The organism is Ruminococcus albus 7 = DSM 20455, assembly GCF_000179635.2.
GTDB lineage: Bacteria > Bacillota > Clostridia > Oscillospirales > Ruminococcaceae > Hominimerdicola > Hominimerdicola alba.
Window position 1 is genome coordinate 2,265,483 of record NC_014833.1, and the last position, 115,343, is coordinate 2,380,825.

Genomic DNA, 115,343 nt, shown 5'->3' on the forward strand with positions numbered 1-115,343 from the left:
CACCTTCAGCGACCTTGGCGATAAATTCAGGTATCCTTACACCAACGGGACATCCGGACATACATGGCTTGTTCTTGCAGTTTAGACATCTCATAGCTTCTCTTACTGCTTTTTCCAATGAGTATCCGAGAGTGACCTCATCAAAATTCTTAGCTCTAACTTCAGGTTCCTGCTCTGCAACAGGTGTTTTTTCCTTTCTCATATCAGCCATTGACAGCACCTCCCATAAGTCTGCAAACGTGCTGTTTCTCAGCCTCGTTATAAGTTGAATTTCTTCTTATCAGCTCATTGAAATCAACCTTATGACCGTCAAAATCCGGGCCATCAACACAAGCATATTTTATCTCGCCGCCAACTCTTACACGACATCCGCCGCACATTCCTGTGCCATCGATCATTATCGGGTTAAGAGAAACAATTGTTTTTATATTGTAAGGTTCTGTAACTTTACATATAAACTTCATCATCGGTACAGGACCGATAGCTATTACCTCATCAAAATCAGCACCTGATTCTATAAGCTCTTTGAGCTTGTCTGTAACAAATCCATGATAGCCGTACGAGCCGTCATCGGTACATATATGCAGATCAGTGGATTCTGCTTTCATCTCATCCTCTAGGATTATTATGTCCTTACTTCTGAATCCTGCAATAAGCTGAACGTCAACGCCCATTCTATGCAGTTTCTTAGCTTGAGGATAAGCGATCGCACATCCTACGCCGCCGCCTATGACAGCAACTTTCTTAATATCCGCATCATACTCGGTGGCAACTCCAAGAGGACCTACCACATCACGAATTTCTTCGCCCTGATCCAAAGCAGCAAGCGACATCGTAGAACCACCTATGGTCTGGAAAATGATCGTTACAACACCTTTTTCGCGATCAAAATCTGCAATTGTAAGGGGTATGCGTTCACTGTATTCGTCTGCCCTTACTATTACGAACTGGCCTGCATCTGCTTTTTTTGCAATAAATGGAGCTTCAATATCCATCAGCACAACAGTATCATTGAGCTGTTTTCTCCTTAGTATCTTAAACAATACTATCCCTCCGCAAATCATATTTCATATTATTATACATCATTTAATCGGAAATTACAAGGGGAGGAAAAACAATTATTATTTTCTGTAACAATAATATTAGAATTAATTAATATTTTACAAGAGCTTCGCTTATAGCTTTCCTTTCTTCGATCATCCGTTCATTATTTCTGTTTGAACCGAATAGACTGCTATATGTATAAAGTGAAATTCCTTGACACGACTTACAATCATTGATCTGATTGCCTATAATCCCTACATTACCGTTAAACTCATCGTCTGAATCGATCTTATATACACCGAGCCCTATGTTCAGTGATACATAACCACACTTACATAAATCCTGCCATTCTTGCAGTGTACTTATGAAAGGCTTGACAGCATCATTATATCCATAGTATATCTGTGGGATTATCCTGTCACATATCCCCTCTTGACAGCACCATTCTTCAACATCTGCATACAGCTTAGAAAAGTTATTTTCAATATTCCCCTGAGGAGAGATACTGACTTCAGCGCACACGTCCGCATCTTTTACTCGTTTATATATCAGACGGCACATATCTGTGATATTTTCTCTGCGCCATTCGTCAAGATCTTTTGCACAGTTCGTTTCTGAATAACATTCTGCATCAAAAAGCTTATCTGTAGTCGGATAAAAATAATCATCGTAATGCAGACCGTCAACATCATAATTATCAACTATCTCATATGCGCCATCTGCAATTAGTTTCCTAACCTCAGGGAAGGCAGGATCTAGCCAGAGATACCCGTTTTCATCCGAAAAGCTAACCTGACTATCAGCGTTAAGAAACCATTCAGCCGTTTGATATCCTGAGTGCCTGCTTAGTTCTTCAGCAGTCTGCAAACGCAGAGGATTGATCCAGGCATGAACGGAAAGTCCAAAGCTATGAGCAGTTTCGCAGATTATCTCCAGCGGATCGTAATCACCGCAAAAATACTCCGATTGCGGAAATATTACCGAATCATATATAGCATCACCAAAAGCTCGTACATGAACATAAATCGTATTACATCCAAGTTCTGATATATCATCACAGACAGCATTAAAACCTTTACGGAAATCCTCAGCATTCTCCAAAGACAAAATCGGTGCAAGATCTATATAAGAGATCCACATAGCCTTCTGACGTTCATAATTAATAGGTCTATAGCTATCATTATATTTTTCTTTATGATAATGCTGCGGCTCAGGTGACTGCCCGCGAATTTCTGTTATGACATCATAACTATTATTTCTGGCGCATCCTGTAAGAAATATCACCAGAAGCATTATTAATATCTTTTTCATTGATCATCAGCTCCTCTATAAAATATATGCAGAAGAGCTTTATTCATATAACAAAAATACCGCCGAACAATCGACGGTATTTAATATCAGACTTTTTTGCTTGCAAGCATCAGCAAGGTGATGCCTGCAAAAACCAGATGATATACGATTATTAGTGTTGGAGTGATCTGTGAAAACGACCCAAGTATCATTGATATCAAACATATAGCAGCACCGAGAGCTACAGAACCTGCCTGAATTGCAATACCAAGCTGTGCTGCAGACCTTATCTTTTTAACTCCGCTTATGAGCATCGCAAAAGCCGGGAAATTTCCACTGCACATCATAGATGAGGATTCGCGAACATTATATCCGACTTCATTTTCATACTCTTTATGGTACCTGAACGGCAGCATTTTCACTGAACCGTGATCCAGATCAAAAAGCTTTTCAAGATAATCTTCTGTGATAAATCCGTCAACATTCCTGATGACAGTGACAATACCTTCTCTTTCCAGCGCCTGCATCCACTTGGTAACAGAGATAGAAGGCGATACCTTTATCACGAACATAGTTGATATAACGCCGGAGATCGAAAGGTATAATATAACATTTCCCTTGCCGTATTCCTCTTCTTTTGAAACAGGCGGCAGTCCGTCGATCGAGTGATCTTCCATATGCTTTCTTGTACCGAGAAGGACTCTTTTATTATCTATCCATCCAGAGATACCTTTTTCATCCTCATAAATATAGCTTTCAACAGAATAAAGCATATCCAGCTTTCCTTTAAGTATCTTATAAAAAGAGTTTTTCAGAACGCTGTCCGAACGGAATACAAGGCTTGCTGCCATAAGTATGCATTTATCAAGCGGATAAGTGGAAAGCAGTTTCAGGTTGACCAGATCGACACTTTCTTTCGGGAAAAGATGCGCTGCATCAACAAGCACTGAGTTTGTATCAGAGTATTCATCTACTGCACTGTAACCGAGTATAACAGAAGAATACTGCAAATACTTGCCCGAAGCCTTGTTTATCGGAAGATTGACCGCAAGGATCAAAGAAAGCGATGAACACATCGTAACCGTACCAGAAAATGCAGCAAGAGCAACATAGATCTTCTCGATTCCCGAACCTGCGTGCTTATCACATATAAATGAGAGAAGACCCGTCAGCAGACCTGCAGCCAGTATCAGCGGTGCTGAATACTTTGCAAACTTATCTGAAATATCGGGAGAATAACTATTTTTTATAAAATCATCGACAAATCCGGTCTTACGCATGGCAGCCATGTTCGCATTTACAGGAACAGTTCCTCTGCCAAAATTCACAGCCGAGCTGCCATCAACGCTCTTCACAGCGTATCTGTCAAAATCACCTGCAATATATCTGAAATTCTTCTCTGTGCGCTGAACGGTCATCATCTTGCCGATCGTATTGAAAATAAGCCCCATGATAGCCGCCGATATATATACATGATAAAAGCATTCACGTATAGATTCCGGTTCAAAAAGAGTGGCTATACCTGCAATAACAGACACAAAGATCCCTGCAGCTGCAATAGAATCATTATCAGGCCTACGAAGGAACATATTCCTAATGCCAGCCGTCATAACTGAATAGGATACACCAAGAGCCAGCAGACCCATAATCGTGTTAGAGAACAGGAATGCAGATGGTGACACCGAACGGTCAAAGATCTTAATTACAGGCAATTCAAGGTCATTGGCAACAGTTATCAGCAGACTAGAGAGCCCTGTGAACAAAAGAACACAAAGTCTCAGGAAAAGATTACTTTTGACCTGCAGAATATCATTAAGAATTCTCGGAGCTTCATCATAATTTTCAAACTCCTTCTGACCAAAAGCCGTCTTCTTGTTCCTGTCAGATCCGGTTTCTGTATCTGAAATACTTTCCAGCACAAAGTTCTTGACCTTAGATCTTCTGTGCTGTTCAAGCACCTCTTCCTTACTGAGCTCATCATTTTCCGATACAGAAGTATCGTCAGGGAATATCTCAGGATCCTCGTTGTTTGGGATCAACTTATCTTCAAGATCAAGCCTGATATCTTTAACACTGGTGCGCTTTACAGGTTCATCATGCACCTGACCCTTACGTTTTCGTCTTCCGCTGATATTTGAAATTTTGCGGATCTTGCGGGCAGTATCAAGTGCAGCCTTATCATCAACCGCACCATCAGTAACGACATCTTCTTCAAGAAAATTATCACCTGTCTGAGAATTTAATACTTCTGAACTTAAATATGGATCATCATTTTTGATTTCCTCGTTCACGACAGTTGTATGTCCGGTTCCATCTGAAGTATTTCTTCCGTAAACTGTGTCTTCTCCGACCGAGCTATCAGGTATTACAGCAGAGATATTTTCTTTATCAGACTGAGAAAAGTTTATATCAAAATCATCGGTCTTTTCAGACTTTGATCCTTTATCGGGTCTGTATTTTATGCGGAATTCCGACATGAAATCATCGATAGAATATTTATCTGACAATCCTTATCACTCCCAATCTACTTGATATTACGCTGACGCACGATCTCATACATAAAGATACCTGCAGCAACAGAAGCATTCAAAGAGGTTATCTTACCTGCCATCGGCAGGCTGAGAAGCATATCGCACTTTTCTTTCATAAGTCTGCCCATACCGAACCCCTCAGAGCCAACAACCAGACCTATAGGACCTCTCAGATCGGCACCGGAATAATTTTGACCGGCACCATCAGTTCCGTATATCCATATTCCTTGCTTTTTAAGATCATCAACAGCAGCGGCAAGATTCGGAACTCTTGCAACCGGCAGCCAGCTTGCTGCACCTGCCGAAGTCTTGAATACTGTATGATTCAGTGAAGCACTGCGTCTTTTAGGAATGATGATTCCATGAGCTCCTGCAGCCTCAGCTGTACGTATTATTGCTCCGAGATTATGCGGATCCTCTATCTCATCACATATTATAATAAAAGGATCTTCACTTTTTTCTCTGGCTATGTTGAGTATATCCTCTACTTCAACGTATTCAGCACAAGCACCCACGGCAATAACGCCTTGATGTGCTGCCCCACCCGCCATACTGTCGAGCTTGATCTCCCTGACCTGTTTTACAGGGATATCCCTTTCTTTTGCCAGCTTCAGTATAAGAGAGATAGAACCTTTGGCTTCGGGATTAACGAAGATCATATCGATCAGCTTATCGGCTTTCAGCGCTTCTATAACGGGATTCCTGCCTAGGATAAGCTCTTCTTCGCGTTTATTATCAGTAGTTTTATTGTTATTGATTTTATTTTCTTTCATATCAAAATTCCTTTTTTAAACAACAGTTGTTATTTATTATAGCACAAAAATCCCCAAAAGCCAATAGCTAATGAGGATTTTTTTGCAGTTTAAACAAATATCACAAACGGTTTTAGGGAAATATGTTACCTATCCCAAAGCAAAAAGAAGAATTACAGCTGCCGATAATACGATAAGACCCATGAGTATCCTGATAAGGACTGCTGTATCCTTACAACTATGATGCTCTACATGATTTACGTCACCATGAAATTCTTCGCTGAGCTTTTCCATATACTCCTCTGCCATAACACGAGTATCATTTTCCGAAAACATATCGCAGCACGAATTTACAAACAAAAGTGCCCTATCAAAATATTCACTATTTGTACATTTAATCTCAATAATCTGCTTGTTTACACCTTTTATCACCTTTCAGACATCTCCCCGAATATAAATTACACATTAAAGTCCGTTCGAATGTACTTTTCAACAAAAATATGTTGAAAAGTTGAAAACGCGATTCAAAAATCAACATTCAGCGTTAAAAAGTGTTGAAAAACCTGTTGAAAAGGTTGAAAATTGCGTAAAATTCCAATGATTTCAACAGCTGTTAATTTTGTTGAAAATACAGTTCCGGGACAAAAATATGTACACGAGGTGAAAATCATTTTCACAAAAGAAGCTTTTCGATGCCGCTTAATGTTACTATTATATGAACGAACAGCATTTTCAAGTGTTGGTTTTCTTCTATGTCCGCTTTTATGGTAACTCACAGCGACTATTAATTTGTTAGGGTCAAAAATGACTTTTATATCCATATTTTAGTACACTTGAATATGCATGATATTTATAATGCCTATCTCTGAAAGTCTGTACAAAAATATGTATGTTTATACAGCTGATATATAAGAAAATGATTACATTTTGTAACGAAATTATCGTGTAGTCAGAAACTTGATAGCGCGTTCAATAGAATCCTTTGAATTGCCCCAGTCTGCATCACTCCCATTGTTGCGGTAATCATACATATCACAATAATGAGTAACATCTTTCTCCAGTTCTGTCAGATATTTTTCGGTAAGTTCAGCGCAGGCTTCCTTAAAACTGCCCTGTATCTTCTTATTCATTTTATCCTCGCAGGCAGACACAAGCATATCATAATGGGGCAGACAAAGCATCTCCTGTTCAGCAAACAGCTGACGAAACTCGTTTTGTTGTTCATATAACTCAAACAAAGTAACCATTATTCGGGACATTCCCCACTCAATCTTATTACACACAAAACAATCATTATTAACAGCGGAAACTCGTTTCTGCTTGGCTGACTTACCCTCGAAGATGCTCTGCCTTTTAAGGACATTCTTCTGGAGTGACTGCAAATGTGTTGACAGCATCAGCGCCAGTGAAAGACGGTTCTTGCAGGCACGCATCTGCTCGAAATGGGTCTTGCAGAAGCCCTGCTTGTTAGTTTCTATACGAACATCCGGCTCCATCATCGCGGCACCCATTATGTATTCGATTGTACGCTGTTCTAAGGTATCCCGAAGCCTGCATATGGGGCATCCGCATTTCGGCTCGAATATTTCTGTAACGGGTATGGTAAGAATACTTTCTCTCATTGAAAAACTTCCTTTCGCTGTTAGGCAAAAAATATCTTGAAAATTGTTTCATTATATAGTATAATGTATTTTGATGAAATTTGCAAGTGTCTTATAAAGGTGAATACTATGCTCATAAGTTACGATAAAGGTGATATCACTATCACCGATACCGACGAAATCATTACGCTCATACTTGATCTTGCCGAAAAGGGCATGAACGAGATATGGATAAGTGAAGACAACACGTCTTATCCCGCGCTTGCAGTGCTTGTCAACGGAAGATATGCCTGTCTGAACTATTTCGGGAATGACAACGGAGATATGTATATGTCCCGCGGGAAAGAGAATGTTGAAGTATCATTTAACCCCGGCGGAACAGAATGGGTTGCGCCGGCAGACGCAGTTTTACCTATAAATACTGCTATCGACTGTATAAGACAATTCTGCAAGAACTATAAACTGCCCGACTGTATAGAATGGCAGAACGGAGTGTGAACATAATGGACTACAAAAAAGACGGTAAAGATATACTGCTCTGTCAGGAGGACTTTGATCTTGACCAGACCCTTGACTGCGGTCAGGCGTTCAGGTGGGAAAAGACTGACGAAAATACCTACAGCGGAGCTTTTCTAAATAAGAAACTGGTTATAAGCTGTGAGAACGGAAAAGATGTTTTCAAGCTTCACGATACCACCGAGGTAGACTTTCTTTCATTGTGGGCAGATTATTTCGATCTTTCCACCGATTACAGTGAACTTAAAAGGCGTTTTTCCGAGGACGAAACTCTGTCAAAAGCCTGTAAATACGCAAGCGGTATACGGATACTCCGACAAGACAGCTGGGAAGCGCTCTCCTCTTTCATAATCAGCCAGAATAATAATATTCCACGAATCAAGGGCATAATAGGTCGGCTTTGCGAACACTGCGGCGGATATCCCGCATGGCAGGAACTCACCGAGGAGACCGAGGAAAGCCTTGCTTATCTCCGCGCAGGATTCAGGGCGAAATACCTTGTTGACGCTGTACAGAAGATACAAAGCGGTACCATAGATCTCGAAAAAATACGAAGCATGGATATCGAATGCGCTCGCAAGCTTTTGCAGACCATCAAAGGCGTAGGACCCAAGGTCGCAGAATGTGCGCTGCTCTTCGGCTTTTATCGTACAGAAGCTTTTCCTATAGATGTATGGGTAAAACGGGTTATGGCAAACTGGTATCCCAATGGTCTGCCTGAATGTATCAAAGGATACGAAGGCATAGCACAGCAATATCTTTTCCATTATATAAGAACTTCTGAGGAAGCAGCTGCTTCACTGAAATAAAGGAGGAAATTTGATTGACTTTTGTTCTTATTGGTATCGCATTGATACCTACCATCATTATTTTCTCAGCAGTGCTGAAAAAGACACCGACTGTAAAAAAAGAACCTTTTAAAAGAGTGGCTAAGGTATTCATTATAAGTGCACTATCAACTATAATTGCTGCAATATTGGAAGTTATTGGTAAGGATATAGTGGCTGTTGCATATAGTTCCGATGCAGATAAAATAGCAAGTATGTCCGGATATTTTGTGCTTTGCCTGTTAGTTATCGGTCCATCAGAGGAAGCCTGCAAATATTTCACATTCAAGCAAAATATCTTTAATGACAGGGAGTTTGATCATACCTATGACGGCGTTGTTTATGGCGCAGCTGCAGCTCTTGGTTTTGCTACCCTGGAGAATGTACTTTATGTATTGCAGTATGGTGCTCTGACAGGACTTCTCAGGGCTGTTCTTTCAGTACCGCTACATGCTTTCACTGGTATTTTCATGGGTTACAATTTCGGTATTTCCAAATATATAAAGTACAATAATATAATAAATGGAGAAAACAATAAGAATCCTCAGCGGCGCGCATTTCTTATTTCGGTCGTAGTACATGGTATGTTCGACTTTCTTCTTTTTGCATCTAAAGCAACTAATGCTCCGGAAAATTTCGTTTATATTTCTTTCGCAGGGGTTATAGGTATAATGATACTTGTATATGTGCTGATGATTAAGATCATCAATAAAGCCAGCAAACAGGATCTTATCATATACGGTGAATATTACTACCAGCACCTGAACGGTCAGTTACAGGATATGGTCGGTAAAACAAATGAGAACGGTGCTTTATTTGTAATCTCAGAAAACGTACCAAACTATACCACAAATACGAATGGATACCAACCGCATACGATGGCAGGTCAGCCTGTTACGTGGCAGTATAGTCATCCGGCAAACTATAATTATCAGCAGCCCGGAGGATATACTTACGCAAACTCACAGAACGGTCAGTACGGCTATCAACCGTACAACACCAATCAGCAATCCAATAACGTCAATCCTTACAGTAACGGACAGTACGGGTATCCTTCTCAAAATGCAAATCAGCCCCAGCATACCGGTACCTACGGACAGTCATATGATCCGGTCAGCTCTATGTACACACCGACACAGACTCAAACTCAACTGGCGGAAAGGATCAAATTCTGCAACGAATGCGGAAACAAACTAACAGCGGATTCTAAATTCTGTCCAGTCTGCGGAAACAAAATATAAGCTAAAAAAGGCATGAGAAAATGATCCCATGCCTTTTGCTGTATCAGTTCATTCTATCATCAAACGGCTTTACCATAATACCGGAAGACATACCGCCTACAGAATAGCTGACTATATCATCGGAAGACAGGATGCTTCCCTTGTCCACCAGACCTTGTTTTTCAAACTCTTTCAGCAAATTGATGACTTTCTCTTTTCTGCCTTCTGTATCGAGCATCTTGTATTCTTCATCATCAAGAAGTGATTCTATCTGAGAATCGACAGTATCCATAGAAGCTAATTCCTTATCAGAAAATCTCTCACAAACAAAAATATCTACCGTTTCTGATCGATGTTCTATATCACCATCCATATAACGTGCATAATAATGGTAAGTCATATCCTCTGATACCTCCGGATCAGATGGAAAAGTATCATCCACTTTGAACCGGATACTGTACCCCGCATCGCCCTTTATTTCATCACCTGATCCGCTGAAATCACCATTGTCCAGCATTTCACCTCCAGAACTTCCTGTGTCTGCGTTGATAAGTTCAACTTTATGAGAGCCAACTATATCTTTTGCCAAAAATACGACCTCACTGTCATCCTCGCCTATGAGTATCTCCCTTTTGTCAACATAAAGACTGATATCTACTACACTTTTGACCTGAAGATCTTCGGCGCTGTCTGAAATACTTTCCGGATCAGCATTTGAAGAAATCTCCGACAATGTTTTTTTCTCTGATGTATCCGATCTGACAGAATTATCAGAGCAGCCCGTAATAACAACTGACAGCACCAGCGATACGATAAACACGAAAACTTTGCTATTCATACAGTGACCTCCGAAATGATATGTATATAGGATATCACCTGATGCAATAATTGTCAAGTTTAGTATTGCATTTCTTTAATTATGATAAACAAACTGAAATCTTTATTCAAGTGAACATTTTTATCTCAACGAGGATCCTTCAGTTTATTTCCAACAAACCAGTAGTCGCATAAACAGCCGCCGCTTGCCAGTGTGTTTTCACGAAAAAGCTTTGCATGCATCAAATCTGCTGTAAAATGATCCATTTCACACATGACAGGCAATACATCAAGAAGTCCCTCACGCCTTGCAAAATTATTAAGCGGACACTGTGTAAAATGATAATAAAAACCGTCAATATGTTTTTGGTCATCAAAATTAAAGTCCCAAGAAACTTCTTTATATTCAGGGTGATCTTCAAGCCATTGTGCATTTTTAAGCATATTCTTACGTATAGCTTTTATCCCACTTGGCTTATTAGCATCTATAAAGAATACAATAAACCTCAAAGGTTTCCAGCTTATAACTTCACGTGAAATAACTCTGAGACTATCGATCGTGATCTTACCTTTTGCTGACCTGTATACTGAAAAGAATATAAAACTCATATATACATTGGAAGCCATCGGATTATCAAAACCAATATCATCTATCCTACCGAGCATCTCCCTGTATTCAACTTTCGCTGTTTTCATAGTTTCTGCTGCAAAGGAGTGACTATAATGTTTTTTCAAGGATCTGCGCACGATCGGAGCAAGAACTGACCAGTATTTACCGGTATATTTCAGCATTAATCTTCACCACCTGAAAGTTGCCCAGCGATCATTCACCTTAGGCAGTAACAATGCAAACAGTTTACCGCGTATACTGTATTTTTTCATTTCCTCATTAAAGCTATGCTCCTCAACAAGCTGTATACCTTCAGCAAGATCAGCGATCTCCTGTCCTGAATCAGTTCCTGAGAGAAAATGTGCGTTGGTATTTTTTACGGTATCATGATGCTTTTCACTTTTCTGCATAAATTTACAGTTCTGCTCAGCAATAAGAATTCCGCCATCCTGAAAATTGTTTTTCAGGATCTCCAGAAATGTCCGTATCTGATCTAATGTAAGGTACATGAACAAGCCCTCAGCAATAAAAACAGGCTTAGCTTTTCTGCCTATCAGAGCATTCTGCACAGCAGAACACCATTTACTGTCAAGGGCATTACCTGCTATCATGGTTACACGATCACGTTCAGGAAACGCCTTTCTTCTTGCATCTATAGAATCAGGAAGATCAAGATCAAACCATAGTATCCTTCCATTATCAACTCTTGAAAAACGATCATCAAATCCTGCACCGACGTTTACAACAACAGTATCGGGAGCCTTCTTAATGATATCTTTAAGCTGACGGTCAAGCATTATTGTTCGTGCTACAACACCCTCATGAGACATGAATTTATCATACGGTCTTGTATCCACATTCAGTGATTTAATTATCTCTACAGCTTTCTGATCCCTGATCCTTGCATTTTTGCGCATAGTTTCATTAGCTTTGACCGCAAGCGGTATCAAAGCCGTAGTCTGTACATCACCTAATTTCAGTTCCATAGTTCATTATTCTCCTTTTCTTCGGTTAGTTTCTTCTAACCCGTTAATTCCATTATAACATACAACAATAAGGATTTCAAGATGTTTCAAAAAGAATTAAAACCAATTTTAAAAAGTAATATAAATACGTATAATGTGCTAATTGTCCAAAACCATATTAATACAACTTTTTTATTATAAAAAAAAGAGGGACGCCCCTTATCGAAAAGGGGTTCCCTCATAGGATCTAAAAGTTACAATAGACTTTACAAATGAAACATATAGATTTAATTACTGAAGTGATTTTAATTTGCTGGATGTTATGGGAAAGGCAGTCTTTGAAAGTTTACGAGTAACTACCATCTGTAAAGCGAGTGCATCTGACTTATTAAGACCATTTCCTGCATCCACGCAATCAGCATTTTTCTTGCCTTGTTCGCTAAGAACACATTTTTTAGGATCCGAAAGATACTGCATCAAAAGGACAATATCAGACATATCGACCTTACCATCGATATTAACATCACCATAATTCGGAGTAACAGTATTATGCGGCTGTTCTGAATACGAACCCGAATAATAATCACTGATGGATATACCGTTTCCGGACTTACCAAGTTTGATCTTATGATCAAGGCTGATGAACTTTCCGTTTTCATCCTTCCAGAGTGAAGGCTTTACGAACTCATATTTTTCTTCGTCCCAGTGATCCCAGTTACAATCGCTGGCAATAAGTCCGCCTGTGTCACTGGAATTTTCATTGAAGCACCAGAAGGTGTGATGTATACGCTTATCAATCATATAATCACGAAGTACTTCCATCCAGTGTTTATTTGCGCCAGAAGGGTCATTCACACTGTCAATACGTCCGCCCCACTCACCCATGAGCAGAGGAGAAATCTTTTCTTCAACAAGGAATGCCCATGAATCGTACCAGTATTCTTTGAGCAGATATTCTCTGTCAAACTTGTAGCTTGTATAGTTGGGGCCTTTACCCTGCAGGTGGAACCAGGACTGTTCATAAACCAGAGGGCCGTAGTCATGAGGTGAATAAACAAGCTGACTCTGATACTTGCCGAGATTTACGGGATAATCTCTGGCACCGCGGAAGTTTCCTCCCCACCATGCACCGTGATAAGGCTGATAATCAGGATCACCATAATGAGCATAATCGGTTGAATTTGAAGACCAGTCGAAGCCCTTTTCAAATTTCGGATAAACTTCGATACCCTCTACCATTATAAGGAGATTGGGGTTCTTTTCGAGGCACGCCTTAGCACCTTTTTCAGCGGCATAACGCCAGTTGTTGGCATCGCTTGAGCCATCCCATTTTGCAAAGATACCATCATCCTTTTTACCGTGAGGCTCATTTTTAAGGTCGATCGCGATAACAGTATCATCATCCTTGTAGTAATCAGCGAACCATGCCAATGCATCGAGCCAGTCCTTCTCGCTGTATTTGTTATCATACCAGAGTGCGTAGTTATGACCGGCTGCATTTGTGGTAGCACAGTGTATATCCATCATGATCTTGATGCCGTTTTCCCTGCACCATTCCACAGCCTTATTCCAGATATCAAAGCTGTACATCGGTGTTCCGCCTTCGATGCCTTCAATGGTGAGTTCAGGATTCTTCCACTCGTTAAGCTTGATTATAGGGTCGGGTTTACCATTCTTCCACTGAAGAAGTATCTCTGTGGACATCGGTACACGAAGCAGATTAAAGCCGTGATCAGCTATCTCGTTGAGTGCCTGATGCATATTGATGCTCCATACACCGTCAAAAATCTGACTTCCGACGTTATAGCCAAACCAGTTGCAGCCAGTCATCCATACAGGATTTCCATACATATCCACAACCTCGGCATTTTCATTTACGTGAAGCCAGTCATCATGGTAAGAATCAGGAGCTGCCGTTACAGAGGCAGCGGAAGCGGCAGGCACATTATCAGCTATTATGCCTGAAGCCGGAGCAAAGATGATCGTACAAGCAGATACAGCTGCAGTCATCCCCGAGATCAGTTTTTTGAACATAGTATACATATCCTCTCTTCTGCTGCCTGTATAAGGAATTTACAGACAGTTTAATTTACTGATATTATACAATATAACAAGCTGATTGTCAATAAGTAAAATCATTTTTTTATGTAACAAATCTATATCAATATTTTTGTGCAATATTCTGATACATACAGAATACATATCCTAATAATTATACCGAAATTAAGGCTTTGCATGATATGACTTTCTTTTGCTGGATGGATAATATTCTTTTGTATCAAATGCTGTTAATATACGTTTTTAGCTAGTGATATTTTACAAAATAAAAGGATATTATTCACGAAAATAAGAATTTGCTTGATATTTAAAATAAATCATGATATAATTACGAATGTGATACGTAACCAAGTCTATTTGATGTATCATTTAATGGTCAGGCTGTGATGGTATAACAGCCGGTATATTTATAATTTCAAAGGGAGGATCTTAAAATGAAACATGATGTGACAAAGCGGACACTTGCAGGCATACTTTCTGTACTATGTATTGCAGGTGCTATCCCCACAGGCATCAATACCAATAGTTTATGCTTCACTACAGCAGTAACGGCTTACGCAGATGCCGAACAGGGATCTGTCTCTTCCGCCTCTGTACATGAGGTCTCAACTCTTGATGAATTCCTTACTGCTGCCAATTCAGCCCAGAATGGCGATACTATTAAGCTAACCGATTCATTCACAGTAGTCGGGAATTATACAATAAACAACGATAAAGCCTTTACGGTAGATTTCAACGGCAATATGATATACTTTGACGGTGAAGGCAATTACAAGGTGCAGAGCTATTTTTATATCAATAACAATGATGCTCACATCACTTTCCTGGACAGTGGTTACGGCGGAGGAATGTCTGTTATCAACCCTTGTGTTGTACGTCTTATAATGAATAACAGCGGTACAGTTGAACTTCTCAGCGGTACTTATATCGGTGGTCTTGATACTATAAGAACAAATACGAATAATGCCCATGTATACATAAAGGGCGGTTATTATGATCTCCTTAAAGAGGATGATGAGGGTCCTTTTTTCAGAAACGGTAACGGTCATTATTATCTGACAGGCGGATATTATACTGAAAGAAGCAATATGAGCGATACCAGATTTGATCTTGCAGAAGGTCATGAGTATTACGAAACAGGCAACGAAGAATATCCCCTTGGTATACGAAAAACGGATGCTACAGCTATCAAAGATGCAGAAATCGAAAATATCTCCGATCAGGAATACACCGGAAGCAAGATAATGCCAAATCTGAATATCACCTTTGGTACAAGGGGATTGAGAGAAAATGAGGACTATACTGTTTCGTACGAAAATAACATCAATGTTGGTACTGCTACGGCACATATTCACGGTATAGGGGATTTCTGTGGTTATATAACCAAAACCTTCAGCATAAAGAAAACGCCGGAGTACAGTATTCCTCAGAATGTCAAAGCACCTTTCAGCAGTACACTTGCTAACGCAAAACTGCCAACCGCCGATAACGGTACATGGAGCTGGGAAAACAGTAAAACGAGCGTCGGTAATGCAGGTAAAAAAACCTTCAAGGCTGTATTCACTCCAAAGGATACCGAGCATTATCTGACTATCAGCGGCATCGAAGTTCCTGTCACCGTATATCATACCTATCAGAAAGTCAGTGCTGTTGAACCTACCTGTACTGCTTCCGGTAATATAGAGTACTACATCTGTTCTGACGGAAAGTACTATACCGACAACAAAGGGCAAAATGAGGTCTCTCTGAAAGATACGGTACTTCCGGCTAAGGGGCACACTTATAGTGAACCGGATTGGATATGGTCTGATCAGACTGCATCTTCCTCCATAACAGCAAAAGCTGTATTCAAATGCCAAGATTGCAGATACGCTGAAACTGTCAATGCATATGTGACCACAAAAGTAATGGATCCGACCTATATTTCAAACGGCAAGTATGTATACAATGCCACCGTAAAATTCGGTGGGAAAACATATACTGCTACCAAGGAAATAACTATCAATAAACTGAAATATACTGCTCCCGCTATTTCATACGAAAAGGGCGATGAAGCTGTAAAACTTACATGGTCAAATGTTGACGGAGCTGAAAAATACGGTGTTGCAGGATATGTAAACGGCAAATGGGTAGTGCTTGCCGAAGGTGAAGGTAACAGTTACGTTATAAAAGGACTCACCGCCGGCAAACAGTATAAGGTCGCTGTTATAACAAAAATAAATGGTCAATGGATCAAAGATGTTTCCAATGCAATAACAATAACACCAAAAGAAGCACCCCATGAATATCCTACCATAATATCTGTAGACTATGACCAAAAGTTCCACCAGTTCCGTCTTAACTGGACAAAAATCAAAGGGGCACAAAATTATGGTATTGCTGTATATATGGCAGGCAGATGGAAGATCATAAATCAGAATATCCCTGCAGATACTACAAGCTTCACATCACCCAAGCTCAAAGCAGGACAGATTTATAAGGTTGTAGTATGTGCAAAGGTAAACGGAAAATGGGATACCGCAGAACTGAGCAAAAGAGCTTTCAATGTTGCGGTAAACTGATCGGCACATTATTAAATGTATAATAATATTAAGCCCTCCTGTAGTATGATAAGAACTACAGGAGGGCTTGCTTTAGAAATATGATCATAACAAATAACGATCTATGTATAATTATAATTCAACAACAACTGTTTAACAGGGATTGAAAATATCAAAACAATGATGTATAATAATATCTGAGTGATAAAATACTTTTTTAGCAGACTAAGATTTAACACACATGGAAGTGATTATAATATGAAATTAGTTGAATACGGTGATAATAGTTCACAAAACTATCTTATCCAGCTCATAGACAAACGTGAACTTGAAGAAATAGAAGATGAGATCAGGTTGATAGTAAAACACAGTAATAAAAACATCTGTCTTTTAGCATTTATAGTTGACAGCTGGAATCAGGATCTTTCACCATGGAGTGCTCCTGCTGTATTAGGAAATGAAGATTTCGGAGATGGGGCTAAAAACACACTCAATGAAATATTGCAGTACACTGACGATCCCGAAAAGGATTACTATCTCGGCGGATATTCTCTTGCGGGTCTGTTCGCTTTATGGTCAGCATATCAAACTGACATATTCAGCGGGATAGCAGCAGTTTCCCCCTCTATATGGTTCCCGGGATTTACAAAGTATATGTATGAGCACAAGCCTCTCACAACCAACGTATATCTTAGTCTTGGAGATAGAGAAGAAAAAACGAAAAATCCAGTTATGGCACAGGTTGGTAACGCTATACGTGCCGGATACGAGTCACTGAAAGATAATAAAATACACTGTACAATGGAGTGGAATCAGGGAAATCACTTCAAAGAGCCTGAACTGCGTATGGCAAAAGGTTTTGCATGGCTCCTGAAAAAAGGATAAATAATAATGAGATATAAAAATATAAAAAAAGGAAAGTTCATTTCACGACCCAACCGATTTATCGCACAAGTAGAGATAGACGAAAAAAATGAAACCGTTCATGTTAAAAATACAGGGCGCTGCAAGGAAATCCTAATAGATGGTTGTGACGTATGGCTCACTGCACCCGGGAGTCCCGGCAGAAAAACAAAATATGACCTTGTAACAGCCAGAAAAACTAACGGACTTATTATCAATATAGACTCACAAGCTCCAAACAAGGCGATGCTTGAATGGTTAAATAGGCAAGGCTGTGACCGCATAATCCCAGAATATACCTATGGCAATTCCAGAATAGATTTCTATATTGAAAACGGTAATGAAAAGATACTTATGGAAGTAAAAGGCTGTACGCTTGAAAATGATGGCATCGGCTATTTTCCCGATGCACCGACGGAACGTGGGATAAAACACATTCAAGAACTTATCAAGGCAAAAGACGACGGATATAAAGCCGTACTTGCTTTTGTGATACAAATGAACGGCATAAAAGAAGTCAGACCGAATAAAGAAACTCACCCCGAATTTGAAACCGCTTGGAAAGAAGCATTAAAAGCAGGAGTAGAGATAATATTCTGCACCTGCAAAGTATGGGAAAACGGGTTTGAAATAACAGGACAGGAGAAATCTAATGATAAAGATACTTTTCGTATGTCATGGTAACATCTGCCGCTCGGCTATGAGCGAATTCATTATGAAAGATATGATCACTAAAAAAGGGCTTGCAGACAAGATACAGGTAGCATCTTCAGCAACATCAAGAGAAGAAATAGGAAACGATATGTATCCGCCTGCGAAACGAAAACTTGATGCGGAACATATCTCTTATACAAGGCACCATGCAAGGCAGATCACAAAATCGGATTATGCCGAATATGACATGATACTCTGCATGGAGCAGTACAATATAAGAAATCTTAAAAAGATCATTACCGATGACCCTGACAATAAAATACATCTTCTCCTTGATTATTCCGATACTCCTAGAGATATCTCCGATCCGTGGTATACAGGCGATTTTGATAAAACATATAATGATATCAAAGAAGGCTGCGAAGGACTGCTTAAAAGATTGACAATCAAATAACAAAGTATAATAAATAGTATGTTTTAAATTGTGCAGTTTGTGTGACTTGCCACTTGCAATTATCGTAAAAATATTGTATAATAAAGTATAATATATTTTTTCGGAAAGGAAGGTAGAATCAATGAATCTCAAGGATATATGTAAAAAAGTCAATATTTCTCTGAATTCAAAAACAGAAAAAAACATCATGGCTGCTTCCATATCAACTGCTCTAGCCATACTTACTATATCAAACAAAAAGAAAAAAGGCAAGCCGAATTTTTTTCAGCGTATAGGGAAGTATTACAGTTCAATTGACAAGCTTCTTGTCATGACTGTAGCTAAAACAGTTGAAGCAGAAGAAACACGCCAAGCAGCTGAACGTGAATTCACTGAAAAAAAGCTGAGAGACCTTAAGATCATTGATGCTGAACCGCTGGATCTTTCCGACTTGGAAGAGGAAGTTCATGACTGAATATCTTACAAATTACAGAAAATACATTCTTGAATGTATTGAAAATGAAAACTGTGACTATTCAAAACTGCTTGATTATCACAGTGAAAAACTGCATCAGTTCCAGCATGAAAGATTCATTCACTTGATAGTTATGGCGCTTTTTGCTTTATGCACTGTTATGACAATACTTGCTATAGCGATATTCGATAAGCTTTTACTTATTCCGCTTGCAGCACTGCTGATGGGGCTGCTAGTGCCTTACATAAAACACTATTTTTTTCTGGAAAATACAGTACAGCTGCTTTACAAGGACTATGATACAATATATAAGAAAGTTCACGGCTTATCCCAGGAGGACTTGAAATGACATATCATAAAGAACACTGGAAAGGCAGTGTGATAACCTCTCCCCTGCCGCCGACACTTGTGACTTGTGCATACGAAGGTAAAGTAAATGTGCTTACCATCGCATGGACAGGCATACTTTGTACAAGACCTCCGGTAACTTATATATCTGTAAGACCTGAAAGGTATTCTTATGATATTATAAAAAACAGCGGCGAATTTGTTGTAAATCTTCCAACTAAGGAGCTTGTTCGGGCTGTTGACAGATGCGGAGTGAAAACAGGAGCAAAGACAGATAAATTTGCAGACTGTGGACTTCACACTGAGGATTGTGTAAATGTAGCTGTTCCTATGATCGCTGAATGTCCTGTCAGCATAGAATGTAAGGTAAAAGATATAGTCCCGCTTGGAAGCCATGATATGTTCATCGCAGATATTGTCGGAATAAATGCAGCCAAGGAACTGCTTGATGAAAAAGGCAAACTTTGTCTAGAAAAAGCAGGATTACTGGCTTATGCTCACGGAGGATATTTTGAACTTGGAAAACAGTTAGGCACTTTCGGATACTCAGTAAAAAAGAATAAGAAGCGCTTTGATAAAAAGCGCTGAACAGAATACAGACTTGTCACACATGATCGTGGCATTATATCAGAATTATGAAAGAGGAAAAAATAATGAATTTGAAGAAATATACTATTGCGGCTGCAGGTCTTATATGCAGAAAAGCCAAAGTAGATAATGTTTATGCATGGAGTTCTGAAGTACACAGATATATAGCCGAAAAGGCACTGGAACTTCTTGAAAAAGAAAAAAAACTTCGTCCTGTAGCTTTTTATAAAAACTGGCACGAAGAAATCAAGTTGGGTTCAGTTGCGCCTGATAAAACCGGAGATATTGATGAAGGCCCCGGCAAACATTACTATTCATGCATGAATGCCAAGGGCAGGGAGCTTGATGAGAGCAAAGGGTTTTATCGCAATCGCCTCGGTGATTTTTCTCCCAGTGCACGAACACTTTTCCGAGCTAATTACACATCGGCAGTATCACTCTATAAAAGCGGCATGACCAAAGAATCCATGGTTTATCTCGGAAGAGCAATACACTTTGTTTCAGACATGGGCTGTACGCCTCATGTAGCAAATATGACAAGCGGTATAAAAGCAAGCAACGTCCATAATGCATTTGAAAAGCAGATAAACAACAGCTACAGCAGTTTCGGTGCAGACAACTTTGATAAAAGGCTTACTAAGTATTATGAAAAAGCCGATCCGGGTGAAGCTTTCAATAAACTTATAAAATATGCAGGTAAATTTGTTGATACAATACTTCATCTTGACCCCCGCGCTTTCGATGATACAGCAAAGAATACCATACCTGTAACAGAACAGCACGTTATGGCTGTACTGCTGAAATTCTATACAGACTGTAACTCTGACAAGGGAAACTTTGTATGCAACGACAAGATGTACAGCTTTAAGAACGAGGCTACAGGTCTTATGTTGACAGTAACGCCCAAAGGTCTTATCGTTGATGAGGCTGATAAGGATAAAGAACAGAAAATACTCATAAAACTCTGTGAGAGCGGAACATTTGGTTTGAAGGCTGAAAACGGAGGTTACATTAACAAAAAATGTAACGGATTCGACTACCTGAAGATCAACGGCAAGGCTGCACAGTTCAGGTCAGAAGCCCTTGGCAACCGCAGATTTGTTATCAGCACCGAGGAAAGTGAATTTAAAAAGTATCTTACAGCCAAAGGCGGCAAACTGACCGCTGCCCCGTATGAACCAGAAAACCCTACTATGATATGGGTGCTATGCTGATATAAAACATATTTTTGAATATGGTTATCCCCTTAACACACCACAAGTAAGATCACTGCACCAAAGCAGCCAAAAGCCTTAAATACGCACTGTTTCCCAGCTTACGACGGTTGAATTTGTAGCAGTATTCGGCAGCATATAACGCTGTGTGGATCTTTTCGTTTCCGTGGTAAGTTCCCATGATCATTGCTTTGAAGTTTGATATAACTTTATGCATCCAGTTCAGCTGACCGCTTGTTGGATCATATGTCTCAAAAACATGGAAGTATTTCTGTGCCAGCGGTTTCTTGTAACTTCGAGCATTATCACTCTCGATCTTCGAGCCTGCGCGGATATTATCCCTGGCAAATCTACCCACAGTTATGCCCTTTAAATTTGGCACATCGCTCATTTTAACGTACTCGGGATTTCCTGCTGCGTTCTTCGATAAAGCTACGATCATCTTGACTTTTTCAGTACCTCTGCCGCGCTTTTTACCGTGAGTCGGAGCACCGAGATAGGTGTCGTCAAGCTCAACTATACCGTCCAGCAAATAGCGTTTTTCACGGCATTTCATAGCTTTTCTGATGCGGTGAAGGATGTACCATGCAGTCTTGTAGGTCACTCCCAAATTTCTCATAAGTGTAACAGCAGAAACGCTGCATTTGTTGCTCATAATGAGGAATGCGGTGATTATCCACAGCCTCAGCGGAATATGTGTTCTGTGCATAAAAGTTCCGTTTGTGGCGGATATATCAGCTTTACAGAACTTGCAGCGCAGCAGATGGCGTGACCTTATCCTGCGGTACTCAGAGCCACCGCAAAACGGGCAGGCAAAGCCCTTTTCAAAGCGGATATCAAGCAAAAATCCTTGCAAAAGCTTTCATCTGCGAACTTTGAGTATATCCCATCAAGTGTGATCTCAGGTTTCGGAAATCTTTTTGACATAGCGACAGCTCCCTTCGGTTTCTGTCACTATTATACTATATTTTCTGAGTTTTGAGGTCTGTTTATTTGGACAGCATTGTAAATTATCTGTGGTGTGTTAAAGGGATAACCATGTTTTTGAATCTTAAAAAGGCAGGGATCTCCCCTGCCTTTACATTTTTATTCATAAACAGCTGTTATCTCACAATCGCCATCAATAGTTACTGCAGTTGTTTCTGCTTTAGAATCAGAAAGAGTACAACCGCTTGATTCCCATTTAACGAATTTTCCTGCCGACGGATCGGCGGTGACGGTGATGGGATAAGCTTTATAATAATCGCCTTTAAAATCTTTATCCGAAAGATCAAGAGCCGTTGTGTTCAGTATAACTCCGCCTTTATTACTATCGGTAGATTTTATAGTAACTGTTGCTTTCTCACCAGGCTTAAATACATCGGTTATATGAGTGATGAAAACCGAATATCTGCCATCCAGGAATTTCTTGAAAGCATCAGCGTTCCAGCCGAAACCTTCTCTTGCATAATCAGGTCCGAAACGGATAAAGGTGTCCTTAACAAGAGGCGCATAAGCATTCAGCATTTCATCATACGCTGCATCGACCTTGCTTTTTTCAAAACTGATATTTCTCATATCACATAAGGAGAGAATAAACATCTGCTTAAATTCCTCATTATCTAGCAGACTTCTGAAAATGTCAGCAGGAGGCTGTTCAAGATCCTTGAATGTCTTGGTTCCGTCAATAGCTTTTTTTATAAAATTATCATCAAAGTTTTCTCCATTTACATAAATACCGCTGGAATAGTCGGTATCATAAGTCATCATGCGCCATTTACCATCGGATACTGCGGTAGCATTATCGGCATTACGAACTCTCCACATACGCCAGTTGTTACCTTGTATTATACTATCTTCGTTACCGATATAGATATTGAAAGCCATATAATCCGAGAATGATCGTATATCCAACATATCGCAGGCCTTTGTATAGTTTGCTTCATCTGACATATCATTTCCGGTGATAAAGTCATACATATCGCTGTATAACTTTATGTCATCCTCAGTACCTTCTTCGATCTCACCAACTTTAAGTATCACAACATTTTTGTTGTCGATATCATAATTATCTGATATATAATTATCACTATAATCCTCAGTAAGAGTATACATTCCCCAGTATTCACCATCAATGAAAGCAACAACCGGGGTTGACTGAATAGTTTCAAAGGACTTGTCCATGACCATGGATTGCAGCAGAGGATCCCTGAATTTAGCGAAATTACAGTCATTACCACCATTTCTGAGGACAAAGGATTTATACTTATCTACATTACCCTGTCTGTCTGAACGAGTATTATCAGGTATAAGCTCATAATTTATATTTTTATCACCATAATCCTTACGTGCTGTAAGGCGAAAACTTTTCTGATGTTCATTTCTGGATGCAGCACCCATTATTCTTATACCGAGATCCTGTGTAAAACCTATACTTCCGTCAGAAAGAATGTATTCAGCATAAACAGGACGCTCCCATTCTTTTCCGCGCTGAGTATAGTTAGCTTCCTGCTTCCAAACATCAACTGATGCATTTGAAGGATCTTCCTTCAACCAATCATCGTGGATCTTACCAAGTACATAAATACCCGAGTCATGATCAAACAGATCAGCGGGATCCATCATCAATGATATAACAGGAACATCTGAGTAATTTTTCTCTCTGTCGATGCCCACAAAGAAAGTGTGGGAAGTTACTGCACCATGAGTACCGTCATCTTTAAACGCAGCAGCACGTATAACATTTCCCTTAGTAACGGACATAGGTGCAGAATAGTCGTGACTTGCTGTGATCTCAGTCTGTTCAGCAAGCATAGAAAAATCATTCCTGCGATCAGTCAGAGAAATCGCATCGGTATACACTTCTGAGGAAGCATTTGGCACAGAACCATCGGTAGTATATCTAATTGTAACATCTTTATCCTTAACAGACAGTTCAAGCTGCTGTTCACTTTCATAAAATCCGCTTTCCAGACTAAAACTAACTTCAGAGATATTCTCGTCATATTCACTGTCAGCTGACACAGAATTGTTTTTAACGATCTTATTGTCTGTTTTTTTATTATCCGAACATCCACACAAACTCAAAAGGCATACAATAGCTGTAAACAGGGCAATTCTATTCTTAATGAACATATACGTCATATCCTTTCATATTAAAACAGCCTGTCAGCTTACGCAGACAGGCTATCCTATGAACATGGTAAGAGCTTACGGCTTACACGCCTCTGCTCCCTGGTCTGCCCCCAACCCAGAGGGCAGTATATGATTCTTTCGGAAGCTATCCGAATAAATCAATTCCCTGCTCATCCAAAAAGCCATAACATCAAGATGAGCCAGCCGATCAAAAGGCACCTAATGGCGTCTTTAAGATGTTTTTTCAGCCGAGCTAACGGCGGCATACGTAAAGCACACGCTTTACGTCAAGTACATTATAACAAAGAATAATCAAATTGTCAAGTCCTTTTGCACAATTTTTATAAATATTTTCTGTATTATAAAGTCGAAAAGACAAGATAACAAATATAAAACAAAAAAGAAATGAACACAGTAGTAATAGCGAAGCTTCTCCTACCTTAGTATATTACATAACGACGTCGGTTATGCGATCATTTTAAAATATTTATCTGTTTATGCGGAGATCACACCTAAGCGAAGTTATACCTTTCTTCTCCGATAATAATACTTCAGAATATCTTCCTCATCTGATACCACTTAACGCCGCCAATTACGGAGCCTGTGGAAACGCCCTCATTTTCAAAACCGAACTGCTCATAAAAACTTATCAACTCAGCTTTACAGGTTAGCACTACTCCCTTGCGTCCCTGCTCTTTTGCGAGGCGAAGAAATTCGTTCATCAATGTATGGGCATAGCCTTTGTGTCTGCATTCAGGACATGTGCAAAGCCCGAATATCATCTGCCAGGCTCCGTTTTCATTGTGCAGCTCTGGTCTTTTGTACATCTCATCTGTCAGGTCTGAATGATCATTAACAAAGCCGTTAATAAACGCTGCTACCCTTGCATTGTCATCGCAAAGCAGCAGAAAATGGTCGGGATAAGTCATCAACCGAGATCGGAACTGATCCTTTTCAGCTGCCTGATCCTTTGGAAAACAGCTTAACTCTATCTCTGATATCTCGTCAAGATACGAGAGGTCTGCAAATCGTAGTATCATTTTCTCTCTCCTTACCGATCAGACTTCCGCTGTTCATTTCATAGACTTTGTCTGCATACGCAAGCGCTGAGCTGTCATGGGTGACAGCGATAACCGCAGCACCTCTTTCAGCCTGATCTTTCAGAAGTTTTAAAATAAGTGTGGCATTTTCTTCGTCAAGATCATTTGTGGGCTCGTCTGCAAAAATCACAGAGGGAGAATTTATAAGCGCCCTTGCAACCGAAAGCCGCCTGAGTTCTCCTCCAGAAAGCTCATCTGGATATGCATTTTCTTGCTTTTTAAGCCCAAGGATATCAAGCAGCTGTTTGGCGTAAACCGTATCGTCATTACCTGAAAGTACCGATGGGAGAAGTACATTTTGCAATACAGTCAGGCTTGAAAGGGCACTGGCACCCTGAGGTATATATCCAATATTTTCGCACCTGAATGCTGAAAGCTGCTCGTCGCTTTGCATATAAACAGAAGTATCATCATAATAAACCTGTCCATCATTCGGGGCAAGAATCCCTGAAAGTACATTTATCAGGGTAGTTTTTCCGCTTCCTGAACGGCCGGTTATCAGGGTAAGCTTGCCGTTGTCAAAAGATATATCAACCTTATCCAGTACCTTTACAGTATTTCCCTTTTTATTATAGCTAACGCTGATACTATCCGCTATTATCTTCATTTCAGCAACCCTCCCGAAGTATTTTGCCAGTTTCAATATGAGTGAGCCTGTATGCCGATATTGCAGACGCAATCGATCCTGCAAACAAAACAATAGTCATTACAGCAGCACCGTAAAAAAGAGTTACACTTACAGACGGCATCAGCATCGGCAGCGCAGTCTTTTTCTCGATTACGCCTACAAATGAAAAACTGAGCAGAGCCGTCAAAGCAACACCTGCCAATGAACCAGCCCCTGCGGTGATAATTGACTCTGAAAGCACTATTCTGCTAAGTTGCTTTCTTGAGAAACCTATTGTTCTTAACAATGCAAATTCTCTTTTTCGCTCGTTTGCACTATTATAGAATGCAGCGATCATTATCACAGCAGCAAGCACCCACACGGCGGTTGTTATTACCATTATACTTTCGGAAAGTACATTCAGCTGCTTTGCTGTATCGGTCATCATTGATTTTGTTCGCACAGCCTGAACACCATCAACTTTCATGTTTATTTCGGCTGTGAGTTCGTCAATATCAGCATCCTTATCTGCTTTTATATAAACAGAGGATATCACATTCTCCGGGCTTTGCTTTGAAAGGACGGCTATACCCTTCTCGGCCGAGGCTTTTATAAGTCCCTTGACTGTATCATTTGTTGCATATACTGCCGTGTCAAGACCTGTGCCTGTTCTTTCGAGCTTGCCGACAGCCTTGCACTCAACACCGTAGAGTGCAAGAGTATTCCCAACACGAGTAGATAACCCGGCACCAACTATTATCTCGTTTTCTTTTAATGTGCCGTTATAAGCCTCCTTGAGCCAGGGCTTTACAGTAAAATCAGTATCATCATCAAAGCCTATTATCTGCACCTGAACAGTGCAGCACTCGGCATTGGCAGACACAAGAAAATACTGAGAAGAGAGCTTATCTATTCCGTTTATTTCTGAAAGACTGTCTGCTACTGACTTATCCATATAGAAATACCCGGGTGTACCCTGCAATAGCAAGTTTTGCAGATCGACCTTTTTTTCAGTTCCCTCGGGAAGAACAATGATGTCAGCGCCAAGCCGCTGTTCCAAGCTATCAAGACCTCTTTGCATACTTTTTATCAGCAACTGACCGCCAAAGGCAGCTGCCGACATTACCATGGCTATCACGATAAGCGCAGTTGTTCTGATAGGCTTGCGTCTAAGATTTATAATAGGAAGTTTTTTAAGATCCATTACTCTTTCCTGCCTTTATGATGCCGAGAATGCTGTCAACACCTGCCACAGCTGCAAGAACAGATGCTATAACTATCACCGCAGGCTTGAATATTGTGTGACAGCTCATTGTGTCCATCATGCAAAGCTTTATCACATGGTCGGGTATAAACATAACCGAAAGAGATGTTAAAAACACACCTATCGCAAGTCCTGCTTTTATGCCGCTGTTTTTTAGAATGATCCTAAGCAGCGCAAGCAGCGTGATTACTATACCTATTAGCGTTACCGCATTCTGCGCCCAATGACATGTCATAAATTTTCCTTCATGCTCGCTGCTGCAAGCCTTAAAAAATGTAAAAGAGCCGACAGTCAGTAACACTGAAGCTATAAACTCAACTATTCCCGGTATATTCTTCTTCATCACTACTTCACCAACTTATATGGTATATTCAGGTTGGGGCTGTGCCTGTGCTAGTTCAAAAAGCTCAAGTATCTCTCGTCTAAGAGCTAAAAATTCCACTCCGCCCCTATGCCTTGGTCTTGGCAGAGTAACGTCTATCACACGACTTATCTTGCCGGGACGAGGAGTCATTATAACTATACGGTCACTTAAATATATAGCCTCATCGATGTCGTGGGTAACAAGTATCATGGTTGTGCCCTTTTCCTTCCAGAGCTCTAACAGCTTATCCTGAAGGTCAGCTCTTGTAAAGGAATCAAGTGCACCCATAGGCTCATCCAATAGAAGAGCTTTAGGTTCGTTTATCAGCGCCCTTGCTATCGCCACACGCTGTGCCATACCACCCGATATCTGGTGAGGATAGCTTTTTTCAAATCCACCAAGCCCCACCATTGAGATATACTCACTTACATTCTTTTTCTTCTGTCTTAGCTGACCTCTTGCCCTTAGTCCGTAGGCTATGTTATGTTCAACATCAAGCCACGGAAAAAGACTTCCCTGCTGAAAAACATATCCGCGCTCTGGATCAACGCCTTTTATCTTTCTGCCGTCAATCGAAAGCGATCCCGACTGCGGTTTATCAAGACCTGCAATAAGCCGCAGGAGCGTAGTCTTGCCGCATCCAGAAGGTCCGATAAGCGAGATAAACTCCCCTGCTCTTATGTCAAGGTCAACAGCTTTTAATGCCTCAACAGCCCTTCCGTCAGCATCGGTATAGATTCTGTCGACATTTTGTATATTTATACTGCTGCTCATTTTTTTACAACTCCCTCTTGCCACCTTAACGTGTGCTTTTGAATCCTGCCGATGATGTGGTTGATAAAAGAAAACAGCACCGCCATTATAACTATTGCCGCTAATACTTTGTAGTATGCACTCCACACCTTAGACTGGTTGATGTAGTAACCAAGCCCACCCGGCTGACCTAACATCTCGCTCATTACAAGTGTAGTAAACGCCATTGCATTTGCCGAAGTTATTCCGGTGAAGATATCCGGCATAGCGTGCGGTATCGCAACGTGCAAAATCTGATCTACAGAACTGCTTCCGAGTATCCTTGCGGCTTCAAAGCTTTGTCTGGGTGTTGACTGTATGCCCTGTGCAGTAAGAAAAGCTATCTGGAACCAGGCGCATATAACTATAAGGAAAACCGCAGCTGTAAATGAATTCGGTAAAAGTGTTAGCGCAAATGGCATCCATGCTACCGCAGGTACAACGCCAGTTATTTTAAGCACTGGGAAAACCCAGTAATAAACTTTAGGGAACCACCCGATAAGTATTCCCGTACCTACACCCAAAAGAACACCGCAGGAAAAGCCAGCCGCATAAAGTCTTAAAGAATAGAGAGTGTTTTGCAGGATATATTCGCTGTCAACAAGGTAAGCCTCGATAACCTGAGCAGGCCCGGGAAAAAATGGCTGCGGAAAGAATAGCAGCTTAGTACCGCCTATATCCCAAACAGCAAGAGCTATCCCAACAGCAAAGCGAAAAGCTGCCCTTTTGCTGTAGCTTTTTCTTCTGTCATTATCTCCCCACGCACGCACTCCTGCGGCAGCATAAATAACAGTAAGAACAGCGAGTACCAAAATGTAAGCATCATTCATAGTGAGCTTTATATTAAGGTTGAATGCCCTTATTACATAATTCTTTATTTCCAATGCTGCTTTCTGAGGAAAGAAAATATTGACACCTGCAGCAATAATGAACCCCGAAACAGTAAACAGTATCTTTAATAGATAGTATGCATTATTTTTGTATCCCCAAGCAGATCTCGCTTTGCCGTTTTGCTCAGCTTTTACAGGTGATGACAGTTTTACTGCTGTCGTGCTCATTTTTGAACCTCAACTTTCTGATAAATATCTTTTGCAAACTGATCGGGGTCACTTTTTAGATATCCTATCTTCGCAAGTCCGTCAACAAAATACTTTACGTCAGATTCAACGTGTGAGTCCCAGTTTTCATCATGCTCTGCCGCAGAGGGGAAACCATAGCTCTTTATAAGCTCTACCGCAAGCTCCTTATCCTCTATTGATGCGTAGTTTTTATTTATAATAATATCTACTGCTTCCTCAGGGTGTTCATATAACCACTCCTGCGCTTTGCGATAAGCCCTAAGCAGTGCAGCGACCTCTTCGGGGTCATCATTCAAGACTTTATTAGATGCATATAAAAAGCAGCAGAAATGGTTCTCAAAGTAAGGATCTTTTCCGAGATCGAAGATTATCTTCACATCGCCTGCCTTTTCGTGTATAGAGCCTAGCGGATCCCATAGTGCCGCAACATCTATCTCACCGTTTGCAAGTGCTTCAAATTCAAGATTTCCGTCCGAGTATGGTAGGAACGTTACTTCTCCTGCGGACGGGTCTGCGGATATTCCTGCATTTTCAAGCCACAGCGAAGCTACCTGATGCGGTGTACCGCCTATCTCATCAACACCTATTTTCTTGTTCTTGAGATCATCTACAGTGCTTATGTCCGAATCGGGACGAACAGCAAACTTTATGCATCCCTCGTGCAACCCGTCAACCACCTTAACATCTATGCCGTTTTCAATAGAAGGGAAAAACTGAAAGTCGCCGTTTACTATCGGGATAGAACCATTATTAAGACCTATCTTTCTCGTTTCAAAATCGGCTGAAATAAGGTTCACATCAAAGCCCTCGTCTGCAAAATAACCATTTTCATAAGCGATATAGATAGGGGCTCCGCAAAGTGCGCCATCCTTGCCAGGTATGTCTATCTTGCCGTATTTATAAGATCCCTTTACATTGTTCGCATCAGCTGTGCTGACATCACTGCCTGCCTCACTTACCGAGCAGGATGTTAAAATGCTTGCACCTAAGATAAATGCAAGTGAGAGTGATAATAATTTTTTCCTTTTCAATTTCTTTTACCTCCTTGTTGTGCAGATACTTTCTCTGCATTGATTAGATTTTATACCAAAAACACTCAAAGGTCAACAAAAATGCGTGATAACGTTATCAGCCAAATCTACGAAAAAGCGCGATTTTACGAATATTAAGATAAAGCTTTTCACCAAAATTCAAAATACACAGCATATGATAACTAAGATGTGATAACGTTATCGCTTTGTATTTACGCGGTTTACGTTTATAATTTTCATATACGATCACAACTTAAGCATATCTTATCTAACTATATAAGATATCGTTATCAGGTTCAAGCCTCATTATTAATTATATTTATATCATTCAATAATCTGATTTTCGTATTTTCCTGAATATAGATACCATAATTCATATTTATCCGCACTTGACAATTTCTAATTATTGTGGTACAATCCTTTAGTTGACACCAGTTTCATACGGTGTAGATCCTCAGTAAAAGAAAGGTAAAATATATATGGACATTTTGAAATCAATAATGCCGCCAATTGCTGTAATAATAATTACTACAAGTACAGTTATCAAGCGTAAAGACATAAAAGAAAAGTTCTCTACTCGTCCGGTTCTTAGTTCCATACTTGTACTAATAGGATTCATAATAATGCTGTTATTAGTATTTTTTGCAACACGTTATGTCATGAAGATGGTTTAATTTTTTTGTAATTATATTATTCCACCAAAAAAAGAGCTTGACACTACCTTTTTCAGGTTTGTGCCAGGCTCTTTTCCTTGTCGGGGTGTGCAACAACACGCTTTAACTTTCATATGATTCAATAATTTACAGCTTCCAGCTTGCCGCTTTCTGTCTGTCAGTAACAAATGTACGATAAATGCCATCCTTCTGCATGAGTACATTATGCTTGCCCTGCTGCACGATTTTTCCGCCGTCAATAACGATGATCTGATCAGCGTGTTCAACTGTTTTCAGTCGGTGTGCGATCATAATGATCGTCTTTTCCTTTGTCAGTTCCTCGATCGCCTTTGTCAGTTCCGCTTCATTTTCAGGATCGACATTGGCAGTCGCTTCGTCGAGAATGATTATAGGAGAATCCTTCATGATTGCTCTTGCAATAGAAATACGCTGCTTTTCACCGCCGGAGAGAGAAGCACCGCCCTCACCGATCACAGTTTCATAACCGTCAGGCAGGTTCATGATGAAATCGTGGCAGCGAGCCTTTTTTGCAGCTTCAATGACCTTTTCCATCGGCGCATCCGGATCACCAAATCGGATATTATTCGCGATCGTATCCTCAAAGAGATAAACTCGTTGGAACACGAAGCTGAAATTCCGCATAAGACTGTCAAAGCTGTATTCCTTGACATTTTTGCCGCCGAGCAGCACCTCGCCGCTTTTGACATTCCAGAAACGAGCCATGAGACTTGTCATTGTTGTCTTACCGCCGCCTGACGGTCCGACAATTGCAGTTGTGGTATGTTCAGGAATCTTCAGATCAACTCCGTTTATGATCATTCTGTTTTCGTAAGCGAATGTGACGTTTTTCAGTTCAATATCATGATTTACAGGAGTAATGTCTGAGCCTTCAATATCCATTTCGGGTATAGTCAAGATATCTTTTGCCTGACTGACACATATATCAACAGTTCGTATCAACGAAGAGAATCCTGCCATAACATCAAGGCTCTCATAGATCATAAAGGAGCTTATCATCATCATGATACAATATAACAATGACATACTTCCGCCGATATAAAAATATACAGATGCGGCGCACATCACAACACCGATGAGCTTTATCACTATCTCCTGTAAAGTGATATATGGGATCACATCAAATTCAAGATGTGTATCTCCGTTTTGCTTAGCTTTTATCGCCGCTTCAAGCTTTTTTGCACGATTGCTGACAAGATTATAGTTCTTGACCTCTGCGATGCCCTGAATAAACTCGATCACTGCAGCAACAAGCTCTCTGTTCGCTTTTTGCTGGGCTGGTGCACCTTTGCGTGTGGCTTTCTGCATCGCCGCATTGACGAGCGCATAGATAACGACACCGATCGTCAGAATAAATCCGATACGCCAGTCAAAGCAGAATACAAACGCTGTTATTACGATAGTTGTCAGAATTCCCTGTGTTGTAAGCATGACAACTCTGGTAGCAACATCGGAAAGTGCTTCCATAGTGTTCGTTGTCACGCTTGTGATGTGTCCTAAGCTGTTGTCATTGAAATAGCCCATCGGCAGATAGCGCAGATGCTCGGCAATTTCGATACGCTTGTTCGCGCAGGAATGATACCCGGCTTCGGTCTGTAGCATCGTTGTTTTCAGATTTATAAAAAGCTGTCCAAGTACTGATGCAGCAAGAATCGCAACAGCAGCCCATATTGTTTTGTATGTCATATCACCGTCGAGAATGCCCATAACAACTACACCGATAGCTGAAATACGCAGCGCTGCAAATATAGCCTTGATCGTTCCAAGCCCGATAGCCACGTACAGTTTTTTTCTGTCTTCTTCATCGCAGAAATCAAAGAATCGTTTGAGTGTCGTAAACATCATTCACCCTCCTTTACTGCCATATGAGTTTCCCACATCTGCCGATACAACGATGATTTTTTGAGCAATTCATCCTGTGTTCCGCTTGCTTCGACCATGCCGTTATTTATCAGAATGATCTGATCGGCAGAAGCTATCGTAGACAGCCTGTGAGCAATAACAAGAAGCGTTTTTCCCTGTACCAGTTTCGCAACAGAAGACTGAACCAGGGCTTCATTTTCGGGATCTGTGTACGCAGTCGCTTCATCAAGAATTATGACCGGTGCATTTTTAAGCATCGCCCTTGCGATAGAAATTCGCTGACGTTCACCGCCAGAAAGATGACCGCCCGCACCACCGACAACGGTCTGATAACCATGTTCAAGCATCATAATGAAATCATGGCAGCCACACATCTTAGCAGCTTTCATTACCTCTTCATCAGTCGCGTTGGGGTTGCCCATACGGATATTCTCCATGATCGTTTCGTCAAAGAGATAATTGTCCTGTGAAACATAAGCAATATCTCTATTGTATCTTTCCAGCGGAATATTTCGGATATCTACTCCACCGAATGATATACTGCCGCTGTTCACATCCCAGAAGGAAGCGATAAGCTTTGCGATCGTGGATTTGCCAGAACCGGAAGGTCCGACCAGTGCATTAACAGTTCCCTGCATGATATTTAAATTGATGCCGTGCAGAATTTCATCCTCATTATAGCCGAAATGCACATCATGAAGCACAATATCAGCGCCGTTAGGCTTTTCTGTCATCGTTTTTGGACGGATCAGCTCGTCATTTTCGAGAATTTCCGTTGCTTCTCCGATGATCGTACCCATTTTTCCTATACCATCCCAATAGGAGGCAATCGTCATAACAGGAGAAACAAGTCCAAGAGAGAGAATGATCAGCATCAACAGATCAGAGCCGGAAACCGTGCCTTTCATGTAGAACAGCGCCCCGAACGGAAGCAGACCGAGAAGAAAATACGGCATGATCAACAGTGAAATATTCTGCCAGAGATTGCAGCGGCGCATCCAGTCAATGAAGCAGTCTGCTCCCTCTTTTGCTGCGATAACGAATTTATCATACGATTTTTTTGCCTTGCCAAAAGCCTTGATGACCTCAATACCGTTGATATACTCTACCGCAGTATCGTTCAGACGCTTTGTTTTGATAACGCAGTTTTCATAACTTTCCTTGCCTCCGACCATCATCAGCATGAAAAAGCCCACGCCAACAGGTACACAGATAAAAGAAATCAGCGTCAGTTTCCAGTTAATTGTCATCATGTAGATAATAAGTGCGATCGGAACGAACGCGGAGGACAGTACCTCCGGAATGATATGAGCAAGCGTAGTTTCGATGGAATCAACACGTTCGCAAATGATATTTTTGTATGTGCCGCTTGACTGCGACAGTACCGAACCGAGCGGCAGCTTTGAAAGCTTTTCGGTAAGTTGTCTGCGGATATTTGCTAGTACCTCAAAAGTAGCCGCATGAGAAAGTGTCGTTGACACTGCATGGCAAACACGACTTAGCAGCCAGAAAACAGCCATTTTGATGATACTAGCTTTCAACAGCGACATATCCTTATCAAGCGTTCCTGCGTGCATTTCCAGAAGTTTTCGGACGATATCCGCCATATACAGATACGGCATCAGCCCGAATACTACCTTACACATTGCCAGAATTACGCTCAATATGTAATTCGGTTTCTTCTGCCCCGCAAATTCAACCACCCAGCTGATCGCAGAGCGTTTCTTGGTTTGTTCCATAAAAGGTCCTCCTTCATAAAGTTAGTTATATCTAACCTATATTCAAAAGAAAATCGGCATCAGATGCCGAGTATCTTTTTCCAACCTGCAGAAAAAAAAGCGTCCAGTGTCTCTGCATAATGCATGGCTTCTTCACGACTGAAGTCGTGGATCACCGCCTCAAACAACGCGGACACATTTGCCGTCACCAACATATGAAATTCCTGCTTTGAAAGTTCATTGACGGTCATATTGTACTGTTTCAAACGCTCGAAATAATCCAGAGTGGATCGTTCCTCCAGTTCTGCCATATCGTGAACAAAACGCTCAAATCTGGTTCCCTGTGAACGACAGATCAGCAGCTTGAAGGCTTCAAAATGGTCGTAGATAAAGCACATCAACCACTTGGTCTCGCTTTCGCTGTCATTCCAGAGCTGCTGTATATCGCCGCATTTCATGACTTCATAACCCTGTTCAACGAACGCCTGATATTTCGCCATCAACTCGCGGATCGTAGGTTCTACAAGCACTGCAAATATTTCCTCTTTGTTCGGGAAATGCCTGTACAACGCACCGACAGTCAGCCCGACTTCATTTGCGATCCTACGCATGGATGCATTCTCAAAGCCGTATTCCATAAATTCTTTGACCGCTGCTTTGAGGATCTTTTCGTGCGATTCGGATTTATCTCTCGGCATATACAGACCTCCCTCTACTGTAAATGAACACCGTTTACTATAAAATATTATCACAATCTCAAAGATTTGTCAAGACAAGTAAACAATGTTTACTAACAACGTACAAAATAATTATTAATCAGATCCCAGATATCAGCATTTATTACAAAAGCGCAGTATGAACTGCTGATTCTAAAAAAACTACCGCGCAGTGTGATGCTGCACGGCAGTATTTTTAGAAAAAAGAATTTTTGCAAATATAATCTCTCAACTTTTTTAGTTCCGGATTTCTGTACAGGTATTTCGTAGCAGTTGCTGGAAAACTTCTATATAAGAATCAACCTAAAAGCAAGTGTTTGAAATTATCACATATACTGATGGAACAAAAGCTGAGGTGTATAAGTCTTGAGTTTATCCTTGGTATCATAGTAGACAGTCAGAACAACAGGCTGCTCATCACCGCTGTCATTTTCATACCAATAGCGATAAATATATGCAGTTCCATCCTTGGTAAAAGCTATACTGTATGGATCCATATCAAGCTCTTTATCTATAGCAGACTTATCTGTACCCGGATTGAACTTATCAAGATTAATAGTATGTTCTTTTTTTACACCTTTGATATCGCTCTTTATTCGTTTAAAATTACAATAACGAACTTCGGTGATCCTGTTTTCATCGTCTGTATTGATAACAACAGCCCACTCGGGATAAGTAACACCATCAATACGCAGATCATCGTCTGACTCGGCTACATAGTTATAATCAATCACAGCCGTAAAACCTTTATATCCAGATTCTTGCTTTATCTTAAAATCAAGCTTCTTTGAAGCTATCTCAAAGTCTGCACCTATAAAATCAGCAGCTTTCTTTGCGTATTTCTCACCTTTGGATCCCATTGATCTTACAATAAGAACGACAGCAAGCACTAAAATGAGCAGCGAAAGCACAACTATTGCTATAAGCTTGATATTATGAAAATCAAATTTTTTTAGATCAGGTCTTTTAAGATGTTTTTTCTTCTCCGTCCTTGTGAATTTATCATCATCCGGAAGAGGATCTTTCTTTTTCTTAAATAGGCGCTCTGCCAGCTGGGTATCAATAAAAAGCTCTGCACTGCAGTACTGACAGATCTTATCATGATCACCGACTGTTTCGCCGCATTTAGGACATTTCATCCAAAACACTCCTTGCATTCAGCAATAACACGCTGTTATTAAATATATATACTCATATGGCTCTGAGCAGTTCTGCTTTCAGAAGCTGCTCACTGCTGTCCTGAAGATAGCAGTAATAATCCTGAAAAGCTATCTCATCATCAGCACCGTCAAGCAGATAAAAAAGGGTCTTTTCAATTATACTTACCCACATTAGAAGTTTTTCATGTTCCTCATCATTAACTCCGTCATTTGAACTACTGCCACGAGATACACACCAGGTCCTGGTAAGACGTATTATGCTGATTATATCATATACAAGATATTTATCGATCACTTCAGCAGAAAGATCATTTTTAAGTATACGGATACTTTCCATGATCTGTATAAAATTATCTTCATTCAGCTCTCCGCCGGACGGACGAAGTCTACCAATAAAACCAAATTCCCATCTCGGATCGTCAACATTTCTGTTGCGGCATGAATGAAATGATAAAATTTCCTGCGCATCACTTTTAGTCATAATATTGCTCCCCCAAAGCTTTTCTGACGATATGTCACGTTTGATGAAATTTTCATACTATTTAATTATATCATATATCCTCAAAAAAATCAATTGCAAGCCTGCACAAAGCAAAAAAAAGATTTTAATGCATTTTACCTACAAAAAGACCGTCAGAACATCACCGACGGTCTGTAAATAACTTAATTTTCAATAGATATAAACTTAAATAATCAAACAGGTATCTTTCCGTTAAGTTTATCAATAATTACCGGCAATTCATTGTCAACAATGTCATTGTTAAGCTGACAAGTACCTGCATTCGCATGACCGCCTCCGCCATAAGAAAGACATAGTGTACCTATATCAAAAGGTGATGATCTGTTTATTATAGACTTACCGATCATAACAGCAGTATTCTGTTTCTTGAAGCCCCAGGCAACGTGAACTGACAACTCGACCTCAGGCCACATAGCATATACCATAAAACGGTTGCCCGCAAATATAGTATCCTCTTTACGAAGGTCTATAACTGCGACCTTGTCATGTATCTCCGTTATACGCTTCAACTGTTCCTTGAACGCATCCTGCTGTTCAAAATAAAGATCCACACGTTCTTTAACATCAGGAAGCTTGAGGACATCCTCAATAGAATGGTCAACACAAAAATCAATAAGTTTCATCATCAGATCATAGTTAGATATACGGAAATTATGAAATCTTCCAAGACCTGTTCGAGCATCCATAATAAAGTTCATAAGCACCCAACCGGATGGATTAAGGATCTCATCTTCCGTAAAATCAGCACTATCACCTTTATCGACTGCTTCCATTATCTCTTCCGATACTCCGTGGAATACAAGCTCGCCGCCATAATAATCATAAACAACCCTTGCGGCGGATTTGGCGTTACCGTCGATTATGTACTTGCCCAGATAATCTTCCAGCTTATTTCTTATAAGCTCACTCTCGTGATGGTCAAAAGCAAGACCTACACGTTTATCAAAAGGCAGGTTGGTAGTTATATCATTTTCTGACAGCTCTATCTTTCCATCCTGAACATCTTTGGGATGAACAAATTTGATCTCATCAATGATCTCGATCTCCTTGAGCAGCATAGCGCAAACCAAGCCGTCAAAGTCACTTCTTGTAACAAGTCTTCTCATGTTTGCCTCCATAATTTACGATATGATCATGTGAAAAATTATTAATGCTCACAAGACGCATTTATCATTTAGCTATATAAATTATAGCAAATTATTTCGTTAATGTCAATATTATTTTATATAAATTCAACCAAAGTTTTTTGTTCTCTTTGTGAAAATGTGTATTTTAAAAATGAAGCAAACAAAATAAGACAGCAGATAAATCAATCTGCCGTCTTATCATTTGGTGTACGATAGGTTCTGAGTATAAATAATGCACCTGCGTGTCCTATAAGACATATCAAAACAGCTTTAATGCCGATAAAACCAGTAAGAACATTACCAATAACAGCACCAACGATAAATATACATATAATACTGAAGTATTCGCGTGCTTTCTTCCTCTGAGATACATCCCGTGATTTAAGATAGGCAAACAGGCTCTCACTTCCGCTGCGAAGATTGCCTGTACACATAGTAGTTGCATATGCATTTCCGTTCAGCCTTCTGAAACCTTCCACCTGCATAGCGCAGGTCAGTGAAACAAGAACATTCGCTATATTATTATGACTTTCAGGAATGAACCCGACCACAGCGATAATAAACATTTCAAGCAATAGAGTGATCTGATGCCAGTGAACTTTGGGATCATCATTGAATTTAGACTTTATGAGTTCCACTGCAAGGACACCGACAACAAAAGAAATGATCGGAATCAGATAATGCACAGCGGCACCAAATTCACATTCAGTTAGTTTCAGTCCCATAAGTACTATATTACCCGTTTGTGCATTAGCGAAGACTCCCCCACGGCTGATATAGGTATAGGTGTCAAGATAACCACCCACAAGAGTCAGCAGTGCGCCTACCTTGAAATTCTCTGCAGCATGTCTTGTTTTGCTCATTTTAGTTTTTGTCTGCCCGCTGTAGGAACAGGGGTAAGCTCCTCAAGTGCGTATGGTGTCTTCTGGTATACGCAATAGTTCAGCCAGTTGGAATAGAGTAGGTTAGCAGAACAGCTCCAGTTGAATATCGGCTGCTGATCAGGATCGTTTCCCGGAAAATAGTTATAGGGTACCTGTATATCAAGACCCTTGCGAACATCACGGAAATACTCCTTTGCAAGAGTTTCTCTGTCATACTCCCAGTGACCGAGCTGGAAGAAAAATCTTTCACTTGAATCACAGATCAGCTGTAGTCCTGCCTCATACGATTCAGCAAGTACAGTCAATTCAGGAACTTTTATAACATCCTCGTGTCTTACCTCGGTATGACGTGAATGGGGACAGTGGAAAACATCGCCAAAGCCTTTGAGTATCATACATTCCGGGTGTTCAATGTGATGCTTGAAATTGCCGAACATCTTACCGTCCAGCGGATACTTGGGCACGCCGTAGTGATAGTAAAGCGCCGCCTGAGCACCCCAGCAGATGTGTATGGTCGAATAAACATTAGTCTTTGACCATTCAAGCACCTGACAGAATTCGTCCCAGTAATCAACTTCCTCATATTCAAGCTGTTCGATAGGTGCGCCGGTTATTATAAGTCCGTCATAACGATTATTTTTTACTTCACTGAAGGGCTTATAGAAAGCAAGCATATGCTCCTGCGAGGTGTTTTTAGAAACATGACTGCTCATCTGGATAAGCTCGATATCAACGTGAAGAGGTGTATTACTCAGAAGTCGTAGCAGCTGTGTCTCAGTTGTAATCTTATCGGGCATAAGATTAAGTATGGCGATCTTCAGTGCGCGGATATCCTGATGCATTGCCCTGTCATTGGGTATCACGAATATCCTTTCTTTTTCAAGTGCCTTGAATGCAGGCAGATCGTTGGGTATTTTTATAGGCATTATATTCCCACCTTTAAATCCTGATATTTTTAGCGAACCATTCCTGCTTAGTGATAGTGTAAACTTCGGTAGGTTCTTCCCTGCCGCCTTTTTGTTCGAGAATGATCTTTGAAGCTCCTGTACGCTCAAGTCCGCACTTTTGCATGACCCTGCCGCTTGCCTTATTATCAGTGAAATGCTGTATTATAATCTTATCAAATCCAATAACGAATATCAGATAAGCTAGAACGGCTTCAAGTGCTTCTGTCATATAACCTTTATTCCACCATTTTTCACCGAGTACAAAACCGATCTCAGCTTCACGCTTTTCAGTATCGACCTTAACAGCAGCGATATCTCCAATTGGTTCTTTTATCTCGGTAAGCTCAATTATCCAGTGAAAATTATCTAGCTTAGCATTAGCCTTGACCACAGAGTTACAATACTCGGTGCTTGCTTCAAGACTTTGATGTGTATTCCAATTAAGGTATTTTGTAACATTGTCATTGTTCGCCCAGTTTTTGTATATGAACGAAGCATCTTTTATACTGAAAGGTCTTATCTTCAGCCTTTTGGTATCAAAGGGCTGAGAGCCTATAAGGTTTAGTCCTTCCATTTTATCCTCCTATACGGTTGACCCACAGCAAGTTAGTTTTACATTAAGATCACGCTGCAGGACCAGATATTTACCAGAAATATTAACTTTTACGATCTTATCAAATCCCTGCGAACAATAGAACTTTATAGTTCTGAGATCATCAGTGCTTACCTGCACAGTAATTAGTTCAAATCCCATGTTTTTAGCTTTGTCAGCAGTATATTCCAACATCATGCCGTCTATTCCGTGTTCTGCATTATCACAGACAAACAAATCCGAGAGGTAAAGTTTACGCATGGCAACGGTAAGTATATCGGTATTCATATCAAATATCATCACAGATGCTGCTATATATTTTACTCCGTCTTTAAGCGCGAAGACTACTCCTTTGTGTTCAATAACAGTATCTTCAACGTGTTTTGCCGCAGGAATATCATTGATAAGAATTCCGACATTTTCAGCTGTTATCTGTTCAAAGCTGAGTTTTCTCATGGTATCACTCCAAATATATTACAATCTTATAATAGTTTCAATAGCAATATCTGCCATAGTGCCGCAGATATCCTTTTCGCCGCTTCCAAGTATGCGCATATCCCATTCATCACCGTCAAGACAGTCAGCGGCATATACGAACTCGTAGACCTCATAACCCCTGAACTGAGCACACGCCATAAGAGCTGCACATTCCATATCAACTGCAGAACAGCCTTCTGCTTTACGAGCGAGCATATTTCTTTTTGTTTCTCGGTAGAATGCGTCGGTGGTCCATATCTTCATTTTGCAGTAAGGCACTTTCAGCTCATCAAATACTTCTGCCAGTCTGTCGGCAGACTTTATTGTTATATAATCAGATGCCGGGGCATAGTGGTAGCTTGTGCCTTCATCACGGTAAGCTTCAGTAGGAACAAGGAGTTTGCCTGATGATATATCCTTATCGAGCGAGCCGCACGAACCGAAGAACAACAGTTTTTTATCCTTTTTAAAAGCAATTTCTTCCATTATACCGACGGAAGCAGCACTTCCGATCGGTGAAAGATAAAATCCTATAGTATCACCTTTATAGTTAAAACTGTAAATCGGTATAGTCAGTCCAGCAGACATTCTTGCTGAACATTCGGTACAATCATAGCGTTCGAGAATACTGTTCACTGTATTGATATTGAATACAACGATGAGTTTTTGAGGAATATCATCGGTATGAGCAAATATCATATCGGGACGCAGTATTTCCTCACCGTCTTTATCGAATGAATCAAGCAAACTCATATTACGCCTCCTCTTTTACAGCATCTAAAACAAAAAGTGCGTCCGCTAGCAGACGCACCGAACTTCCAAACTCAGCCACAGCAAAAAAGCCATAGCAGTTATCCGAAAACGGCTCGTCCCGCACAGCCCGACATGACTATATTATTATTGTACATGACCTTAAATGCGAACATAACGCCGCCTCCCTTGTGATTGTTATTATACCATATTAAACGGATATTGTCAAGTACGGTGGTATGCAGGACATCACCCATTGTTATCCATGCACCAGCGTGGATAACAGGATGAAACGAGTAACTCATACTCTATCCTGTCAAAACACCAATCGCAGTCATATATCCAATCGATATTTCTGTCGTCCTGATAGCAGTGGTAAGTATAATTGATCCGTCGGCGAAAAAGTTCCTCCGACCAGTGAGTGGATATCCATCCCCGCCACTCCGCACTGTTTACTCGCATAAACGCTGCATCGGCGTATTTTTTCCAGTCTTCATCGGAATAGGTATCGACAAGAACAATTCCGTGTTCTTTTTCTTCTTCAAGTTTTTCTATTGAATGGTTAACTTTTCCTATGCGTTTCCAATAAACATGATCTACTGTTTTTTCGACTTCGGCTACAATGACGATACATGAAAAATCGAGATCATCTGGACATGACAATATAGGCAGATTAAGTTTTTCTTTTTCAAGTAGCCATCGCATAAATCTGGCATCGCCATCATTATCGAATGAAGCTGTCCACGTTACGACCAGATCATCAACATGTGCCAGCAACTTCTGTATCTGTCCAAGCCGCAGTTCTTCATACCACTTAGTAAGATATTCATACAAAGGTTTACCATCGATCACGAAACTATCATTCTCGCATTTTTGGGATGTTATTATCTTTTTCAGTTCGATAGTATTCATGACACACCTCTATGCTATTCTTTATAAAGCTATATCCTGAAAGCCTACATCTTCAACCTCTCCGCCTTCAAGACACACTCCTACTCCGTTTTCTTTATCCCATGTACAATCGAAAACAAGAGAGAAAGCTGTATCGTCATAGTCGTCCTGATCGGGAACGGTGATACCTATAAGCGAAACCATATCAAGTATCTCCTCAGCGGTATCTATCTCAGGATAATCGGAATTTTCCTCATCTGAATATCCGAGTTCATCTCTGCGGTCATTGTAGTAATCAAGAATACTATCTGCGACCTTTGAGGTGTAATTTTCCATATTATTTAAAAGATCGGTAAGAACTTCTTTTGCATTGTCGGGAATCATATCCTCGTCATCACTGTCAATCTGCACATCAACTTCATATACCCGACCATTAAAGCTGACTTTTTCTTTTCCGAACCAAGCACCGTCGTACTCGTAATTTTTTTCGATACTCATATTTATTCACATCCTTCGTTTTTATACAATGTGATTTTGAGTGCTGATACAATTATAATTGAAAGTGCAGGAAAAGTCAATAGATTCAACATGAAATACCGATTCTGTAAGTTCAGTATTCAATAAGCGTATAAATCATTATCCCGAACAATTGCATCATAATAATTATTTTTTTGCATTTTTCAGAAAAAAATATGAAAACCCCTTGCTATTTTCAGAAAAATAATGTATAATATTTATATGTTGCTTTTTGTACAAATTTTTAAACAAGGAGAGTTATATTATGAAGATGCTTGATTCAATCGGTTTTGTTACCGGATTTGACAAAGAAGTCGGCGAAGCTATGAACAAAGAGCTGGCTCGCCAGAGAAGAAATCTTGAACTAATCGCCAGCGAGAATATCGTTTCGCCCGCTGTTATGGCTGCTATGGGCAGTGTTCTGACAAACAAGTACGCTGAGGGATATCCCGGAAAGAGATACTACGGCGGCTGTGAGGACGTTGATATCGTTGAGCAGATCGCTATTGACAGAGCTTGCAAGCTGTTCGGTGCTAAGTATGCAAACGTTCAGCCCCACTCCGGTGCGCAGGCTAATACTGCAGTTTATTTCGCACTGCTCCAGCCCGGCGATACAGTTATGGGTATGAGCCTTGACAACGGCGGTCACCTGACACACGGTTCACCTGTTAATATTTCAGGTAAATATTTCAACTTTGTTCCTTATGGTGTAAACGATGAAGGTTTCATCGACTATGACGCTATGGAGAAGCAGGCAAAGGAAGTTAAGCCTAAGCTGATCGTTGCAGGTGCTTCTGCTTACCCCAGAATTATCGACTTCGAGCGCATTTCTCAGATCGCTAAGTCCGTTGGTGCTTACTTCATGGTAGATATGGCTCACATCGCAGGACTGGTAGCTACAGGTATGCACCCCTCTCCTGTTCCTTTTGCTGATGTTACAACTACTACAACTCACAAGACTCTGAGAGGCCCCAGAGGCGGTCTGATACTGACCAATGATGAGGCACTGGCTAAGAAGTTCAACAGCGCTATCTTCCCCGGCACACAGGGCGGTCCTCTGATGCACGTTATCGCAGGAAAGGCTGTATGCTTCGGTGAAGCTCTCAAGCCTGAATTCAAGGCTTACGGAGAGCAGGTAGTAAAGAATGCTCAGAGACTTGCTAAGGGTCTGGTTGACAAGGGATTCGCACTTGTATCCGGCGGCACTGACAATCACTTGATGCTGGCTGACCTTCGTCCTTTCAATATCACAGGCAAAAAGCTTCAGAATGATCTGGATGAGGTTTACATCACCGTTAATAAGAATGCTATCCCTAATGATCCTGAAAGCCCATTTGTAACAAGCGGTGTTCGTATCGGTACTCCCGCAGTTACTACAAGAGGTCTTGTTGAGGAAGACATGGATGTTATCGCTGAGTGCATCTACCTGACAGCTTCTGACTTTGACGCTAATGCTGACAAGGTAAGAGAAATGGTAACAGAGATCTGCAAGAAGTATCCTCTGTACGAATGATCTGAATAAATATAATTTGATTTATACCGCAGTTCATCATTTTTGATGTTCTGCGGTTTTTTACTGTTAATAAAAATGAACAAACCGAATCAAAACGGATAAGTATCATTGGATATGATCAAAAATTATAGTTTTTTTCTATTTTTTTAAGTATATTTAAAACAACGATGACTAAGTATGTGATATAATACGTGTGAAAAAGTTGCAAGCAGAAACTTTCTGAAATTATTTAAGACAGCAAAAGAATACCAGCATCGGAGGTAATTTATGAGATTAGGTACATCATCACCCCTTAGTCATTCTTCCGCAGAAGAGTGGGCAAAAAAACATAAAGAACTTGGCTGCAGAGCAGTAAACTTTCCTGTAAACTCAGATGAACCACAGGATCGAATAGACGAATACAAAAATGCCGCAAATAAACACGGACTTACGATCGCAGAGGTTGGCATATGGCGAAATGCACTTGCATCAAATGAAGCAGAAAGAAAGATAAACCTTGATTACTGTGTAGAACAACTCAGGTTAGCTGACTACCTTGGTGCCCGCTGTGCAGTCAACGTTGCAGGTGCATTCGGCAAAAGATGGGATGGTCACTACAAAGCAAATTTCACCGATGAAGCATGGAAAAAAACTGCCGCTATGATACGTGAGATAATTGACAGAGCAAATGTTAAAAACACCTATTTCACCATTGAGCCAATGCCATGGATGATACCTACCGGACCGAATGAATATCTGAAGCTTCTTGAAATGGTGGACAGGGACAGATTCGCGGTTCATCTCGACGGAATAAATATGATCAATTCGGCAGAGCGCTATTTCGCCTGCGAAGAATTCATAGATGAATGTATAGAAAAACTTGGTAAATACATAAGAAGCTGCCATATAAAGGATGTTCACCTGAAAGAGGAATACACATTCCAACTGGCAGAATGTGCGCCCGGAGAAGGTGAATTTCCTCTCAGATATTATGCAGGCAAACTCAATGAGCTAGACAAAGATATGCCGATCATACTGGAACATCTTGACACGGACGAAGAATACCTTGAATATCTCGGATTTTTAAAGGAAGAACTTGAAGGACTTTACTGATACAGTCAGTAAATATCAGTGATATACTATAATACAAAGACCTCATCGTAAACTCACCGATGAGGTCTTTTTTACAGTATTAATGTAAGCGTATAACCCCCCGCATCATAAAAGCAAACAGCCGGGCAGATAACACCCGGCTGTAACATCATATTCTGGCTTTGATTTCTCCATTTCTCTTTGCGTCCATGTATATTTCTTTGAAATCAGCTTTGCTGTTCGGACCGAATATGATCGGCATAACAGATACAGGCCATCGGAAATGATCGCATTTTTAAATGGCAGAAGCGCTGCATCAAGCAAAGTTGGCATCGGTGCATTTCTCAGCATTTCCTCCCAACTGCTGACAATGCCGTTTACAAGAAAAACAGAATTGTCATCGATCGATATAAATACCGATCCCTTTTTCCAATGTCGCTCAATGATAAATCTGCCGGTGATGCACCCTTTCCAGCTTTTAAGTATCTCCATGTGTTATTCGGGCAGATCCGATCGCTCAAGATAATCATCAATGATCCATGTCCGTTCCCATAAAAAGTGGGCAACCTCCGCAGCATCCTGTGGGTCGATCATTCCTTGCCCGAAATAATCTTCCTCAGGAAGTATATGATATTCTCTGTTCACATAGTCAAGCAGTGGAAAAAACAGTTCATAAAACAGCTTTGCATCTTCATTACTAAGTTTCATTTTCTTCCCTCCATGGTAATAATATCGTTCCCGCAGGCTGTGAAAACAGCTCGGTCAGGTATTTCTCAGCATCAACACCGTTCGCCTGTGCAGTTGAAATGATCGAATACAGCGTTGCACTTGATCTGGCTCCGTTTGCTGTATTTGAAAACAGCCAATTTTTTCGGCCTAACGCAAACGGTCTTATTGCGTTTTCGGCTCTGTTGTTGTCGATAGGCACGTCTCCGTTTTCAAGAAACGTGTAAAGATATTTCCGTTCATTCAACGCATATCTTACTGCATCTGTCAGCTTGCCCTTACCACTGACCTGAACATTTTCAAGCCACGCAAAAAACTCGTCAAGCAAAGGCTTTACCTTCACAAGGCGCTGTTTATATCTGTATTCTGTGGAGCTGTCGGCAAGCAGATTTTCTTCGTGATATATCTTGTTGAAATATTCTACTGCCTTTGCCGCAACAGAAGTGCTGTGCAGCTTTTGGTCGTTCGGAAGAGCCTGAATAAAACCACGCCTTGCATGAGTCATACAGCCGCATCGCTTAGCACCCTCGACTGCATTGTAGGCATCGTATCCGTCACAGATAAGATAGCCGATAAATCCTTTCAGGAAATTCGAGGCGTGCTCACCCTTTCGTGTCGGCTGATAATCGAAAATGATGATGCTCCTGTCATTCATTTTGCCGTTGCAGTAGACCCACATTCTTGATGTCGTGGTAGGCTTTCGGCCTTCCTCGTGAAGCACCTGAACGGTCGTTTCATCGGCATGGATCATCTGCCCTGCGATAAGCATCTCATGCATTTTCTCCACAATCGGCAAACACCATTTTTCGGCAGCAGTGCCTACCCAATTAGACATAGTCGCTTTGAGCAGAGGTATGTTTTTGGAATTAAAGTCCTTTTCCTGACGGTGCAGAGGTACTGACTTTGCATATTTTTCGTAGATGATATGAGCCAGAAGTTCGGGAGAGCAATAGCTTCCCGGGATCATAGCGTGAGGATATGGCGCACGGATGATATGACAAGGTTCGTCCCTTTCTTCGGGCTTTTCTCCGCACTCGGGACACTTGTACTTATGTACTATATGCCTGCGGATATGATATTTTGGCGGCGTAAATATAAGTTCATCGTAAGCCTTTTCGGGAGTCAGTTCTTCCATTTCGGCGCCGCATATTTCGCATACCGGGTTGTCAATTTTGTGATGTTCTTCTTTTACAGGCAGATTGTTCATCCATTCATCGTGAGTGCGTTTTTTCTTGCGCTTGTGTTCGGGAACAGTAATTGTTTCGGCAGATTTAGCTGCGGATTTTTCTTCATTGTTTCCGAACATGGAAAGCTGAACACCGAACTCCTTTTCCATAACAACAGATGTCTGCTCTGTTTTTCTTCCGAATATCTGCTTTCTGAACCACGCTAACTGCTGATTGGCAAGTGCTAGTTCTTCCTTGAGAACAGCGTTTTCATTACGGAGCGATACAATTTCCGATGTCATATTTGGTTCGGACATAAAGCACCCCTCCGTTCGTTATGATACTTTAATGATACCACGAAAAGAGGGGCTTTTCAAGCACATATTCTGAATATTCGGTAAGTATTGCCTTAATACAGCGCCCCCGGCTTTCCCTCACGGATAGCCTTCGGCTGCTCTATTTTCTAAGCCTTCCAGAAGCCAGCGAATTTGCTGAGATGTGAGCATTACTGCTTCGGTCTCACTGCGCGGCCACTGGAATCTTCCGTTGTCAAGGCGCTTGTACAACAGCAGAAAACCATCGCCCTCCCACAGCAGACCTTTGATGCGGTCACAACGTCTGCCGCAGAACAAAAACAATGCTTTCGAGAACGGGTCAAGTCGAAGCTGAGCCTGAACGATAGTCGCAAGTCCGTCTATCCCGCGTCGAAGGTCGGTGTATCCCGTAACAAGATAGACCTGTGCGTCCGCTGCCAGATCATTCAGCATAGCTCATGCACCAAAGCGGTCAGAGTGTCCGCAGATATATCTGCCGGAAGAGATATTTGAAGTCCGTTTTTCTCAATGCGGATATTTTCGTTTGAGCAAGGAACTGATACAGGAACGATGGTCGGAGAATTTTCGATATACTTTTCACGAACTTTTCTTAGGCGGTTGTAATACGTGTTTGGCTTGATCCCTTTTTCTTTGCACCATTCCCGGATCGTCAGACCGCTTGCCTGCTGTGCTTTGATCTGCGCAGACCATTCCTGAAGCTGCATTTCTTTTTTGATTGTTGTGATGGATGTTGTTTTGTCCATACCTGTTACCTCCTTGTCTAATCGTCTCCAATGAACTCCATGGATCAATTTGGATTATTCAATTTACTTCATGGTGTTCCTTGGAGTTTATTATACTTTATTAGACTTCGGTGGGGTAGGTGCTGGGGGTTATACGCTTACGTATTAATAATTATTTGTGAATATAAGTGCAGAAGAATCGATTTTCTCCGTATCAGCAAATCCCGTAAAACTCATAACATACCTTAACTCATCACCTATAGATGTGAATAGATCTATCACACCTTGTACACCATCCTTTCCAAGCGATGGCATCATAGCTCTGCCGATAGCAGCAGCATCAGCACCAAGGGCAAGTGATTTATATACATCAGCTCCGCTCTCAATTCCGCAGTCAACAATTATCTCTACTCCCCTGCCTTCAAGTGCTTTCTTAATATCCGGAAGCATCATCATAGGCGGAACAGCATAGGGCAGTCTTCCGTGGTGATGGCTTACTATTATAGCCTTAGCACCGAGATCAGCACATTTAACTGCATCTTCAACACTCAACACGCCCTTTATTACGAATGGCAGGCCTGATGCTTCGATATATGAGCGTATCATATCTGAAGTCTGAGCAGCCATTTCTTCTCCAACACATATATCATAACCCTTTTCTCCGAAAATATGGTCTATATCCATACCTACCGCAAATGCTCCGCAATCCTCTGCAAATTTCAGCTGATCGCGAACTTTAGCATTATCTGCATAAGGCTTGACTATCCTTACGGTCTTTGCACCGGTCCTGATGATTCGTTCAAACATATCATTTTCCATCATGCCAACAAAATTTAGCACATTCATTTCCTTAGCGGCAATAGAATATTCCTCCAGACCGGTAAGCTCTCTTCCGCCCATATTACCAAGGTGTGAAAATGCTGGCATGAAGATAGGCATACTGAATCTCTCACCAAGAAAAGTCATACTTATATCCGCCTTAACAGAATCGATAAGACGTTCTTTAAACAATATTGAATCCATATATCTTTGCGTTATAACATTAGCATCTCTGAGTCTTATATCCTGCATAATATCCTCCTTCGATATCTCATAATACGAATCTGTCATCTGCTCGATAAAACTATTATAACATCTTTCAAAAGAAAATTGTATCACCTTTAAACGTAAAAATAGAACAAATATGCAAACAAGCTGCCCGAACGGGACAGCTTGTTATGATGATAATACGTTATTTCATATAAGATCTTATATACTGATTTATAGATACGATCCATATTTTTACTTCTTATCGCTGTATGCTATGCCATCTACCTGGAAATGAAGTCCGTTCCCTCCGCCGATATGAGCAAACTCAGTCTGAATAGATTTGCGCACAGGATATCTGCCATTGAATCGTTCCTTTATCACCTTTTCCATTATAGGTATATTCCACACATCACGGAAAAGACAATCCATCTGAACTACGTTTTCAAGTGTAAGCCCAAACAAAGCAAGACGTTTTTCCATTTCATCGAATGCACCGTTTATCTGTTCTTCGACAGTTCCGCCAACATTACCAGCACAGTAATTTATATAATAATTATTTCCTGCCTTGATGATACCGGAATGCGCCCATTCCTCATTAACATCTTTTCTTATGATCTCGCTCATATCAATCTCCCCTATCTTTTTTCTTATTACTCTTATTTGCCTTTTGACCTGACAACGGATTAGCTTCAGCGGCCTGTTTCAGATTCTCATTACTCAGATGGGTATAGATCTCAGTTGTCGCAAGGCTTTCATGTCCGAGTATATCTTTAAGTACCAAGGTATCTACGTTCCCGTACTGGTACATAAGTGTAGCGGCTGTGTGACGAAGCTTATGTGTCGTTATTCCAAGATTGCCAAGACCCGCTTTTTTAAGGCTCTCCTCAACTATCTCCTGTGTCCTTCGTCGGGATATACGAGTATTTCTGTTCGAGAGGAACAAAGCTTTTTCCTGTGTTTGTACTGAAAGACGTATAGGCAGATACGCTTTAAGAGCAGCGATACACGCCTGATTGATATATACCACACGTTCTTTCTGACCCTTACCGAAAAGCCTTATGGTCCCGCTCTCAAAGCTGAAATCGCCAATATCCAATCCACAGAGTTCAGACAAACGCATACCGCAGTTGAGGAACAATGTTATCATACAGTAATCACGCTCAAAGTGATCTGATTCAATTGAAGAAAGAAGGCGCTGTGCATCTTCAAGAGAAAGATATTTAGGCAAAGTCTTCGGAAGCTTCGGAAGTTCAAGCTGAGTCAGTGGGTCAGAAGGGATCGAATTCTTTTTCAGGTAAAGATAAGAATAGAATTGTTTTAGCGCAGATGTCTTCCGCGCACGTGTCTTTACCGAGTTTGATCTTTCGTCTGCCAGCCATTTAAGATAATCATAAGCATCGATAAGCCTTAGTTTGCTGACATATTCAAACGGAACTTCCGATATGGTCATCTCCTCAAAAGGAACATTGTTCGTATCGATATCCTTATGTTTTATTCGTAGATACCGGAGAAATGACCTCAGGTCAATATAATAAGCTTCAACTGTTCTGTCACCGCGGGCTTTTACCAGTTGCATATATGTTAGAAAATCAGCAAGATATTCCGGACAATCATCATAATATTCTTTTTTCATTTTCTGATCTCCATATCATAATATAAAAATGTTTGGTATAACTTCAATATTTATGATTATACACCAACATTTAAAATAAGTCAATAAAAGCTTCGGGATATATTTCCCGAAGCTTTCGCGGTCAAAAACCTTCTGCTGTACGTTGTTTGCGTATCTCGATGCGTTTTTTTGCACCCTCCCATTCAGCCTCTTCTGTTATACCCTCGGGAATAAGACCATATCCTATGGGTTTGGGTCTGCCGTTTTCGTCCACATGAACGCAAGTAAGGTACGCATGATTTATTGCACGTCGTATACCGGTGCCTTTATCTTCAACATAAGTATCAACACGCACCTCCATAGATGTTCTTCCGACATATGTGACCTTTGCGATAAGTACGACGATATCATTTATGAAAGCACCGTGTTTGAATTTAAGGCTGTCCACCATAAGTGTAACAGCATTACCTCCGCAATGACGCATAGCAGCAACTCCTGCAGCTTCATCTATCCATTCCATAAGCCTGCCGCCAAAAAGACGGTTTTCTCCATTTATATCACGGTACTGGATAAGTTTGGTTATCTCTGTAACAGAATCACAACTCCGTTTAAATCCATTTGGATACGTCATACTTCTATATTCCTCCCGTTTTTTTACAGCTGTCAAGATATCTCATATTAATATCCGTCAGTAATCTGCTGACCTTGTTAGCATCAGGTCTGTCAGGCAGCTTGCTGTTTTCATATGCAGTAAGCAGTTTTTTATCCATCCGGTTCACCATATCAAAAAATTCAGCAGAAAGTGAATTCTGTTCATCATTGAAATATTCGCCTGTTTTTATGCTCATTAGCAGGTCATGCTCCTTTTCACGGTATGTGATTATCTCACCGCGAGCAAGTATATCCTCTGCCATAAAATACAGACGCAAAAGATGCATGGCGTGTTTATTCAGATGGTAAGTGTCCTTTTTATGATTGCGGTGACCAAGATGCTTATTGAATTCTTTAAGACAAGAAGTTATCTCATTTGAAATGATATTGAATTCCACAGCAGGAAGCCTATCTATATCAAGGGAGAAGCAAAGCTGAACTTCATCATCACTTATCGGTTTTCCGTTTACTGTGACCTCAGTAACCGTATCATTAAAAAGGATACCAACATCATAAGCATCTACAGGAATGCCGTTGACCGTTACAGATTCACCATTTTTATCTGTAACGAACATTTTAAGGGCTCCTCGTGTATAATGAGGGCACTCTGCTTCAAGATGGCGCTGTATGCGTTCAATAGAATCGGCAAGACTAATGCATCTGAATACATTTGAACCATTATCCTTACCTATGGCATTTTTCAGCCTCTGAAATTGTCCCCTTGCATAGCCTGCAAATGAATCGTAAGCAAGTTTACTAAGAAATAACTCCCTGTTATCAAGAAGTAACTGTCCATATTCACTGACTTCAGCATAATGCTCGGGTCTGCAGCCCAGCATTTCAATTGTATTAGGGTTACATTTGTAAAAAAGCCCTACTATCTTGCCAAGCACATAAAGTGTAGTATCCGTAGTACGGTCTATATACTGTTCAAATCCGCCTGCACCATAAATATAATGGTCGTTAGAACGCTGTGAACCTTCTCTTATAAAACCACAGCCAAGAAGATCTGAAGGTTCAGGCATTATAATGCCGCGGATGTCAATATCCGACTGCGGTGTATTCAATCCATAGGAAATGCTTCCGCCGAAAGTCAGCAGAGCTATACGCTCACCAAGATAGTGATCTTGACGAAGGAAGCTGTATCCGGGATCAGAAATTATTCTGTTAATATCCATTTTATCATTAATTCTCATATTATCATCTGTACAGTCCAAGCTTCTTTATAGCTGATGCAACGATAACACTTCTGGGTTTAAGCTGATAGGTATTATTATTTCTATAAATTAGGGCGTTAAAATCAGTACCTTTTTTATATGGTACATAAGTATAGAAATCAATATTCCAGTCATAGCCTTCAGGAAGTTGGGGAAGTTCCACGAAACAATCCTCCCAATATGCATTTATACCTATAAATACTGCATCGCTGTTACCCTTTTTATCCTTCCCAGCAAACATTACGCCGATCACATGGTCATGATCATTTGTCTTATCATTCCAGGCGGTGGTGTTATGTATACTGGTATCGGGGAAACCAAAAGCTCCTTCATTTGTTGCATGGCGAATGACTTCATGCTTCATTCTGAAAGCGATCATATCCTTTACAAAATCATGGATCTCCCGATATTTTTTCAGTCTTGACCAATCAAGCCATGATACCTCGTTATCCTGACAATAGGCATTATTATTTCCGAACTGGGTATTGCAGAATTCATCGCCGGCATAGAACATAGCAGCACCCCTGCTGAAAAAAAGTGTAGCAAAGGCATTTTTGATCATACGCATCCTGAGCCCCATGATCTCGCGATCATCGGTTTCTCCCTCAACTCCGCAGTTCCAGCTTGTCATGCTGTTATCACCATCGGTATTGTTCCAGCCATTGGCTTCGTTATGCTTGATATTATACGAGTATAGATCATACATTGTAAAACCATCATGGCAGGTCAGGAAGTTAACAGATGCATTATGCCAGCGTTCCGGCGGATAGAGGTCAGCCGAACCGGTTATCCTTTGTATAGCCGCCCATGCTTTGCCGTTATCACCTTTCAGAAAACAGCGCAGGTCATCACGGAATCTTCCGTTCCATTCAGCCCATCGGTTCCATGACGGAAAGCTGCCGACCTGATAAAGGCCGCCAGCATCCCAAGCTTCCGCTATTAGTTTACAGCCGCTAAGAATAGGATCATAAGCTATAGTCTTTAGCAAAGGAGGATTCTCCATAGGGGTACCATCCTCACTTCTTCCAAGGATAGATGCAAGATCAAATCGGAAGCCGTCGACCCTGTATTCGATGACCCAGTATCGCAGACAGTCAATAATAAACTGCTGTACCACAGGATGATTGCAGTTCATGGTATTTCCGCAGCCGCTGAAATTAACATACTTACCATCCGGAGTTAGCATATAATACACGCTGTTGTCAAGACCCTTGAAAGAAAATACCGTACCGTCTTCGTTTCCTTCGGAAGTATGATTAAAGACTACATCAAGAAAAACGAGTATGCCATTCTCATTACAGATACGTATAAGATTTTTGAGTTCGTCACCTTCATGGTTATATTCTGCGCTGGAGGCATAGCTTGTATTCGGAGCAAAGAAACAAGTGGTATTATAACCCCAGTAATTCATCAGAAGATTGCCGTTATGCTGACGCTCTTCATATAATTCATCAAACTCAAATACAGGCATTAGTTCGATCGCATTAATGCCAAGTTTTTTCAGGTAAGGGATCTTCTCGATAACACCGTTAAAAGTTCCCGGATGCTCTACTCCAGAAGTCAGGCTGTTAGTAAATCCCCTGACATGAAGTTCATAAATAACGAGATCACTGAATGGGATATTTCTCTTTACAAAGGTACCCCAGTCAAATTTATCGGTAGTTATCCTGCCATGATAGCAGTCCTCCGCCCCTGATTTTTTTCCCCAAACGCTCTGACCTGTAACAGCCCTTGCATAAGGATCAAGGATATTGGTCTTGCTGTTGAAAAGATGTCCTTTTTTAGGATCATATTCACCCGAAAAGCGGTAGCAGTACTCTATCTCGAATATATCAAGATCATAGATCATTATTGACCATGTATCTCCTATTCGGTAGCTGTCAGGTATAGGTATTATAGCGAAGGGTTTTGTTTCACCCCTCTTGAAAAGCACCACCGAACAACCTGTGGCGTTAGCGGAATGGATAGTAAAATTGACAGCCTTCAGCATCGCAGAAGCACCGTTAAGAGTATATATACCGGGACGGCATTCAAAACCTGCGATGATATCAGTAGCTTTGTAAGTTGAAGAATTTTTCATATTATCACAGCCTTATACGGTATTGTACCTTATGCGAATCGCATACAAGCACTATTATATATTATAAACTATTTTATAATTAATTTCAATTGAATAATTGTATAAAAATAAGCCATGACTTTTGACAATGGTATCATATCGGGAATAGAAATAATTACCGGCAGAAAATAGGATATTACTTATTTTACAATAACTCCCAGAAGTCTTGCCAGATCAGCCGCCTGCTCAAAATTAACTGTCACACCTCTGAGTTCGCTTAATTCATGTGAAAATACTATGCCCGAGATATCGCACTTAGAAAGATCAACACCGCGTATCTTTGCCTGAAAAAATTCGGCAGAGATGAGTCTGACATCTTTAAGAGTTGTTTTTTTGATCTCTGCCTTAGTAAGCAGCGCTCCCGAAAAGTCACAATCAATGATCTCACAGCTATCAATAACACATTCTGAAAACAATCCGTATGAAAAAGAGGAAGTATTCATCTTAGTATGTTTGATTACCGAGCGGCCAAGATCAGCACCGTTTGCTTTACAGCCCGCAAACTCACAATCCTTGAAATAGCACTCTTCCAGCTTGCAGTTAGAAAGGTCACATTTTTCAAATTTGCAACCATAAAAGCCGGCTTTGTTAAAGTCACATTGTATGAATCTGCATCCTATGAAAGTTACAGATGAAAATTCAAAGCCGCTCATATCAACAGATGCGATGATCTCATGGTCAAATACCTTCTCCTTGATTTCCAAATCTTCCGCTCTGACTTTTTCAACATCATCAGAAAACATTTATTTCATCCTTTCTGTTATGATCTATGACTTTTGAAACCATTTTAGTTTTCTTCATCTTTAGTATCTTTAAATTCATTTTTAATTCTCCTAATTAATTACCTGTTTTTTAAGATATTCCAAATTCTTGATTTTAGTTTCTGATAATTTATCCAAAAATTCATTGTATCTGTTTCTATCATCAATAACAGCTTTGATTTTATCTTCGAGTTCTTTTGTGCTTTCTTCAACACTCTTTGATAAATCTGGAATTCTGGACAGTATTGGATCATTCTTTGCTCGTTCAAAAAATTCCTTATTTTCCTGAAGTATGAATTCATGATGATCATCAATAAGAAAATATAGTGGGAAGAGATCTCCAGAATATGAAAATTTATATGTGTTTTTTAAAAATGTTTTCACATCTATTATCTCATCAAAAAGAGGTATCACATATTTCAGTATGTAATCTACCGACTGTTCAACAGCTGTTCTCAGGGTTTCGGGATCTTCTTTATCATATACAAATTCAAACGATCCTTCGATCTCTTTTTGGTTTTTTGCTATGTACTTTCTTGTTCCTACCAATAAACCAGTGTTTTTTTCAGAAGTGAAAAAACGTTCCAGCCAACCCTCATACAGCGTTGATGCCACAAAGCAAACATCGATCAGCCTGTTTAACCTTGTATCCTCACCGGAAGAAAACATATCTTTTCTGCTTTCTTCGATCTTAATGAGATCTATGATATCACCCCTTGATCTCATGTAAAGAAGCGGTGTCTGAGTTTTCACAAATCCAAGTGGTTCAAGAACTTCGCTGAAAACTTTATTGTACGCGGTTCTATATGTTAGCTTTTTCTCACCTGCCTTTTTAAAATACACCCTGACAGCGTTATCACCTTCATTTCCATACTCTGCCAGCATATTCTCACAGCCGATGATCTCACCGAATTCGCACAGTGCATCTTCTGCAAATGTGTGATCGCCCTGCTGTATCTCTTCGACTTTTGCCCAGTCAATGCCGAGCATGGTCTGCCATTTCAGCGGCGAGGGCTCGGGCACTTCATCGAAGTATGGTTCGCCTAAAAACATGGTATCGACAGGTGAGCCGTTTAAACCAAACAGCGTAAGTTCGGCAAAATCGCTGTCTACCAGTTCAACACTGAGAACCTGCATACCCAGATCTCTTGCGAAGGCTGATGCTTTATTTTTGGCTTCGGTGTCGTCCTCGAAAAGTATCGTCACCCATTTTCTGTCAGCCGAAAAGACAAGTTCATAGCAAAGTTCAGCATCATCTTCCTTGGCGGAAGTATAGCCTTTCGCTTTCATCATATCAGTGAACTGCTTTTTGAACTGCGCTTTTGTCTGCTTATCAGCATTAAGTACATGGTTAATTTTAAATGATCTGCCCATAATTATATCTCCGTTTTGATAATATGATCTTATATAATATAAATACTATTTTATCGTATATTATAAGATTTGTCAACCAACAAAAAATCATAATTATCATAGTATTTGTTATTGTACAAAAGAGGATATTATGCTATAATAGTAAAAATTAAAGGAGGGATCACAATGACGAGAAGATCAACAGAACCCGTATTTAAAAATTCACAGAAATGTGTCGGTAATGTACTGAATTATCTTTCAGATATTTCAGGTGTAAAAATCGTTACCGGACAACACACACAGACTATGGCTATGGAAGAGATCGAAACCATAAAGCGTGTAACAGGCAAAGAACCTGCTCTGCTCGGCATAGAACTCCTTTCGTATTCGCCAAACATAAACTACACCGATACTGACGATGAGTGCATGAAAGAAGTTCTTGAAAACAATGGCACACTGAAAAATGCATGGTTATGGGCAGAAAAAAAGGGTCTTATTACAATGACGATCCACTGGTTTTCGCCTTTAGGCGGCAGAAGCAAAGCATTCTATACAGAAAATACAGAATTTGATGCATCTCTGGCTGTTCAGTCGGGAACCAAAGAAAACAAGGCTCTTTTGCAGGATATAGATCATTTTGCCGCACTTCTTCGTCCATTTAAAGAAAAGGGTGTCCCTATACTGTGGCGACCGTTCCACGAATGTGACGGAGAATGGTTCTGGTGGGGCGCAAAAGGTGCTGATGTACTGAAAATGCTTTGGAGGATAATGTTTGAGCGTTTCACTGCCACACATGGTCTTGACAATCTTATATGGGTGTGGAATGCTGCTAAAGCGGAATTTTACCCCGGTGATGACTGTGTTGATATCATATCACGCGATCTCTATCCCGCTAAGCACCACCACACCGCCAATGATAAAGAATACAGAGAACTCATATCATTTACAGATGCTCCAAAGATTGCACTTATGGGCGAAACAGGCATTCTTCCCGATGCAGACGAGATACATGATCTCCACACCGGCTGGACAACATATATGACATGGTCAAAAGATTTCTGCCTAACCGAAGAATTCAACACTTTTGAATATATGAAAAAATTATACGATAATCCATACGCAGTCACGCTCGATGAATTACCGGAGTTATACTGAATAACAAAAGGCCGCCAGCCGGCGGTCTTTTTATTTATATTATATAAGCATACAATTAAAATACGGTCACAAAAAGGCTGCGTAACATAAGTGTTACACAGCCTGAATAAAAAACATATCAATTATTTAGCATCCTTGACGATCTCTTTAAGACCTGTTGCAAGACCTGCAAGACCCTGTATCTCACTGGGGATAATGATCTTTGTAGCCTTGCCGTCAGCAGCCTTGCTGAATGCTTCAAGGCTCTTGAGCTGGATAACTGCATCATTAGGATTAGCAGCATTCAGCTTTACAATACTGTCAGCAAGAGCACGCTGTACCATTTCGATAGCCTGCGCTTCACCTTCAGCTTCGAGGATCTTCTGTTCCTTAACGGCATCTGCACGAAGGATCATGGACTGCTTTTCAGCCTCAGCAGCGAGGATCTGTGATTCCTTGTCAGCCTGTGCACGGAGTATCTTGGACTCCTTTTCACCTTCTGCAACAAGTATCTGGGACTTCTTTTCTGCCTCAGCCTGAATGACCTTTTCACGTCTCTCACGGTCAGCCTTCATCTGCTTTTCCATCGCATCCTGGATCTCTCTGGGAGGGATGATGTTCTTCAGCTCCACGCGCTGAACTTTGATGCCCCATCTGTCGGTAGCTTCATCAAGTATCGCTGTGATACGTGTGTTTATGATATCTCTCGAAGTAAGAGTTGCTTCGAGGTCGAGGTCGCCGACGATATTTCTCAGTGTGGTAGCTGTGAGGTTCTCGATAGCTGAGATAGGTCTTTCAACACCGTATGTGAACTGCATAGCATTGGTTATCTGGAAGAAAACGACAGTATCTATCTGCATGGTAACGTTATCTTTAGTGATAACAGACTGGGGTTTGAAGTCAACTACCTGCTCCTTGATAGATACCTTTTTAGCAACTCTGTCGATAAAAGGCATTTTAACATGAAGTCCGGTGCCCCATGCAGCATGGAAGGTACCGAATCTTTCTACTACATAAACATAAGCCTGAGGAACGATCTTGATATTGGAAATAACTACCAACACAATAAATGCAATAATTATAAGTACAATAAGAAATGGACTCATTTTTCATAAACCTCCGAATTAATTTTTTAGTGTAACAACAAGTTTTGCGCCAGAGACCTCGACAACGCTGACAGTAGAACCTTTCTCTATCTTTTTACCGTCTGCGGAAACAGCTGACCAGTCAGTGCCGTCCAATCTGACCCTGCCTTTATTCAGGCTGTTGTCAATACTCTCGATGACCTGCGCTGTTTTACCAACATCCAGTTCAAAGTTAGTCGGCACAGCAGTCATCCTGACTTTTTTCGCAAGAGGCCGTGTTGCAAAAAGGAATACTATGGAAGCGAACACGAACACTGCAAACTGTGCAACAAAAGGCAGTTTAGCAATCGCACAGAACATCGCTGCAAGTGAACCCAGTGCAAACCAGATACTCAGCAATCCTGCACCGTTTGCTATCTCAACGATCACAAAGAAAACAAAAGCCACAGCCCAGATAATAATGAATGTGGTAATTGTCATAACAGATCAACTCCTTTCCTGTTCTGAAAAATATATTTCTTTCTGCGGCTTTAAATTACCGCAACATAATTATAACATATTTTTTGGATTTTTTCAATAGGTAAATTCGAATAACAGAAAAAATTTTGCTGACAGAAAAGTGATAGAAAAGCAGTCGATCTATCAAGTAATACGACTTGTCACATAAAAATATATCAAGCGATTTACTTTACATATACTTTCCTGATTATACCGATATACTGCACATGGTAATCCCCTGCGGCGTAATTAGCCTTGATAAGGTCTTTATTGACGAAGCTGTCGGCTGTCATCTGCTGAACGTATGCCTTTTCACAGACGAAAACGAGCTTTGCCTGCTCAAATGTAACAGAACCATCTGTCGCAACGGGTACAAGACCTGTTTCAGCTGCCTTATCACTGTCTCTGCCACTGTGAGAACCGCAGAATGCAAGTGCTTTTCTCTCCGATTCATCAAAGAAACTTATTGTAAAGGTATTTCCCTTGTCAAGGAATTCTTTAGTATATCTCTGAGGTCTGATAACAGTAGTAAAGGTCTGTTTGCCCCACATAATACCCGCGAATCCCCATGATGCAGTCATTGTGTTCCAACTGCTTTCATCGCCTGCTGTTACAAGGAACCAATCCTTATCGATCCTTTTATAGGGATCAAAGCCCATTGTGTGAAGCTCGGATGGATCAATTTCCTTAAAGCCGAATCTCTCAGTAAGTATGCTCATTTTTTCTTCCGCCTTTCGCGTTATATTTCTGCCATCTTCCGGCATTATAATATTATACTCCATTTTTTATGAAAATGCAACCATTTTGTAATTGATTTTTTACGTAAACAGTGTTATAATAAAATCATATAGGGCATTGTTGTCGGGAATGATTTTTCAATATTCGTTTAAATCTGATAATATGCATCATTATACGTATATTATCGCCTTTTATACGTTATATTCATTGAAATTTTGCATAGATTTGCATTTTTATGCGTAAAACCTCTTGACAAATCCGAATAATGGTGTATAATATGATTATTGTTTGACATATGATCACCTTATGTTATGCCTGAATTTTTATTTTTGGAGGAACACATCATGGCTAAAGAAATCAAAAAAGTTGTACTGGCTTACTCGGGCGGACTTGATACTTCGATCATCATTCCGTGGCTGAAAGAAAACTATAATAACTGTGAAGTTATTGCAGTATCCGGTGACGTTGGTCAGGGTACCGAGCTCGATGGTCTGGAGGAGAAGGCTATAAAGACCGGCGCTTCCAAGCTGTACATCGAGGATCTGACTGAAGAATTCATCACAGATTACGTTTATCCTACCGTACAGGCCGGCGCTGTATATGAGAACCAGTATCTGCTGGGTACTTCCTTTGCAAGACCTATAATCGCAAAGAGGATAGCTGAGATCGCTATCAAGGAAGGCGCTGACGCTATCTGTCACGGCTGCACCGGTAAGGGCAACGACCAGGTAAGATTCGAGCTGGCTATCAAGGCATTTGCACCTGATATGCAGATCATCGCTCCCTGGAGGATCTGGGACATCAAGTCCAGAGATCAGGAGATCGACTACGCTGAGGCACACAACATTCCTCTGAAGATAAACAGAGAAACCAATTATTCCAAGGATAAGAACCTGTGGCACCTTTCACACGAGGGTCTGGATCTTGAGGATCCTGCAAATGAACCTCAGTATGAGAAGCCCGGTTTCCTGGAGCTGGGTGTATCTCCTATTCAGGCACCTGACAAGCCTACATACGTAACTATACACTTTGAAAAGGGTATACCTACTGCTGTTGACGGTGTTGAAATGGGCGGCAAGGATCTCGTTGCAAAGCTGAACGAACTCGGCGGTGCTAACGGTATCGGTCTTGCAGACCTCGTTGAGAACAGACTTGTAGGTATGAAGTCCAGAGGCGTTTATGAGACTCCCGGCGGAACTATCCTTTATAAGGCTCACGAGATACTCGAGACTATCACCATCGACAAGGAGACCGCAAGAATGAAGAGCTACATCGGCATCAAGTTTGCTGATATAGTTTACAACGGTCAGTGGTTCACACCTCTGAGAGAAGCTCTCAGCGCATTCGTTACCGAGACACAGAAGAACGTTACTGGTGACGTTAAGCTGAAGCTGTACAAGGGCAACGTTATAAATGCAGGCGTTACTTCTCCTTACACCCTGTATGATGAGGAAGTTGCTACATTCGATGAGGATGACGTTTACAATCAGGCTGATTCCGCAGGTTTCATCAATCTGTTCGGTCTGCCTATCAAGGTTCGCGCTAAGCTGGAGCAGAAGAGAAACAATAAGTAATCTTACGCTGTAAGAAATCTTTTATTAGGAGGTCATAGTATGTCAGACAAGAATCCTTACTTTGAACCGGGCTTCGACAAGAAAGTTGAGATATCTTACGATAATCTCCCCAATTCGTCTTTTGAGGACGTTAATCTGGGCGGTGCAACTTTTACCAATGTAAATCTGAAAGGCTCAAACTTTGAAGATGTCAACATGGACGACACCATTTTTGACAACATCAGTATGCAGAACACCAGATTCACCGATATGTACATGGTAAATTCCCGTTTCCTGGGCGTTAACATAAGCGGTTCGCGTTTTGGCTGTTCTATCATGAACAATGTTGAATTCAAGAATCCTGATCTGAAAAATTCTCAGTTCATACATTGTGACCTCACAGGTGTTGAGATCAGTGACTGCAAGATCGACGGTCTGAAGATCAACGGCATCGACATCCAGAAACTTCTGGAGCAGCACGATAAGGATTGATCGTCCGTTTGACGGACGCTAGCAGGTGTTCGGGCAGAATAACTCCTTGATTCGGGTTATTTTGCCCATGCCTGTTTATACAGACTGCCCTGCGCAGGACGGTCTGTATAAGCAGACGAAATATTATATAACTATACAATAAAAGGACGGTAAGTAAAATGGCTGGAAAAATGTGGGCAGGACGTTTCACTAAAGAGGTAGACGAGAGGGTAAACGATTTTAATTCCTCTATCTCATTCGACCACAGAATGTACAAGCAGGATATCGAGGGTTCGATGGCACACGCTACTATGCTTGGCGAGTGCGGCATAATAGATATTGAGGAGAGCAAGAAGATAGTTGAAGGACTCAAAGGAATACTTGCTGATATCGACAGCGGAAAACTGGAGTTTGATCCCACTGCCGAAGATGTGCATATGTTCGTTGAAGCTGAGCTGACTTCAAGACTTGGCGATACCGGTAAAAGACTTCATACTGCAAGATCGAGAAATGATCAGGTTGCACTGGATATAAGAATGAATCTTAAAGTTGAGACAGACGAGATAATAGCACTGGTCAAGGAACTGGAGCAGACTATACTCAATATGGCAGAAAAGCATCTGACCACAGTAATGCCCGGATATACCCATATGCAGAGGGCTCAGCCTATAACTTTCGCACATCATCTGATGGCTTATGCGAATATGCTGCTGAGAGATCTCGGCAGACTTGAAGACTGTAAGAAAAGGCTGAATATTATGCCTCTCGGAAGCGGTGCGCTTGCTTCTACCACTTATCCTATCAACAGACAGAGAGTATGTGATATACTTGGTTTTGATGAGATAACTCAGAACTCGCTGGACGGCGTTTCGGACAGAGATTTCTGTATAGAACTGGCTTCTGCTATATCTATGCTTATGATGCACCTTTCAAGATTCTCTGAGGAGATAATACTCTGGTGTTCATGGGAGTTCAAGTTCGTTGAACTGGATGATGCCTATGCAACTGGTTCTTCCATAATGCCTCAGAAGAAAAATCCCGATGTTACCGAGCTTATCAGAGGTAAGACTGGCAGAGTTTACGGTGATCTGAATACTCTGCTGGTAATGATGAAGGGTACTCCCCTGGCATACAACAAGGATATGCAGGAGGACAAGGAAGCGATCTTTGATGCAGTTGATACTGTAAAGCTTTGCCTGAAAACATTTATACCCATGCTGGATACCATGACTGTCCTCAAAGACAACATGAGAAACGCTGCTGCGAGAGGTTTCATAAATGCTACCGACTGCGCAGACTATCTGGTAAAGAAGGGTATGCCTTTCAGAGATGCTTACAAGATAACAGGTACTCTGGTTCATACTTGTATCGAGCTGGGATGCACGCTTGAAACTCTGCCTATGGATGAGTACAAAAAGCTCACAGATACTTTTGATAACGATGTTTACGATGCAATAAGCCTCGACACCTGCGTAATGCAGCGTAAGGCTGCGGGCGGTCCCGCTCCTGAATCGGTAAAGGCACAGATAGCGTATGTACGTGAAAGGCTTTGATAAGATAAAGCAGAGCGAAAAACTAAGTTCTGCAGTTGTATTTATGATATGGCTGTGCTTCAGCATTGGGCTTGTACTTATTGTAGATAAGGTTATACCAAGTATACTAGCTTTTATGCTGGCATTCGGGTTTATATACCCTGTGGGATGTACTGTGATGTTTTTCAGGCTCTGTAAGAAACATGGAGTTATGTGGTACTTTCCTGTTGCTGTAATAACGATGACTGTACTTCTTTATGCAGTATGGAATACCTACAGAATAATAATCCCGAACCTAATAGTCATGACGATCCTTTGTCTGCTTTTCGGATGCGGACTCGGAGGCTGCTTTGCGGACAAGGAAGCCGTCAGAACTTACAGAGAGCAGATGCGAATGAAAAAACTCGGTGAGGACAGACCATATACTCCGATAACTGATGACAGTAATGTCAGAAAAAACAAGAAATGATCTTTTGGGAAGTGTAACGTTATGAGCAATAAATTCAAGGTTTTTATAGATGGTAAAGCAGGAACAACTGGTCTTAAAATATATGAAAGACTCGGCAAACGCGATGATATCGAGATACTGCTTATTGATGAAGATAAGCGCAAGGACAGTGCTGAGCGTGCTAAAATGATAAACAGTGCTGATGTAGTATTCCTTTGTCTGCCTGATGCGGCAGCAAAAGAAGCTGTTGCACTTTGTACAAATCCCGATACAAGGATAATTGATGCTTCAACTGCGCACAGAACAGATCCTGCGTGGGACTACGGTTTCCCCGAGCTTTCCGAAAAGCACAGAGAGAATATACGTAAATCCAAGAGAGTGGCAAACCCCGGTTGCTATGCCAGCGGCTTTATATCACTGGTATATCCGCTGATTCAGGCAGGCGTTCTTCCTGAGGATTATCCTGTTACCTGCCATGCAGTATCAGGTTACAGCGGCGCCGGCAACAAGATGATCAACGTTATCGAAAGTGATGACAAGACATTTGAAATGAATTCACCAAGACAGTATGCTCTTGGTCAGCAGCATAAGCACCTGCCGGAGATGCAGAAGATCTGCGGTATGAAATATGCACCTATGTTCAACCCTATCGTCGATGATTATTACAGTGGTATGGTTGTAAGCGTTCCGCTGGTAACAAGATGCCTGACTAAAAAGTATACTCCCGCAGAGATACATGAGATCATGTCAGCACACTACGCAGGTCAGCATTTTGTAAAGGTAATGGAACTTGGCGGTGCCGAAACACTAGCTGACGGTTTTCTTGCTGCAAATACCCTTGCGGATACAAACGATATGCAGATATTTGTATGCGGAAATGATGAACAGATACTTCTTTGTTCAAGATTCGATAATCTCGGCAAAGGTGCCAGCGGAGCTGCTATGCAGAATATGAACATCATGCTGGGAATCGACGAAACAAAAGGATTATAATATACAGGACGCTGATATATTAATATAAGTACTTAATTATCAGTATATACGATCAAGTAAAGACTATTACTGAGGTTTATTTATGAAAAGAAAGATCATGGCTGCGATTGCCGTTATTCTGACATTTTCTGTGTCTTCATGCGGTAATCTGAGCCGCCCGGACCCCAATACTATAAACAAAATAGAAGATGAAAGCAGTTACTCGCCGAGAAGATGGCATTATCAGGATGATGATACCACATCGGATGAAGAATCACAGGCAGATAATAAAATAGAATATTCTCCCGAAGAAGATCCTGAAAAGTTCATAAAAGCCACCATCAAGAATATGACACTTGAAGAAAAGATCGGTCAGTTGTTTATTGTGAGGGCTGATGCGCTTGAAACAGGTTATGACAATAAGACCGTAAATGATGATACCATAGGCGGCGTGACCTATGTCGATGAAATGATGGTAAAAGCCCTGAAAAAATACAATGTGGGCGGCATTACGCTTAAAGAAAAAAATATCATTGATGAAGATAAGCTAATAGAACTTACTACCGGGCTTCAGGATAATTCAAAATATCCTCTCTTTATAGGAGTTGACGAGATCGGCGGGGATAATGCTACTATCGCCAATAATGTCAATTTTGCTGTTCCCCTTTTCGATAATATGGATGCAGTAAAAACTGCAAAAAATGCAAAAAAACTTGGTAAGACCATTGGCAGATATCTGGTCAGCTACGGAGTAAATCTTGATTTTGCACCTGTGGCAGATGTTTCCGAAGACAGCAAAAAGATCGGCAGCAAGATATTTTCCGATGATCCTCTTACGGTCGATAGTCTGGTAGAGGCTGAAATAGACGGTCTTCATGAAAGCAGAATAATGACAGCAGTCGGACATTTTCCGGGCTACGGTGACGATAATGCCGACGGAGAAGATGTACCGAAAAACGATTCCGAATGGGATGAAATAATGGATAATTCCGGCACTGCATTTACAACAGCATTAAAAAAGTCGGATATGCTGATGATCGGACATATACTGCTGCCTGAAGTATCTGATGATGAACTGCCGGCTTCAATGTCAAAGCAGGTAATACAGGATAAGATAAGAGATGAGCTTGGATACAAAGGTGTTATAATAACAGATGCTATGTCTGCAAAATGTATCACCAACAATTATATCAAGCGCGAGTGCGCAGTAAACGCTATAATCGCAGGCGCGGATATAGTACTTATGCCATACGACCTCGAAGATTCCATTGATGCTGTATTAAAAGCTGTAGATGAAGGCAAGATAAGCGAAAGCATGATCAATAAAAGAGTTGAACGTATCCTGACACTAAAAGTCAGAAGGGGTCTGTTTGATGATCATTCTTCCGATAATGATACATCAGGGGAAGATACGGTTTCTTCTTCCGCTGAAGAATAAGGAGTAATTAGTATGAAAGAGATCAATAAAGTCATTTATGACGGTTACAAATATATAAATGGCGGTGTGTGTGCTGCCAAGGGCTTTAAAGCAAACGGACTTTACTGCGGCATAAAGAAGGCTATGGACGCAGCAGAAACTCCTGACGGAAATGAAAGCCCTGTTTCAAACACCAAGCCTGATCTTTGCCTGGTGGCATCTGATGTAATGTGCAGTGCTGCAGCTGTATTCACACAGAACAAGGTAAAGGGAGCGCCTGTTACAGTTTCGCAGAAGCATCTTGAAAAGACAGGCGGTAAGGCTCAGGGATTTATACTGAATTCAAAAAATGCCAACACCTGCAACGCTGACGGCGAAGCTAAGGCACTGAAAATGTGCGAACTGGCTGCAAATAAGCTGGGTATAAAGACCGAGGAAATGCTTATCGCTCAGACAGGCGTTATCGGTCAGATAATGCCGATAGAACCTGTTGAAAAAGCTATGGACGATCTTTACAGCGGACTTGCTTATGACGGCAACGAAAAGGCAGCCATAGCAATAATGACTACCGACACTGTAAAGAAAGAGGTAGCTGTAGAGTTTGAGATAGGTGGTAAGATCTGCCATATCGGAGGCATGGGCAAAGGAAGCGGAATGATACACCCTAACATGGCTACCACCTTAAATGTTATCACAACTGACTGTGCAGTTAGTCCTGAAATGCTGAAAAAAGCGCTCAGTGAGATAGTCAAGGTAACATACAACTGTCTTTCGGTTGACGGAGATCAGTCCACAAACGATACCTGCGCAGTTATGGCAAACGGTCTTGCAGGAAACGATGAGATCACAGCCGAGGGCGCTGACTTCGATAAGTTCAAGCAGGGGCTGTTCATAATAATGAGCAATATCACAAAGATGCTTGCCAAGGACGGCGAGGGCGCTACCAAGCTACTGGAATGCAATGTATGCGGCGCTAAGGATCAGGACGATGCTATCATCATCGCTAAGAGCGTTATATGCTCTCCCCTGTTCAAGTGTGCGATGTTCGGTGCTGATGCTAACTGGGGACGCATACTGTGTGCAGTCGGTTACGCAGATGCTGAGTTCGATATAAACAAGGTAGATGTTAAGATCGCTTCAAAGCAGGGCGAGATACACGTTTGCGAGAACGGTGCAGGCATACCTTTCTCAGAGGAAGAAGCCAAGAAGATATTGCTCGAAGACGAGATATTCATAAATGTATGCGTAGGTGACGGTGAAGGAAAAGCCACTGCTTGGGGTTGTGACCTTACATACGATTACGTTAAGATAAACGGCGATTACAGAAGTTAAGAGATAAAAATAGTTCTGTAACAACATAATCAGGAAAGGACAGCAGAATATGGAAAACACACTCGGAAATGTTTCTGCGCCGTCTGAGGAACGCGGTTTCATCAACCGCAACACGCTGAAATACATAGTTATCGTGGCTATGCTGATAGACCACATAGCTGAATTGTTCGAGAGTTCTATTGACCCTACAGTATACCACATAATGAGGTTCATTGGCAGGCTTACGGGTCCGACCATGGCATTCTTCCTGGCGGAGGGTGCAAAGTACACGCGGGATATAGCTAAATATCAGAAAAGGCTTGCAATATTTGCTGCTGTATCATGGCTTCCTTTCCTTATTGCAAATCCGGGACCCCAAAAGCTTATTTCGGCTCCATTAAAATTGATTTTTCAGAGTGTAATTTTCACGTTGTTTCTCGGTATTACAGCTATCAGACTTTGGGACAGCAAAAAGTACACCAAAAAAGATAAGATAGCCCTCACCGTGTTACTATGTCTTATTTCTATAATAGGTGACTGGATGATAATGGATGTTCTTGCTCCCCTGTTCATGTATCTGTACAGGGACGACAAGAAAAAGCGCTATATCGCGGTAACGCTGGCATATCTGCCGATGATGCTGATGGTATTAATACATGACGGCTGGCATCAGTTAGGTGTACTTATGGTACCGCTGATAATAATTTTCTGCTACAATGGAAAAGGCGGAAAGAAGAATGCTTTCAACAAATGGTTCTTCTACATATTCTACCCTGCACATCTGCTGATACTGGGCATCATAAAATGGGTAGTGCTTGCATAAGGAGTTAATATGGCTTTCGATTTCAAGAAAGAATACAAAGAGTATTATATGCCGCCGAAAAAGCCTGTTATCGTCGATGTTCCCGAGATGAGCTACATCGCGGTGAGGGGCAAGGGCGATCCGAATGAAAAAGACGGCGAATACAAGCAGGATGTCGGGGTGCTGTATGCTGTTGCTTACACGCTGAAAATGAGTTACAAGACAGATCACAGGATCGAAGGATTTTACGAATATGTCGTGCCTCCGCTGGAAGGTCTGTGGAAGCAGGACGGTTCGGAAAATATAGACTATGCTCACAAGGAACAATTTGAGTGGACAGCTATGATACGTCTTCCCGAGTTTGTAACGGAAGAAGAATTCCGATGGGCTGTTGAAACGGCTGAGAAGAAGAAAAATACAGATTGTTCAAAAGCACGATTCATAACACTTAAAGAAGGGCTTTGTGTACAGATGATGCATATCGGTTCGTATGACGATGAACCCGCAAGTGTCGCACTGATGAATGAGTTTATCGCTGAACAGGGATATGTAAATGATATGGTAAATGAAAGACAGCATCATGAGATATATCTTTCAGACCCACGAAAGACTGAGCCTGCGAAGCTGAAAACGGTCATCAGGCACCCTATTAAAAAAGGCTAATAATTTCCCATAAGGGATAATATAAAGGAAGATGTAAAATGGATATTTCAAACAGTATCAGAAGTCAGATATTAAGCGATGCACTGCCCTATATACAGAAGTACCACAATAAGGTGGTAGTCGTAAAGTACGGCGGCAACGCTATGACAAACGAAGCACTTAAAGAAGCAGTAATGAGCGATATCGTACTGCTTAGTGAAGTCGGCATAAAGGTCGTGCTGGTTCACGGAGGCGGCCCTGAGATCAATGCTATGCTTAAGAGAGTTGGCATTGAGAGCAAGTTCATAAACGGTCTTAGATATACAGACAAGGAAACTATGGACATTGTTAAAATGGTACTCTGCGGTAAGCTGAACAAGGAACTTGTATCCGCTTTACAGCTTCACGGAGGAAATGCGCTGGGACTTTGCGGATGCGACGGCAGAATGATAATCGCTGATAAGCTTGACAGAGATGACGGAGAGGACTATGGCTATGTCGGTGAGATCAAGAAAGTCACTACCAAGCCTATACTCGATGCTATAAATGACGGATATGTTCCGATAATCTCAACTGTAGGTATCGGTGAGGACGGACAGAGTTACAATATCAATGCTGATACTGCAGCATCAAGGATAGCTTCATGTCTGAGAGCTGAAAAGCTGATACTTATGACTGATATCGTTGGTCTGCTGAAAGACAAGGACGATGACAGCACACTGATACCTCAGGTAAATGTCAGCGAAGTTCCTTTCCTGAAAAAGTCCGGCATAATCAGCGGCGGTATGATACCCAAGATAGACTGCTGCGTGGAGGCAGTCAGACGCGGCGTCAAGAGGACCTCCATAATCGATGGCAGAGTTCCCCATTCGATACTTATCGAACTGCTTACAAATGAGGGTATCGGTACACAGTTCAACTGATGGACAAAAATTACAAGCCTTACATCAAGAACATCACCGAAGAGTACGATGATTCCGCGGAAGCATACAAAATGCGAGACGAGATGGAAGCTTACAGGAAGAGGACGTTCCTGAGTTGGACAATATCAATTTTTGTATCAGTAAATCTATTCTGGCTCCTCCCTTATGGATCTACGCTGATAATTGACTTCATAAAGATACTCATGAATGAACCTCCTCATTCAAATCTGAAAGAAGTGCTCCCCTTTGTTGGCTTACCGATCATCGTAACTACGATCATATCTTTGTGGGTAGGGTTATTACGTTACGATGGTGCACTAAAATCACAACACTCTCCGTACAAACAATATAATATCCGCAAGCCCGATGAATATCTGAGGTATAAAAATACTTTCAGATTTACGGAAACAAGTGTTTTCTTCGATGGAAGATATATATTCGGGCGTATGTTTTACAAAGACATTGAGATATTTGTGACCTATGACTATTATTATATAACATGGTTATCCCTTTAACACACCACAGATAATTTACAATGCTGTCCAAATAAACAGACCTCAAAACTCAGAAAATATAGTATAATAGTGACAGAAACCGAAGGGAGCTGTCGCTATGTCAAAAAGATTTCCGAAACCTGAGATCACACTTGATGGGATATACTCAAAGTTCGCAGATGAAAGCTTTTGCAAGGATTTTTTGCTTGATATCCGCTTTGAAAAGGGCTTTGCCTGCCCGTTTTGCGGTGGCTCTGAGTACCGCAGGATAAGGTCACGCCATCTGCTGCGCTGCAAGTTCTGTAAAGCTGATATATCCGCCACAAACGGAACTTTTATGCACAGAACACATATTCCGCTGAGGCTGTGGATAATCACCGCATTCCTCATTATGAGCAACAAATGCAGCGTTTCTGCTGTTACACTTATGAGAAATTTGGGAGTGACCTACAAGACTGCATGGTACATCCTTCACCGCATCAGAAAAGCTATGAAATGCCGTGAAAAACGCTATTTGCTGGACGGTATAGTTGAGCTTGACGACACCTATCTCGGTGCTCCGACTCACGGTAAAAAGCGCGGCAGAGGTACTGAAAAAGTCAAGATGATCGTAGCTTTATCGAAGAACGCAGCAGGAAATCCCGAGTACGTTAAAATGAGCGATGTGCCAAATTTAAAGGGCATAACTGTGGGTAGATTTGCCAGGGATAATATCCGCGCAGGCTCGAAGATCGAGAGTGATAATGCTCGAAGTTACAAGAAACCGCTGGCACAGAAATACTTCCATGTTTTTGAGACATATGATCCAACAAGCGGTCAGCTGAACTGGATGCATAAAGTTATATCAAACTTCAAAGCAATGATCATGGGAACTTACCACGGAAACGAAAAGATCCACACAGCGTTATATGCTGCCGAATACTGCTACAAATTCAACCGTCGTAAGCTGGGAAACAGTGCGTATTTAAGGCTTTTGGCTGCTTTGGTGCAGTGATCTTACTTGTGGTGTGTTAAGGGGATAACCATATTATATAATACAAGATAATGGATATATAATGCAAGACTATGAAAATATAATACAAGATAATAAAAAATACCGAATGGACATAAATGGTTTTGAATGCGAGCCTGAGCAATTTCTTAAATTTATGGAGAGCAAAGGGGTAAGAGTTATTACCGATAAATAACCGTTCTGAACGGTATCGAAATGGTAATCAGAATCCCCACTACTTCAACCTTTATTTTATAGGTAACAAGTACGCGATAGACAAGCATGGTTTCACCTGCCCTGCAACAGAATTTGAAAAGCTGATGTATGATATGGGCAATGAAATCGAGATAGAATTAAGCTAAAAATATAAATCGATTCTTTGAAAGGAAAATGAAAATGAATACTATAGAACAGTTCAATGAACACGTTATGCCGACTTACGGAAGGTATGACCTGGTACTCGATAAGGGTGCTGAACAGACAGCTGTCAGCGAAGACGGCAAGCAGTACATAGATTTTGGCTCGGGTATCGGCACAAACAGCCTTGGTTACTGCAACGAGGAATGGGTAGATGCAGTTTGCGCTCAGGTAAAGAAGATACAGCACACCTCCAACTACTACTACACAAAGGTACAGGCTGATTTTGCGCAGAAGCTTTGCGGTATCACTGGTTACAGCAAGATGTTCTTCGGAAACTCGGGTGCTGAAGCTAACGAGTGCGCAATCAAGGTCGCAAGGAAGTACAGCTTTGACAAGTACGGCAAGGAAGCCGAGAGGAATATCATCATCACACTGGTGAACAGTTTCCACGGAAGGACAATGGGAACTCTTTCCGCTACAGGACAGGACGTATTCCATAACTACTTCTTCCCTTTCCTGCCCGGATTTGTAAACGTTAAGGCTAATGATATCGATGACCTGAACAAAGTCATAGCCGAGAACGACGGCAAGGTATGCGCTATAATGTTTGAATGCATTCAGGGCGAAGGCGGCGTTGTTGGACTTGATGAGGCTTTTGTAAAGGCTATATTCGATGTAGCTGAAAAGAATGATATCCTGACTATCTGCGATGAAGTTCAGACAGGTGTAGGCAGGTCAGGCAAGTTCTTAGCTTGCATGAACTACGGCGTGAAGCCCAATATCGTGACCATGGCAAAGGGTCTGGCAGGAGGACTGCCTATCGGCGTATGCCTGGCTGACGAGAAGTGTTGTGATGTTCTGACCAAGGGCACACACGGTTCTACCTTCGGCGGAAACCCCGTTGTATGTGCAGGCGGTCTGGCTGTACTGAACAATGTAACAAAAGAAGGCTTCCTTGATGAAGTTATCAAGAAGGGTGACTATATCCGCGAGAAGCTGAAAGATGTTCCCGAAGTTACAGGCATCAGCGGTATGGGACTTATGCTGGGTGTCAGCCTGAAGACCAAGACCGCAGGCGATGTATGCAAAGCTTGCCTTGACAATGGTCTGCTGATACTTACAGCTAAGGAAAAACTGCGTTTCTTGCCTCCGCTGAACATCAGCTACGAGGAGATAGACAAGGGTCTGGCTATTCTCAAGGATATCCTTGAAAAATAATAGTTCGGAGGTATACCATGACTATCAGGAAAATGGTTATCACGGACTACGATAAAGTTTACAGCCTGTGGCTTTCCTGCAAAGGCATGGGGCTGAATGACCTTGATGATTCGAGAGATGGCATAGCAAGATATCTGGAAAGAAATCCCGAAACGTGCTTTGTGGCTGAGGACAACGCTGAAATAGTTGGTGTGATAATCGCAGGTCATGACGGCAGACGCGGTTACATTTACCACACTGCAGTTTCTCCCGATCACAGAGGACAGGGCATCGGTACAAAGCTTGTAGATGCGGCTATGAAAGCACTCAAAGATCAGGGCATTAACAAGGCTGCGCTTGTATGCTTCTCGAAAAACGAAGGCGGGAACACTTTCTGGGAGAAGGCAGGGTTCAGTCACAGGACTGACCTGACCTACAGGAACAAGGCAATTTCCGAAATGAAAAGAATAGATACGTAAATAAATAATCTCAAATAACGGAGGTATTACAATATGAACCACTTACTCAAAATGCTTGATCTTTCAAAAGAGGAGATAATTGACATACTCAATCTGGCTGATCAGCTGAAATATGAAAACAAGAACGGAATCGAACATAAGGTGCTGAAGGGCAAGACTCTCGGCATGATATTCCAGAAGTCTTCCACACGTACACGTGTTTCTTTTGAGACAGGTATGTATCAGCTGGGCGGACAGGCACTGTTCCTCTCTAACCGCGATCTTCAGATTGGCAGAGGTGAACCTGTTCAGGATACAGCAAGAGTACTCTCTCGTTACCTGGACGGTATCATGATCCGTACCTTTGAGCAGAAGGAAGTTGAAGATCTGGCTCAGTACGGTTCTATCCCGATAATAAACGGTCTGACAGATTTCTGCCACCCTTGTCAGGTGCTTGCAGACCTTATGACTATCCGTGAGTTCAAGGGTCAGTTTGAAGGTCTGAAGATGTGCTACATCGGTGACGGAAACAACATGGCTAACTCCCTGATCGTCGGCGGACTTAAAGTCGGCATGAGCGTATCCATCGCTTGCCCCGAGGGCTATCGTCCCGATCCCGAGGTACTGGAATTCGCAAAGCAGTACGGTGATAAGTTCTTTATGACCGACAAGCCTATCGAAGCCGCTAAGGACGCAGACGTTCTGTTCACAGACGTATGGACTTCAATGGGTGAAGAAGCTGAGACCGAGAAGCGTAAGGTAGCTTTTGCAGGATATCAGATAAATGACGATATAATGGCTGCAGCTAAACCTGATGCAATGGTACAGCACTGCCTGCCTGCACACCGTGAAGAAGAGATCACCGAGAAGGTATTCGAGGCTCACGCAAACGAGATATTTGAGGAAGCTGAAAACAGACTTCACGCTCAGAAGGCTGTAATGGTCAAGGTAATGGGCGGAAATAAGTAATATAACTATTATATCTAAAACAAAGACAGATACATCGTTATTTCAAATGATGTATCTGTCTTATTTCTTATGTACCCCTCTTTACTTTTTCCAGTGTGAAAGTTCAGGAAGTGTTTTAGAAAGGTATTCCCTTGCCTGTTCAGAAGTAAACTGCTCATTAGATATATGATCAGCAAGAAAGTCGATAAGTTCATCAAGGGATGAATAAACATACTTGCCGTCAGTATAGCACCACTTGCAGTAATCCTCATTGAATGTTCCGTCCGCTTCTCTGCTGAGCACTGAATCATCAAGTGGCATTCCGCAGCATTGACAAATGAGCTTTCTCGGTGAACCAAGTATAGTGTTGATAGATACTTCAAACAATACAGAAAGCAGTTTCAATGTTTCAGTGTTCGGTACGGTATCTCCGTTCTCCCATCGAGATACAGCCTGTCGGGTGACATAGACCTTTTCAGCAAGCTCCTCCTGAGATAAACCTCGTTTTACGCGAAGTTCACGAATGATATTTTTGTTGTCCATGATATGATCTCCTCCTTCTTTGTATACATTATAACATCAAATCCCTGATAATTCAAGCAACCTGCTGTTGCTCCTACTATGCTTGTCCGTCACAGGAATACAAGCGTATTTCACAAACGTACACAAGAAACTTTAGTAAAGTTTGTATATTTGACTATTGACTATTTTAGTGAAATTGGGTATACTTTTTAAGGTGCTTAAAATGCATGATAAATATTTCTATTATAATTAAAAGGGGTCTGAACACTAATGACTAAGGTAGTTAAATTCGGCGGAAGCTCACTGGCAAGCGCTGAACAGTTCAAGAAAGTCAAGGATATAATCACAGCTGAGGATTCAAGAAGATTTGTAGTTCCCTCTGCGCCAGGCAAGAGATTCTCTGCGGACACAAAGGTAACTGATATGCTCTACGGCTGCTATGATCTTGCTGCTAAGGGCAAGGATTTCACAAAGGAATTTGAAGCTATAAAGGAAAGATACAACGGTATAATCAATGACCTTGGTCTTGATATCAATCTTGATAATGAATTTGATGTCATCAAGGCTTGTTTCATCGGTAAGGCAGGCAGAGATTATGCTGCATCCAGAGGTGAGTTCCTGAATGGTATGGTACTTGCTAACTATTTGGGCTATAACTTCATCGACGCTGCTGATGTTATTTTCTTCGATGACAGAGGACAGTTTGATGCAAAGCGTACTAATAAGGTACTCTCCGAAAGACTTGAGGGACTTGAGAATGCAGTTGTTCCCGGTTTCTACGGCTCTATGCCCAATGATACTATCAAGACTTTCTCAAGAGGCGGTTCTGATATCACAGGTTCTATCGTAGCTGCTGCTGTAAATGCAGATCTCTATGAGAACTGGACTGATACTTCAGGATTCCTGACAACTGACCCCAGGATCGTTAAAGATCCCGCTCCTATAACAACTATCACTTATAAGGAGCTGAGAGAGCTTTCTTACATGGGCGCAAGCGTATTCCATGAGGATGCTATCTTCCCTGTCAGAAAAGCAGGAATCGCTATAAACATCAAGAACACAAATGATCCCGAGGCTCCCGGCACACTTATTGTTGAGTCCACTTCTCAGAAGCCCGCATTCACCATAACAGGTATTGCCGGCAAGAAGGGCTTCACTGTTATCAATATCGAAAAAGATATGATGAACGCTGAGCTTGGTTTCGGCAGAAGAGTACTTGAAGTATTCGAGAAGAACGGTGTAAGCTTTGAGCATATGCCTTCAGGTATCGATACTATGTCTGTAATAGTTACTCAGGAAGAATTTGCAGATAAGGAGCAGGAGATACTTGCAGGTCTTCACAGAAACTGCCACCCCGATATGATCGAGATCGAGACAGATCTTGCACTCATCGCTGTTGTTGGCAGAGCTATGAAGGCAAACAGAGGTACTGCAGGCAGAATATTCTCTGCACTGGCTCATGCTCATGTAAATGTTAAGATGATAGATCAGGGCTCCAGTGAGCTGAATGTTATCATCGGTGTCAGCGAAAGTGATTTTGAGACTGCTGTTAAGTCGATCTACGATATATTCGTTGAAACAAAGCTTTGATCATAAAGCATAAGGAAGTATAGATATGATAGATGCACAGTCCGTACAGCAGAAGCTGTATGGGCTGTGTCTTTTATTATTTATCGTACATACTCAAATAGTGGTTGACTAAAGAAAACAAATGTTGTATAATCAATATTATAGTTTATAGATATCTTGCTTGAATATATTACAAGCACTACTAAAAATCTGTCTGTGATTTATACAGAATAACACTCAAAAACAATACTTTAATGTGAGGACATATCATTATGAATTTAGCTAAAAAAAGGATACTTCCAGTAATCTGCGCAGCAATAGTAATAGTAAGTACCGTTATGTTTACTTCATGCGGAAACAAAAAGAACAACGATACCTCTTCAAAAAAGAATGATATCTCCAGTGCTGAGAAAATCACACTTACAACAGAAAACAATATATCCCCCGATATAGTTGATGATCTTGATACTACTGGCGAATCGGATATAACTCCTTCCATGTGGACTGTAACCGGTAAAAATGGAGCTGTCGTTACTCTTATGGGTTCAATGCATGCTCTTAAAGAAAGTGATTATCCTATGCCGAAAGAGCTGCATGATGCTTATGACAGCGCTGATATACTTGCTGTAGAAGCCGATATAACCGAAGCCGGTTCCCTGACTTTTCAATCGGCTATGCTGGCAGGTATGTATTATGATGACGTAAAAGACGAACTGTCTAAGCATTTATCCCAAAAGGCTTATGAAGCCCTTGACAAGTATCTGGATCTTTATTCCCTTGATATTACTGCATATACAAAAATGAGACCATGGGCTGTTTATTCTGTAGTAGAAAATCTCCCCCTTCAACGCAGTGACTTGTCAGGTGATCTGGGACTAGACAAGTATCTGCTTATAAAGGCACATGATGATGAAAAGGAGATCTATGAAGTTGAGGGGATGGAGTATCAGTTTGATATGTTCACACAGCTTTCGGATGATTCATACAGCTTTCAGTTTGAAGCACTTGCAAACAGAACAATTGAAAGCGATATAGAGTCTCTGGATAAACTCCATGAAGCATGGGCAACAGGTGATATAGATCATATAGAGGAACTTGCTAACGAGGAGATCGAAACCGACGATAAGTACGCAGAAGCAGTATCTGAATATGAAAAAAAGATCTATATCGACAGAAACCAAGGTATGAAAGAAGCTGCTGAAAACTTCCTGAACGGAGATAAAAATGTCCTGTTCGTCGTAGGTGCAGCTCACTACGCAGGTGATAACGGCATTATCTCTCTGCTTGAAAAAGACGGCTACACTGTAGAACCCGTAAAGTATGTTAAAGATTATTGATACAGTATATATTAGTCAGATTTGACCGCTATTAAAACCTCCGGCGTGAAACGCAGTATGTATAAGATGATACTTTAAACAATATAGCTTTATACTATTTTTTTGAGATATTTTTATAGTTTTAAATAAAGAGTTGTGCTATAATCATCTACATAAGAACAAACTGGTATCAGTAAAAAATATAATATTTATATCACCATAGATCTATATCCGTGAGAACAATGGCGAGTATGGTGATAATAATAAAACACTGCAGTTTGTGCGTTTTCACGAAGGGGGGTATTATGAAAAAAATAACTGTTATATGGTCAAGCCCAAATCAGAATGGATTGACAGCATCGGCAAAAGACCATATAATAAAAGGAATATCAAAATCAGGGGCAGAGGTAACTGAGATCCACCTGAACAGCAAAAACATTCAGCACTGCCGTGCTTGTGGAAATGGTTGGGGTACCTGTAATAAAAATGGCAGTTGTGTTATCGATGATGATTTTGCAGAGATCTACGAAAACCTAAGAAATGCTGACGGTATTGTCTGGATCAGCGCAGTGTATTGGTCTGATATGACAGAACGTTTCAAAGCATTCTTCGACAGACTTCGCCGCTGTGATGCTGCCTTCAGCCATTCACTTGCAGACAAGCGCTGCATACTTGTGGCCTGTGCGGGCGGTACAGGACGCGGTACTCTTGAATGTCTTACCCAGCTTGAACGCGGTCTTGTTCATATGGGTATGCGAACTTTTGACCGTATACCGGTCGTACGATTCAACAGGGATTATATCCTGCCTGCACTTTATGAAGCAGGCAAGACATATATAGACTGCCTGGAAAACGGATTTGATATGTATTATTGAAATAAAAGGATAGTGAAAAGGCGCAGAAATAAGGAGCTGCGCCTTTTTTGCGTCAGCATAGAAATTAAAGCAGTGCTGTATGGAGTGTAAAGTAATACAGCTATACATGAAATTGATCGATGCGAAACTGAAAGAATATGCAGATTCAACGATATTTTCAAAATATCAGTTGACTTGACGGGTAAAATATGTTACTATAATTTTATATGTAAAAATTCAAAGCTATGGAGCGTAAATTTATGGTTAAGAAAAAAAATGACAACAAAAACCACTCTTCGGGTATACTCGGCAATAAACTTTATCTGTATCTTACCGAATTTTTTGCGGGTATGTCCGTTATGGCTGTAGAGCTCGGTGCAAGCCGACTTTTGGCGCCTTATTTCAGCTCATCACAGATAGTATGGACTATCATCATAGGCACGATAATGATAGCTATGGCTCTTGGTAATTATTTCGGAGGAAAAAGTGCCGATAAAGATCCTGAACCTGATAAACTCTATAAAAGGATCCTGCTTTCAGCTGTATGGATAGCAGCTATACCATTTATTGGGAAAATTGTGATATTAGGTATATCTGCAGTTCTGGTAGTGACCGTCAGTACGAATTTTCTAATATGGGCGGCTTTTCTTGCGTGTATGGTGATCTTTGTTTACCCATTGTTCCTGCTGGGTACTGTCACTCCGTCACTGGTAAAATACACTACTGACAGTCTTGAGGATAACGGCAGAACTGTCGGGACTCTTGGTGCTTTCAATACAGTGGGCAGTATCATCGGCACTTTCGCCCCTACTTTTATTACAATACCTACAGTCGGCACAGCTGTGACATTCCTGATTTTTTCGGGTATACTTCTTATGCTTGGACTGGTATATTTCTTTTCCTGCAAACGCGGCTATATCCGTATAGCTATATGCACAGTGCTTTTCATAGTATTTTGTATAACCGGTACAGTTCTGGGGTTTGCTTTCTGGGAAAGATCACTGACTTACGAGGGTGAATCCGTTTACAACTATCTTCAGGTCAAAGAGGACGACAAACAGGCGGCATTATCCACTAACGTGCTTTTCGGCATACAGTCGATCTACATGAAAGACGGTGGTCTTACAGGACTTTACTACGATACAGCAATGGCTGCTCCCCTTATGAGCGAAGGTGATGATATCACCAAAAAGAATATGCTGATCCTTGGCATGGGTACGGGAACTTATGCCAAGCAGTGCAAGGCATATTTCCCCGGTATCAAAGTTGAGGGAGTAGAGATAGATGATAAAATAACAGATCTTGCACATAAATACTTTGATCTTGACGATGATATAAAAGTTACTACCTATGACGGCAGAGCTTTTCTCAATTCACTGAAAGGCGCTAACAGAAAAAGCTCCGATTCTGCTGTGAAATACGATGTTATCATGGTTGACGCTTATCAGGATATCACCATACCATTCCAGATGTCTACCGTCGAATTTTTTACACTGGTGAAAAACAGCCTGGCACCAGATGGCGTAATGGTGGTAAATATGAATATGCATTCGGATAAAAAAGGCAGTATCAACGAGTGCCTTTGCGATACCATCGCATCGGTTTTCAGTAACGTGTACACAGTAAAGGTGGATGGAACCACCAACCGCGAGCTTTTTGCCTCCGATCTATCAGGTATGCCCGACAGACTTTATTCAGCTTCTCAGAAGCTTGAAGATAATGATCTGAAAGCTCTCATGGAAGATATATACATGAGAATGAAGCGATATGAGGGCGGCGAAAACATCCTTACAGATGACAAAGCACCAGTTGAACTGCTGGGTATGCAAGTCATTGATGATCTTATTTCAGAAGAACTGACTTACTATAAAAAGCGATTCAAAGAAGACGGCATAAAAGGTCTTATCGATTGAAAGTTTTAAGTTAATTTTAGTTTAGTATAGTACACTTTAAACATCGATAAAAAATTATAAGGAATGATAAGAATGGAAATCGACAGCATATATATCGTAATACCCGCCTATGAACCCGATGAAAAGCTGATAGCTCTTATTGATGAACTAACAGACAAACACACTTATAATCTGATAGTAGTTGACGACGGCAGCAGCTCCGATAAAAAAGAAACATGGTTATCCCTTTAACACACCACAGATAATATACAATGCTGTCCAAATAAACAGACCTCAAAAACCGGAAAATATAGTATAATAGTGACAGAAACCGAAAGGAGCTGTCGCTATGTCAAAAAGATTTCCGAAACCTGAGATAACACTTGATGGGATATACTCAAAGTTCGCAGATGAAAGCTTTTGCAAGGATTTTCTGCTTGATATCCGCTTTGAAAAGGGCTTTGCCTGCCCGTTTTGCGGTGGCTCTGAGTACCGCAGGATAAGGTCACGCCATCTGCTGCGATGCAAGTTCTGTAAAGCAGATATATCCGCCACAAACGGAACTTTTATGCACAGAACACATATTCCGCTCAGACTGTGGATAGTCACCGCATTCCTCATTATGAGCAACAAATGCAGCGTTTCTGCTGTTACGCTGATGAGGTCTTTGGGAGTGACCTACAAGACAGCCTGGTACATCCTTCATCGCATCAGAAAAGAGCTATGGAATGCCGTGAAGAACGCTATTTGCGCGACGGGATCGTTGAACTTGATGACACGTATCTCGGTGCTCCGACTCACGGTAAAAAGCGCGGCAGAGGTACTGAAAAAGTCAAAATGATCGTAGCTTTATCAAAGAACGCTGCAGGAAATCCCGAGTACGTTAAAATGAGCGATGTGCCGAATTTAAAGGGCATAACTGTGGGTAGATTTGCCAGGGATAATATCCGCGCTGGCTCGAAGATCGAGAGTGATAATGCCCGAAGTTACAAGAAACCGCTGGCACAGAAATACTTCCATGTTTTTGAGACATATGATCCGACAAGCGGTCAGCTGAACTGGATGCATAAAGTTATTTCAAACTTCAAAGCAATGATCATGGGAACTTACCACGGAAACGAAAAGATCCACACAGCGTTGTATGCTGCCGAATACTGTTACAAATTCAACCGCCGCAAGCTGGGAAACAGTGCGTATTTAAGGCTTTGGGCTGCTTTGGTGCAGTGATCTTACTTGTGGTGTGTTAAAGGGATAACCATTAAAAGAAATATTCGACAAAGTAAAGGATAAAGCCGAACTTCTGATACACGAAGTAAACCGCGGAAAAGGTGCTGCGCTGAGAACGGCTTTCACTTATATCAAAAACACCTGCAAAGGAAGATACTATTTGATTACAGCCGATGCTGACGGTCAGCACAAGCCTGCGGATATCATGAGAATAGCAGAAGCGCTGAAAGAACATCCCGATAAACTGGTGATGGGCTGCAGACGTTTCAAGGGTGATATCCCTCTGCGCAGCCGTTTCGGAAATAATATGACAAAAGCCGTGTTCAGATTTGCGGCAGGTGTGGGAGTAAGTGATACTCAGACGGGTCTGCGTGGATTTTCAGACAAGCTGACAGATTTTATGCTGGGACTTTCGGGTGACAGATACGAGTATGAAATGAATATGCTGCTTGAAGCTGCAAGGGACGGTATAAGCTTTTATGAAGTGCCCATAGAGACTGTCTACCTTAATGAAAACAAGAGTTCCCATTTCAATCCGATAAAAGATTCATTCAGAATTTATAAAGATATTCTCAAGTTCTCATGCTCTTCCCTGCTGAGTTTCTTCGTCGATTACGTTTTGTATTCGGTGATATTCGCATTAAGTGGAAGCATAAGACTTTCAAACGTGATAGCAAGAGTATTCAGCTCGATATTCAATTTTGTGCTGAACAAAAAGGTGGTTTTCAAAAACAAGGAAAATCTCTATAAAACAGCACTGAAATACTTCCTGCTTGCGGCGGTGATACTTGCTGTAAACACTCTCCTTCTCGGACTTATTGTAAAGTACGTTATCAAAAATGAGTACATTGCCAAGATAATAGTTGAAGTACTGCTGTTCTTATTCAGCTGGAGCGCACAGCGGAGTTTCGTTTTTAAAAAGAAAGGTCTGACTACTGATGAGCAAAAATAAAAGGATGCCTGTCTGGGGTATGATACTGACAGATACGCTGCTTGTATGCGCAGCTGTGGGAACGTTCATGCTTTTTGATTACGTTATGCCCCACAGCGCAAACACCAAAGGAACGGTAGTTGCAGAAGTCGACAGCGCAAATAAGACAAGCTTTGCACTGCCAAAATCCGGTGAAAAAAGCGGAACACAGGAAGTAAATACTGTGGATGAAACTTCGGAAGATGATAACAACTCTGCCTCACAGGATAGCATGATCCATGCCGACAGCGTTTCCGATGAAAGCAGCAGTCCCGAAAAAAAGAAAAAAGAGCATCACGAACACACCAAGGAAAACTGGTACGATAACACTGATACCGATGAATATACCGCTGACAATGCACTGATAGAATCCGTGCTTAATGCGGATGTGCAATCGGAAAGAGTAGTGACCTATGAGGGCGATGACGCAGTTATCTATATCGACAAAAAGTGGTTCGGGGATGGCGATGATAAGATAACTTATTATTCGGCTGATATATATGTGACCAGTGTTGACGTACTGAAAACAGGTCTAGCAAAGGACACCTACGGCAAAAACATCAAGGACAGCATTTTCAATATGGCATCGGAGAACAATGCTGTATTTGCAGTTAATGGTGATTTCTACGGTAATTCCGAGGAAGGTATCGTCGTCCGCAACGGTATAAAATACCGTGACAATCTTAACGATGTAGACATATGTGTTCTGTTCACAAACGGCGAGATGAAGACCTACACCTATGAGGAATTCGATACCGAGACTGTACTGGCACAGGGCGTATGGCAGGCGTGGTGCTTCGGACCAATGCTTCTTGACGGCAATGGCGGAGTGCTTGAAAGCTTCAACACCACCACCTATCTCAACAGTGCAAATCCTCGTTCTGCCATCGGCTATATCGAACCTGGACACTATAAAATAGTTACTGTTGACGGCAGAGACCCTGGATATTCCAAGGGCGTCACACTCAGCGAACTAGCGGCTATCATGTCTGACGAAGGCTGTACTACCGCATACAATCTTGACGGCGGCTGTTCGGCTATGATGGTATACGAGGGGGAACTTGTGAATATTCCCGACAGAGGACGCGAGATTAGCGACATTATCTATATCGGAGGGTAAAGCATGAAAAGACTGGCAAGGATACTTCCCCACGCAACTATCGTCATGGTGGGAATGTTCATATTCTTCTGGGTGCTGGATATAATGAATCCGACAATGAATCTCATCAACCGCAAGGTTTCAAACAAGCTGATGATAATAATGCTTGTGCTGTCACTTATCACGGCGATCATGAATATCTATTTTGAGCGGAAATACGATGCCCTTAAAAACAAGGAAAACAAATGATAAAAACTCGGTACAGTTGATTTGTACCGAGTTTTTGGTTACTTCTGTTTTATTATAGCACAGCTGAGGGGTGCCAGACGAAGATTCAGCAAATAGTTATAGGCTCTCATATCGCCATTCAAGCAATTAGTGCCTGCATAAATATCCCTGTCGGAATTCAGTATCTCGGCATAGTCGCCGTTTTGCTCGACTTTTAGTCCGTAATTCTGACGAAGTCCGGAAAAATTGAACACGAAGTATATTCCTTTGCCGTATTTATCACGTCTAACAAAGGCATATATTGACTGGTTGTTGTTATTTGCATCACACCAGCGGAAATACCCCGAATTATAGTCATTCTCATACAGTGCAGGCTCACTGAGATAAATATGGTGGAGCTCCTTTATAAAGTGATGAACAGAATCATGGGATGGAAAAGACAGAAGATTCCAGCCAAGTTCCTTGTTGCACCGCCACTCCATATACTCGGCGATCTCGTTACCCATGAAATTCAGCTTCTTTCCCGGGTGACCAAACTGGAAAGTATACAGACACTTTATCGTTGCTATCTTTTCTTCGTGACTGCCAAAGCATTTATCAAGCATAGTCTTCTTGCCGTGTACGACTTCATCATGTGAGTACGGCAGTATGAAAAGGTCATTATAGAAATAACTCATGGAGAAAGTCATTTTAGCGTGATGCGCACGGCGTTCATAAGGCGGAGTCATGATATAATCAATAGTATCGTGCATAAATCCAAGATCCCATTTATAATCAAAGCCAAGCCCGCCGAATTCAACGGGAGCAGTAACTTTGGTCTGATCTGTAGAGTCTTCGGCAAATAGTATAACATCGGGGTGGCGCTTCTGTATAGCATAGTTTGTATTTTTTAAAAACCATATACCCGTATCATTGATAGGACCGTCACGTCTGCCATATTTGAATATAAGGTTTGCTACAGCATCGTAGCGCAGACCGTCAATATGATATTTCTCTATCCAGAAATTTATAGATGACTTGATAAAACTTAGGACATGAGGCTTGCTGTAATCAAAAAGTGCTGTACCCCATTCGGAAAATCTGTCCTCTTCCCTGTCAGACTCAAAGAGAAAACCACCATCATAGATATGCAGCGCAAAAAAATCTGTAACGAAATGAACAGGAACGAAATCCAGTATAACACCAATATCAGCCTGATGACAAGCATCAATGAACCTCATTAGCCCGTCGGGATCTCCGTAGCGGGATGTTGCTGAATAATATCCCGTCACCTGATAACCCCATGAACCATCATAAGGATATTCTGTAAGCGGCATGATCTCAATATGGGTATAGCCCATATCTTTTACATAAGGAATGATCAGTTCAGCCATATCATCATAGCTGTAGAAGCGATCATCACCCTCACTGTCAGATCTTGTTCTCCACGAACCGAAATGTATCTCATAGATATTCATTGGCTTGTCATAGCATTTTCCTCGCTTTGAGATCCATGCACTGTCATTCCATACATGATGATCAAGATCATAGACTATTGATGCATTTTTAGGTCTGACTTCACTGTAAAATGCAAAAGGATCAGAACGGTAATGTTTCTGTAGTGCCTGAGTTGTTATTACGAACTGGTAAATATCTCCAATCTCAGCAGGATGAACGGTTTCCCATACACCGCTGTCAAGACGATTCATTCCGAATTCACTGCCGTTAAGCATAAGTGTGACTTTTGCAGCATTTGGGGCATAGGTAGCAAATCTTACTCCGCCATCAACAAAATGTGCACCAAAATAGTCGTATGCGTTAAGGCTCAGACCCTCTAAAAAATCATTTATAATCATAAATAAAGCACATCCTTAAAAATAATTTACCAAAATCACTTGAAATTTTTTTCAATTGTGATATAATTATATTGTTGAATTATAAGCCATGAAAGGATACAGCGGATGTCAACATCAACTATTACAAAATCAGCGCTTTGTAATGCTCTAAAAGAGCTGTGTGCGCAAAAAGACTATGAAAAAATATCCATATCCGAAATAACCGGTTTTTGCGGAATGAACAGACAATCCTTCTATTATCATTTTCAGGATAAAGAGGAGCTTTTGTCATATATATACTACAATGAACTTTTCAAAAACATCACCAGAGGAGTAAACTATGATAACTGGAATGAACGTCTTGAAGGTCTTCTGGAAAATATGCAGAAAGACAAAACGTTTTACTCCAACACTCTGCGGAGCAACGAAAAGACCTTTGAAAAGTATCTTTATCAAAGTATGCACCGTTTGTTCCTGAGGTTTTTCTACCATGCAGTCGCAAATACACGCAAGCGCAGTGAGAAGGCAAAATTCTTTGCAGATTTCTACTCACACGGGTTCTGCGGAATGATAATCGATTGGGCTAAGCAGGGTATGAAGATATCTCCGCACACGGTCATGCTGCAAATGAAAGAGCTTGCATTTGAGAACGTCAGCATCGGTAAGGGATTTATCGAAAACCTGTGATAAGAGTATTATACAGCACGGCAGATATGTTCTGCCGTGCTTATTTTTACAACTATGCTTCATTCACATGATCAATGAATCTTCCAAAAGCGGCTGCACCTGCTTCATCACGCTTATAAACACCTGCGTGTTCAAGCACCTTTGCGAAGACCTTACCTATTTCGTCTTTAAGTATAGCTTCGGCATTCTCAGCTGTGAAAGAATACTGTTTTTTGAGTTCGTCCGCCCAATCTGCGTGCTTTGCCAGAACTTCATCCGCACGGATATCATCACCGTTTATCATAGCTTTTGAAAGCTTTTCCATTTCACCTTTAAGACGTGAAGGCAGCACAGCAAGACCCATGACCTCTATAAGTCCTATATTCTCTTTCTTTATATGATGAAGCTCAGCATGAGGGTGATATACACCTAACGGGTGTTCATCTGTAGTAATATTGTTCCTGAGTACCAGATCCATTTCATATCTTCCGCTGCGCATACGTGCAATAGGTGTTATTGTGTTGTGTGGTTCTCCGTTTGTTTCGGCATAGATAAACGCACCTTCGTCAGTGTAGCCACGCCAGAGATGGAGTATCTTGTCAGCCAGTTCAACAAGTGATCCCCTGTTGGTGCTGTTAAGTCTTATTACTGACATCGGCCACTTAACGATGCCTGCATCAACGTTCTCATATCCCTTGAATATGACCTTGCGCTCAACTTCTGCCTTAGCCATTGGGAACTCATAATGTCCGCCCTGAAAATGTTCATGGGAAAGGATAGAACCTCCTACTATCGGAAGATCAGCATTTGAACCTACGAAATAGTGGGGGTATTGCTCAACAAAGTCAAACAGTTTATTAAATGCCGACTTGTTTATCACCATTGGTGTGTGTTTCTTATTGAAAAGTATACAATGCTCATTATAATATACATATGGCGAATACTGCAGGCCCCATTCCGAGCCGTCTATGGTCACACCGATAATACGGTGGTTCTGTCTTGCAGGTGAATTTAGTCTACCTGCGTAGCCTACATTTTCATAGCATAGAAGGCACTTGGGATAACCAGACTGCTTCGCCAGCTTTGCTGCCGCTATAGCTTTAGGATCCTTTTCCGGCTTAGAAAGGTTTATAGTGATATCGATATCCCCGTAATCGGTCTGAGTCTTCCACCTGACATCTTTGCTTATGCGGTATCTTCTTATATAATCGGTATCCTGTGAAAATTTGTAAAACCAGTCAGTAGCAGCCTCAGCTGAAACGGATCTCTTGTCAGCAAATATCCGTTCCACCTCTGATGGTCTCGGGGTGATAAGCCCCATAAGTTTAGTATCAAAAAGGTCTCGGTATACAACAGTATCCTCACACAGACCATTCTCACAAGCATAGTCCAGAAGTTCTGCAAGTGTGCTCTCCAGATCGACATTAAAGTACTGTTCAACAGGCTCATCATATTCCTCAATACCAAGTGCCTCAATAATACGATTTATTGCCCATACCTTATCACATGGCTCGATAAGCCCTTTTTCAAGACCGTAAGTCACAAGCTTTTTGATGCTGTCATTAATCATAGACCCATCTCCTTTTTCCATATCCATCGGGCTTACCCTTTCACCCGTACCTTAAAATAATTATATTATAAAACTGACCCGAAGTCAATAAAAAAATATAAACTTACATCAATATAATTATAATATCATTATAGATATTAAAGAAATGTTAAATCCACCAACGAAGGCTTGACAAAGAAGAAAAAATATAATATAATTAATTTGTAGATATGAACAATGGCGTTGAGAGGAAAAAATACGCTATGCGGATCTTTCAGAGAGCTGCCGTTTGGTGGAAGGCAGCAGTTCGGTAGTGCGATAACTCGTCCTTGAGCCGGTATGGTGAAAATTACAGTAGCTATACCCGGGATTCTCCCGTTACAGAGAGGCGCATTAGTTGATGCGACAGAGGTGTACAGTGTGAGCTGTGCATAAATCAGAGTGGTAACACGGGTAATATGCTCGTCTCTTGTTTTTACAGAGACGGGCTTGTTTTATTTTATCAATGTCACGCATCAAAAATAAAAATATATTTAGGAGGAATCACAGATGAAAAACGCAGAAAAGTATGCAAGAGGATATTATATGCCTCCGGTAAAATGTATGAAATGGGCAGAAAAAGACTATATAGACCATGCCCCCGCATGGTGCTCGGTTGACCTGAGAGACGGAAATCAGGCACTGATAATACCAATGAGCCTTGAAGAAAAGCTGGAATTTTTCAAGGAACTGGTAGATATCGGCTTCAAGGAGATAGAGATAGGTTTCCCTGCAGCTTCTGAAACAGAATACGAATTCTGCCGTACACTTATAGAGAAGAATATGATACCTGACGATGTTACCATCCAGGTACTTACTCAGTCGAGAGAACATATAATCAAGAAGACCTTTGAAGCTATCGACGGTGCTAAGCACGCTGTAGTTCACCTTTATAACTCCACCTCTGTTGCTCAGAGAGAGCAGGTATTCCGCAAGTCCAAGGAAGATATAATCAAGATCGCTACCACAGGTGCAGAACTTTGTAAGGAGTATAAGAAACACGCTAAAGGTCACATCACTTTTGAGTACTCCCCCGAAAGTTTCACAGGCACTGAGCCTGAATTTGCAGCTGAGATATGTAATGCAGTAATTGATATCTGGGAGCCCGATGCTGATAACAAAGTCATCATCAATCTCCCTGTTACCGTTGAGATGTCGCTGCCCCATGTTTACGCTCAGCAGGTAGAGTATATGTGTGAAACTCTCCACAACAGAGAGAACCTGATAATCTCTCTCCACCCCCACAATGACAGAGGTACAGGCATAGCTGATACCGAACTCGGTCTGCTCGCAGGCGGTGACAGAGTTGAAGGAACTTGCTTCGGCAACGGTGAAAGAACAGGTAACGTTGATATCGTTACTCTCGCACTGAATATGTACACCCATGGTGTTGAGCCGAACCTCGATTTCACCGATCTTCCCTCACTCATAGAGCTTTATGAGAGAGTAACAAGAATGAAAGTGTATGACAGACAGCCTTACTCCGGTTCTCTGGTATACGCTGCATTCTCAGGCTCACATCAGGACGCTATAGCAAAGGGCATGAAGTGGCGTGAAGAAAAGGACGACAAGCACTGGACTTGTCCTTACCTCCCCATTGATCCCCACGATGTCGGCAGAGAATACGAGGGCGACGTTATCCGTATCAACTCACAGTCAGGCAAGGGCGGCATAGGCTATATCCTCGAACAGCAGTACGGATATGACCTCCCCAAGGCTATGAGAGAGGACTTCGGATATAAGGTTAAGGATATCTCAGACAAAGCTCACAAGGAGCTCAGCAGAAGCGAAGTTCACCAGATATTCAAGGATACATATCTCAACATCAATACGCCTGTAGATATAACCGAGGCTCACTATACACAGAAGGCTGACGACCTCATCGGTGCTTCTATCAAGGCTGTTATCAATGGCAAGACAGTTGAGTGCAGCGCTGACGGCAACGGCAGACTTGATGCTGTGGCTAACGCACTTACCACAGAGATCGGCATGGAGATAAATGTTGACACCTACACCGAGCACGCACTGGAAAGAAAAACCACCTCCGAGGCTTGCTCATATGTAGGAATAAACGTTAACGGCAAGATCTTCTGGGGTGTCGGCAGACATTCCGATATCATCGTTTCTTCTGTAAAAGCACTTGTATCTGCTATCAACAATGCGATGAATAAGTAATATATAAGAAACTACTGCGGTATGAAAATATCGCAGGAGTTTTTTATACAGAAATAAAAAAGAGCGGTCTGCTGACCGCCCTTGATAATAATTTCAAATTAGTCCATCTTAGCGCCGCAGCTTGTGCAGAATGCGTTACCTGCAGGAACCTTTGCACCGCACTGTGTGCAGAATCTTTCAGCACCAGCATTTGCAGCAGGAGCAGCAGTAGGCTGAGGAATAGCCTGAGCAGGCTGATTGAACTGAGGCTGTGCATAAGCGTTCTGTGCGGGAGCACCTGCGGGCTTCAGAGACTTTAATGCACCTGGATTCTCGTTTAATGCATTCAGAAGCTCAAGAACCTTGCAGCCGATGTAGATAACAGCTATAATCCAGAACAGAACCTGTAAAAATGTGATAAAACCAGTACCCTCTTCCTTAGGTGCAGCTCCCTTACCATCAATGGATGCTGCAATAGTGAAGATATTTGATAAAGTAATAGCGTTCTTGCTTGCCTTTAAAGCCTGGAAACCACAGTTACCAGCTATTGTAAGAAACAGTGCAAACAACACATTCACAGCAGGTCCTACTACCTTATAAAGTCCGTTCATAAATCCTTTGATCGAGTTCATTGTCTTTACCTCCAAAGATAATTATTTAATAATGTTATTATACTAATTTTTATATTGTTTGTCAATACTAAAAGCTGTTATTTTTAATTTTTTTGTTTTTATTTGTCATATCTCATAAGAGAGATGACCATTAATCTATTTCCATTGCCTTCTTTAACAATTTATATTCTGATCATATGTTATATATTTGAAGAATACTTACAACTCTTGATACATCCAATATAAAAACTGCTTGAGATCATGCGGCAGCAGAATAACAACTTTTTTCATACTCAAAAAACTAGCAGAACGGAATACCGAAAACAAAATGGAGTTGAAAAATATTATTAATTGTGGTATAATATTGTACGGTCTTGGAAAAGAGACTAATTTTAATAGCCATAAGTTAGCTTAGGCTAACTTAATAACTATAGTTTGAAAAAAAGATCTGATCAATACTGACATTCACTCAGATATATATATCGTCATTAAATCCATTATTGCAGTGTTTAGGACTGCTCTTAAGAAAACCGGTAAAGATCAAAAGTGAATAACACAGGAAGGGATAGTTATGAAACCAATCACATCAATGAATAAAATTAATGAGCTCACACCGACAGAACAACATCTTGCCGAAGACACATTTCTATTTTGTATGGCAAATAAGCAGGAGCATTATACTATCCCTTTTCTCGCAGCACGTGCAGGAGTATCACCTACAAAACTCAAAAAGGTTTATCATCAAGTTTACGGCACATCGATATTTACACATATACGTAAAGAAAAGATGCTTTGGGCTGCCAATAAGTTAGCCACATCTAACTTAAAAGTGATCGATATCGCTGAAACCTGCGGATATGATAATGCCAGTAAGTTTTCCGCAGCGTTTTGCAGTGTCATCGGATGTTTACCAACAGAGTACAGGAACCGTGTCCGTTTGGAGTAGAAAGCAGATAGGTCGTATGCTATAATATACTAAATTAGAGCGTATGCTCACGAATAAAAAGAGGTGATCTGTATGATTTGTTTGCCTTGGAAAAAGCTCGGTCTGTTTGCAGGCGGACTTCTGTTCGGTACAGCCGGCATAAAGATCCTTAGTAGTCAGGATGCGAAAAAATGTTACACAAATGTAACTGCCGCAGTACTCCGCGCTAAGGACTGTGTAATGGGCACCGTAACGAATGTACGGGAAAACTGCGATGATATTCTCAGCGATGCAAAAGAGATCAACGCTGAGCGTGCTGCTGCGGATGCAGAAGCAGTCATAGCTGACGAACAGAATCAAACCAAATAATCATCACAAGCAGACCGCTACCGGCGGTCTGCTTTACTATGGGGTGTATGAAATGAAATGTAAAATACTTCACGAATCAAAAGGACGTATCCGCGTGCATTTCTGTCAGAAATATATGACGCTGCATCAGGCAGATATCGCCGAATATACGCTGTCTTCGGTAAGCGGTATAACAAAAGTTCAGGTGTTTGACCGCACCTGTGATGTGATACTGTATTATAGCTGCGAACGCGAAACCGTACTGTCTGTGCTTGCTAATTTTAGCTACAGCGAAACTAACGAAGCACTTGTTCCGCCTAAGACAGGAAGATCACTGAACCGAGAGTTTGAAGAAAAGCTGGGTTCTGCAGTCATGGGACGTTTGCTCCAGAAATTTCTTCTGCCGCCTCCTCTCCGAGGTGTGGTTTCTTTTGTCAAAGCGATAAAATACATCCGCCAAGGACTTCACTGCCTGATGAAAGGCAAACTTGAAGTTGAGACCCTGGATGCAATCGCGATAACTGTATCCATGCTTCGCGGAGATCATAATACTGCCGCAAGTGTAATGTTCCTTCTTAAGATCGGTGATATACTAGATGAATGGACTCATAAAAAGTCTGTAGATGATCTTGCAAGAACAATGTCACTCGGTGTTGAGAAAGCCTGGATAAAAACAGAAGACGATCAGGAAGTTCTTGTACCTATATCACAGATCAGCAAGGGCGACATCGTGATAGTCCGCACAGGATCTATGATACCGCTTGACGGTACAGTTAAAGCCGGTGATGCGATGGTCAATCAGGCTTCTATGACAGGTGAATCCGTACCTGTACACAAATCTGAAGGTGCCTATGTATACGCAGGGACTGTAGTTGAAGACGGCGAATGCTTGATACAGGTCGAAAACACCGCAGGAAGCGGACGTTATGACCGCATCGTGAAAATGATAGAAGAATCTGAACAAATGAAATCATCAGCAGAGAGCAAGGCAGCACATCTAGCAGATAAACTCGTGCCGTGGTGTCTGGGCGGAACGCTCATGACATGGCTGCTCACACGAAGTGCCACAAAAGCAGTATCTATCCTTATGGTCGATTTTTCATGTGCATTGAAACTGGCTATGCCGATATCCGTACTATATGCTATGCGACAGTGTGCAAATGCAGGGATCACGGTCAAAGGCGGAAAATTCCTTGAAGCCGTTGCCGAAGCAGATACTATCGTATTTGATAAAACAGGAACGCTTACACATTCACAGCCGCGTGTTGCACAGATCATTACATTCGGCGGACGTGATGAAGCAGAAATGCTAAGGCTAGCCGCGTGTTTAGAGGAGCACTATCCGCATTCCATCGCAAACGCCGTTGTTGCAGAAGCAGCTGAACGTGGTCTGCTGCACGAAGAACGTCATTCAAAAGTAGAATATGTTGTCGCTCACGGAATTTCAAGCATGATCGACGGCGAGCGGGTAGTCATCGGAAGTCACCATTTTGTAGTCGAGGATGAAGCCTGCAAACTGCCTGATGAACGAATTTTCCGACATCTTCCAAAAGAATATTCCCATCTTTATCTTGCGATCGGAGGCGAGATCGCTGCTGTGATATGTATAGAAGATCCGATGCGTGATGAAGCCGGAACTGTTATTGATAAGCTTCATACGCTGGGCTTTTCCAAGATCGTTATGATGACAGGTGACAACGAACGCACTGCAAGTTCCGTTGCAAATAAAGTAGGTGTTGATACCTATTATTCTGAGGTGCTTCCTGAGGACAAAGCAGCATTTATCCGCGCAGAGCATGAAGCCGGCAGACGTGTCATCATGATCGGTGACGGCGTGAACGATTCACCGGCACTAAGTGAATCTGATGCAGGGATCGCTATCAGCAGCGGTGCAGCGATAGCAAGAGAGATCGCAGATATTACTATCTCAGCGAATGATCTGTACACACTAATCACCCTCAAACAGCTCAGTGATGCACTTATGCGAAGGATACATCGTAACTACCGAACCATTATCGGTTTTAATACAGGACTTATCATTCTCGGCGCCGCAGGGATTCTTTCGCCTGCGACATCCGCTTTGCTTCATAATGCTTCGACATTGGCGATAGGACTTAAAAGTATGACCGACCTTCAGATATAAAAAACTGACAGCACTTCTCAGTGAGGTGCTGTCAGTTTTTTTTCATCTCATGCTGATAACCAATTTATTATTCACTATCAGCGATACATCCTTATAAATATCCAAGACATCACAGCCGAAACTGCGACCTCTACGATAAGCCTGGGTATTTCTTTTCCGTCCCACTGCGGTTCAACGCTCCAAACTTCAGGCGTTCTGCCTGTTTTCTGCCTTATCAGTATCCCAAATATTTTAGTTCTTGTGAACATCCACCAATCAAGAACGACCGCATCAAAAATAGAGATCATCCAGAAGAAGATAACAAAACGTATCGTCAATTGACGGAAATTCATACCTGAAATCACACCTTGTTTGCCTGCTGATATAATGGTAATACAATATAAAGCGCCGATAACCACAGATAATATTGCAAGCGAGACCTTTCCCTTAAAGTCGAATTTTCTGCTTATACCATGTTCTTCAAGCAGCTTTTTTGCTTTAGGTGTCATACACCAATATGCAACCTGCGGTGCTGAAAATGCACCGATCAGGCAAAAAGCTGTTAGTAGTATGACCCCGACAAGACCGTATAATAAACTTAAAACCATCCCTGATCACCTCTGTATAATATACTGTTATCATTAAACGGCAGATTTTCAGCACTGCCTTTGATTATCCTGACTCGCTTGCCGCTTTCACCCCGATTGACTTTCCTTGCTTTTTTCACACTTTCATCTGATATATCAAGTCCGATAAAATTCGTATTTTCACTCTTTTCAAGCATACGCTTGATATTATATCCACCGCCGCAGCCTAAATCTGCGACTGTACCTTTGTTCGGTATCCTGATAAGTTCCAATGCCCATTTCGCCATAGGCAGATGCTCCTTATCCATACTAACAAGCATCATTCGTCCGAGTAATCCTTTCGGATTCCCGAAATTATCTGTAAAGCTCATGATCATTCTCCTTTTATAAAATATCTGTTCATCCGCGGCTTACAACCCGGAATAGAATATTGTAATGCCTGACAATGATGCATTCCTTTTGTCAGAAGTAAACCTACGATCAAATACATAGTTAGTCGTACCAAACTGCAAGATATATTATAGCATACAATAACCCGGATTTCAAGAGTTTATCAGAAAAAACAGTCTGATCATTAATTGAACTCCTTTATATTTTAAGTATGAAACAGAGCATCCAATGAATTACAGATCAGAAAGAATAACATAGTATTTCAGGAGCCCTGACGTTTTTTCATATTCTTCCAACTGAAAAAGCTGTATATATCGTTAACAAAAAATACTGCAAAACACACAACTACAGAGATATATCGAGAATCAGTCATACTTGCCATCGTCCAGAGGAACATAAGTATAATATCATTCGCGGAATATGCAATAGCATAAAAAGGACTTCGCCTGAATGTCAGATAGACTGCAAGAAAGGTCGTTGTGACCGATAGTGTACTTGGAATAATGTTGGCGGTATGAAATGCCTGCAATATGAAATAAAAAACTGTCGTTACGATCATTGCTAAACCGGACATAAAAGCTGTTTCCGTTTTACTTATGCTGTTTACCCGAACTTCTGATCTGTTGCCGTTAAAAGGATTTCGCAGCCATGAGATCAGAGCAACGACAGCCATAGGCATTGTCATACCTAGATAAGTTATCATTTCTCCGAAATATGAAAACCTATAGGAAATAATGCCATACAGAAAACTGAATATGATAACGAGCACCTGACCGATAGGATTTCCTTTAGCATTGAATATCAAGTAAGTTACACCGATAAGCGAAGCACACAATGTAAGATAGCTGCTTCTGTCAAACAATATAAACGATGTTATTACCAGCAAAGCCGAAATGCTCCATATCATGATCTCGGTCCTTGAAAAATACCCTTTGATGTTTTTTAGCATTATATATTCCTCCAAAAAATAAAGCATCTGCGCACACATCTTCTAAGACCTAACAATGTGTGAACAAATGCTTTCAGCATTCCTACCCGGTGGCAGTTTTCATATTGCATTGATTATAGCACAAAAAAATAAAAAAGTCAATATTTAAATGGAGATACCACCAACTATTCCCACAGGCCGTATAAAAGCCGATCAGAGCGTTGCGTAAGCCAGAGAGTCAACTATTATACTGAATCCGCACAATTCAAATAATATGGTTAAAATATGATTAGTCCATGCCGATAAGCAGCCTAAGCAGAGTATTCTTTTAATTTGGTCCTTGCAATATCAAGAGAAGCTATGATATTATAAATGGTTAAATAATATGCAAAAAAATTGACTTATGTTATATTATTGTATTTTTTACAATATACGCGCGCTAGTTTTGTGCATTTTCAACAATATAAAATTTTCTTGTTTGTTGGAAATGAGAATTGACATTACTTTCATATTATAATATAATTGATTAAAAGGAAAATATAAAGAATGGAATAGCTAGAAAATTCGGAGTATTATTCAAATGAAGGAGTTGTTTAATATGTTTAAAATCAAGAAAAAGTTAGCGTTAACTGTTGCAGTTTTATCATCTGTTTCAATATGTGCCTGCAGCAGCGATAATGGTTCAGATGAAAGCAAGTCAAGCGGTACTGTGACCACTGTTGAAAAAGTTGAGGTAGAAGATACAAAGGAAATCGATGAACTTTCAGATGATACTCAGAAAGAGATCATATGGATGGGCACTTATGATCTGAACCCCAACGAGGAACGTGGTGAAGACAAATCTGTTGAAATGACCCTTTTCAACAACAAGGGCGGTACAGTAGTGTGGAGCCAGGTTACCGACAATGAAAAATTCGACAAGCTTGCAAGTGCTATACTGTCACAGCAGAACGTTCCTGATATATTCAAATATGAGTGGATGGCTTTCCCTGCTCAGGTACTTAAAGATATGTACCAGCCTGTGGATGATATCGTTGACTTTGATGCCCCCCTGTGGGTCGATACCAAAGCAACTGCTGAGCAGTATGTTTTGAACGGTAAGCACTATGTGGCTCCTATAAGTACAACTGTCGGCACAATGATGATGTATGACAACGCTGTAATAGAAGCAAATGGTCTGCCTGATCCATATGAGGAATATCTCCAGGGAAACTGGAACTGGAATACATGGGAAGATATGATGTCAGAGTTCTGTAACGGAAGCACAGAGAGCGTTCAAAGATATGGTATAAACGGATGGTTCCAGCCTCAGATAATACAGCAGACAGGTAAAACAATGGTAAACTTTGAGGACGGAAAGTTCGTTTCTAATATTAATGATCCGGATATCGAGAGGGCTGAAAATCTGCTTTACGATATCAACAAAAAAGGCTATGTAAACAAAAACTGGCTTGGCAACGCTAGATCTGCACTGAAAGACGGAAGCGTACTGTTCTACTGCATGGGTACATGGGCTATGACAGGAGAAAACGGTCCTGAGGAAGGTGACGACTGGAACATTGTTCCTGTACCAAGTGATCCTCAGAATGATGAAAAGGTAATGACAGCTGATATGACCGCTTATATGTGGGTCAAAGGCTCAACTGCCAATGAAGCAGTAAAGACATGGTTTGAATGCTGCAGGATCGCAAATACTGATGAAGAATATCTCGAAAACGGTAAACAGAAGTTCCTGAACGCAAATCCATACTGGACGGAAGAAATGTACCAGACATATATGGATGCTTCCAGCCCCAAAAACAAATTCATGTTTGATTATGGCTATGGTATATCATCTCTGCTTTCAGATGACAATGCCAATGCTGACGGCAGCTGTATTACCAGAAAGCTGTATGAATCCACCAACAGCGAAGATGAAAACGGCGTACAGTTCAGCTGGACAAAGTTGCGCGATACTTACTCAGCAACTGTTGATTCCGAACTCAAGACTATCAATGAAGCACTCGCTTCTTACACCAAATAATACCTCTATCAGAAAAAAGCGCCGCACATATGCAGCGCTTTTTTATATTATCTTTCCATTTTCCAGACTTCAACCGAGTACGGTTTAAGCTCACTGCCGCCGCCGAAATCATGTACAGTTCCGGTCAAAAGCTCATCAGCCTGTCCGCATCTTGCATCGAAATGAGCAGTAAACGGCTGGTCATCGGCATTTATCGCAACAAGGATACGTTCACCCTCGAACTCACGTTCAATTATGCACTGCTTGTTTGTCAGTACAGGAATATTGATACTGCCATAGCTCAGGCATTTGTACTCGGTACGGATATGCGCCAGCTTAGAAATAAGGTCGGTAAGATCGTTCCATTCGGGCTTATCGAATGATACTCTGAGAGCGGGATCTCCGTCCTTCTTTTCAGCCTTAGTTCCCCATTCAGATCCGTAATATACACAAGGTATACCTGGCATACCGAAAAGCAGACCATAAATGAGCGGAAGATGCTTTTCATTTGTAAGAATGCTTGCTACGCGGGTCACGTCATGATTATCTACGAAAGACAGCAGATGCTTTCCGCGATACCTGCACCAGCCCTCACTGCCAAACTGGTTTTTCAGCGAATGGCATATCTCAAACATATTCATGCTGTTGAAGCTGGAATACAGACCCTTATAGCACTCATAGTTAGTACAGCTGTGAAGCATCTCATCGTTTACCCAGCGTGCATAGTCACCGTGAAGCAGCTCACCTATGAGAACAAAATCTTCCTTTACCCAGTTTGCGTGCTGACGAAGTCTTTTAAGAAAATCAAAATCAAGACAGTATGCAACATCAAGACGAAGTCCGTCTATATCAAATTCTTTCACCCACTGAGTGATACACTCCAGTATATGATCAACTACTGCAGGATTTCTGAGATTAAGCTTTACAAGGTCAAAATGACCCTCCCAGCCTTCATACCACAGACCATCGTTATAATTGGAATTTCCGCCAAGATCGATATGGAACCAATCTTTATAAGGAGAATTCTCACGATTTTTTAGAACGTCCTGAAAAGCCCAGAAGCCTCTGCCAACATGGTTGAATACACCGTCGATAACCACTTTTACTCCTGCTTCATGGAGTTCCTTTACCACCTTGGCAAAATCTTCATTAGTACCAAGGCGAGGATCTATCTTGCGATAATCTCGGGTATTGTAACCATGTGTGTCTGAATCGAACACGGGTGAAAAATAGATAGCGTTCGCACCAAGCTTACTGATGTGAGGTATCCAATCAATTACCTTTAATATTCGGCTTTCCTCAACACCGTCATTCTCAAACGGTGCACCACAAAAACCAAGCGGATAGATCTGATAAAAAACACTTTCATAAGCCCACATGATGATTTAACTCTCCTTTTTATATGGTTTGTCTTATTCGACTGTATTTATTATACCACGCTTTTGTGAAAATTGCTATACTCATTTTCTATACAATATTTTCAACATAATTGTAGATTATGTACAGTTTGCTGGTTAATATTGCCTGATATTGTTCACATTTTGCAATAATCAAATATTTGCCCAAACAAAACGCTTCTGTCGTTATAAGACAGAAGCGCTGCAAAGCCAATAGATCATCAGCTATCTATGTCTTCCCTGCCATCGCATCGGTTCATACAGCTGCCTGAATCAATGCCCCGCGGGAAAAATTCATTGGTCGGAAAATCTATCTGCTCGAACATCTCGCATGGGGTGCCGCTTGTAGAAGTGCATTCCTTACCCGGTACACAGTAATCATATACGGGTATCATAAGCGGTACTGCCCTGGCAAGCGAGATTATAGCAAAAAGTCCGATAGTAACCAGTACGCTGCGTTCTCCGGTATCGGCATCAGCAGCAGTAAGTCTTGTATCCAGGCACATAGGTTCCACAAGACTCACAGATGCAGTCGGTAAAGTACAAAACGACCTGCAGCAGCCGCATCCGGTCGTAGGATTTTCAGGGGTTGTTACCATACCGCTGTCTGAAACAAACCTCTGGGTACCGCCGTCACTGCCGTACAGAATGACTTTTTTGGTAAAAATCGCATTTCCGTATATGACAACAGGCGGAGTATTCTCCCCGTCAAAGACTTCTATCTGAGCACGGAAATTATAGGTAACATCTACAGAATAGAATCCCTGATTGAATGCCACAGGACTTATGGAGAAATTTACATCTGTAACATCAATGGACTGCGTCTTGATGTAAGCTGCATCGTTAACAAGCTGCTGATCACTACGGCTGAAATCAAACTCAACGTCCTCCAGACAATCCTGCGAACTGCAGGAATCGTATATGCGCATAGCATCTATGCACACAGCTTCCTTAAAACTGCCGTTTTGTCTGTTGATAGTTTCGCTCATAAATATACCTCCCGGATAATAATGTGAAGTTTTATCTTCTATACATCATATTCGGGAAATAATAAAAGTGTGCAAAAAAAGCGGCAAAAATCAGATCTGCCGCTTTGAACTATATATTTCTTCGGATATCAGGTGTTCTTATCCACTGTCTTGAACTGCTTGAGATTGCCGATTTTCTCGTTTCTTTCATCGAGCACCTTCTCAACATCTGCCCAGTCAAGACCCTGATTTACTGCCAGCACCATTACATGATACAGCAGATCGTTTATCTCATTCATGAGTTCGGCATTATCACCGTTCTTTGCAGCTATGATAGTCTCGGCAGCTTCTTCACCGACCTTTTTGCATATCTTGTCAACACCCTGCTGATACAAATAGCAGGTGTAGCTCTTCTCAGGTGCTTCACCCTTATCGAACTGTTCTTTTCTAGCCTTTAATACCTCAAATATTTCCTGATAAACTGTCATTATTCTTCCTCCTCATTTTCATTGTACATTTCCTTGAAAAAGCAGCTATAGGAACCTGTATGACAGGCAACTCCCGTCTGTTCAACATTTACAAGCAGAGTATCATCATCACAGTCGCCGTAGATTGATACGACCTTTTGCAGATGTCCGCTTGTAGCACCCTTGTTCCAGTACTCCTGTCTTGATCTGCTCCAGAACCAGGTATAGCCTGTTTCCAAAGTCTTTTTCAGGCTCTCCTTGTTCATATACGCCAGCATGAGTACCGTCTTTGTGTTGACCTCGTAGCATATCGCGGGGATAAGCTCGCCTTTTACAAAGTATTTGTCAAGATCATTCAGATCAACCTTTATCTTGCTCATAATTACTCCTTTATCCATCAATTACTGCCACCTGATAATCGTCCTCATATATGATCTTTCCGATATGATCGGTAAAAACAATATCATAAGGAATATTATACTTATCAAGCAGCGACATCAATATTTCTGCTTTTTCACGCATTTCATCATACTTCTCGGTTTTGAAATATGTTATGGCACCTTGCGGGTTATCATTATTATCACCATAAAAAGGAGGCTCAGGGAGATGCTGTTTAAACCAGTTCTCGGTCTGCTCATACAGCTTGCAGTCTTCATCTGAATAAACCCCATCTCTGATTCTTCGCCAGTTGAGAATAAATACTCCGACAGGCTTACCTGTTCTGTATGCAAGCTCACGCCCTTGTATTCGCATATATTTTTTTATCATCATAAACCAACCTTATGTCCACAGACTTGTTATGCACATGGGCAGCGACTTTTCTTCAATTTTAAAACCGCACTTTTCATAAAAATGCGTTTCATTCTTATAGGCTATTAGCACCGTGCGCAGATAGTCCTTGTATTTTTCCTTTGTCATTTCAACAAGCGTTCTGCCTATAGTCCGACCGTGATACTCAGGGTCAACGAGCAGATAATGGATGTAAGCCGTCATTACCCCGTCATCAAGTGCACAGAGCATACCCACGAGCTTGTCGCCGTCCCATGCAGAAAAAACCGTATCGTATTTTTTCATAGCCCTGACAAGCTTATCCGGAAAGTGCCCAGATGACCACTCGACAGATAAGAAAAGTCTTTCAAGCTGTGATGATGTGAAATCATGTATTGTCTTATATTCGATAGCCATATGACTTATCCCTCTGTATCTTCTGCATTTTCAAGATTCTTCTGCTCTTCAGATATGTCAGCGTTACTGTTTTTCTTATTCCCGAAACAATCATACGTCGTTCCAAAGCAAAGACCGATAACTAAGCCTCTGGTAGTCCATAAAAATATATCTTCTCTTAACATACCCGTAGTCAGACCGATAGCGATACCCAGACACAAGCCTATCACAAGTCCTTTACTGCTTTTATCATTGTTATTATTTCCGGGCGGATCTGTTATTATCTCGGACGGTTCAGTTTGCTTGTTCTCATTTTCCGACATAGATAAACTCCTTATCTTACGATTATCCCCTTGCTGCGGCAGTCCTCCTTTACCTGACCGACAGTTAACTCCCTGAAGTGGAACAGAGATGCCGCAAGTGCCGCCGAGCAGTCAGTCTTTATAAACGCATCAGCGAAATCACCCAGCTTTCCCGCACCGCCCGAAGCGATGACAGGTATCTTTACAGCGTCAACTACAGCTTTAAGCATGGGCAGGTCAAATCCTCCACGCACACCGTCGGTATCTATGGAGTTCAGGCATATCTCACCCGCGCCAAGCTGTTCGCATTTCTTGACCCAGTCAATAAGGTCCATTTTCATGTCGATACGTCCGCCGTTAATGAAAACGGTCCATTTGTTTTCACCCACAGCCTTTGCATCTACACCAACGCATATACACTGACTTCCGAAGATATCAGCACCGTCCTTGATAAGCTGAGGATTCTGTACTGCCTGCGAATTAACGGATACCTTATCGGCACCTGCACGCAGGGTCTCGCGGATATCATCAACTGTCTTTATACCGCCGCCGACAGTCAGAGGCACGAATACCTTTTTAGCGGTATTGCGTACTACATCAAGCATGACTCCCCTGCCCTCGTGGGATGCGGTTATATCATAAAATACAATTTCGTCAGCACCCTGTTTGTTGTACTCCAGAGCACATTCAACAGGGTCTCCGACCTCTTTTATACCTTCAAAATTTACGCCCTTTACTACCTTGCCGTCACGGACATCAAGGCAGGGTATTATCCTTTTTGCAAGCATATTTTTACCTCCATATCGGTAATATCATGTATATCTCTCATAGTCCTCGTCAAGGCAGTCGAGCTCGTCCGCCTCTTTAGCGTACCGCCATTTCATACCCTCTGCAATTACGAAAGAGGTATAGCTCTCATTCAGCGAAAACTTTTTGATCACAAATTCGTATTCGGGAGAAAATCTGCCGCCGTCAGTCCAGACGATAAGGCTGTCACGCCTGTTCTTTCCGTACAGATCATCACGGAATTCCAATGTGCAATCCCAGATATCAGTAGGCTTCATCATCGAGCAGTACTTTACTCCCGTAAACAGCATTTCTATCCTGTCCACCCACTGACTGTCAACCGTCAGCAGCAGCGTAGTGCCGTTGTAAGGAAAATGCATGGCTTTCTTCTCATCACAGTAAACACCGCTTATGTAATTAGCTGATACTACGGCAGAATCATGCATACACTTTGTTTCATTTAAGAAGCTGTCTATATCATCCTGAGAAACTATCTTCCGCCAAGCCATAAAACGCCCTCCTTGAAGATCACTTTTTCTTCAGAACTACATAAGCTGCATAGTGCTTTATATCGAACTCCTTCGGATACGCGGCTAGCATAGCGAGATGCTCCTTCTCCCATTCTGACTTCTGTTCCTCGGTAAGGGAAGATGCACCTATCCCTCGACAGGCTCTTATCCTGCCGTTCCAGCTTTCTCTTGTAAAGTGTACCGGGATAAGGAATTCACCGCTGGCTTCAACATCAAAACATTCAAGATAAGGTGCGGGAACAGCTATGGGCTTCATGGTATCGCCCTTGCCTGACCAATCCGGGTTATATTTAAGAACAAGTTCTTCTGTCTTTCCTGCTATCTCATCTTCAAAAGGCAGCCAGTTCATCATCAGAAAAGCGACCTTTCCGCCCTTATTAAGGAGTTTTGCGAACTGCGGAGCGGTCTTTTCGTGCTCAAAATACCAATAGCACTGACAAGCGGTGATCACATCGAATCTGCTATCGACAACACCCAGCTTTTCGGCAGGAATAGCAAAGAAAGTTATATCCATACCACTATTTTGTGATAAAAGCTTAGCCTGCTCTATCTGTTCCTCGGAAATATCAGTACCTGTCCAGTCAGCACCGAATCTGTACATATTTCTTGGAAGAACTCCAGTTCCTGTGCCGATATCAAGAACTTTCTGTCCCTTGATACCGAGTCTAAGTTCTACCAGTTTATTATAGAATCCCTCGGGGTAGATATCGCGGTACTTTGCGTAATCCGCAGATGCTTTTCCCCAGTCAAATTTATTTCCGTTATCTATGTTTGTTCTGCTTATCTCCATTGTTCAACCTCAAAATTTATCGTCGTTCTGCATTAAAACTCAATCACGATGTTATGCATATATATGATTTTTTATTTAATCAAGACATATTTCTGCAAAAGTTGTACAAAAACGTACAACTTTTTCGCAAAAAAACCTGATAGTAGAAAGCCTTGTGCGCACGATGGCAGGCTGACCGCGAATGACCGCAGAGGCAGTCTGAGATAAGGTGGTCCAGATCGGCAAACGTGGACGTGTCATACTGTACAGGTTTCAGCATCTTGAAAAATGAATACTATATATATCCAAACATGTCGGTCAGACAAGTTCAGAAAAGTTTTTTAGTATTTTAAGACCTGTTTCACCGCTCTTTTCGGGGTGGAACTGACATCCGTAAACAAAACCGTTATCACCTACCACAGCAGGTACTTCCGAACCGTATACACTGTAGGCATAAAGGTTTTCCCTGTTATCGCAGAAAGCCTTGTAGCTGTGTACGAAGTAAACATACTCATCATTTCCAAGTCCCTTGAAAATAGGTACTTCCTTATTAAATTCCAGCTTATTCCAGCCCATATGAGGAATAACAAGTCCCGGGTCGGTCATCAGATCGACATGACCCTTTATAAGTCCCAGACCCTCACATTCTTCAAACTCAAAGCTCTTATCAAAAAGCAGCTGCATACCAAGGCATATACCCAGAAAAGGCTTTTCCTTAGCCTGTTCCTTTATAGTATCCACAAGTCCGCTGTTTTTCAGCATATTCATTGCCCAGGGAAAAGCGCCTACACCCGGCAGTATTATCTCATCAGCAGCAATAAGATCTTCTTTTTTATCAGTCAGCTTACTCTCAACTCCAAGATGATCAAGAGCGTTTTTTACGGAAAAAATATTTCCCGCACCATAATCAACTATTGCTATCATCACAGCACCCCTTTTGTAGAAAGTACGCCCTTGCCCGTTTCGGTCATAGCGTCCTTTAATGCATGAGCCACAGCCTTGAACATGGCTTCGATTATATGGTGATCATTTTTACCATACTCTTCTCTGATATGCAGAGTTATCCCTGCATTGAAAGCAAAAGCTCGAAAAAATTCTTCAGTAAGGCAGTTGTCATACTGTCCGCAGCGATCATCATGGAATTCGGCATTGAATACCAGAAAAGGTCTGCCGCTGATATCCAGCGAACAGAAACTAAGTGCTTCATCCATTGGCACATAAGCAGAGCCGTATCTGGCGATGCCACCCTTATCCCCCAGTGCTTCGGCAAAAGCCTTGCCTATGCATATGCCTGTATCCTCCACCGAGTGATGAGCGTCAACATAGAGATCGCCCTTGCACTTTACTTTCAGGTCGATGCCGCTGTGTACGCCGAAAGCTGTCAGCATATGATCAAAAAAACCGATGCCTGTGTCTATATCGACTTTTCCGCTGCCGTCAAGGTCAACAAACACCTCGATATCGGTCTCACGGGTCTTTCTTTTTATTTCAGCTGTTCTCATAATAACCGCCTTCCATTACCTAAGATCGTGATGATTCGAGGTTTTACACGTGAGGACACACGGATCCCGATCATCTTTATTTACAACGAAACCGCCCTCAAAACGACTAATATCCTCACAAATAAACATAAAAGCCACGAAATAAAACCTTATTATAAAGTCAGGTCAAGTGGTGTGCTAAAGGAATTACCTTGATTTATATGTGAATAAAATTCGGCTCAACAAACTCGACACCGTTTTCAAGCAGTTTATCAATTAACAGCTTGTAGTATCCGGGTACAAGTTCCTCTGTTTCGTCATGGGCGTGCAGAAGAATGATATGCCTGCCGCCGTCTTTAAGTATAGCCGCACCCGAACCGGGAGCAGGATCATTTACGCGCTTCCAAACATCGTCAATGGTAAAATCATTACCACGTCGGATGTTGTACTCGGCAAAATCAAATGTCCATAAAGTGTCGATGTCCTTGTCAAGACCCATTTCCTTCCACCAAGGATAGGAAATATCTCTGTCATCAAGCTTATCAAAACACTTATCCGCAAGATATTTCTGAAAAGCGTCCTTATTAGCACCGCCTTTATCCCCATATGGGAAGCGGAAAGGTCTGAACTTGCGTTCAACACCAGCCGCCTTATACAGCTTGTCCAGAATTTCCTCACACTTTTCTATCTCAGCGACACCCTGTTCAAATGTCAGATTTGAGAACTCAGGGTGAGAAAAACTGTGATTTCCCACGATGATCCCATTTTGCAGAGCATATACAGCATTGTCCCAAAACTCTTCTACCTTTTCACCCCAAGCAAACATAACAGGATGAATACCATTTTCACAGAGGTAATCAACGATAGCCCGAGTATTATCAGAAGCTATATCATCTATGGTAAGTACTGCTTTGATCATTCAAATCTCACCTTTATTGCATTTGCGTGTGCAGTAAGTCCCTCTTTTTCAGCAACAAGAACTATATCGTCCTTAGCCTGACGAAGTGCATCTTCAGTATAGTAGATGAAGCTTGAACGCTTTTCAAAGCTGTTTACACCCAGAGGCGAAAAGAATCTTGCTGTGCCGCTGGTAGGAAGAACGTGGTTGGGACCTGCATAGTAGTCACCAAGAGGCTCGGAAGCGTACTGACCAAGGAATATGGAACCAGCATTGTCAAGTCTGCCAACGTATTCAAGAGGATTCTCAAACAGAACTTCAAGGTGCTCAGGGGCGCATCTGTTAGCCATGTCAACAGCTTCGTCCTTGGTATTGCAGATGATTATTGCACCGTAGTTCTCCAGAGAGTACTTTATGATGTCTTTTCTTTCAAGATAAGCCATCTGGCGCTCAACTTCTGCTATAGTAGCATCAGCAAGCTTTTCGCTGGTTGTAACAAGTATGGAAGAAGCAAGCTTGTCGTGCTCGGCCTGTGACATGAGGTCTGCCGCAACGAACTTGGGGTCTGCTGTTTCATCAGCCATAACAAGTATCTCACTGGGGCCTGCTACCATGTCGATATCTACTACGCCGTAAAGCAGCTTCTTTGCAGTTGCAACATAGATGTTTCCGGGGCCTACTATCTTATCCACCTTCGGTATCTCCTCGGTGCCGTAAGCCAGTGCCGCGATAGCCTGTGCGCCGCCTGACATGAATACTCTGTCAACACCGCAGAGACCTGCCGCTACAAGTATATCCTTATTGGGTGTACCGTCCTTCAGGGGAGGTGTCACCATGATTATCTCTTTAACGCCTGCTATCTTTGCGGGGATAGCATTCATCAGTACAGATGAAGGATAAGCAGCCGTACCGCCAGGTACATAAAGACCAACCTTATCAAGACCTCTTACCTTCTGACCGAGGATACAGCCGTCAGCCTTTGTATTAACAAAGCTGCGGGACTTCTGTCTGTTGTGGAAGTCTGTTATATTCTCAATTGAATTCAGCAGAGCATTTACAAAATCAGGGTCTGCTTCTGTAAGTGCATCGTTTATTACGTCGCGTGGAACCTCGTAATACTCGGGGAGCTTACCGTCAAACTTCTCGGTATAAGCCTTAACAGCAGCGTCGCCGCCCTTTCTTACTGTATCTATTATCTCATTTACAACGGCAGATACTTTCTTGTCGGTCTCGCCGCTTCTCTCTTCAAGCTGCTTGAAAAACTCGACTTCGTCCTTGCCGTTTACATATATCTTCTTTATCAGTGACATTTGTACATCCTCCTTAAAACCTGTTATCACAGATTTTTCTCAACCAGAGAAACAAAGTTCTCTATCTCGCTCTGGCGCATCTTCATGCTGACTGTATTCACGATGAGTCTTGCGGAAATGGGGCAGATGTTGTCCTCGATTATCTCAAGACCGTTCTCTTTCAGTGTAGTACCTGTCTCGACGATATCAACTATACCGTCAGCCAGTTCAAGCAGGGGTGCAAGTTCAACAGAACCCTCTATCTTGATGATATCAACGTCCATTCCCTTGCTCTCAAAATGTTTTCTTGTGATATTGGGGTACTTGGTCGCAAGAGTCTTGACATTGTATCCGCCGTAGAAGCTCTGACCTTTTTTGGTGGCAAGTGCGAAACGGCATCTGCCGAAGCCCAGGTCTATCAGCTCATAGAACTTGCCTTCCATCTCCTGTATTGTATCCTTGCCAACAACGCCCATATCGCAGACGCCGTGTTCAACGTATGTAATTACATCATTGGCTTTTGCAAGCACAACTTCAAGGTTGCCGTCAGGCACGGGAAGTATCAGCTTTCTGCCCTTTTCTCTGATAGAAGTACAGTCGTAACCTATCTTCTCCAGCAGTCCAACAGTATCCTTTTCAAGTCTGCCCTTGGTAAGAGCTATCCTCAAAGGTTTATTCATTTTTCTAACTCCTCTCAAATGCTCTTATATATTGTTTTCGGTGATCTCTTCACCTACGGTGATAACTTTCTTTATGCCCTTGCTCTTTGCATACTCAACTGTCTCTTCATAGGAATTGAACAGCGAATGTTCAAGCTTGCAGCCCTCACGTACCAGCTTCTGAGCATAAGACATAGCCTCAACAACATAGCCCTTTTCGCCGAAGATAACAGCGTCAACAGGCTTGCCTGCAGGATTTGCTCCGATGCGCTCCAGATGCAGTGCTACGGAATCAACATTCACACCGAAGCCAACAGCGGGAAGCTCCTTGCCGAAAGAACCGATAAGGTTATCATATCTTCCACCTTTGAGTACGGACTGTCCCACCTCGGAAAGATAACCCTTGAATACGATGCCTGTATAGTAATCGGTATGGCTTACGATACCAAGGTCAACTGATATCTTGCCCTCGTAGCCAAGACTTGAAAGGCGGTTGAAGACCTTTCTCAGGTTATAAAGTATACCTGTTATCTTGTCGTTTGCATAGATATCGCTTGCCTTATCAAGAACTTCGATACCGCCAAAAAGGCTGGGCAGCTGTTTCAGTGCGCGTGTGATCTCATTATCGCCTATCTCATCCAGCAGGTCATTGAGAGCTGGGAAATTCTTGGAGGAAATGAGAAGCCTTATCTCCTCGATAATGTCCTCGTCAACATTCAGCTGAGCGACGAGCTCTTTAAAATAGCCGATATGACCTATCTCAAGGCGGAAATTTTCCTTATCGAAGCTTGCAAGCGCTTCAACAGCGGTGCAAAGAACTTCAAGGTCTGCACGCTTTACGTTATCGCCGCCGATAAGCTCTATACCTGCCTGAACAACTTCATCGGAACGGCCTTTCAGCAGAGCATTGTTTGAGAAAACACTCTGGTTGTAATAAAGTCTCAGAGGTGAATCTGCATCTTTAAGTCTTGTTGCCGCAAGTCTCGCTATCGGTATAGTGGAATCGGGACGAAGAACTATAAGTCTGCCCTTGGAATCTGTCAGCTTGTAAAGGCTCTCCTGTCTGAAATTTCTTGTACTTCCGCTGAAAGCGTCATAAAATTCAATACCGGGAGTAACTACTTCGCTGTAACCGAAGCCCTCAAAAAGTGCTGCCAAGGTCTTCTCCACCTCGCGCCTTGCAAGGCAGTCTTCAAACAAAAGGTCTCTGGTACCCTCGGGGGTTATAAGATCATATCTTTTCATACTATCTTTCCTTTATAATGATTTTTTATAGTTTCGTCAATAAATTCCATTTGTTCATCGGTATGGAACCAATGCTCGCCGCCCTTCATTATGCTGAGTTCGGCTGATATTCTTTCGGCAAAACCCTTGACCGTATCATGAGAAGTAAGAGCATCGCAATCGCCGTAAATTATATGAGTGGGGATATCCCACTTTATCGGGTGTTTACGCACATAGCAGAGGTATTCCCATGAAAGGGTCTCACCGAATTTGGTGGGTATCTCTTTCCTGTCACAAAGTTCCTGCTCAGTAATATTCTCCCACTTCATCATATCGGTTATCAGCTTTTCCATATCCACTATCGGAGATATGAAAAATGCCTGCGATATTTTTTTATCGTAAAGCGAAGCCATCGAAAAATAAGCACCGATACTGTTGGCTATCAGGATAACTTCGTCGCAGTTTCTAGTTTGCTCGTCAAAGTATGCCGGAAATTCTTTCTCTGCTTCCCACGGAGTCTGCGACTTATAATCAAAGCCCACAACATCATAACCCGTAAAAAGAGGTTTGTAATGCACAGCTTCATCAGCAGTGCCGCCTTTGCCGTGGATATAGATCACTTGCTTATTCATTATGGTCTTTCCTTTGAATTGCGTTTTATCGTAGTAAAGTGCTAACATAGTATCATATTATCAACATGATATATTTTAGCATACTGACAAAGATTTGTCAACCGATTTGTGCAAATATGCAAGAAATTAATTTGTAAATTATATATGAACGCAAACATTATTTTTAAGCGGAATGAAGCGTCCTTAATATACGCGAAGTCTGCCCCCTGCAAAGCAAAGAGCAGCTCCGTAACATTTAAAAATTGAATAGAGACATCTGGCTTGATTTCGGCAGATCACCAAAAGCACCGATGTTTTCAAGTGCTTCAATGACTGTTTTGGAAATACCGCTGTTCATCTGGAATTCCTCTATGGAAATGAAATCGTTCTTCTTTGCCTTTTCGTAAATAGCAAGCGCCGCGTTAAGACCTACGCCGTTTATGGCAACGAAGGGCAGTCTAATCTTGCCGTCCTCAATCTCATAGATGTATGCGTGAGACTTGTTGATGTCTATGGGCAGGAATTCGTATCCTCGGGACATCATCTCGTTGGTGAGCATCAGCATATCAAGTACGCCGCTGTCCTTGCCGGAACGTTCGTCCTTTGACATATTATTGAGCCTGTCGATCTTGTCGCGCACCATATATATACCTTTAAGAGTAGTCTCTGCGTCAAAATCCTCACCGCGGACAGTAAAGTATGTAGCGTAGAAAGCCAGAGGTTCGTGTACCTTGAACCAGCAAAGTCTTATAGCGGCTGTAACGTATGCCGCCGCATGGGCTTTCGGGAACATGTACTTTATCTTCAGACAGCTGTCTATGTACCACTCGGGAACATCATGCGCTCTCATATCCTGCTTCATTTCTTCTGTCAGAAGTTTTGGTGCTTTACCCTTACGGGTTATCTCCATAATCTTGAAAGCAAGCTTTGGTTCAAGGTGATGTTCCAGCAGGTAAACCATGATACTGTCACGGGTACCGATAACGTTGGATATATCGCAGGTACCATTTTTGATGAGTTCCTGAGCATTGCCCAGCCAAACGTCCGTACCGTGGGATAGTCCCGATATCTGCAAAAGGTCTGAGAAGTTCTTGGGCTTGGATTCAAGCAGCATTCCTCTTACGAAAGGTGTACCCATCTCGGGTATGCCGAGAGTACCTGTTTCGCACTTGATATCTTCCGCGGTAACGCCCAGTGAATCGGGCGATGTGAACAGCGAATATACAGCAGGATCCGACATTGGGCAGTCATTGATGTTCATATGTGTAAAATCCTCAAGGTATTTATACATTGTAGGAACATCGTGACCGAGTTCGTCAAGTTTTAGTATAGTATCATGGAGCGAATGGAAGTCGAAGTGAGTGGTGACCATGTCGGAATCCACCTTATCAGCAGGGTGCTGAACGGGTGTGAAGTCGTAAACTTCGTAATCACCCGGGATAACGACCATTCCTCCGGGGTGCTGAGAAGTTGTTCTCTTAACATCGACACAGCCGTTGACCAGTCGCTGTATCTCGGCAGCATTAGCGGTCTTGCCGCGTTCATCGAGGTATTTTCGCACGTAGCCGTAAGCGGTCTTATCCGCTACAGTACCAATAGTTCCTGCCTTGAACACGTGATCCTGACCGAAGAGTTCTTCGGTATACTTATGTACCTTGCCCTGACAGTCACCCGAAAAGTTTAGGTCAATATCAGGAGCTTTATCGCCGTCGAAACCAAGGAACGTTTCAAAGGGTATCTTATGGCCGTCACGGTGCATAGGTATGCCGCAGTTAGGGCAGTCCTTCGGGGGCAGGTCGAAGCCCGAGCCATATTCACCGTTTTCAAAGAACTCGGAATAATGGCACTTGCGGCAGATGTAATGTGGTTCAAGAGGATTGACCTCCGATATACCAGACATTGAAGCAACGAAAGAGGAACCAACAGAACCACGGGAACCTACCTGATAGCCGCATTCGTTGGAATAAGCAACCAGTTTCTGGGATATCATGTACAGCACCGAGAATCCGTGCTTTATGATGGAGTCCAGTTCACGTTTAAGGCGCTTGAAGACCAGCGGATGAACGTGTTCCTCGAAATATGCGGAAACGTCAACGTCCTCACCCTCGGGGACTTCTATTGACATGGGGTCGCAGTCACCGTAAAGCTCACAGGCTTTACGCCAGCAGATTATCTGAAGTTCATACACAGCACCCTCGATAAAAGGTGTGTATGTACCCACAGGGAAAGCCTGCAGGTCTGCATCTATCATGTCTGCCACGTTATTTGTGTTTGTTACAACTACTTCAAAAGCCTTATCTTCACCGAGATATGAAAGTTCTTCCAGCATCTGTGTAGTGGATTTCAGATACAGCGGTGCCTGATTATCGCAGTCAGAAAAGCCCATTGAAGCCTGTATTATTGCCCTGAACTTTGCATCCTCTTTATTAAGGAAATGAACGTCGCCGGTAGCGCATACGGGTATGCCCAGGTCCTCGCCAAGCTTCACTATGAAACGGTTTATGTCCTTAACGTCCTCGACAGTCTTTATCCTGTCATAAGGAGGTTTTTCAGCAGTAAGCATGAACATATTATTGCCGTCGGGCTGTATCTCAAGATAGTCATAAAAAGCGGCTATCTGCTTTATGTATTCGTAAGGTTTGTTTTCAAGGTAAGCCTGAATGACCTCTCCCCTCTCGCAGGCACTGCCAACTATAAGACCCTCACGAAGTTTTGTCAGCTCGCTTTTGGGTATACGGGGACGGCGCTTGAAGTATTTGAGGTTGGAGTCCGATATAAGCTTATAAAGGTTTTTCAGACCGATATTGTTCCGTACAAGTATTATCTGATGATAAACGTCTTTAGTTTCGGTAATGGAATCAAGTTCACCCAAAAGACCGTTGAGCATATCAACGGTTATCAGCACAAGTGGATACTGGGCCATCAGCATTTTGGAAAGTTCAATGAATATATGTCCAAGAACCTCGGCATCGTCACAGCCGCGGTGATGCTGAAAATCTCCGTAACCGAAATGCTCGGCAACGTAGTTGAGCTTGTGCCTTTCAAGCTGAGGGAGCATGAGCTGTGACATTGGGACGGTATCTACGCTTGAAAAGTTGAAATCTATACCGAGCCTTTCGCAGGTATTCCTGATAAATCCCGTATCAAA

At 41.6% G+C, this 115,343-nt stretch carries 117 protein-coding genes, 2 pseudogenes and 1 other annotated feature (2 of these 120 cut by a window edge); of the genes and pseudogenes, 44 read left to right on the top strand and 75 right to left on the bottom strand.

Annotated elements, in window-relative coordinates:
* The 8 genes from gltA to RUMAL_RS10190 form a co-directional block, all read right to left on the bottom strand.
* Nucleotides 1–211 carry the 5' end (the start) of an NADPH-dependent glutamate synthase gene (gene gltA, locus RUMAL_RS10160; RefSeq protein ID WP_013498657.1) on the bottom strand. Its footprint begins 1,184 nt before the window's first position, so only the first 211 of its 1,395 coding nucleotides appear in the window; its start codon is at nucleotides 209–211; its stop codon lies beyond the left edge, outside the window.
* Nucleotides 204–1,043: a sulfide/dihydroorotate dehydrogenase-like FAD/NAD-binding protein gene (locus tag RUMAL_RS10165; RefSeq protein ID WP_013498658.1), complete on the bottom strand. Its 840-nt coding sequence runs from the start codon at nucleotides 1,041–1,043 to the stop codon at nucleotides 204–206. The genes gltA and RUMAL_RS10165 overlap by 8 nt, the downstream gene beginning before the upstream one ends.
* Before the next feature lie 109 nt (nucleotides 1,044–1,152).
* Nucleotides 1,153–2,355 carry a glycoside hydrolase family 10-like protein gene (locus RUMAL_RS10170; protein ID WP_013498659.1) on the bottom strand — a complete coding sequence of 401 codons (1,203 nt, stop codon included), beginning with the start codon at nucleotides 2,353–2,355 and terminating at the stop codon, nucleotides 1,153–1,155.
* 86 nt (nucleotides 2,356–2,441) lie between these two features.
* Complete coding sequence (locus tag RUMAL_RS10175; RefSeq protein ID WP_013498660.1) at nucleotides 2,442–4,841, bottom strand: hypothetical protein; 2,400 nt, start codon at nucleotides 4,839–4,841, stop codon at nucleotides 2,442–2,444.
* A gap of 17 nt (nucleotides 4,842–4,858) precedes the next feature.
* Nucleotides 4,859–5,638, bottom strand: a complete 780-nt coding sequence (rlmB, locus tag RUMAL_RS10180; RefSeq protein WP_013498661.1) for a 23S rRNA (guanosine(2251)-2'-O)-methyltransferase RlmB — start codon at nucleotides 5,636–5,638, stop codon at nucleotides 4,859–4,861.
* 129 nt (nucleotides 5,639–5,767) lie between these two features.
* On the bottom strand, nucleotides 5,768–6,049 hold the full coding sequence (locus RUMAL_RS10185; protein ID WP_013498662.1) for a hypothetical protein: 282 nt from the start codon (nucleotides 6,047–6,049) through the stop codon (nucleotides 5,768–5,770).
* A 92-nt stretch (nucleotides 6,050–6,141) separates the two neighbouring features.
* Nucleotides 6,142–6,438 (bottom strand): hypothetical protein, encoded by a 297-nt coding sequence (locus RUMAL_RS21785; protein WP_154662849.1) that lies wholly within the window; start codon nucleotides 6,436–6,438, stop codon nucleotides 6,142–6,144.
* Nucleotides 6,439–6,555: 117 nt separating this feature from the next.
* Entirely contained in the window at nucleotides 6,556–7,239 is a 684-nt protein-coding gene (locus RUMAL_RS10190; protein WP_013498663.1) for a DUF6062 family protein, read from the bottom strand.
* 108 nt (nucleotides 7,240–7,347) lie between these two features.
* Here RUMAL_RS10190 and RUMAL_RS10195 point away from each other — a divergent pair, with 108 nt between their 5' ends.
* The 3 genes from RUMAL_RS10195 to RUMAL_RS10205 are packed head-to-tail and all read left to right on the top strand — an operon-like array spanning nucleotide 7,348 to nucleotide 9,802.
* Entirely contained in the window at nucleotides 7,348–7,716 is a 369-nt protein-coding gene (locus RUMAL_RS10195) for an Imm1 family immunity protein (RefSeq protein ID WP_028504345.1), read from the top strand.
* Nucleotides 7,717–7,721: 5 nt separating this feature from the next.
* Nucleotides 7,722–8,543: a DNA-3-methyladenine glycosylase family protein gene (locus RUMAL_RS10200; RefSeq protein WP_013498665.1), complete on the top strand. Its 822-nt coding sequence runs from the start codon at nucleotides 7,722–7,724 to the stop codon at nucleotides 8,541–8,543.
* 14 nt (nucleotides 8,544–8,557) lie between these two features.
* On the top strand, nucleotides 8,558–9,802 hold the full coding sequence (locus RUMAL_RS10205) for a PrsW family glutamic-type intramembrane protease (RefSeq protein WP_013498666.1): 1,245 nt from the start codon (nucleotides 8,558–8,560) through the stop codon (nucleotides 9,800–9,802).
* 43 nt (nucleotides 9,803–9,845) lie between these two features.
* Here the strand turns inward: RUMAL_RS10205 and RUMAL_RS10210 are convergent, their stop codons facing one another.
* The 4 genes from RUMAL_RS10210 to RUMAL_RS10225 all read right to left on the bottom strand — a co-directional run bounded on the left by RUMAL_RS10210 (nucleotide 9,846) and on the right by RUMAL_RS10225 (nucleotide 14,206).
* Nucleotides 9,846–10,619, bottom strand: a complete 774-nt coding sequence (locus RUMAL_RS10210; RefSeq protein ID WP_013498667.1) for a hypothetical protein — start codon at nucleotides 10,617–10,619, stop codon at nucleotides 9,846–9,848.
* 125 nt (nucleotides 10,620–10,744) lie between these two features.
* Nucleotides 10,745–11,293 carry an L-2-amino-thiazoline-4-carboxylic acid hydrolase gene (locus RUMAL_RS10215; RefSeq protein WP_242843384.1) on the bottom strand — a complete coding sequence of 183 codons (549 nt, stop codon included), beginning with the start codon at nucleotides 11,291–11,293 and terminating at the stop codon, nucleotides 10,745–10,747.
* Between the two features lie 102 nt (nucleotides 11,294–11,395).
* The gene (locus RUMAL_RS10220; RefSeq protein ID WP_013498669.1) at nucleotides 11,396–12,193 is read right to left on the bottom strand and encodes a class I SAM-dependent methyltransferase; all 798 of its coding nucleotides are present in this window, start codon (nucleotides 12,191–12,193) and stop codon (nucleotides 11,396–11,398) included.
* Nucleotides 12,194–12,463: 270 nt separating this feature from the next.
* Nucleotides 12,464–14,206: a cellulase family glycosylhydrolase gene (locus RUMAL_RS10225; RefSeq protein WP_013498670.1), complete on the bottom strand. Its 1,743-nt coding sequence runs from the start codon at nucleotides 14,204–14,206 to the stop codon at nucleotides 12,464–12,466.
* Between the two features lie 458 nt (nucleotides 14,207–14,664).
* Between RUMAL_RS10225 and RUMAL_RS20775 the strand changes: the two genes are divergently transcribed.
* The 8 genes from RUMAL_RS20775 (at nucleotide 14,665) to RUMAL_RS10265 (ending at nucleotide 21,385) form a co-directional block, all read left to right on the top strand.
* Nucleotides 14,665–16,791: a fibronectin type III domain-containing protein gene (locus tag RUMAL_RS20775; protein ID WP_013498671.1), complete on the top strand. Its 2,127-nt coding sequence runs from the start codon at nucleotides 14,665–14,667 to the stop codon at nucleotides 16,789–16,791.
* Between the two features lie 237 nt (nucleotides 16,792–17,028).
* Nucleotides 17,029–17,655, top strand: coding sequence for an alpha/beta hydrolase (locus RUMAL_RS10235; RefSeq protein WP_013498672.1), 627 nt, complete (start codon nucleotides 17,029–17,031; stop codon nucleotides 17,653–17,655).
* A 6-nt stretch (nucleotides 17,656–17,661) separates the two neighbouring features.
* Complete coding sequence (gene sfsA, locus RUMAL_RS10240) at nucleotides 17,662–18,357, top strand: DNA/RNA nuclease SfsA (RefSeq protein WP_013498673.1); 696 nt, start codon at nucleotides 17,662–17,664, stop codon at nucleotides 18,355–18,357.
* The gene (locus RUMAL_RS10245) at nucleotides 18,326–18,781 is read left to right on the top strand and encodes a low molecular weight protein-tyrosine-phosphatase (RefSeq protein WP_013498674.1); all 456 of its coding nucleotides are present in this window, start codon (nucleotides 18,326–18,328) and stop codon (nucleotides 18,779–18,781) included. The genes sfsA and RUMAL_RS10245 overlap by 32 nt, the downstream gene beginning before the upstream one ends.
* 121 nt (nucleotides 18,782–18,902) lie before the next feature.
* Nucleotides 18,903–19,235 (top strand): hypothetical protein, encoded by a 333-nt coding sequence (locus RUMAL_RS10250; protein WP_013498675.1) that lies wholly within the window; start codon nucleotides 18,903–18,905, stop codon nucleotides 19,233–19,235.
* Entirely contained in the window at nucleotides 19,228–19,584 is a 357-nt protein-coding gene (locus RUMAL_RS10255) for a hypothetical protein (RefSeq protein WP_013498676.1), read from the top strand. The genes RUMAL_RS10250 and RUMAL_RS10255 overlap by 8 nt, the downstream gene beginning before the upstream one ends.
* Nucleotides 19,581–20,171, top strand: coding sequence for a flavin reductase family protein (locus RUMAL_RS10260; RefSeq protein WP_013498677.1), 591 nt, complete (start codon nucleotides 19,581–19,583; stop codon nucleotides 20,169–20,171). Before RUMAL_RS10255 ends, RUMAL_RS10260 begins: the two co-directional genes overlap by 4 nt.
* A gap of 65 nt (nucleotides 20,172–20,236) precedes the next feature.
* Nucleotides 20,237–21,385, top strand: coding sequence for a zinc dependent phospholipase C family protein (locus RUMAL_RS10265; RefSeq protein WP_013498678.1), 1,149 nt, complete (start codon nucleotides 20,237–20,239; stop codon nucleotides 21,383–21,385).
* Between the two features lie 52 nt (nucleotides 21,386–21,437).
* On the opposite strand, the pseudogene RUMAL_RS10270 reads toward RUMAL_RS10265, so the two are convergent.
* The 22 genes and pseudogenes from RUMAL_RS10270 to RUMAL_RS20780 all read right to left on the bottom strand — a co-directional run bounded on the left by RUMAL_RS10270 (nucleotide 21,438) and on the right by RUMAL_RS20780 (nucleotide 43,571).
* A pseudogene (locus RUMAL_RS10270) lies at nucleotides 21,438–22,312 on the bottom strand (IS1595 family transposase).
* Between the two features lie 159 nt (nucleotides 22,313–22,471).
* Entirely contained in the window at nucleotides 22,472–24,499 is a 2,028-nt protein-coding gene (locus tag RUMAL_RS10275; RefSeq protein WP_013498679.1) for a CotH kinase family protein, read from the bottom strand.
* 551 nt (nucleotides 24,500–25,050) lie between these two features.
* Complete coding sequence (locus tag RUMAL_RS10280) at nucleotides 25,051–25,539, bottom strand: GNAT family N-acetyltransferase (RefSeq protein ID WP_013498680.1); 489 nt, start codon at nucleotides 25,537–25,539, stop codon at nucleotides 25,051–25,053.
* Nucleotides 25,505–26,206, bottom strand: coding sequence for an ABC transporter ATP-binding protein (locus tag RUMAL_RS10285; protein WP_013498681.1), 702 nt, complete (start codon nucleotides 26,204–26,206; stop codon nucleotides 25,505–25,507). Before RUMAL_RS10285 ends, RUMAL_RS10280 begins: the two co-directional genes overlap by 35 nt.
* A gap of 1 nt (nucleotide 26,207) precedes the next feature.
* Nucleotides 26,208–27,410, bottom strand: a complete 1,203-nt coding sequence (locus tag RUMAL_RS10290) for an ABC transporter permease (protein WP_013498682.1) — start codon at nucleotides 27,408–27,410, stop codon at nucleotides 26,208–26,210.
* Nucleotides 27,400–27,813, bottom strand: a complete 414-nt coding sequence (locus tag RUMAL_RS10295; RefSeq protein ID WP_013498683.1) for a DUF4418 family protein — start codon at nucleotides 27,811–27,813, stop codon at nucleotides 27,400–27,402. Before RUMAL_RS10295 ends, RUMAL_RS10290 begins: the two co-directional genes overlap by 11 nt.
* Nucleotides 27,814–27,828: 15 nt before the next feature.
* Nucleotides 27,829–28,608 carry an ABC transporter ATP-binding protein gene (locus tag RUMAL_RS10300; protein ID WP_013498684.1) on the bottom strand — a complete coding sequence of 260 codons (780 nt, stop codon included), beginning with the start codon at nucleotides 28,606–28,608 and terminating at the stop codon, nucleotides 27,829–27,831.
* Nucleotides 28,605–29,684 carry an ABC transporter permease gene (locus RUMAL_RS10305; protein ID WP_013498685.1) on the bottom strand — a complete coding sequence of 360 codons (1,080 nt, stop codon included), beginning with the start codon at nucleotides 29,682–29,684 and terminating at the stop codon, nucleotides 28,605–28,607. Before RUMAL_RS10305 ends, RUMAL_RS10300 begins: the two co-directional genes overlap by 4 nt.
* Entirely contained in the window at nucleotides 29,681–30,736 is a 1,056-nt protein-coding gene (locus RUMAL_RS10310; protein WP_013498686.1) for an ABC transporter substrate-binding protein, read from the bottom strand. Before RUMAL_RS10310 ends, RUMAL_RS10305 begins: the two co-directional genes overlap by 4 nt.
* A gap of 800 nt (nucleotides 30,737–31,536) precedes the next feature.
* Nucleotides 31,537–33,270, bottom strand: a complete 1,734-nt coding sequence (locus RUMAL_RS10315) for an ABC transporter ATP-binding protein (protein WP_013498688.1) — start codon at nucleotides 33,268–33,270, stop codon at nucleotides 31,537–31,539.
* Nucleotides 33,270–35,030, bottom strand: a complete 1,761-nt coding sequence (locus tag RUMAL_RS10320) for an ABC transporter ATP-binding protein (protein ID WP_013498689.1) — start codon at nucleotides 35,028–35,030, stop codon at nucleotides 33,270–33,272. The genes RUMAL_RS10315 and RUMAL_RS10320 overlap by 1 nt, the downstream gene beginning before the upstream one ends.
* Before the next feature lie 59 nt (nucleotides 35,031–35,089).
* A complete protein-coding gene (locus RUMAL_RS10325) occupies nucleotides 35,090–35,707 on the bottom strand; it encodes a TetR/AcrR family transcriptional regulator (protein WP_013498690.1) in 618 nt (205 codons plus the stop codon).
* A gap of 344 nt (nucleotides 35,708–36,051) precedes the next feature.
* The gene (locus RUMAL_RS10330; protein WP_013498691.1) at nucleotides 36,052–36,864 is read right to left on the bottom strand and encodes a zinc ribbon domain-containing protein; all 813 of its coding nucleotides are present in this window, start codon (nucleotides 36,862–36,864) and stop codon (nucleotides 36,052–36,054) included.
* A 52-nt stretch (nucleotides 36,865–36,916) separates the two neighbouring features.
* Nucleotides 36,917–37,366 (bottom strand): hypothetical protein, encoded by a 450-nt coding sequence (locus RUMAL_RS10335; RefSeq protein WP_013498692.1) that lies wholly within the window; start codon nucleotides 37,364–37,366, stop codon nucleotides 36,917–36,919.
* Nucleotides 37,367–37,578: 212 nt separating this feature from the next.
* A complete protein-coding gene (locus RUMAL_RS10340; RefSeq protein WP_013498693.1) occupies nucleotides 37,579–38,511 on the bottom strand; it encodes a DHH family phosphoesterase in 933 nt (310 codons plus the stop codon).
* Between the two features lie 203 nt (nucleotides 38,512–38,714).
* Nucleotides 38,715–39,395: a YoaK family protein gene (locus tag RUMAL_RS10345; RefSeq protein ID WP_013498694.1), complete on the bottom strand. Its 681-nt coding sequence runs from the start codon at nucleotides 39,393–39,395 to the stop codon at nucleotides 38,715–38,717.
* A complete protein-coding gene (gene metA / locus RUMAL_RS10350) occupies nucleotides 39,392–40,342 on the bottom strand; it encodes a homoserine O-acetyltransferase MetA (RefSeq protein WP_013498695.1) in 951 nt (316 codons plus the stop codon). The genes RUMAL_RS10345 and metA overlap by 4 nt, the downstream gene beginning before the upstream one ends.
* 13 nt (nucleotides 40,343–40,355) lie before the next feature.
* Nucleotides 40,356–40,937: a GNAT family N-acetyltransferase gene (locus tag RUMAL_RS10355; RefSeq protein WP_013498696.1), complete on the bottom strand. Its 582-nt coding sequence runs from the start codon at nucleotides 40,935–40,937 to the stop codon at nucleotides 40,356–40,358.
* A 9-nt stretch (nucleotides 40,938–40,946) separates the two neighbouring features.
* The gene (locus RUMAL_RS10360; protein ID WP_013498697.1) at nucleotides 40,947–41,411 is read right to left on the bottom strand and encodes an N-acetyltransferase; all 465 of its coding nucleotides are present in this window, start codon (nucleotides 41,409–41,411) and stop codon (nucleotides 40,947–40,949) included.
* A gap of 18 nt (nucleotides 41,412–41,429) precedes the next feature.
* The gene (locus RUMAL_RS10365) at nucleotides 41,430–42,185 is read right to left on the bottom strand and encodes a nucleoside phosphorylase (protein ID WP_013498698.1); all 756 of its coding nucleotides are present in this window, start codon (nucleotides 42,183–42,185) and stop codon (nucleotides 41,430–41,432) included.
* A gap of 246 nt (nucleotides 42,186–42,431) precedes the next feature.
* A complete protein-coding gene (locus RUMAL_RS10370) occupies nucleotides 42,432–43,094 on the bottom strand; it encodes a hypothetical protein (protein WP_013498700.1) in 663 nt (220 codons plus the stop codon).
* 21 nt (nucleotides 43,095–43,115) lie between these two features.
* Nucleotides 43,116–43,571, bottom strand: a complete 456-nt coding sequence (locus RUMAL_RS20780) for a DUF6985 domain-containing protein (RefSeq protein WP_013498701.1) — start codon at nucleotides 43,569–43,571, stop codon at nucleotides 43,116–43,118.
* Nucleotides 43,572–43,854: 283 nt separating this feature from the next.
* On the opposite strand from RUMAL_RS20780, the gene glyA reads away from it, so the two are divergent.
* Both glyA and RUMAL_RS10385 read left to right on the top strand, forming a co-directional pair.
* Nucleotides 43,855–45,102, top strand: a complete 1,248-nt coding sequence (gene glyA / locus RUMAL_RS10380) for a serine hydroxymethyltransferase (protein ID WP_013498702.1) — start codon at nucleotides 43,855–43,857, stop codon at nucleotides 45,100–45,102.
* Between the two features lie 267 nt (nucleotides 45,103–45,369).
* Nucleotides 45,370–46,194 carry a sugar phosphate isomerase/epimerase family protein gene (locus tag RUMAL_RS10385; protein WP_013498703.1) on the top strand — a complete coding sequence of 275 codons (825 nt, stop codon included), beginning with the start codon at nucleotides 45,370–45,372 and terminating at the stop codon, nucleotides 46,192–46,194.
* Nucleotides 46,195–46,299: 105 nt separating this feature from the next.
* On the opposite strand, the gene RUMAL_RS10390 is transcribed toward RUMAL_RS10385, so the two are convergent.
* From RUMAL_RS10390 to RUMAL_RS10450, 13 genes are all read right to left on the bottom strand, one after another.
* Nucleotides 46,300–46,665 carry a hypothetical protein gene (locus RUMAL_RS10390; RefSeq protein WP_043550757.1) on the bottom strand — a complete coding sequence of 122 codons (366 nt, stop codon included), beginning with the start codon at nucleotides 46,663–46,665 and terminating at the stop codon, nucleotides 46,300–46,302.
* Between the two features lie 3 nt (nucleotides 46,666–46,668).
* Nucleotides 46,669–46,881: a hypothetical protein gene (locus RUMAL_RS10395; RefSeq protein ID WP_043550632.1), complete on the bottom strand. Its 213-nt coding sequence runs from the start codon at nucleotides 46,879–46,881 to the stop codon at nucleotides 46,669–46,671.
* Nucleotides 46,871–48,382: an IS66 family transposase gene (gene tnpC, locus RUMAL_RS10400; protein ID WP_013483805.1), complete on the bottom strand. Its 1,512-nt coding sequence runs from the start codon at nucleotides 48,380–48,382 to the stop codon at nucleotides 46,871–46,873. The genes RUMAL_RS10395 and tnpC overlap by 11 nt, the downstream gene beginning before the upstream one ends.
* A gap of 117 nt (nucleotides 48,383–48,499) precedes the next feature.
* On the bottom strand, nucleotides 48,500–48,832 hold the full coding sequence (gene tnpB / locus RUMAL_RS10405; RefSeq protein ID WP_013498704.1) for an IS66 family insertion sequence element accessory protein TnpB: 333 nt from the start codon (nucleotides 48,830–48,832) through the stop codon (nucleotides 48,500–48,502).
* Nucleotides 48,826–49,143, bottom strand: a complete 318-nt coding sequence (gene tnpA, locus RUMAL_RS10410) for an IS66 family insertion sequence element accessory protein TnpA (RefSeq protein WP_013483496.1) — start codon at nucleotides 49,141–49,143, stop codon at nucleotides 48,826–48,828. The genes tnpB and tnpA overlap by 7 nt, the downstream gene beginning before the upstream one ends.
* Nucleotides 49,144–49,287: 144 nt before the next feature.
* Entirely contained in the window at nucleotides 49,288–50,193 is a 906-nt protein-coding gene (locus RUMAL_RS10415) for an alpha-hydroxy-acid oxidizing protein (protein ID WP_013498705.1), read from the bottom strand.
* A gap of 210 nt (nucleotides 50,194–50,403) precedes the next feature.
* Nucleotides 50,404–50,775, bottom strand: coding sequence for a RidA family protein (locus tag RUMAL_RS10420; protein WP_013498706.1), 372 nt, complete (start codon nucleotides 50,773–50,775; stop codon nucleotides 50,404–50,406).
* A gap of 1 nt (nucleotide 50,776) precedes the next feature.
* Entirely contained in the window at nucleotides 50,777–51,784 is a 1,008-nt protein-coding gene (locus RUMAL_RS10425) for a tyrosine recombinase XerC (protein ID WP_013498707.1), read from the bottom strand.
* Between the two features lie 121 nt (nucleotides 51,785–51,905).
* Nucleotides 51,906–52,394, bottom strand: coding sequence for an acyl-CoA thioesterase (locus RUMAL_RS10430; protein WP_013498708.1), 489 nt, complete (start codon nucleotides 52,392–52,394; stop codon nucleotides 51,906–51,908).
* Nucleotides 52,395–52,398: 4 nt separating this feature from the next.
* Complete coding sequence (locus RUMAL_RS10435; protein ID WP_013498709.1) at nucleotides 52,399–53,592, bottom strand: DNA polymerase beta superfamily protein; 1,194 nt, start codon at nucleotides 53,590–53,592, stop codon at nucleotides 52,399–52,401.
* A 22-nt stretch (nucleotides 53,593–53,614) separates the two neighbouring features.
* Nucleotides 53,615–55,711: a glycogen debranching protein gene (locus RUMAL_RS10440; protein ID WP_013498710.1), complete on the bottom strand. Its 2,097-nt coding sequence runs from the start codon at nucleotides 55,709–55,711 to the stop codon at nucleotides 53,615–53,617.
* 179 nt (nucleotides 55,712–55,890) lie between these two features.
* On the bottom strand, nucleotides 55,891–56,493 hold the full coding sequence (locus RUMAL_RS10445) for a pentapeptide repeat-containing protein (protein ID WP_013498711.1): 603 nt from the start codon (nucleotides 56,491–56,493) through the stop codon (nucleotides 55,891–55,893).
* A gap of 90 nt (nucleotides 56,494–56,583) precedes the next feature.
* A complete protein-coding gene (locus tag RUMAL_RS10450) occupies nucleotides 56,584–57,885 on the bottom strand; it encodes a hypothetical protein (RefSeq protein ID WP_013498712.1) in 1,302 nt (433 codons plus the stop codon).
* A gap of 165 nt (nucleotides 57,886–58,050) precedes the next feature.
* On the opposite strand from RUMAL_RS10450, the gene RUMAL_RS10455 reads away from it, so the two are divergent.
* Nucleotides 58,051–59,019, top strand: a complete 969-nt coding sequence (locus RUMAL_RS10455; protein ID WP_013498713.1) for a glycosyl hydrolase — start codon at nucleotides 58,051–58,053, stop codon at nucleotides 59,017–59,019.
* Nucleotides 59,020–59,141: 122 nt separating this feature from the next.
* On the opposite strand, the gene RUMAL_RS10460 is transcribed toward RUMAL_RS10455, so the two are convergent.
* From RUMAL_RS10460 to RUMAL_RS10470, 3 genes are all read right to left on the bottom strand, one after another.
* Nucleotides 59,142–60,104 carry an SPFH domain-containing protein gene (locus RUMAL_RS10460; RefSeq protein WP_013498714.1) on the bottom strand — a complete coding sequence of 321 codons (963 nt, stop codon included), beginning with the start codon at nucleotides 60,102–60,104 and terminating at the stop codon, nucleotides 59,142–59,144.
* Nucleotides 60,105–60,122: 18 nt separating this feature from the next.
* Nucleotides 60,123–60,563 carry an NfeD family protein gene (locus RUMAL_RS10465; protein WP_013498715.1) on the bottom strand — a complete coding sequence of 147 codons (441 nt, stop codon included), beginning with the start codon at nucleotides 60,561–60,563 and terminating at the stop codon, nucleotides 60,123–60,125.
* Nucleotides 60,564–60,766: 203 nt separating this feature from the next.
* Nucleotides 60,767–61,300, bottom strand: coding sequence for a flavin reductase (locus RUMAL_RS10470; protein WP_013498716.1), 534 nt, complete (start codon nucleotides 61,298–61,300; stop codon nucleotides 60,767–60,769).
* Between the two features lie 363 nt (nucleotides 61,301–61,663).
* Between RUMAL_RS10470 and RUMAL_RS10475 the strand changes: the two genes are divergently transcribed.
* The 15 genes from RUMAL_RS10475 to argF all read left to right on the top strand — a co-directional run bounded on the left by RUMAL_RS10475 (nucleotide 61,664) and on the right by argF (nucleotide 75,859).
* Nucleotides 61,664–62,893 (top strand): argininosuccinate synthase, encoded by a 1,230-nt coding sequence (locus RUMAL_RS10475; RefSeq protein WP_013498717.1) that lies wholly within the window; start codon nucleotides 61,664–61,666, stop codon nucleotides 62,891–62,893.
* A 39-nt stretch (nucleotides 62,894–62,932) separates the two neighbouring features.
* Nucleotides 62,933–63,364 carry a pentapeptide repeat-containing protein gene (locus RUMAL_RS10480; protein WP_013498718.1) on the top strand — a complete coding sequence of 144 codons (432 nt, stop codon included), beginning with the start codon at nucleotides 62,933–62,935 and terminating at the stop codon, nucleotides 63,362–63,364.
* A gap of 158 nt (nucleotides 63,365–63,522) precedes the next feature.
* Nucleotides 63,523–64,896, top strand: a complete 1,374-nt coding sequence (gene argH, locus RUMAL_RS10485) for an argininosuccinate lyase (RefSeq protein WP_013498719.1) — start codon at nucleotides 63,523–63,525, stop codon at nucleotides 64,894–64,896.
* Complete coding sequence (locus RUMAL_RS10490) at nucleotides 64,877–65,344, top strand: hypothetical protein (RefSeq protein ID WP_013498720.1); 468 nt, start codon at nucleotides 64,877–64,879, stop codon at nucleotides 65,342–65,344. The genes argH and RUMAL_RS10490 overlap by 20 nt, the downstream gene beginning before the upstream one ends.
* Nucleotides 65,345–65,365: 21 nt before the next feature.
* Nucleotides 65,366–66,316 carry an N-acetyl-gamma-glutamyl-phosphate reductase gene (gene argC / locus RUMAL_RS10495; RefSeq protein ID WP_013498721.1) on the top strand — a complete coding sequence of 317 codons (951 nt, stop codon included), beginning with the start codon at nucleotides 65,366–65,368 and terminating at the stop codon, nucleotides 66,314–66,316.
* Between the two features lie 82 nt (nucleotides 66,317–66,398).
* Entirely contained in the window at nucleotides 66,399–67,733 is a 1,335-nt protein-coding gene (locus tag RUMAL_RS10500; protein WP_013498722.1) for a glycoside hydrolase family 3 protein, read from the top strand.
* A gap of 12 nt (nucleotides 67,734–67,745) precedes the next feature.
* Complete coding sequence (gene argJ, locus RUMAL_RS10505) at nucleotides 67,746–69,044, top strand: bifunctional glutamate N-acetyltransferase/amino-acid acetyltransferase ArgJ (protein ID WP_013498723.1); 1,299 nt, start codon at nucleotides 67,746–67,748, stop codon at nucleotides 69,042–69,044.
* A gap of 49 nt (nucleotides 69,045–69,093) precedes the next feature.
* Nucleotides 69,094–69,846: a TraX family protein gene (locus RUMAL_RS10510; RefSeq protein WP_013498724.1), complete on the top strand. Its 753-nt coding sequence runs from the start codon at nucleotides 69,094–69,096 to the stop codon at nucleotides 69,844–69,846.
* A gap of 9 nt (nucleotides 69,847–69,855) precedes the next feature.
* A complete protein-coding gene (locus RUMAL_RS10515; protein ID WP_013498725.1) occupies nucleotides 69,856–70,488 on the top strand; it encodes a GyrI-like domain-containing protein in 633 nt (210 codons plus the stop codon).
* Between the two features lie 38 nt (nucleotides 70,489–70,526).
* Nucleotides 70,527–71,390 carry an acetylglutamate kinase gene (argB, locus tag RUMAL_RS10520; protein WP_013498726.1) on the top strand — a complete coding sequence of 288 codons (864 nt, stop codon included), beginning with the start codon at nucleotides 70,527–70,529 and terminating at the stop codon, nucleotides 71,388–71,390.
* Entirely contained in the window at nucleotides 71,390–71,905 is a 516-nt protein-coding gene (locus RUMAL_RS10525) for a hypothetical protein (RefSeq protein ID WP_013498727.1), read from the top strand. Before argB ends, RUMAL_RS10525 begins: the two co-directional genes overlap by 1 nt.
* Before the next feature lie 97 nt (nucleotides 71,906–72,002).
* Complete coding sequence (locus RUMAL_RS10530) at nucleotides 72,003–72,878, top strand: IS1595 family transposase (RefSeq protein ID WP_013498102.1); 876 nt, start codon at nucleotides 72,003–72,005, stop codon at nucleotides 72,876–72,878.
* 393 nt (nucleotides 72,879–73,271) lie between these two features.
* Nucleotides 73,272–74,453 carry an aspartate aminotransferase family protein gene (locus tag RUMAL_RS10535; protein WP_013498729.1) on the top strand — a complete coding sequence of 394 codons (1,182 nt, stop codon included), beginning with the start codon at nucleotides 73,272–73,274 and terminating at the stop codon, nucleotides 74,451–74,453.
* 17 nt (nucleotides 74,454–74,470) lie between these two features.
* The gene (locus RUMAL_RS10540) at nucleotides 74,471–74,911 is read left to right on the top strand and encodes a GNAT family N-acetyltransferase (protein ID WP_013498730.1); all 441 of its coding nucleotides are present in this window, start codon (nucleotides 74,471–74,473) and stop codon (nucleotides 74,909–74,911) included.
* A gap of 33 nt (nucleotides 74,912–74,944) precedes the next feature.
* Entirely contained in the window at nucleotides 74,945–75,859 is a 915-nt protein-coding gene (argF, locus tag RUMAL_RS10545; RefSeq protein WP_013498731.1) for an ornithine carbamoyltransferase, read from the top strand.
* 81 nt (nucleotides 75,860–75,940) lie between these two features.
* On the opposite strand, the gene RUMAL_RS10550 is transcribed toward argF, so the two are convergent.
* Nucleotides 75,941–76,381: a zinc ribbon domain-containing protein gene (locus RUMAL_RS10550; protein WP_013498732.1), complete on the bottom strand. Its 441-nt coding sequence runs from the start codon at nucleotides 76,379–76,381 to the stop codon at nucleotides 75,941–75,943.
* Nucleotides 76,382–76,630: 249 nt separating this feature from the next.
* Between RUMAL_RS10550 and RUMAL_RS10555 the strand changes: the two genes are divergently transcribed.
* The 9 genes and pseudogenes from RUMAL_RS10555 (at nucleotide 76,631) to RUMAL_RS10595 (ending at nucleotide 85,536) form a co-directional block, all read left to right on the top strand.
* Complete coding sequence (locus tag RUMAL_RS10555) at nucleotides 76,631–77,950, top strand: aspartate kinase (RefSeq protein ID WP_013498733.1); 1,320 nt, start codon at nucleotides 76,631–76,633, stop codon at nucleotides 77,948–77,950.
* A gap of 251 nt (nucleotides 77,951–78,201) precedes the next feature.
* Complete coding sequence (locus RUMAL_RS10560) at nucleotides 78,202–79,266, top strand: TraB/GumN family protein (RefSeq protein WP_013498734.1); 1,065 nt, start codon at nucleotides 78,202–78,204, stop codon at nucleotides 79,264–79,266.
* 284 nt (nucleotides 79,267–79,550) lie between these two features.
* A complete protein-coding gene (locus RUMAL_RS10565; RefSeq protein WP_013498735.1) occupies nucleotides 79,551–80,120 on the top strand; it encodes a flavodoxin family protein in 570 nt (189 codons plus the stop codon).
* Nucleotides 80,121–80,359: 239 nt separating this feature from the next.
* Nucleotides 80,360–82,012 (top strand): spermidine synthase, encoded by a 1,653-nt coding sequence (locus tag RUMAL_RS10570; RefSeq protein WP_013498736.1) that lies wholly within the window; start codon nucleotides 80,360–80,362, stop codon nucleotides 82,010–82,012.
* Nucleotides 82,013–82,084: 72 nt separating this feature from the next.
* Nucleotides 82,085–82,243: a hypothetical protein gene (locus tag RUMAL_RS21795; RefSeq protein ID WP_154662899.1), complete on the top strand. Its 159-nt coding sequence runs from the start codon at nucleotides 82,085–82,087 to the stop codon at nucleotides 82,241–82,243.
* A gap of 97 nt (nucleotides 82,244–82,340) precedes the next feature.
* Nucleotides 82,341–83,218, top strand: a pseudogene (locus tag RUMAL_RS22945) (IS1595 family transposase).
* 40 nt (nucleotides 83,219–83,258) lie between these two features.
* Nucleotides 83,259–84,170: a GtrA family protein gene (locus RUMAL_RS10585; RefSeq protein WP_050793279.1), complete on the top strand. Its 912-nt coding sequence runs from the start codon at nucleotides 83,259–83,261 to the stop codon at nucleotides 84,168–84,170.
* The gene (locus RUMAL_RS10590; RefSeq protein ID WP_013498737.1) at nucleotides 84,157–85,308 is read left to right on the top strand and encodes a phosphodiester glycosidase family protein; all 1,152 of its coding nucleotides are present in this window, start codon (nucleotides 84,157–84,159) and stop codon (nucleotides 85,306–85,308) included. The genes RUMAL_RS10585 and RUMAL_RS10590 overlap by 14 nt, the downstream gene beginning before the upstream one ends.
* Before the next feature lie 3 nt (nucleotides 85,309–85,311).
* Nucleotides 85,312–85,536 (top strand): hypothetical protein, encoded by a 225-nt coding sequence (locus RUMAL_RS10595; protein WP_013498738.1) that lies wholly within the window; start codon nucleotides 85,312–85,314, stop codon nucleotides 85,534–85,536.
* 38 nt (nucleotides 85,537–85,574) lie between these two features.
* On the opposite strand, the gene glgB is transcribed toward RUMAL_RS10595, so the two are convergent.
* Complete coding sequence (glgB, locus tag RUMAL_RS10600) at nucleotides 85,575–87,350, bottom strand: 1,4-alpha-glucan branching protein GlgB (protein WP_013498739.1); 1,776 nt, start codon at nucleotides 87,348–87,350, stop codon at nucleotides 85,575–85,577.
* Nucleotides 87,351–87,455: 105 nt separating this feature from the next.
* Here glgB and RUMAL_RS10605 point away from each other — a divergent pair, with 105 nt between their 5' ends.
* Nucleotides 87,456–88,016 carry a TetR/AcrR family transcriptional regulator C-terminal domain-containing protein gene (locus RUMAL_RS10605; protein WP_013498740.1) on the top strand — a complete coding sequence of 187 codons (561 nt, stop codon included), beginning with the start codon at nucleotides 87,456–87,458 and terminating at the stop codon, nucleotides 88,014–88,016.
* Nucleotides 88,017–88,068: 52 nt separating this feature from the next.
* Here the strand turns inward: RUMAL_RS10605 and galT are convergent, their stop codons facing one another.
* Nucleotides 88,069–89,565: a UDP-glucose--hexose-1-phosphate uridylyltransferase gene (galT, locus tag RUMAL_RS10610; RefSeq protein WP_013498741.1), complete on the bottom strand. Its 1,497-nt coding sequence runs from the start codon at nucleotides 89,563–89,565 to the stop codon at nucleotides 88,069–88,071.
* A gap of 213 nt (nucleotides 89,566–89,778) precedes the next feature.
* Nucleotides 89,779–90,017, top strand: a binding site (T-box leader).
* A 76-nt stretch (nucleotides 90,018–90,093) separates the two neighbouring features.
* Here galT and RUMAL_RS10615 point away from each other — a divergent pair.
* Complete coding sequence (locus RUMAL_RS10615; protein ID WP_013498742.1) at nucleotides 90,094–91,758, top strand: 2-isopropylmalate synthase; 1,665 nt, start codon at nucleotides 90,094–90,096, stop codon at nucleotides 91,756–91,758.
* Nucleotides 91,759–91,856: 98 nt separating this feature from the next.
* On the opposite strand, the gene RUMAL_RS10620 is transcribed toward RUMAL_RS10615, so the two are convergent.
* Nucleotides 91,857–92,369 (bottom strand): zinc ribbon domain-containing protein, encoded by a 513-nt coding sequence (locus RUMAL_RS10620; RefSeq protein WP_013498743.1) that lies wholly within the window; start codon nucleotides 92,367–92,369, stop codon nucleotides 91,857–91,859.
* A 550-nt stretch (nucleotides 92,370–92,919) separates the two neighbouring features.
* Here RUMAL_RS10620 and RUMAL_RS10625 point away from each other — a divergent pair.
* The 3 genes from RUMAL_RS10625 (at nucleotide 92,920) to RUMAL_RS10635 (ending at nucleotide 95,764) form a co-directional block, all read left to right on the top strand.
* The gene (locus RUMAL_RS10625; protein ID WP_028504291.1) at nucleotides 92,920–93,294 is read left to right on the top strand and encodes a helix-turn-helix domain-containing protein; all 375 of its coding nucleotides are present in this window, start codon (nucleotides 92,920–92,922) and stop codon (nucleotides 93,292–93,294) included.
* A gap of 72 nt (nucleotides 93,295–93,366) precedes the next feature.
* Nucleotides 93,367–93,642 carry a DUF6110 family protein gene (locus tag RUMAL_RS10630; RefSeq protein WP_013498744.1) on the top strand — a complete coding sequence of 92 codons (276 nt, stop codon included), beginning with the start codon at nucleotides 93,367–93,369 and terminating at the stop codon, nucleotides 93,640–93,642.
* 52 nt (nucleotides 93,643–93,694) lie between these two features.
* Entirely contained in the window at nucleotides 93,695–95,764 is a 2,070-nt protein-coding gene (locus RUMAL_RS10635) for a heavy metal translocating P-type ATPase (RefSeq protein WP_013498745.1), read from the top strand.
* Nucleotides 95,765–95,841: 77 nt separating this feature from the next.
* Here RUMAL_RS10635 and RUMAL_RS10640 read toward each other — a convergent pair whose 3' ends face one another.
* From RUMAL_RS10640 to pnuC, 3 genes are all read right to left on the bottom strand, one after another.
* On the bottom strand, nucleotides 95,842–96,252 hold the full coding sequence (locus RUMAL_RS10640; protein WP_154662821.1) for a hypothetical protein: 411 nt from the start codon (nucleotides 96,250–96,252) through the stop codon (nucleotides 95,842–95,844).
* Nucleotides 96,253–96,341: 89 nt separating this feature from the next.
* Nucleotides 96,342–96,701, bottom strand: coding sequence for a class I SAM-dependent methyltransferase (locus RUMAL_RS10645; protein ID WP_013498747.1), 360 nt, complete (start codon nucleotides 96,699–96,701; stop codon nucleotides 96,342–96,344).
* Nucleotides 96,702–96,982: 281 nt separating this feature from the next.
* Entirely contained in the window at nucleotides 96,983–97,669 is a 687-nt protein-coding gene (pnuC, locus tag RUMAL_RS10650) for a nicotinamide riboside transporter PnuC (RefSeq protein WP_013498748.1), read from the bottom strand.
* Between the two features lie 577 nt (nucleotides 97,670–98,246).
* On the opposite strand from pnuC, the gene RUMAL_RS10655 reads away from it, so the two are divergent.
* On the top strand, nucleotides 98,247–99,671 hold the full coding sequence (locus RUMAL_RS10655; protein WP_013498749.1) for an ABC transporter substrate-binding protein: 1,425 nt from the start codon (nucleotides 98,247–98,249) through the stop codon (nucleotides 99,669–99,671).
* 47 nt (nucleotides 99,672–99,718) lie between these two features.
* Here RUMAL_RS10655 and RUMAL_RS10660 read toward each other — a convergent pair whose 3' ends face one another.
* The 18 genes from RUMAL_RS10660 to RUMAL_RS10745 all read right to left on the bottom strand — a co-directional run.
* Nucleotides 99,719–101,029: an alpha-amylase family glycosyl hydrolase gene (locus RUMAL_RS10660; RefSeq protein ID WP_013498750.1), complete on the bottom strand. Its 1,311-nt coding sequence runs from the start codon at nucleotides 101,027–101,029 to the stop codon at nucleotides 99,719–99,721.
* A 239-nt stretch (nucleotides 101,030–101,268) separates the two neighbouring features.
* Complete coding sequence (locus RUMAL_RS10665) at nucleotides 101,269–102,036, bottom strand: hypothetical protein (protein WP_013498751.1); 768 nt, start codon at nucleotides 102,034–102,036, stop codon at nucleotides 101,269–101,271.
* Nucleotides 102,037–102,164: 128 nt separating this feature from the next.
* Nucleotides 102,165–102,503 (bottom strand): phosphoribosyl-ATP diphosphatase, encoded by a 339-nt coding sequence (gene hisE / locus RUMAL_RS10670; RefSeq protein ID WP_013498752.1) that lies wholly within the window; start codon nucleotides 102,501–102,503, stop codon nucleotides 102,165–102,167.
* The gene (gene hisI, locus RUMAL_RS10675; RefSeq protein WP_013498753.1) at nucleotides 102,503–102,862 is read right to left on the bottom strand and encodes a phosphoribosyl-AMP cyclohydrolase; all 360 of its coding nucleotides are present in this window, start codon (nucleotides 102,860–102,862) and stop codon (nucleotides 102,503–102,505) included. Before hisI ends, hisE begins: the two co-directional genes overlap by 1 nt.
* A gap of 10 nt (nucleotides 102,863–102,872) precedes the next feature.
* Nucleotides 102,873–103,253 carry a hypothetical protein gene (locus RUMAL_RS10680; RefSeq protein WP_013498754.1) on the bottom strand — a complete coding sequence of 127 codons (381 nt, stop codon included), beginning with the start codon at nucleotides 103,251–103,253 and terminating at the stop codon, nucleotides 102,873–102,875.
* 9 nt (nucleotides 103,254–103,262) lie between these two features.
* Nucleotides 103,263–103,667: a GNAT family N-acetyltransferase gene (locus RUMAL_RS10685; protein WP_013498755.1), complete on the bottom strand. Its 405-nt coding sequence runs from the start codon at nucleotides 103,665–103,667 to the stop codon at nucleotides 103,263–103,265.
* 5 nt (nucleotides 103,668–103,672) lie between these two features.
* Nucleotides 103,673–103,969: a hypothetical protein gene (locus RUMAL_RS10690; protein ID WP_013498756.1), complete on the bottom strand. Its 297-nt coding sequence runs from the start codon at nucleotides 103,967–103,969 to the stop codon at nucleotides 103,673–103,675.
* Between the two features lie 11 nt (nucleotides 103,970–103,980).
* Nucleotides 103,981–104,736, bottom strand: coding sequence for an imidazole glycerol phosphate synthase subunit HisF (gene hisF / locus RUMAL_RS10695; protein WP_013498757.1), 756 nt, complete (start codon nucleotides 104,734–104,736; stop codon nucleotides 103,981–103,983).
* 24 nt (nucleotides 104,737–104,760) lie between these two features.
* The gene (locus RUMAL_RS10700) at nucleotides 104,761–105,243 is read right to left on the bottom strand and encodes a hypothetical protein (protein ID WP_013498758.1); all 483 of its coding nucleotides are present in this window, start codon (nucleotides 105,241–105,243) and stop codon (nucleotides 104,761–104,763) included.
* Between the two features lie 19 nt (nucleotides 105,244–105,262).
* Entirely contained in the window at nucleotides 105,263–106,054 is a 792-nt protein-coding gene (locus RUMAL_RS10705; protein WP_013498759.1) for a class I SAM-dependent methyltransferase, read from the bottom strand.
* 297 nt (nucleotides 106,055–106,351) lie between these two features.
* Entirely contained in the window at nucleotides 106,352–106,957 is a 606-nt protein-coding gene (gene hisH, locus RUMAL_RS10710; RefSeq protein ID WP_013498760.1) for an imidazole glycerol phosphate synthase subunit HisH, read from the bottom strand.
* On the bottom strand, nucleotides 106,957–107,535 hold the full coding sequence (hisB, locus tag RUMAL_RS10715; RefSeq protein WP_013498761.1) for an imidazoleglycerol-phosphate dehydratase HisB: 579 nt from the start codon (nucleotides 107,533–107,535) through the stop codon (nucleotides 106,957–106,959). Before hisB ends, hisH begins: the two co-directional genes overlap by 1 nt.
* 196 nt (nucleotides 107,536–107,731) lie before the next feature.
* The gene (locus RUMAL_RS10720; RefSeq protein ID WP_013498762.1) at nucleotides 107,732–108,433 is read right to left on the bottom strand and encodes a polysaccharide deacetylase family protein; all 702 of its coding nucleotides are present in this window, start codon (nucleotides 108,431–108,433) and stop codon (nucleotides 107,732–107,734) included.
* On the bottom strand, nucleotides 108,430–109,722 hold the full coding sequence (gene hisD, locus RUMAL_RS10725) for a histidinol dehydrogenase (RefSeq protein WP_013498763.1): 1,293 nt from the start codon (nucleotides 109,720–109,722) through the stop codon (nucleotides 108,430–108,432). The genes RUMAL_RS10720 and hisD overlap by 4 nt, the downstream gene beginning before the upstream one ends.
* Nucleotides 109,723–109,748: 26 nt before the next feature.
* On the bottom strand, nucleotides 109,749–110,381 hold the full coding sequence (gene hisG, locus RUMAL_RS10730) for an ATP phosphoribosyltransferase (protein WP_013498764.1): 633 nt from the start codon (nucleotides 110,379–110,381) through the stop codon (nucleotides 109,749–109,751).
* A 24-nt stretch (nucleotides 110,382–110,405) separates the two neighbouring features.
* Nucleotides 110,406–111,605 (bottom strand): ATP phosphoribosyltransferase regulatory subunit, encoded by a 1,200-nt coding sequence (gene hisZ / locus RUMAL_RS10735; protein WP_013498765.1) that lies wholly within the window; start codon nucleotides 111,603–111,605, stop codon nucleotides 110,406–110,408.
* Nucleotides 111,602–112,216 (bottom strand): alpha/beta hydrolase, encoded by a 615-nt coding sequence (locus tag RUMAL_RS10740; protein WP_013498766.1) that lies wholly within the window; start codon nucleotides 112,214–112,216, stop codon nucleotides 111,602–111,604. Before RUMAL_RS10740 ends, hisZ begins: the two co-directional genes overlap by 4 nt.
* A gap of 235 nt (nucleotides 112,217–112,451) precedes the next feature.
* Nucleotides 112,452–115,343 carry the 3' portion of a PolC-type DNA polymerase III gene (locus RUMAL_RS10745; RefSeq protein ID WP_013498767.1) on the bottom strand. 1,611 nt of this gene lie beyond the right edge of the window, so 2,892 of the gene's 4,503 nt are visible here — the last part of the coding sequence; its start codon lies off the right edge, out of view; its stop codon occupies nucleotides 112,452–112,454.

Coding starts and splice junctions, on each gene's coding strand:
- RUMAL_RS10480 (WP_013498718.1), top strand. CDS start 62,933: ATGTCAGACAAGAATCCTTACTTTGAACCGGGCTTCGACAAGAAAGTT.
- RUMAL_RS10190 (WP_013498663.1), bottom strand. CDS start 7,239: ATGAGAGAAAGTATTCTTACCATACCCGTTACAGAAATATTCGAGCCG.
- RUMAL_RS10570 (WP_013498736.1), top strand. CDS start 80,360: ATGGTTAAGAAAAAAAATGACAACAAAAACCACTCTTCGGGTATACTC.
- RUMAL_RS10335 (WP_013498692.1), bottom strand. CDS start 37,366: ATGACTAAAAGTGATGCGCAGGAAATTTTATCATTTCATTCATGCCGC.
- RUMAL_RS10700 (WP_013498758.1), bottom strand. CDS start 105,243: ATGGCTTGGCGGAAGATAGTTTCTCAGGATGATATAGACAGCTTCTTA.
- RUMAL_RS10620 (WP_013498743.1), bottom strand. CDS start 92,369: ATGAACTCGATCAAAGGATTTATGAACGGACTTTATAAGGTAGTAGGA.
- galT (WP_013498741.1), bottom strand. CDS start 89,565: ATGATTAATGACAGCATCAAAAAGCTTGTGACTTACGGTCTTGAAAAA.
- RUMAL_RS10665 (WP_013498751.1), bottom strand. CDS start 102,036: ATGAGCGAAACTATCAACAGACAAAACGGCAGTTTTAAGGAAGCTGTG.
- RUMAL_RS10395 (WP_043550632.1), bottom strand. CDS start 46,881: ATGAAACTTAGTAATGAAGATGCAAAGCTGTTTTATGAACTGTTTTTT.
- RUMAL_RS10635 (WP_013498745.1), top strand. CDS start 93,695: ATGAAATGTAAAATACTTCACGAATCAAAAGGACGTATCCGCGTGCAT.
- RUMAL_RS10245 (WP_013498674.1), top strand. CDS start 18,326: ATGATAAAGATACTTTTCGTATGTCATGGTAACATCTGCCGCTCGGCT.
- RUMAL_RS10535 (WP_013498729.1), top strand. CDS start 73,272: ATGAATACTATAGAACAGTTCAATGAACACGTTATGCCGACTTACGGA.
- RUMAL_RS10420 (WP_013498706.1), bottom strand. CDS start 50,775: ATGAGCGAGATCATAAGAAAAGATGTTAATGAGGAATGGGCGCATTCC.
- hisI (WP_013498753.1), bottom strand. CDS start 102,862: ATGAGCAAGATAAAGGTTGATCTGAATGATCTTGACAAATACTTTGTA.
- hisF (WP_013498757.1), bottom strand. CDS start 104,736: ATGCTTGCAAAAAGGATAATACCCTGCCTTGATGTCCGTGACGGCAAG.
- hisH (WP_013498760.1), bottom strand. CDS start 106,957: ATGATAGCAATAGTTGATTATGGTGCGGGAAATATTTTTTCCGTAAAA.
- RUMAL_RS10450 (WP_013498712.1), bottom strand. CDS start 57,885: ATGGGCAGATCATTTAAAATTAACCATGTACTTAATGCTGATAAGCAG.
- tnpB (WP_013498704.1), bottom strand. CDS start 48,832: ATGCTGAATGATCTGGCAGCGGACGCACAGGTCTATCTTGTTACGGGA.
- RUMAL_RS20780 (WP_013498701.1), bottom strand. CDS start 43,571: ATGAGTATCGAAAAAAATTACGAGTACGACGGTGCTTGGTTCGGAAAA.
- RUMAL_RS10320 (WP_013498689.1), bottom strand. CDS start 35,030: ATGGAACAAACCAAGAAACGCTCTGCGATCAGCTGGGTGGTTGAATTT.
- RUMAL_RS10455 (WP_013498713.1), top strand. CDS start 58,051: ATGACGAGAAGATCAACAGAACCCGTATTTAAAAATTCACAGAAATGT.
- pnuC (WP_013498748.1), bottom strand. CDS start 97,669: ATGCTAAAAAACATCAAAGGGTATTTTTCAAGGACCGAGATCATGATA.
- sfsA (WP_013498673.1), top strand. CDS start 17,662: ATGAGATATAAAAATATAAAAAAAGGAAAGTTCATTTCACGACCCAAC.
- metA (WP_013498695.1), bottom strand. CDS start 40,342: ATGCCTATAAAAATACCCAACGATCTGCCTGCATTCAAGGCACTTGAA.
- RUMAL_RS10555 (WP_013498733.1), top strand. CDS start 76,631: ATGACTAAGGTAGTTAAATTCGGCGGAAGCTCACTGGCAAGCGCTGAA.
- RUMAL_RS10690 (WP_013498756.1), bottom strand. CDS start 103,969: ATGTCGGAAAATGAGAACAAGCAAACTGAACCGTCCGAGATAATAACA.
- RUMAL_RS10540 (WP_013498730.1), top strand. CDS start 74,471: ATGACTATCAGGAAAATGGTTATCACGGACTACGATAAAGTTTACAGC.
- rlmB (WP_013498661.1), bottom strand. CDS start 5,638: ATGAAAGAAAATAAAATCAATAACAATAAAACTACTGATAATAAACGC.
- RUMAL_RS10590 (WP_013498737.1), top strand. CDS start 84,157: ATGAGCAAAAATAAAAGGATGCCTGTCTGGGGTATGATACTGACAGAT.
- RUMAL_RS10220 (WP_013498669.1), bottom strand. CDS start 12,193: ATGGAACTGAAATTAGGTGATGTACAGACTACGGCTTTGATACCGCTT.
- RUMAL_RS10210 (WP_013498667.1), bottom strand. CDS start 10,619: ATGAATAGCAAAGTTTTCGTGTTTATCGTATCGCTGGTGCTGTCAGTT.
- RUMAL_RS10740 (WP_013498766.1), bottom strand. CDS start 112,216: ATGAATAAGCAAGTGATCTATATCCACGGCAAAGGCGGCACTGCTGAT.
- RUMAL_RS10215 (WP_242843384.1), bottom strand. CDS start 11,293: ATGAAAACAGCGAAAGTTGAATACAGGGAGATGCTCGGTAGGATAGAT.
- RUMAL_RS10305 (WP_013498685.1), bottom strand. CDS start 29,684: ATGAGCACGACAGCAGTAAAACTGTCATCACCTGTAAAAGCTGAGCAA.
- RUMAL_RS10685 (WP_013498755.1), bottom strand. CDS start 103,667: ATGGCTATCGAATATAAGACAATACATGATTTCACATCATCACAGCTT.
- RUMAL_RS10225 (WP_013498670.1), bottom strand. CDS start 14,206: ATGTTCAAAAAACTGATCTCGGGGATGACTGCAGCTGTATCTGCTTGT.
- RUMAL_RS10280 (WP_013498680.1), bottom strand. CDS start 25,539: ATGATACTACGATTTGCAGACCTCTCGTATCTTGACGAGATATCAGAG.
- RUMAL_RS10325 (WP_013498690.1), bottom strand. CDS start 35,707: ATGCCGAGAGATAAATCCGAATCGCACGAAAAGATCCTCAAAGCAGCG.
- RUMAL_RS10465 (WP_013498715.1), bottom strand. CDS start 60,563: ATGACAATTACCACATTCATTATTATCTGGGCTGTGGCTTTTGTTTTC.
- RUMAL_RS10300 (WP_013498684.1), bottom strand. CDS start 28,608: ATGAGCAGCAGTATAAATATACAAAATGTCGACAGAATCTATACCGAT.
- RUMAL_RS10630 (WP_013498744.1), top strand. CDS start 93,367: ATGATTTGTTTGCCTTGGAAAAAGCTCGGTCTGTTTGCAGGCGGACTT.
- tnpC (WP_013483805.1), bottom strand. CDS start 48,382: ATGTCCGAACCAAATATGACATCGGAAATTGTATCGCTCCGTAATGAA.
- RUMAL_RS10345 (WP_013498694.1), bottom strand. CDS start 39,395: ATGAGCAAAACAAGACATGCTGCAGAGAATTTCAAGGTAGGCGCACTG.
- RUMAL_RS10200 (WP_013498665.1), top strand. CDS start 7,722: ATGGACTACAAAAAAGACGGTAAAGATATACTGCTCTGTCAGGAGGAC.
- RUMAL_RS10510 (WP_013498724.1), top strand. CDS start 69,094: ATGGAAAACACACTCGGAAATGTTTCTGCGCCGTCTGAGGAACGCGGT.
- RUMAL_RS10340 (WP_013498693.1), bottom strand. CDS start 38,511: ATGAGAAGACTTGTTACAAGAAGTGACTTTGACGGCTTGGTTTGCGCT.
- RUMAL_RS10560 (WP_013498734.1), top strand. CDS start 78,202: ATGAATTTAGCTAAAAAAAGGATACTTCCAGTAATCTGCGCAGCAATA.
- RUMAL_RS10615 (WP_013498742.1), top strand. CDS start 90,094: ATGAAAAACGCAGAAAAGTATGCAAGAGGATATTATATGCCTCCGGTA.
- argH (WP_013498719.1), top strand. CDS start 63,523: ATGGCTGGAAAAATGTGGGCAGGACGTTTCACTAAAGAGGTAGACGAG.
- RUMAL_RS10425 (WP_013498707.1), bottom strand. CDS start 51,784: ATGAAAAAAGAATATTATGATGATTGTCCGGAATATCTTGCTGATTTT.
- RUMAL_RS10660 (WP_013498750.1), bottom strand. CDS start 101,029: ATGTGGGCTTATGAAAGTGTTTTTTATCAGATCTATCCGCTTGGTTTT.
- RUMAL_RS10365 (WP_013498698.1), bottom strand. CDS start 42,185: ATGAGTTTGCTTGATTCATTCGATAAAGACGGTGAGGAAATACTGCGT.
- hisD (WP_013498763.1), bottom strand. CDS start 109,722: ATGTCACTGATAAAGAAGATATATGTAAACGGCAAGGACGAAGTCGAG.
- RUMAL_RS10265 (WP_013498678.1), top strand. CDS start 20,237: ATGAATTTGAAGAAATATACTATTGCGGCTGCAGGTCTTATATGCAGA.
- RUMAL_RS10170 (WP_013498659.1), bottom strand. CDS start 2,355: ATGAAAAAGATATTAATAATGCTTCTGGTGATATTTCTTACAGGATGC.
- RUMAL_RS10525 (WP_013498727.1), top strand. CDS start 71,390: ATGGACAAAAATTACAAGCCTTACATCAAGAACATCACCGAAGAGTAC.
- RUMAL_RS10460 (WP_013498714.1), bottom strand. CDS start 60,104: ATGAGTCCATTTCTTATTGTACTTATAATTATTGCATTTATTGTGTTG.
- RUMAL_RS10705 (WP_013498759.1), bottom strand. CDS start 106,054: ATGGAGATAAGCAGAACAAACATAGATAACGGAAATAAATTTGACTGG.
- argF (WP_013498731.1), top strand. CDS start 74,945: ATGAACCACTTACTCAAAATGCTTGATCTTTCAAAAGAGGAGATAATT.
- RUMAL_RS10445 (WP_013498711.1), bottom strand. CDS start 56,493: ATGTTTTCTGATGATGTTGAAAAAGTCAGAGCGGAAGATTTGGAAATC.
- RUMAL_RS10720 (WP_013498762.1), bottom strand. CDS start 108,433: ATGATCAAAGCAGTACTTACCATAGATGATATAGCTTCTGATAATACT.
- RUMAL_RS10640 (WP_154662821.1), bottom strand. CDS start 96,252: ATGACACCTAAAGCAAAAAAGCTGCTTGAAGAACATGGTATAAGCAGA.
- RUMAL_RS10370 (WP_013498700.1), bottom strand. CDS start 43,094: ATGAATACTATCGAACTGAAAAAGATAATAACATCCCAAAAATGCGAG.
- glgB (WP_013498739.1), bottom strand. CDS start 87,350: ATGATTATAAATGATTTTTTAGAGGGTCTGAGCCTTAACGCATACGAC.
- argC (WP_013498721.1), top strand. CDS start 65,366: ATGAGCAATAAATTCAAGGTTTTTATAGATGGTAAAGCAGGAACAACT.
- RUMAL_RS10430 (WP_013498708.1), bottom strand. CDS start 52,394: ATGACGTATCCAAATGGATTTAAACGGAGTTGTGATTCTGTTACAGAG.
- RUMAL_RS10290 (WP_013498682.1), bottom strand. CDS start 27,410: ATGGATCTTAAAAAACTTCCTATTATAAATCTTAGACGCAAGCCTATC.
- RUMAL_RS10550 (WP_013498732.1), bottom strand. CDS start 76,381: ATGGACAACAAAAATATCATTCGTGAACTTCGCGTAAAACGAGGTTTA.
- RUMAL_RS10315 (WP_013498688.1), bottom strand. CDS start 33,270: ATGTTTACGACACTCAAACGATTCTTTGATTTCTGCGATGAAGAAGAC.
- glyA (WP_013498702.1), top strand. CDS start 43,855: ATGAAGATGCTTGATTCAATCGGTTTTGTTACCGGATTTGACAAAGAA.
- RUMAL_RS10680 (WP_013498754.1), bottom strand. CDS start 103,253: ATGATGATAAAAAAATATATGCGAATACAAGGGCGTGAGCTTGCATAC.
- RUMAL_RS10530 (WP_013498102.1), top strand. CDS start 72,003: ATGTCAAAAAGATTTCCGAAACCTGAGATCACACTTGATGGGATATAC.
- RUMAL_RS10440 (WP_013498710.1), bottom strand. CDS start 55,711: ATGAAAAATTCTTCAACTTACAAAGCTACTGATATCATCGCAGGTTTT.
- RUMAL_RS10595 (WP_013498738.1), top strand. CDS start 85,312: ATGAAAAGACTGGCAAGGATACTTCCCCACGCAACTATCGTCATGGTG.
- RUMAL_RS10355 (WP_013498696.1), bottom strand. CDS start 40,937: ATGGAAGGACTAAACCTTATAGGCTCTCAGCCCTTTGATACCAAAAGG.
- RUMAL_RS10490 (WP_013498720.1), top strand. CDS start 64,877: ATGTACGTGAAAGGCTTTGATAAGATAAAGCAGAGCGAAAAACTAAGT.
- hisB (WP_013498761.1), bottom strand. CDS start 107,535: ATGAGAACAGCTGAAATAAAAAGAAAGACCCGTGAGACCGATATCGAG.
- RUMAL_RS10255 (WP_013498676.1), top strand. CDS start 19,228: ATGACTGAATATCTTACAAATTACAGAAAATACATTCTTGAATGTATT.
- RUMAL_RS10515 (WP_013498725.1), top strand. CDS start 69,856: ATGGCTTTCGATTTCAAGAAAGAATACAAAGAGTATTATATGCCGCCG.
- RUMAL_RS10605 (WP_013498740.1), top strand. CDS start 87,456: ATGTCAACATCAACTATTACAAAATCAGCGCTTTGTAATGCTCTAAAA.
- hisG (WP_013498764.1), bottom strand. CDS start 110,381: ATGAATAAACCTTTGAGGATAGCTCTTACCAAGGGCAGACTTGAAAAG.
- hisZ (WP_013498765.1), bottom strand. CDS start 111,605: ATGAAAAGATATGATCTTATAACCCCCGAGGGTACCAGAGACCTTTTG.
- RUMAL_RS10625 (WP_028504291.1), top strand. CDS start 92,920: ATGAAACCAATCACATCAATGAATAAAATTAATGAGCTCACACCGACA.
- RUMAL_RS10415 (WP_013498705.1), bottom strand. CDS start 50,193: ATGCAGGATATAAGACTCAGAGATGCTAATGTTATAACGCAAAGATAT.
- RUMAL_RS10390 (WP_043550757.1), bottom strand. CDS start 46,665: ATGGAGATACTTAAAAGCTGGAAAGGGTGCATCACCGGCAGATTTATC.
- RUMAL_RS21785 (WP_154662849.1), bottom strand. CDS start 6,438: ATGGATATAAAAGTCATTTTTGACCCTAACAAATTAATAGTCGCTGTG.
- hisE (WP_013498752.1), bottom strand. CDS start 102,503: ATGACAGTTTATCAGGAAATATTTGAGGTATTAAAGGCTAGAAAAGAA.
- RUMAL_RS10285 (WP_013498681.1), bottom strand. CDS start 26,206: ATGAAGATAATAGCGGATAGTATCAGCGTTAGCTATAATAAAAAGGGA.
- RUMAL_RS10295 (WP_013498683.1), bottom strand. CDS start 27,813: ATGAAGAAGAATATACCGGGAATAGTTGAGTTTATAGCTTCAGTGTTA.
- RUMAL_RS10470 (WP_013498716.1), bottom strand. CDS start 61,300: ATGAGCATACTTACTGAGAGATTCGGCTTTAAGGAAATTGATCCATCC.
- RUMAL_RS10385 (WP_013498703.1), top strand. CDS start 45,370: ATGAGATTAGGTACATCATCACCCCTTAGTCATTCTTCCGCAGAAGAG.
- RUMAL_RS10435 (WP_013498709.1), bottom strand. CDS start 53,592: ATGGATATTAACAGAATAATTTCTGATCCCGGATACAGCTTCCTTCGT.
- RUMAL_RS10235 (WP_013498672.1), top strand. CDS start 17,029: ATGAAATTAGTTGAATACGGTGATAATAGTTCACAAAACTATCTTATC.
- RUMAL_RS10645 (WP_013498747.1), bottom strand. CDS start 96,701: ATGAGCTTTACAGATAATTTCGGGAATCCGAAAGGATTACTCGGACGA.
- RUMAL_RS10360 (WP_013498697.1), bottom strand. CDS start 41,411: ATGAGAAAACTCAGCTTTGAACAGATAACAGCTGAAAATGTCGGAATT.
- RUMAL_RS10330 (WP_013498691.1), bottom strand. CDS start 36,864: ATGAAATGTCCTAAATGCGGCGAAACAGTCGGTGATCATGATAAGATC.
- tnpA (WP_013483496.1), bottom strand. CDS start 49,143: ATGGACAAAACAACATCCATCACAACAATCAAAAAAGAAATGCAGCTT.
- RUMAL_RS10260 (WP_013498677.1), top strand. CDS start 19,581: ATGACATATCATAAAGAACACTGGAAAGGCAGTGTGATAACCTCTCCC.
- RUMAL_RS10500 (WP_013498722.1), top strand. CDS start 66,399: ATGAAAAGAAAGATCATGGCTGCGATTGCCGTTATTCTGACATTTTCT.
- argJ (WP_013498723.1), top strand. CDS start 67,746: ATGAAAGAGATCAATAAAGTCATTTATGACGGTTACAAATATATAAAT.
- argB (WP_013498726.1), top strand. CDS start 70,527: ATGGATATTTCAAACAGTATCAGAAGTCAGATATTAAGCGATGCACTG.
- RUMAL_RS10195 (WP_028504345.1), top strand. CDS start 7,348: ATGCTCATAAGTTACGATAAAGGTGATATCACTATCACCGATACCGAC.
- RUMAL_RS10275 (WP_013498679.1), bottom strand. CDS start 24,499: ATGTTCATTAAGAATAGAATTGCCCTGTTTACAGCTATTGTATGCCTT.
- RUMAL_RS21795 (WP_154662899.1), top strand. CDS start 82,085: ATGGAAATCGACAGCATATATATCGTAATACCCGCCTATGAACCCGAT.
- RUMAL_RS10565 (WP_013498735.1), top strand. CDS start 79,551: ATGAAAAAAATAACTGTTATATGGTCAAGCCCAAATCAGAATGGATTG.
- RUMAL_RS10475 (WP_013498717.1), top strand. CDS start 61,664: ATGGCTAAAGAAATCAAAAAAGTTGTACTGGCTTACTCGGGCGGACTT.
- RUMAL_RS20775 (WP_013498671.1), top strand. CDS start 14,665: ATGAAACATGATGTGACAAAGCGGACACTTGCAGGCATACTTTCTGTA.
- RUMAL_RS10250 (WP_013498675.1), top strand. CDS start 18,903: ATGAATCTCAAGGATATATGTAAAAAAGTCAATATTTCTCTGAATTCA.
- RUMAL_RS10655 (WP_013498749.1), top strand. CDS start 98,247: ATGTTTAAAATCAAGAAAAAGTTAGCGTTAACTGTTGCAGTTTTATCA.